The organism is Clostridium sp. TF11-13AC, from assembly GCF_003481065.1.
In the GTDB taxonomy this organism is placed as follows: domain Bacteria; phylum Bacillota; class Clostridia; order Lachnospirales; family Lachnospiraceae; genus Otoolea; species Otoolea fessa.
The window spans coordinates 1-115,343 of sequence record NZ_QUKJ01000001.1 but is presented as its reverse complement, the minus strand read 5'-3'; the positions used below and the strand labels follow the sequence as shown (position 1 = coordinate 115,343).

The window sequence follows — 115,343 nt, the reverse complement described above, 5'->3', positions numbered from 1 at the left end:
GCGGCGATGAGCCAGTCGGACCATATTACACACCGCTCGGCACCGACGGAAAACCGGCTGTCTTCCTGAAAGCCAAACCAGTCACCGATCCGGAAAAATGTACTGGCTGCGGCATCTGTGCAACGGTCTGTCCGATGGGCTCTATCCCGGCAAATGCACCAGACACCTGTACCGGTATCTGCATTAAATGTCAGGCGTGCATCAAGATCTGCCCGGCTGGCGCCAAATACTTCGACAACGAGGCTTTTCTGTCCCACGTTGCGATGCTGGAGCAGAACTATACACGCAGAAGTGAGGCGGAGTATTTTATCTAAGGATAGCCACATTCCAGCATAGTTTTAGGGCGGCGCCATTTTACTGGTGCCGCCCTATCAACCTGCTTTTATGACCGTGCAGTCTTTATTTTTCTATGTCCCGTTCTATTCCTCTGTCTTTTTTCTACCTGTCATTAATACATAGGCTGCTGCCATCATTCCAACTGTAAGTGCAGTCATCGGCACATTCATCTGATCCTCTCCAGTCTTCGGAAGTCCCTCTTCCGGTACGACCGGCTGAGGTTCTGGTTCAACCGGTGTAACCGGTTCGGTCGGTTCTGCTGCCGGACCAGACGCGGTTGTGGTCGAAGACTTTTTACTGCCAGAACCACTTCCACCGCCGTGACCACCATGACCTCCACCGCCATTATGATCCGGGGTCGGATCTGGTGTTGGAGTTGGATTATCGCCTCCGCTCATGGCATTGACAAATTTTACAACTGCTGTTTCTCCACCAGCGATTGTTCCTACATCTCCTGTTTTCGTCACGGTATAGCCTTCATTTCCGCTCTCTTCCACCGTGTAAGCAGTTCCCTCCGGAAGACCGGCTGCTGACTTGCTCTCGCCGTGCTTTAATGTAAATGTTGCTACATTATCGACAAATTCCATATCGCCATAATTTCCGTTCAATGCAGTGCCGCCCTGCAAGGTTACTTTAAACGTGAACGCTTTTTCCTTGTCTCCGCTTCCGGTGACCTCTTTGGAAACCGTCAGGCTGCCGTACCGGATTGGTGCATTGGTCAGTGTAATGTGATAGGTTTTGTTTTCCTTGTCATATTCTGTACTGGAACTTCCCTTCCATCCTTCCAGCGTTTCTTCTTCCACAATATAGTGACAATCTTCCACCTCTCCATTCGAAACGCATTTTGACGGAAGATCCTCAAACGACGCCGACCAGTTATTCTCCGCATTTAGTTCTGCGTGACTGTCGAGCTTCACTTTTTCACCGCTCGTATCGCCTACGCGGTAGAGATCCACGTACACGTGGTCTGGATGAGTTTCTTCGGTCCATTTTTTGGTTACTTCTACCGCCACATCTGCATATTCCATACCAATCACGACTGGACTGTTCGTTGCAATACCGCCGCCACGCTTGGAAACATTGTCACTGATAACAAGCTGCGCCTCCGAAGACGCCAATTTCTGGTGCTCCTCACTCAACTCTCCATGTAAACCAAATGACTTATTTGTATTGGTATAAATAGCCGGATCCGCTTCTGGATTTCCAGCCTGATAGCGATTTTCCGCCTCATCAGAATACCATCTGATCACACCGCCGCCCAGAGAACGACCGGAAACAGAAATGTGGGTAGTTGCGCTCGGCGGGTTGCTCTGAATCGAGAACTTATCCGGTGTATCGGTTCCTTCATAGCGGATCTCATCTCCTGATGCTTCATAAGAATAGGAAATGCCGCCTGTCTTCCCAGTTGCCTTATTTCCATAAAAAGCGCCGCCCAAAGTTGAATAAACCTCTGTCTCAGAGGTCGGGCACGCCCAGATTCCTGCACCACGCGATGCCCGATTTCCTGTTATCAGAACATTCGTAAGATGAAGCGTTGGATTCTCGTGATTCGTGTAATCAATTCCGCCGCCAAAGCCAGACGATCTATTTTCACTGATCAAACCACTGATTAAATTCACCTGGCTGTTCTTATCCATATTCAGCTTCATACCGCCGCCACGCTGACCCGCTTCATTCTTAGCAATGGTATTTCCTTCCAATGTCAGAACACAATCAGCCGCTCCAAGTACCCACAGCCCGGCGCCATTTCCCATGCTGCTATTTTCTGTAATGACATTGTTCTTCAATGTAACTGTTTTCGATATACGGCTGTAAATCGCACCGCCATCGCCGCCTCTGGCTGCCATCTCTGTAATCCGATGGTTATAAGCATGTGAATTTCGAATCCGGTTGCCTGTCAATTCTGCCGTCTGCACCGCATCCAGATGGATTGCTCCACCATAATCCTTAGATGTATTAGAGAAGAAATAATTTTCATTCAGTGTCACCGTTCCGCGATCTGCAAAAAGCGCACCGCCGCCAAACCAATACTGTCCAGTCGTTCCTGTCATATCAATCGCGCTGTTATAAAACAAATTACACTTCTCCATTTTAACCGCTGCCTGAGAAGTATAGACAGCACCTCCGCTCTGGGCGAAATTTCCCTGTCCACTATATTCTTTGTAATTATTATCTTCTCTTGTAAAATAACCGAAATTACATTTCTCTGCTTCCAGCGTACCTCCATTCATCAAAACAGCGCCGCCGTTTCCAGATAACGCCTGAAAACCTGCCAGAATCGTATTCCTCAGAATGACTGTTCCGCCGTTTGCCTCGATCGCACGGTTATCTGCACCCTTGCCGCTTCCGCCAAGCAGACCATTCAAAACCGTAAAGGTTGCCGATTCCGCAACCGCAAATGCACTGATTGTCTGTTTTGCTTTTGCTTCCGGAACTATTTTTACTTTTACTACTTTTCCATTCAAATCAAGTGTAAGAGCTTTATCAACTGAAACAGCTTTTGACAGTCCACAATTTTTCAGCACCTTCACCGTATCCCCATCGTCTGCTGCCGCGAATGCAGCTTCCAGCGTATCATACGCTGTCCCATTTACCTCTGCCACACCGGCAGCTGCCTCGTTTAAAGCCAGCAGAATAGAAAATTCGTTGACGCCAAAGGTCAGTTTTGCTGTTTTTTCACTGTCCTCTGTGCTATCCTGGATTTCAACCTCAGAAAGTTCTGTGATGACATCCTCATGGATATGCAGGATTTTTGTCTCTTCCAGATTTTCTCCTGTCTCACTTTCAACTGCATTCTTTTTAAACTGAATGCTGACCTTGACTTCTTCGGATGGCTCGACTTCCTCTCCTGCCTCGTTTACAAATTTCACATCAAAGGCTGTAAAGGAATCCGCGCGGTATCCTTCTTCATGGATCTGATCGCTCAATGTCTGATGTTCTTCGCTTCCGTCCTTGATCTCTTCTGCTTTCAGCTTTACTTTTTCTTCAAACGTACCCGCCGGTACCGTCAGGGTAAGTACAGCGGAATCTGTATTGACCGTGTAGACCGCATCATCCACACTGCCGGAAAGTCCCAGCTCTGCAGCGGTCGTCACGAATGCAGTAGCTGCCGTATTTTTAAGAAGAACGCTCTCATATGTCTCGCCCTCTAGCCGCTCTGCTCCGTCTTCTATCTCGACTTCCGTCTCCGCATCCGGCTGGTCGGCTGTATTCGTTTCTTTCTCCGATGTCTCATCTTCCGTCTGTATCTCGCTCGCCGTCGCCGGTGCCGCTGTCAGAAACATCTTAAAATGATCCGATCGCGATACCTGCGCCACGTCCCCTGCTTCGCTGCCTGCAGAATCATTCTTTTCCTTTTCTGAGCCCGAATCTGCATCCGGCTGACTGTCCTTTTCTTCTGGGATACCTGTTTTTCCCGCATCACCCGCACCCAAGCCTGCTTCCTGGCTCTTTTCCGGCTCGTTTGCCGGGTTCTCTGCTTCTGCCCCGTTTTCTGCTTTATTCGCCGGATTTTCCGCCTCTGAACCTTTTTCCGGTTCACTTGCCGGGTTCTCTGACTTGTCCACCTTTTCCGGAGTTTCCACCGGATTCTCTTTTTCTGGTTCCTGCGAATCTGTCTCTTTTACATTTTCTTTCTTCTCAGACTCTCCAGCCGTTTTATTTGATTTTTCTTCCGCACCATTCGAAATGGAAACTCCCGTTTCTTCGCTTGCTTCCATTTCTTCATCCTGGATCTGCTTCTTTAACTCTTTAGATGAGAGAATCGAAACTTTTCCGCTTCGTTTTCCATCTACCTCTATCTGCCCATATTCTTTCTCAGAAGAACGATTTAACAGCAGAAATAAAATTTCTTCCTCGCCCGTGATCGTATAATGATCCAGATCCTCTTTTTCATCCAGTCTCGCATAGACCTTTAAATTTACCTTTCCGTCCGGTGCTTTCACATCCGGATGCAATTCAAAGAGGGAACCATCTTCCTGAAACAGTGTCTCATACGCTTCTGATTCTTCTCCCTCAAAGGTTAGGGCATCTTCCTTGACCGGTTTTCCTTTCACCGCTTTTAATAGTGCCTCACTCAGCTCTTCCCGATCCAGGACAAAATTCTGATTTTCTTCTTCCGCCTCATTCTTTTCCAACAGCGGAGCCGTTGCTGCCAGCGCCGTCGTACTTCCAATACTGGTACTGATCATACTGGTGCACAAACAGACAGACAAAAGACGCTTCATCTGCTTCATTTCTTTATGAAACAAATGATGCCTCTGTTTCCGGCTCCTCCCCTTTGTCTCTAACTTCTTCATATTCTTACCTCCTGTTATAGATCTATTTCCCATTCTATTCTGCCGCCTCATACGCATATAGAATTGTCCGGGCATTGTTAAATTCATAGCTGCATGTCACAAATGAATACAAACGCACGATCGTCCCCTCGATCGGCGCGGACGCGCTCGCGCCCGCTGTCATCTGCTGAATATATGACGCAAATTCTTCTCCCGATGCAAACTCCGTTTTCCGGCGGATCGCATCCGGCGATGTGCAGACAGCCGCCAGGGCTTTTAAATGAATCTCCCGCTCCGGCGTATAAAGAATGATTTCTGAATGCTGATCGAAATAGCCCTGATCCTTGTATCTGGAAATGTCCTTAAACATACTTCCATTCTTCATGTGATGGCCGTACAGCACGTTATGCAGGGACGAAAAATCTGCCTGATCGGCATAGTCCAGAAAAATCGTGCCCGCCGTGCTCTTCTGTCCGTTCAGGTCACGGTGCAGGTAATAATCATTGTCCTTCCCCTGAACCACCGGATAATTGATCTGAGTTCCCGGAATCTGAATCCAGGCAACGACGTCCGGATTCTGGAAATCCAGCGCTGAAAAATCAATTGCTGACACATATTCTGTCTCCTTTATTGCATTCGTCTCACCTATCTCATTTTCCACTTCTGGCACTTTTTTCTCCGGCATTGTTTCTCCCGTCGTCCCTGCTTCTGACATTCCCACAACCTGGGCAGTCAACTCTTCCTGCGCCTTCTCCTGACGCATTTCATCCCATTTATGCATTACCACCCCTGCTGTACCGAACGCCAGACAGATGACAGCTATCACAGCCGCTGCTTTCCGTGTCCACTTTTGCATCGATCCCTCCATCTTTGCCCGTGAAACGTTCTGCGCCTTTATTTATTAAGCAAATTATATATTTTTATAAATGATGTATTAATTTGCATACAAAACGAAACAGATAACAGCATAGTTTTAGGACAGCGCCATTTTTTCTGGCGCCGCCCTAAAAACCTGCTCTTATAACCGGGCAATTTTTATTTTTCTATATCTTGTCTTACTCTTCCGTCTTTTTTCTGCCCGTCATTAATACATAAGCTGCTGCCATCATTCCAATTGCCAGCAGAGCCATCGGCACATCCATCCGATCCGTATCCCCGGTCTTCGGAAGTCCTTCTGCCGGTACAACCGGCTGAGGTTCTGGTACAACCGGCGTAACCGGTTCCGTCGGCTGGGCTGCCGGTCCCGACGCGGTTGTAGTCGAAGACTTTTTACTGCCAGAACTACTTCCGCCTCCGTGACCGCCGTGGCTTCCGCCTCCGTTATTGCCTGGATTCGGGGTCGGGGTAGGATCAGATCCCGGTTCCTGGCTTCCATGTTCTACCACATATGATACGGTCGGCTTCGGGAATTCTTCTGGCCGATACTCATTTCCACGGCTGTCTACCGGATACAGGACCGCCTCCTGATTGGTATAGAGCCCTTCATAGTGCTGGCTGCCGTCCCGGTCATATTTTCCATAGGTTCCATCCGCCGTCTTTGGGTTTATCAGTTTTACGGTATAGGTCAGCTGCACCGGTGCAAAGTTTGAAACTGGTTCATTTATATACCAGGTAAACATCTCTGTCTCTGCCTTATTTCCCGCGTCATATACCACTTTAAAACGATAATTCTGCGGTCCCGGTTCTCCGTCTCCAAAATACCAGGTGTTGCCCTCCTGATACATAGAAAGCGCTTTTCCCCCTACTGTCAGCTGGTCTAAGTGATCGAAATCAAAGTTATAATCCTCTTTCACATAGCCCATATAATCTTTCACAACAGAACCTTTATCAACGGCATACAAAATATCATTTTCTATACTTTCAAATGAAACCTGCTTTCCATTCGCGAGGTACCGCATGAAACTCATTCCCCACTCATAGTTACTTGCCGTTCCGGGCGGCGTAATCGGCATCGCATAGCAGTGATATCCTTCCGAAGCTGCCTGTGCGTACGCCTCGTACGAAAGATATAATGCCTTATCGATCGAATTCACATAATTTCCTGCTTCCTCCACCGGTGTAATAAGCGATGCATCCGGTTCCGTTCCATATGGATAGTCGTGTGTATCCTTCTGCTCTGAAAGTCTGGCTCCTATGCCGGTCAGCCATGCATTCCAGTCCGTCGGTGCCTGATTATTTCCATACTTGGATTTCCAGTTATCCGGTCCTGCAAAATGTTTCGGAGAATCTGCCATAAATCCCCAGGCAACCGCCGTCGGATTCTCATTAAACATATAGGTAATACCATCACTGACAACTACCAGTGTCTTGCGTTCATCTGCCACTCCTGTATCCTGGTCTAACATTGATTTACCCGCTAAAATACCTGCGTGAAGATTGGTTCCACTCTTAATTTCCTGACAAATGGCTGCTTCAATCGCCTCATATTGGGTCTCCAAATCCATAAATCCATCCGTATGGGCTTCCTTGTTAAAGAGCACTACTCCCACTTTGACCTTTGCTCCCTTTTCCTGCACTTCTTTCTTGAGGTTCTGAAGCATTTCCAATGCCTGCTCTTTCAGTCCCATGCTGGTTGATTTATCTAAGACAAGCACCACATCACTTACCAGCTGCTCCTCCGCTGACGGCAAGGACAAAGCCACTTGAGACTTAAAATTTTCATCCAGCTGTTCCGCTGTCTTCGATTTAGAAGTTCCTCCCTCTGGAATCGTCGGAAGTTCTCCTCCCGGAATCGTATATGATACAGTCGGTTTCGAAAATACTTCCGTTTTTCCTTTTTCCTGATCGCTTCCAACCGGATGCAGCACTGCTTTCTGGTTCGTATAAAGTCCATCATACTCTTCGCTTCCGTCTTCATCGTACCGTCCATACGATTCTCCTGGATTGTTCTTCGGATTTACCAGTTTTACCGTATAGGTCAGCTGCACCGGTTCATTATTTTTTACCGCCTCATTCATCGTCCAGATGAAATGTTCTCCGCCTTCCTTATCCGACGGATCGTATTCCACCTTAAAACGATACTGAGCTGCATTCACGTCTTCATTTCCAAAATAAACGGTATTTCCATCTTTCCATTTGGAAAGCTCCCTGCCGCCAACAGTCAGACGGTCGATGCTCTTTAAGTCAAAATTGTAGTCATCCTTGACCCAACCCATATAATCTTCCACCATCGAGCCCCGATCGACGGCATAAAGGATGTCATTTTTGATATCTTCAAAACTTACCGTTTTTCCGTCTGCCAGATATTTCACAAAGCTCGGTCCCCATGGATAGCTTTCACCAGCAGATGAACCAATCGGCATCGCATAGCAGTGATACTGTTCCTTCGCCGCTTCCAGATATGCCTCATAGGAAAGATAGAGTGCTTTATCAACGCTATTGGCACGTTCTTTTCCTTCACCAGGTGGGGTACATGGCGTTAAATCTCCTTGCTCATATGGATGGTCAAATTCATCGCCCTGTGCATCCATCTGCGCTTTGATTGTACCCAGGCGCTCGTTCCACTCATCCTCCGATAATGCTTTATTATTCCCATATTTAAGAATCCAGTTATCCGGTCCCGCCCAGGAATGTTCTGAACCATCATTCTCAAATCCCCAGGCAACCGCCGTCGGTTTTTCCCCAAAAATATAGGTAATGCCATCGCTTAAAAGCACCAGGCTCTTTCTTCCTGCTGCCACCTGCGTATCCTCATCCAGCATTTTCTTACCTGCAAGGATTCCAGCCGAAAGATTCGTTCCGCTGCTAATATTCTCACGGATCGCTGCCGCAATCGCATCATACTGGGTTTCCAAATCCATAAAGTCAGACTTATGCGCTTCTTTATTAAAAATAACGACTCCAACCTTTACTTTTGCGCCATTTTTCTTTGCCTGCGCCTGCAGCTCCTTAAGCATCTCTAACGCCTCATTTTCCAGCTGCACGCTGGTAGATTTATCCAGCACAAACACAATGTCATTTTCCAGTTTTTCCTCCGCTGACGGAAGGGAAAGTGTTACCTGGGATTCAAAGTTTTCGTCCAGATTGGTAGCTTTTTTAGACTTCGAAATCTGCCAGTCTGGAATTTCTTCCACTTCCACTGCCGACAAAACAGCTACGTCTGTCAGACCAAGCTCCATCGCGGAAGTTACAAATGCGGCTGCGGATGCATTCTTAATGCCTACCGTTTCATATGAATCCCCCAGAATGCGTTCGAAATTGTCTTCTTCTGCTTCGTCGCCTACAATCGCCTTATTTTTTTCATTTTCATCGTTCTCGTCCTCTTCTTCTTCTGCATCAGGCGGAGATGCCATTGCAGCTGAAGTCAAAAACATCGAAAAATGAGCCGAACGTGATACCTGAACTGAATCTTCGTCCTGGGCGCTGTCATTTTCTGAATCCGATGTATCTGCATCGGACGCATCCATGTCTGCTTTTTCATTCTCGTTCTCAGAATCCAGCTCCGATAAATCTTTCTTGTCATCCGCTGCTTCCGGTTCTTCTTTTATATCCGAGGTATCTTCTGAATCTCCTGTATTCGGTTCCTGAGCTTTCTGCTCTGCTTTGTCCTGTTTTTCTGGATCCGAGGTTTCTTCTTTTATTTGATTGTTACCTGTATCTGAAGCATTTTCCTGCTCCTTTACATCGTCCTCCAGAGCCGTATCCTCTTCTGTGATATCTTCACTTCCTGCCGGAACTGCACTTTCCGGTTCTTTTACCTCATTTTCTATCTCGGTCGGAACCGCTTCCTCTGTCTCCAGCTCAACCTGCTTTTTTACTTCACCAAATGGCGCAACCGTCATCCATGCGCTGGCTCTTCCATCCACCAGAATCCGTCCGGTGCGCTCTTTTGAAGAAGAGTTGGTCATCAGGAAAATAATTTCTTCATTTCCGCTGATCGTATACTGATCCATGTCCTCTTCATCCTCTAAGCGGGCATACATTTTCAAAGTAAGCCGGTCGTTTTTCTTCTCGAAATCTGGATGCAGTTCATATAGATTTCCTTCTTCAAACAGTCCCTCGTAGGTTTCTGCCTCATCGCCGGAAAACGTAAATGCATCCTCTTTTACTGTCTTCCCTTTTTTAGCAGCATCCCGGATTGCCTGCCTGAGAACTTCTTTTTCCAATGAAAATTCCTGTCTTTCATCCCCTCCTTCGGATGTGGCAGCTGCAAATGCGGCTGTATTTGCCACGCTTGTGCTCAACATACTGCTGCACAAAAGCACTGACATGAAACGCCTTGACTGACGTTCAAACCAGCCTTGACTGTAACTTTTCCCCTTTTTCTTCGCTTTTTTCATTCTTTTTGCCTCCTGTCTTATCTATCATCAACGCAGGTCCCCTTATGCAGATTTAAATACCTCCCTTCTGCACCGCTTTCACGCCATGTTCCCGCAAAAATGGCTCGTACAATTCCTCTTCTGCTTTTTTCCGCGCTGCCACCGCATCCTCAAGGTTTACGAAGGTTCCAAGGTTGTACACTTTTCCCTGAAAGCCGATCGCTGCCCGCCACCGGGAATTTTCCCGCTGGTAGACGCCTCGGTAGCCGCTTGTATTGTTTGCCGTATTTTTCTGGTTGGCGATTCGTTCCAGGCAGGTTCCGCCTACAAAATGAATCGCTTTTTTCATGTTTTTCTTTCGTGTCTCCGCCTGCAGGCACCCACAGCTCTTGGTTTTTCCCGCGCACAGGCTTTCTTTGGATGCCTCAATCAGGCGTCCGCAGCTACAGACACATTTCCAATATTCACCTGTCCGGTTGGAATTATCCGCCTCTTCAAGCACTTTCAAACGTCCGAACTGACGACCTGTCAGATCGATCCGCCGACTGGACGGAAGTTCCTTCCGATAGCACCCGCAGCTTTTCGTATGCCCTGTTTTCAGATGGGACTCCTCCACGGTTTTTTCTTTCCCGCAGTCACACCGGCACAGCCAGTAATGGCGGCGGCTTTTTTCTGCCTGTTTTATCTCCCGGCAGACGGTCAGGCGTCCATACCGGCGCCCCGTCAGATCTTCTCTCACATACTCCACCTCCCCGGCTGACATAATGGGGATTATGTCATATCCACCTGTTTTGTTTTTTCTTTAATTTGCAAGGTTTTTGTCGGATTTTGGATAAAATATCTGTACTTTCAAGTACTGTTTTTTAACGTCTTTGTAGGTTGAAATTTTTTCTCAGAAGTGATAAACTTGATAATAAAATCATATATTTAGATATGTATGCAGATTTTTTTCATTTCATGACATAATCCCCATTATGTTTTTCGTCAATTTTCCCTATCAATCAACAAACCTAATTCCAGCTGTCTGCGGCACGCTTCACGGCTGCTGATGATCGTATAACGTCTTGTCGTTTCCACGCTGCTGTGACCCAGATAGTCTGCCAGACGGACCAGATCGTGATCGCGCTCGTAAAATATCTTGGCAAACAGATGGCGCAGATTGTGCGGATATACCTTGCTCGGAAGAACACCCGCTTCGGCGCAGACGGATTTCATGTCCGCCCACACATTCTGTCTGCGGACTGCCTGCCCGTTTTTTGTGACAAAGATGCTGCCTCTCACAATCCGCTGCTTCCGGCAGTACTGCGTCAAATACAGCATCAGCGACTGCGGCAGCAGGATCACCCGCTGTTTTCCCTTACAGTCGATCACTACTTCCCCCTGTGCCAGCGATTCCGCTGTAATATATGAAAGCTCGCTGATTCGTATGCCCGTGCTCGCGATTGTCTGCAAAATCGCACAGAGACGTTCATCGCCGCGTCCCCGTGCCGCCTTAACTAACTTCTGGTAATCGCTGCGCGTCATTTCCCGTCTCTCATCGCAGAAAATCCGCTTCTGCACCCGGAACGTGCGGACACAGTATTCCTGTCTTCCGATAAAATGAAAGTAGCTGTTCAGAGATGCCAGCATCGAATTGGCGCTGGATGTTTTATAATGGGCTTGCAGATATTCCTTAAACGATATAATTGTGTTTTTATCCCATTCTTCACCCACAAACATCAAAAACTTTCTCACATCCCGGCAGTATTTTTCGATCGTATGGCTGCTTTTTTCCTGTTCTCTCAAATAATCCCTAAATCGTTCCAATTCATTTTGTGTTTCCTGTTTCAATGCGTTTCCTCTCTTTCTCACGAAACTTTCTCGCGGATTTGTTTTTTTCGCAGCTGTTTCTTCTTTCACAACTGTGACCACTTTTCTATTTTCTGAAAAGTAATCTTATAGTATACGCACCGGAAACAGAAATCTCGCTAAAAAAACATTTTTGCTCTTTTAATCGGATTTTTGCAGAACCAGACATCACTGCGCCCGAAATTTTTTCACATGGACTCTCTTTGATCTTCACAATAAAAACAGGACAGCCGCTCCCATATTGCTCGGAACAGCTGCCCTGTTTTTTCATATATTTTCTTTTATATTCATTTTACTCTTCCGCCCGGATCGCCCAGCGCATCTTCGTCGAGCGGGCACGCGGGTTCTGTACGCACTCCTGCGCGGACGGGCGCACCACATCTTTGGAATATTCTTTATAGATACCGACGCGATATCCCTCTTTGAGCGCCGCTTTCACCAGTTTATCCTCTCCGGAATGGAAGGTCAGGATCGCTGCCCGTCCGCCCGGTCGAAGCGCATTTGGAAGCTTCTCCATAAACTCATAGAGTACTTCAAATTCCTGGTTTACATCGATCCGGAGCGCCTGGAAAACACGCTGACAGGTCTTCTTGATTGTCTCCTTTTTCTCCTTTTCCGGAAGGAAATCCAATGTTTTTTCAATGATTTCACGGAGTTTCGTGGTCGTATCGATCCGGTTTCCACGGCGGATCTCATCCGTGATCGCTTTTGCCAGCTCCTCGCAATACGGTTCGTCTGAATTTTCGTACAGCATGCCCGCCAGCTCCTCACGCTCGATCGTGTCAAGGCGCTCGGCGGCGCTGATGCCTTTTTCCTGATTCAGGCGCAGATCCAGCGGCCCATCTACCTTGAACGAAAAGCCTCGCTTCGGATTGTCAATCTGCATCGAAGACACGCCCAGATCGGCTAAAATAAAATCAAAACCACCCGCTTCTTTGGCAATCTCATCGATTGTACAGAAGTTCTGGAGACGGATTGAAAGCATGTCCTCGCCATAGCCCGCTTCTTCCAGGCGTTTCCGCGTCTTGGCGGATTCCTCCGGATCAACATCGGTCGCATACATATGTCCCTGCCCTTTCAGGCAGGCCAGCATTGCCTTCGTATGTCCGCCGTATCCTAGCGTCGCATCAAATCCGACCTGCCCCGGCTGGATCTGCAAAAAGTCCAGAATCTCCTGCACCATAATGGAAATATGCATGCCCGCTGGTGTATTTCCCTTCTGAATCACATGCTGGATCGTGTCCTGATACTTCTCCGGCTGCAGCTCTTTATATTTTTCTTCAAATTTTTTTGGATATTTTCCTTTATATCTGACACGCCGTTTGTGTGGTGTCTGATTTTCCTGATCCATAAAAGCCTCCCATATCTGCTTAGATTTTCCATTGATTTTCCCATCTGTCAAATCGAAAATCATATTGGTTCAAGCATATATGGAAGGCGTTCAAATGTCAATTCTTTCTTGATTTTTCCAGATAAAACGCAGCATCATAGGTATACAATAAAGGCGTTTTGGTTGAAATGTTTCTCCGGGCAGATGTTTGCAGATGAGCCATCAAATCTTTCTGTATATAAAATACTCATTCTCCCCAATTTCTGACGCTCCTGCCTGCCCGGATACTCCTTTTCAACGTGCATAGTATGACAAATTGTGTGGCGTTTTGCATCGGCGGGATACTTGACACAGCATCCCGCTTTCAATAAAATGATTATACATCGTACATTGATGTGCGATACAATCCCTTTTTAGCTAATTTATATAATTTTTACTTATTTTTCATGTAATTATAAAAAACTATGAGTGTAAAAAATTGCACCAGAACCCTACATAACAAATATACATGATTGCACATCTTATGGATATCTAACAGGAGGTTTTATGACGCACGATAAAAAACGGCTGCTCTCGATCGGCGAGGCAGCCAAAGCGTTGGAAGTGACCCGGCGCATGATTTTAAATTATGAAGACAAGGGTCTTATTCTGCCGGATCAGAGAGACGGTATCAATGGAAACCGTTGCTATACAGCAGACACCGTCTCGCGCATCCGGAGCATCCGCATTCTGCAGAATCTCGGTCTGTCGCTGGATGATATCTATGCCTATTATCACGGCACGACGGATCTGGAGCCGCTGATCACTCGTCTGGAAGATCTGCGTGACGAGATCAGCCGGAATATTGAGAAATTAAAAGAACATTCAAAAGGGCACAATGACTTTGAAATCCGACAGATAGAACTTCCCGCCCAGACCGTTTACTGCCAGGATCTGCATTCGACAGAACTTGAAGACAAGAAAGAGCAATTACGTAGCGTCTTCATCAAGGCGATCCGCCAATATGGTTCTGACACCACCCAGCATATGTTTTTCACCGAATACAACCTTTCGAATCCGGGCGATTTTACCTGCTGCATCGCCGTCCCGCCGGAAAGCCTGGGTGAACATCTCGTCACCCTGCCCTGCCAGAAAGCGCTCTGTATCTTTTATCACGGTGCCTATGAAGGTCTTCCGGTAATTGTGAAGCATCTTTGTGCGTATGCTAACAAATATCAGATTCCATTAAAGGGCACCGCCCGCCACCTCTATCTGGAGGGACCGCCCCAGCACAAAAATCCTGAGAATTTTCTGACGCAGGTAGCGGTTCTGATGGCGGATGATACCCTTTAACCAAAACTTATTTCTCTAATTTTATTATTTTAATTCCTCTGGGCGCAGCACGCATTGACCCACTCTATAAAGTTATCGGCCGCGGCAGCCCGCATGGACATAAACAAAGCCCTGATCCGTATAATCCGTAAAACTCCGGTACTCCGTCAGATCCTCCTGAGCCGCATATCCCGGCGTATTGACTGGAAATACGATCGGCTCCGAACGTGCCTATCTGTATCCAGAATCACTGCCTTACACTTCAATCGCCCCAAACCGGAATGAATACAGGTAGCGCTCCGCCACCCTTTTTCCTGTCATCTGTTCTAGTGCGCGGGTATAGTAGCGCACCTGTGCCTCATAGCGGCGGATCAGAATGTCTGAATTTTCCACATAATCTGTCTTATAATCCACCAGAACCAGCTTGCCGTCCTCCTCAAAAAAGGCGTCGATGATACCCTGTATCAGAATCCGCTCATCCGAATCCCACTCGCCCATCTCGCGCGCCGGAATACCGATGACGAACTGTTTTTCCCGGTACAGTTTCCCGGCTGCTGCCGCTCTCTGCATGCGTTTTCCCAATGAACTGGCTGTCAGTTTTGCCAGATCTGAGCCGCGCACCAACGCCGCCGCCTCGGCATCCATCCGCCCCTCAGCCGCCAGCTTCGCCGGAAATGCATTTAACTCCTGTCTCGACATTGCCCGCTCAAACGGCAACAACTGCAACACACGGTGGTACGCTGTACCGCGCGTCGCGCCGCCTTTTTCTTCCTGCTCCTTCTCCATAAACACTGGCAGCGTCGGCAGAAATACCATCTCCTCCTCCTCTTCCTCCATGCCCTTTTTCTTGAGTTCAGAAACGGACATCTTGGTGTTGAGACTCAGATCGTCCAGGTATGGGTACTGGAAATGGTAGTTGTTGCTGATGATCGATTCTATTTGCCTGATATTTTCGAGCCGATTTTGCGTGTTTGGATGATTCTCGTCATTCGACAAATGGCTGTCCTCCCCCGCCAGCCACCGCAGCCACTCTCTCGATAACGTCTGGCGTATCTGCGTGCCAATCTCACGGTCGATCTGGTCGGAAAGCGTTTCCATCTGATATGAAATCCACGGATTTTTTTCCGGAATACTCATCAAAATCCAATCCAGATACGAGGAGGCCAGCGTCAGAATCGTATACGGAATCGCCCCGTGTTCGGCTGCCACTGCGCTCCACTTCGCAATCCGATCCTCCAATTTCCGGGAGGACGCCGTCAGAATCAATTTTTCCTTCGCACGCGTCAGCGCCACGTAAAGAACGCGCAGTTCCTCGCCCAGCGCCTCCAGTTCCATCCGGCGTTTCATCACATTTTTCTTGAGCGTCAGTCCCTTGATGCGCTTCTCACTGTCCAGATAGTCGGTTCCGATTCCCAGATCCGCGTCAATCAGAAGTTTCCCCCGCGTATCCTGCTTGTTAAAATTTTTTCCCATTCCAGCCACAAACACGATCGGAAATTCCAGTCCCTTGCTCTTATGGATACTCATGATCCGCACCACCGTTCCCTCGGAATCTGCCACCGGCGCTTCACCAAAATCTGTATTGTATTTTTTCAGCTTCTCAATATACCGGATGAAATGGAACACACCCCGGTAGCTCGTCGCCTCATAGGCTGCCGCTTTCTCCACCAGCATATCCAGATTGCCGCGCCGTCCCGCCCCGCCCGGAAGCGCCGACACATAGCGGTAATAGCCCGTTTTGTCGTAAATCCGGTAGAGGAGTTCGTGCATCGGCAGGTAAACAGATTCCTGGCGGAATGTATCCAGGAGAGTAAAGAGTTTTTGGAGTTTTCGGCGCAGGTTATTCTTTTGAATTAATTTATTTTTTTGAAAACGAAACGCATCCGCGATCGACGAATCGTCACTTTCGTCATTCGACTTCACCGGTCCATCCTCGTTCATATACTCCACAACCGCCCGGTAAAGCCCTGCATCCCGCGACCGGTCAACGCCCGCCTTATGTTCCGCCACAATCCACGCCATCTCCTCATCAGAAACGCCGCCAAACGGCGATTTGAGCACCGACGCCAGGGGAATGTCCTGCATCGGATTGTCAATGACTGCCAAAAGATTCAGCACCGTCTCGACTTCCAGCGTATTAAAATATCCCGTCCGAGACTCTGCGACCGCCGGAATCCCCTGCGTCGCCAGCACCTCGATAAATTCTTCCGCCCATCCGCTAACGCTTCGAAGCAGAATCACAATATCCCCGTACTGCGCCCGACGGTAAGCGCCAAGCTCCTTATCCCAGATCGTGATCCCCCGTTCTTTATCCGTCATCTCACGGATCTTTCCGGCGATCATGCGCGCTTCCAGCTCTCTGGCGGTGTAATCGGCTGCCTCATCATCTAACTCGGGGGATTCCGTCTCTTTCTGCGGCTGCACCGACAAATCCACCAGCAAAAGCTCCGTCTTTAACTCATCCAGGCCATCCCGCTCTTCAAAGGCTGCGCCCGGATGCAGTGCCGCATCTTCCGTATAGGATATATTTCCCAGCTTTTCCGTCATGATACGGTAAAAAATCGCATTGATCGATTCCAGTATGTGATCCCGGCTTCGAAAGTTCTGGTGAAGCTCGATCTTCTGGTGCGCGCTCTCCTCCGACGTGTATGTGCTGTATTTTTCCAGAAATAATTCCGGTCTCGCCAGGCGGAATTTATAGATACTCTGCTTGACATCGCCCACCATAAACACATTCGGGCGGTCAAAACGTTCACCGCTGATGCACTGGATCAGCGTCTCCTGAACCAGGTTGCTGTCCTGGTACTCGTCCACCAGAATTTCGTCGTACTGCACGGCGAGCTCATCCGCGACTGTGCCTGGTACGCGCACTGTCCAGACATTTTTCCCTTGCATCTGATCGTTTTCTTCTGCACTTGAAGTTTCCTCCGCCTCGGAACATTCTGATTCCGGTTCTGTCAGAATCTCCAGCGCAAAATGTTCCAGATCATGAAAATCCACCACATTTTTCTCTTTCTTCTTCGCCCTAAACCGCCGTCCAAATTCCTGCGCCAGCTCCAAAAGTTCCAAAATCCGCTCTTTTCCAGCTTCCATATCCGTAAGCATCTGCTCCGGGGAGGCAAACAGGTACTCTCCTTTCAACTTTTCAACTGCTTTTTTGACCCGACTGCGGCAGTCGGAAACAAGCGCCTTTTTCTCCGGATCGACCTCCCCGTTTTTGCCACGGATCGCCGCCAGACGCGAAAATGTAAATTGTTCCAATGCCTCCGAGATCGTTTCAAACGAACCGGCTGCCCCGCAAACTGCCTCCGCATGGCGCAGATCTTCCTCGATCATCGGCAGGTACGGCATCGGTCCCCCCGTCTCCTGGCAGATCTCCCACGCCTCCCGAAGCTGTATTTTCCACTCCTGCGCCTGCAATGCAATATCTCGCAAAAGGAACTGCATCCACTCCGTCTGCTCCAGCTCTCCCTGTTCGGTCAAGAGCAGCTCCTCACGGCATTTTTCATACCACGCATCCGGCCACGGGTTACTCTGGGCGAAATTGTAGACCTGCATCACATACTCGGCAATTCCACCGTCCGCCTTGCCCGTCGCATACGCGTCCACAAACTCCTCATACCGTTTCCCGCCGTCGCGGTAATAATCTTCCAGCAGCCCATCCATCACATCAGCGCGCATCAGAAGCATTTCGCCCTCATCGCCAACCCGGAATGCCGGATCGATGTCCAGCCGGTCAAAATGTTCCCGCATGATATGCAGGCAGAAGCTGTCGATCGTCGTGATCTGGGCAAACTGAACCAGAACTGCCTGCTGCTGGAGATGTTCATTTTCCGGCTCCGATTCCAGTTTTTTCTCAATCGCCGCCTGGATCCGCTCCCGCATCTCCGCCGCTGCCGCCCGGGTAAAAGTCATGACAAGCAGGCGGTCTATGTCCTTCGGGTTCTCCCCCTCCGTAATCATCTGGATGATACGCTCAACCAGCACCGCGGTCTTGCCGCTTCCGGCCGCTGCCGACACCAGGAGGCTTTTCTCCCGCCCCTCAATTACCTGCTTCTGTTCCCTGGTCCAATTTACTGCCATTTCTCGCCCTTTCCTTTTTCATGACTGGTTCTTCTTTCATTCCCACAGTCACAGCCAAACACAAACTTACCGTTCCGTTTCCTTATCCTTTTCTTCCATCTTCCCCCAGATCTCCTCCGGGCTCAGCTTATCAAAACGCCGGAACTGGTAGCCGTCCGTTTTCAAATCAAATCCGCACACACTGTGGTACGGGCAATAATCGCACGCCGTTTTCTGGCCGTTTTTGTACGGCGACGCCGCAATGTTTCCATCCAGAATCTCCCGCCCCATATGCTTCATTTTCCGGTTCACATACGCGCCCAGCACACGGAATTTTTCTTCCCCTGCCGCCTGCGAACGCCGCTCAACGATCGCCTCATTTTTAATCGAAACCGGCACAACATCCGAATCCGCCGTCGCCTCCTCGCCCAGCCGGTTATCCAGATGTGCCAGTGCCTCCCGATCGCCGTTTACCAGCCCGTTCATCCGCAGTGCCTTCAAAATATCGGCATTCGTCTCCTCCTCCGACTCCACCGGCTTGCGCTCCACCATCGGATCCTCGATATGATAATAGAAAAGCCCCGCTGGAACCACCGTTTTATCCGGGTATTCCCGCCCGATCTTCTCCATCGCCGCATCCATGTAGACAACCAGCTGCAGCTGCAATCCATAATAAATATCCGTCAGGTCAAATTTCGTTTTTCCCGTCTTGTAATCAATGATCTTAAGGTACAGCCGGTCTCCATCCTCGCAGAGATCGATTCGGTCAATCCGCCCGCGCAGATGGATCGCCTCCTCGCTTGAAAGCGGAATCCGCATCGCTCTCAGGTGATCCATCGGTGAAAAACTGACCTCAAACCCGGCTGGCTCAAAATCACCTTTTTTTAGCTGTTCCGTCAGTGCCCAGATCGTCCGATCCGTGATCCGGTATACCTTCCGTTCCAGATACTGGTTCCGGTACGAGCTTCCCAGAATCGCATTGCCGTATTCCTCCGTGACCGACGCCACACACTCCGCCACCATTTTCTGGCGGTCTTCCTCCGAAATGCCGGAAAACCGGCGATTTTCCTCTTTCATCCGCGTGAAATACATGTCGATCGCCGCATGGAACAGATTTCCGATATCCGACGGGGCAATCTCGTACATCTGCCGTTCCGACAATTCCAGCCCATACGAAAGAAAATGTGCATACGCACACGACGCATACAGCTCCATACGCGTCACACTGCCCCGCAGAATCGGGCTATAGAGCGCCCGCGCCGCCGCCTTCCCGATGCCCGTATCCTGATAGGTATAAAATGCAGCATCCGAGAGCGCCTGCATTTCATCCCGGTACGATTCTGCCTGAATAAAGTATCGGTACAGCGATATAAACTGGTCATTTTCCCCGCTTTTTTCATCCTGCAGTCCCCGAAGCACCCAGCTCATGCCAAGCTCCGGCGACCAGAGCGCTTCCTTCTCTTCCTCCGGCTGTTCCAGACGTTTCTCCGGAAATAATTTAAGCAGCTGCAGCATCAGACTCGAAGGACGCATCGCTTTTCCCTCGGCAGAGGACGCCGCACACGACAGATAGAGATAGTCCGACGGCTTTGTCAGCGCCAGATAGAGATAAAATCGCTGCAAAAAGCTTTCCTCCCGCGCGGTCGGCGCCAATTCTACCTGCATTTCCCGCAGCGCCCGGCGATCCGCCTCCGAAAGGAGCCCGCCGCGTCCCGAAACAGACGGCACTATCCCGTCATTGACTCCGGCAAAAAACAACACTTTTATATTGGAAAGACGGGTTCGCGTGATATCGCCGACCACGATCCGGTCCACGACCGCGGGGATCAGTCCTACCTTGATCTCCGCAAAACCGGCGTCCAGAATCTCTGCATACTCCCGCTGTCCCATGACCTCCTCGCCGAGAAGCGCCACAATCCGGTCAAACAGGTCCATCACCAGCCCATACACCTGCCCGTACTCCTTGGCAAGACTCATATCGCCCATTTCTTCAAACTGCTGCGCCATCGCCGCCAGCTTCTGCTCCATCTCAAGTGCCTCGAGAAAATGGACCAGCGCCTCCGTCCGCTCGCGCACCGTTGCTTTGCAGTTGGAAAACACCTCCCGAAGCGGCAGAAATGGTGTGACAACCGCCTCACGGAACTGATTTAACTCATCCAGATTGATAAGCTCTGCCCCCCGGTACACGCGCTCCCATGTACTGTTCCACCGCTTAAACCCGCGGATTCCAAGCGCAATCACATAATTTTCCGCCTGATAGATCACTTCCGGTGAAAGCCCCGCAAGCGGCATCACCAGCCCTGTTTTCAGGAATCGAAACACCGATTCATAGGAAAAGCCCGATTGCAGCACCTCCAGCGCCGCCCGGATTAGTTCCACCATCGGGTTACTTAAAATATTTTTCTTATAATCAATAAAACACGGGATCTGATTCTTCTCAAACTGCCTCAGAATCTCCCGCGAATATGTCTCCAAGTCGCCGGTAATCACCGCGATCTCCCGGTAACGGATGCCCTCCGATGCCACCAGACGCCGGATTTCTCCGCATAAGAAAGAGATTTCCGCCTGCGGGGTTGCTGCTTCAATTAGACGCAGGCTTTCCCGGCCGTGTTCAGCCGCAGCCCCGCTTTCGTTCCCGCTCCCAGAATGATACACCTTTCCCCTATATCGGAACAATTCATTTTCAATAAATCCCAGTTCCGGGCTGTCCTTAAATCTCCACATTGGTTTTTCTTTCAACAAAATATCCTCATCCCGGCTGCATCCGGCAGCTGCAGCACGATCAATCAGACGGCAGACGGTATGACGGCTCATGTAAAAGAGCTTCTGCTGCACGCTCTCGCGGTACGGGTTGTCCTCCGGATCCATCGTGACCGTCACGATCACCTTCCGGCAGCACCGGAATAAGAGTTCCAGAAGCTCATACTGGATCGGCGTAAAGCCCGTATAGCCATCCAGCGTCACAACGCTATCGCGGATGAGCTGTGACTGCGGCAGCACCCGGCAGAGAAGGCTTAAAATTTCTTCTTTTACGATCACTTTTTCCTCGGTATACGCCTGGAATGCCCGGTATAAAACCTGCATATCCAGAAGCTTCTGGCGCAGCAGCGGGCTTTTCGTCTCCCCGATCAGCGTCTCCAGCTTTTCCTCCGTGATGCCGTACTGGAAAAACTCAGACAGCATCGATTTGATCTCGCTGATAAAGCCCGCCTTGTCCAGATGCCCTCCAAACAGGTGCAGATTTCCCCGGACGCCCGATGAGACGCGCCGCAGAACCATCGATTTTCCCATATCATCCAGCACCGCCAGATTTTCAATCGCCAGTTCCTCAAACACCCGGTATGCCAGACGCTCAAAACTGACAATATCGATATTCATCACGCCATGGTTCGGATGCAGCATCACGATCTCTTTCTGCGTCTGCATCGTAAACTGTTCCGGCACCAGAGCAAAAAAACGTTCGTCCGGCTCTTCCATCGACTGACGGATCAGATTTTCATACAATGTCCGTGTCTTTCCCGAACCGGAACCACCGATTATAAATTGCAATGACATAGTTTTCCCTCTGTCTTTCTGTCTATGTTTTCTGTCAGATACCAAAGCACTTCCGCCCGGATGCATCCCGGATTCCCATTTCTTCCCGGTATTTCGCCACAGTCCGCCGCGACAGCGTGATCCCCGCTTCCGCCAGTTTTTCTGACAGCACGCGGTCGCTGAACGGCTTTCTCGGATTTTCCGTTTTGATCAGATGGCGGATTGCCTCCCGCGGATCTTTGCCTGTTTCCATCCGATTCACCACTTCTGCCTGAACCGCCGTTTCTTCCTGATTCGCCGCCTCTTCCCGATCTGCCAGTCTTCCCTTATCCGTCATCCCGAATCCCCCCGCAGCCATGTGTCTTGAAAAGAAATATGACAGCGGAAAGATCCCCCAGCGGCATTGCAGATATTTTTCACGCACTGTCCGGCTCAGCGTCGGCTCGCTGACCCCCAGCGATTTAGCCGCCTGTTTCTGCGTCCACGGAGCCAGTTTTCCACTTCCTTTTGCAAAAAACTCCCCCTGTACGCACAAAATCTCTTCTGCCAGCCGCGCCAATGTCTGGTTGCGCTTCCCAATGCACTGGCAGACCCATTCAGCCTGTCGGATTTTCCCCTCGATGTATTCCTTCGCCTCCGTCTCGGTATCTTTCTGCTTCATCAATGACAAATAATACGGATTGATGGCAATCTGCGGCAGTGTCTCATCGGAAAGCTGCATTTCAAATCCGTGTTCCGTCTGTGAGATAATTATATCTGGTACGATATATTTATCATAGCTCTCATCCCCATATCCGCTTCCTGGTTTGGGATTCAGCTCCCGGATCCGCGCTGCTGCCAGAAGCACTTCCTCCAGCTTGCAGGAGCATGCACGGGCAAGCTGCTTCATCTGGTTTTTTCCCAGCAGATCCAGATGGTTGGAAATGATGCGTGCCGCCAGAATTTCGGTTCGCATCGTTCCATTCTGAACAATATCAATCACCGCGCCGCCGTCCTCTGCCAGATAAGACAGCTGCATCAACAGACACTCCTTCAGCGACCGTGCCCCGATCCCACACGGTTCCAGCCTGCCAAAATTTTTCCAGATCCGTTCTCCTTCTGTCTCCTCAATTCCCAGCCCAGCGCAGAGTTCTCCAAAATTCACGCTGAGATATCCGCTTGCATCCAGATTTTTGATCATATAGCGGAATATTTTTTCTTCTCTTTTCGTCAGATGCAGCATACACGCCTGTTCCAGAAGTGATTCCAAAAGCCCCTCCTGGCTTCGTCCCGGCTCTAATCGCCCCGCCTCTTCTTCCTCATCCTGATAATAGGTCTGGTTCTGGCGGTCAAGGCTGGCAAGTTCTTCAAGTCTGCGGATTTTCTCGTTCAGCTCTCCATTTTCTTCCAGCCGTCCGTTCTCCGGCTCCCGCTCTTCCAGATCCACCACCGGATTTTCCAGCGCCATCTCTTCTATGTACTCTTTCAGTTCTATCTGCCCCATCTGAAGAATATTTGCGGATTGTATCATTTTCTGGGACAAGGTCTGTTTGAGCTTTAACTCCTGTTTCAGTTCCATCGTACCACCCCTGAAAATATGTAAAACGCCCAGATGCCTCGCCGTTTCTGCCTGCGAAGTACCTGGGCGTCCTGTCTTTTGCCTGCCTAATTACTGATCCAGCTCGTCCTCGCCGACCAGCTCATCATATTCCTGCTCGTCCAGAAGCTCGTCAAACGCATCTGCCACGATCTCATACTCATCGTCGTCCTCGATGTTTTCCAGGTTCGGCTGTCCGTTCTCATCCTCGCTGTAACGGTACAGATATACCTCTCCGTCCTCTGCCTCGATGTCATCCATCGGAAGAAGGGCAATATAATCCTTGCCGCCTGCCGGGAAAATCGTCAGAACAACACACTCAATCTCTCTGCCGTCATCCAATGTCAGAGTCACGGTCATCTCCTCGCCGTTGTCGATCTCTTCCTGCGTCATATTCTTATTATCTGCCATATTTTACCTCTTTCTTTTCTATGCCTTTTCTACGTCCCACAAGATCCGTTGGCGGAATCCTGTCTTGACTCCACTGTATCAGAGTATTCTGTAAAAATCAAGACTTGACTTCCTCATTGTCCTCTTCATCTGCCGCCTCGTTACTGTTCACGCATACGTGCCCAGTAACGGAATTTGCCGTGGCTTCGCATTTAAATACGGCAAATTCCTGCTGCCGCCACGTTTTCTTACGGCACTTTCGGTTCCAAAAGTGCCTACCCGTGTACAGTATCGCCGCTTCATTCCGATACGCCGCCATCTATTCCAGCCCCTCATCCGGCACCTGTACGCGCATTCCACGTGCAAATGCCCGGTTTAAGCGGATTGTGTGCCGTGCCAGCGGGTTAAACAGCATATAGATGCAGAATACCGCCTCTATAAATTCGATTGCCGCCGCCGTCACCAGCATGAAAACCAGCGGAAATGGCAGCCACCAGCTCATCTGAAGCAGCGATACGCCGCCCCACACGATACTCGCCCCACGCCCGATCAGCATCAACACCGTAAGCACCGGGCTCTCCCGCAGCATAAGCATATACCAGCCATAAAAAATAAACGGTCCCAAAAGCGTCATGACCGCATTTGTTTTCTCCATTCCATAGACAAATGTCATAATCAGATAAAACAGGCAGTACAGAACCCGCACCCCCGTCAGAATCCGTACCATCCAGTGCAATGCCTCATTCTGCTCCCCGTAACCCGGAAGTGTTTTTTCCATCTGTTTTCCCCACATTGCCCATTCCCGCTGCACTGCAGCATACTCCGGACGATGCTTTCTCTTTATAAATCCCATTCAGAGTCCCCTCTCTAATATTCAATTCCCCGCCGCGCCAGGATTTTCCGGTCAAACGGATGCTTGATTTTTTCCATCTCTGTCACGTAATCAGCCCGCAAAAGCAGCTCCTCCGGCGGTTTCCGCCCCGTCATCACAACTTCCAGATCCGCTGGTCTGTGATCCAGAAAATCCACTATATCCGCCAGCTCCAAAAGTCCCGAAGAAAGAGAAGCGCAGACCTCGTCCAACACCAGCAGAACATCGCAGGTTTCATTATTCTGTATTTTCCTGCTTCTTGAATCTTCCGTTTTCCCACACCGTTTCACTGCCTCACAGCACGCTGTCTCAAACATACTTTTATAATAATCCGCCGCCTCCCGCTTCACCTCATCGGTCATTTTCCACGTGAATCCAAATGTTTTTTCACAGGGAATCAACGTCACCTCCGGGAGCCGCTTTAAAATCTCCACCTCCCCAGACTGGTCCGTTTTTAAAAAGCGGGCAGCAACTACCTGTTTTCCCGCTCCTGCTGCCCGGACCGCCAGACCGATCGCCGCCGTCGTCTTTCCTTTTCCGTCGCCGCAGTACAGATGTACACACCCCATATATTTTTCCTTTTCTTTCTTTTTATCTCGCTTTTCAGCGCACCGATACCAACTATCTTATCATATCAAACTGCCAACCACAATATTTGCCCGATTGAAAATTTACATTGAAATATTTCCCCATATACGCAATCTGGCGGTCTGATCCCAAGGACCAGAACCGCCAGAAAACCAAACTCAATGATTCAATTTTACCAAACTTCTAACTTCAAACTTCTAATTTTCCTATTTGAATGCAGCAACCAGCTCTTCCGCATCCTTATAACCCTGTTTTTTCAGTTCCCCGATATACCACTCGGTTACTGGTTCTACAACCGCCTTGAAGGAATCGATATCCAGATCCTCATACGGGATGACCTCGACGCCATTCTTGGACTGCCATCTGGAAAGGATCTCGTCGTCGCCTGCACGGTTGATCTCGCGCTCGTACTGAACAGCAAGTTTACCGCACTCATCGACTACTTCCTGCTGCTCCGGTGTCAGGCTGTCGTAAATATCCTGGTTGATGCAGAAGAACAGGCAGTCATAGTTTGCATTCCACATGGAAACGTATTTCTGTACTTCCTGTACGCTTGCCGCATCAATCGCCGGAAGCGGGTTCTCCTGACCGTCTACCGTACCCTGCTGCAATGCCGTGTAAGTCTCGGACCAGTTCATGTTGGTCGCATCTGCGCCCCACAGCTCGTAGCACTTCATCAGAAGGTTTGAACCAGCCACACGCACTTTCAGGTTCTTCATATCTTCCACGGAATGAACCGGGCGCACGCCGTTCGTGAGCTGACGGAAACCATTTTCCGCCATACCCATACAATGCAGGTCATAGGAAGAAAGAATCTCATCCATCTTCTGGCCAGCCTCGCCGTCCAGCTTCGCGTCGGCGTCCTCCACTGAATCAAACAGATACGGCAGCGATACCACGTTGAAACGCGGGTCAAATGCCGAATAAATCAGGTTGCTGTGCATCGAAATCTGCACCGGATCTCCGTTCATCAGCGCCTGGATGCCCTCGGACTGGTTTCCACCGGTCAGCTGATCCGCTGCGTAAACATCTACTTTTATCTTGCCGCCCGTTGCCTGATCCATGAGCTCGCCAAACTTGCGTCCTGCCTGTGCCCAGGTACTGGTTTCTGTCGTGGAACACGTAAAGTTCCAGGTCATTTCCGGCCAGTTCAGGTCACTGTGATCTTCCACCTGATAGGTCGAAGAATTTTCAATGCCCGCCGTCTTAACTGCACTAGCCGCATTTTCAGTAAAGGTGTTTACCAGATCCTCTGCATCATCAAAGCCCTGGTTTTTCAGTTCTCCGATAAACCATTCCGTTACCGGCTCAGCTGCTTTCTTAAAGGATTCGATGTCGAGGTCCTCATATTTCAGCACCTCCACACCGTTCTTAGTCTGCCAGCGATCCAGAATCTCCTCATCGCCTGCACGGTTGATCTCACGCTCGTAAGCAACTGCCTTACGGCCTGCCTCATCAACAACCGCCTGCTGCTCCGGTGTCAGGCTGTCATACAGCTTCTGATTGATGCAGAAGAACAGGCAGTCATAGTTTGCGTTCCACAGTGAAACCTATTTCTGTACTTCCTGTACACTCGCCGCATCAATCGCCGGAAGCGGGTTCTCCTGCCCGTCTACCGTGCCCTGCTGCAGCGCCGTATACGTCTCGGACCAGTTCATATTGGTCGCATCTGCGCCCCACAGCTCATAGCACTTCATCAGAAGGTTCGAACCAGCCACACGCAGCTTCAGGTTCTTCATATCTTCCACGGAACGAACCGGATGTTCGCTGTTGGTCAGCTGACGGAAACCATTCTCCGCCATACCCATACAATGCAGGCCATAGCTTTCCAGGATCTCAACCAGCTTGTCGCCCGCCGGACCATCTAAGACTGCATCCGCTGTCTCAACAGAATCAAACAGATACGGCAGTGATACAACATTGAACCGCGGGTCAAATGCCGAATAAATCAGGTTGCTGTGCATCGAAATCTGCACCGGATCGCCGTTCATCAGTGCCTGGATGCCCTCAGATTGGTTTCCACCGGTCAGCTGATCGGCTGCGTAAACATCTACTTTGACCTTGCCGCCGGTCGCCTGCTCCATGAGCTCGCCAAACTTGCGTCCCGCCTGTGCCCAGGTGCTTGTCTCGGTTGTGGAACACGTAAAGTTCCAGGTCATATCCGCCCAATCCAGATCGCTGTAATCGCCGATCGTGTTGAAATCGTCATTGTCTGTCTGGGTGGTTCCGCTGTCGCCTCCGGCTGTCTCGCCATTTTCAATGGCTGCCGCACTTCCCAGTGCCGCCGGCAGACAGGTCGAAATCTGCGGAATATAAGTAATTATCAGTAAAACAACAATGGAAGCGGCTACCATCGGAACGACTGCCCTGGAAATCTCCTGCAGCGTTACGCGGATACCGTCTCTTAATTTGATGCCGATCGCGACAAACAGGTTGACACCGACCGGAGGTGTTACCTGACCAATTGCCAGGTTGACCGTTGCCATGATACCAAATGCGATCACGTTGTAGCCCAGTGCCTTGCAGACCGGCAGCATGATCGGGATGAAAATGTACATTGCAGAATTTGCATCAATAAAGCAGCCCGCGATCAGGAAAATAATGTTACAAATCAGCAAGAAAGTAAACTGGTTGCCTGCCACTCTTGCTAACAGTTCGGAAGCAGCCGTCGAAATACCGAAACGGGTGCAGACAAAGGAGAACAACGACGCACACGCTACGATCAGCATGATGCCGCCGGTGGTCTTTGCCGAATCAATCAGAATTTCCCACAGGTCTTTAAATTTTACTTCCTTATAAATAACCATGCCGACAAACAGACCGTACACAACGGATACGGCTGCCGCCTCGGTCGGTGTAAAGATGCCTCCGTAGATACCGCCCAGAATGATGACCGGCATCAAAAATCCCCAGAAAGCATCCTTAAATGCGTTCCAGCGCTCTTTTGCGGATGCTTTCTCTACGTTGGACGGCACGACATGATCGCGGCGTACCTCCAGCATAACGACAACTACCAGAGCCAGACCCATCAGGATACCCGGAATGATGCCTGCCATAAACATATCTCCGATGGAAACACCTGTGATCGACGCGTATACGACAAACGCGATACTCGGCGGGATGACGATCGCGATGGAACTGGAAGTTGCCATCAATGCCGTCGAGAAGGCTGCGGAGAAACCTCCCCGCTCTATCATCGCCGGAATCAGGACCGCACCCAGGGCCGCTACCGTCGCCGGACCGGAACCGGAGATCGCGCCGAAGAAGCAGGCTACGATGATACACACATTCGCAATGCCGCCTTTTCTGTGACCGACACAGGTGTCAACGAAACGGATCAGGCGCGTGGAAATCCCCGCCTTCGCCATGATATTTCCGGATAATACGAAAAACGGAATCGCCAGCAGCAGGAATTTACTGATGCCGGAGTAAATATTCGTCGCTACAATCGTTAAAGAAGTACCGGAATACAGGATCGCCGCTGCGGAAGAAAGTCCCAGACAGACGGAGATCGGCACATTCAGCACCAATAATACGAAAAAGGTAATAAAAAGAACTGCGCTAACCATTTATTTGTCCTCCTTTTTCGTACACTCATCGAGACAGAACTCGATAAAATGAAGAATCATGCACGCCGAACCGATCGGTACAAAGGACCAGAAGATCCACTCCGGCCAGTTCAGCACAAAGGTACGTTTCTGGTTCGCAAGCTGCGCCAGTACCTTGTCCATGCCATAGTAAAATAAGATTCCCATAAAGAGAACCGAAAAGATCGTAATCAGAATCACAACCGGCTTCTTTGCTGATTTCGGCAGACGCTCTGTTACCAGATTTAAGCCTACCAATCCGCCCTCACGCGCAGACAGCGCCGCGCCAAGCAGTGTAATTAATACGAAAATGGCAACAACCAGCTCCTCTGTAAAGGACCAGGACTGGTGAATCACCTTACGGGAAAATACATTTCCCACCGTCAGTACAAGGATCAGGAGCATCGTGACTACCAGCACGGTTTTCTCAACCATCGCCACAATATCCATCAGCTTTTTATATCCTTTCATACTGCGCTCTCCTCCTAAAATAAGTATCTCATTTTTCCACATTTCTGTCGGCTGTACGCATTCATCTGAACGTTTTTGTGTCATAGGACGCAATTTCCTAAGGCATAAAAAAACGCCCCCAGATAATAGGGACGAATGAAGTGCCAGATTTCTGCTAAATGTTCTGTTTTTCTCGGAAAACACGCAAACATATGCAGCACCAAACAAACAAACGCTACTCCCGCTTGTGCGGGATTCGTACAAAAACAGTGACCGCCGCGCCCTTGCTCTCAGTCAATCGAGGCATGAACGGTTCCGTTTTCATATGGAACAATATCAAACTAAAATTAAATATTGCTGATATGGAATATATTCTACACTTTTTTAATAAATACGTCAACCATTTTTATAGACTACGGTCTATTTAATAAAAGCTGCGTAAAAATAGCATAAAAGAAATAAAATTCTTTTCCCTCAACCTATTGATGATTTGATTTTTCTATACTATAATAAACATCATACGCTTTAAAGTGCGAAAATCTTTTAGACAATACAGGAGGATAAAACTCATGGGATTTGAATATGTCAGCAAGCTGCCGACCCCGGACGAGATTCGTGCACAGTTTCCACTGGCACCGGAGCTGGCCGCAGAAAAAGCTCGAAAGGACGCTGCTATCCGTGACGTCTTTACAGGCGACAGCGACAAGTTTCTTGTCATCATTGGTCCGTGCTCTGCTGACCGGGAAGATGCGGTTATTGATTATGTAAACCGTCTTGCCAAGGTACAGGAGAAAGTGAAGGACAAACTGATTCTGGTTCCTAGAATCTACACCAACAAACCTAGAACAACCGGTGACGGCTATAAGGGACTTTTACACCAGCCAAATCCGGAAGGTAAGCCAAACTTATACCAGGGTCTGATCGCGATTCGCAAACTTCACATGCGTGTGATCGAAGAAACCGGCTTCTCGACCGCAGACGAGATGCTATACCCGGAGAACCTGACCTACCTTTCCGACGTTATGTCCTATGTTGCAGTCGGCGCACGTTCCGTTGAGAACCAGCAGCACCGCCTCGTTGCCAGCGGCATCGACGTACCGGTCGGCATGAAGAATCCGACCAGCGGCGCACTCTCCGTCATGCTGAACGCCGTACACGCAGCACAGCACGGTCATGAGTTCATCTACCGCAGCTGGGAAGTAAAGACACAGGGCAACCCGCTGACCCACACCATCCTGCGTGGTGCTGTCAACAAGCATGACCAGTGCCTGCCGAACTACCACTACGAAGACCTGAAGCTGCTCTTAGACCTCTACAACGAGCGTGATCTGAAGAATCCGGCCTGCATCATCGATGCAAACCACTCCAACTCCAACAAAAAATACATGGAGCAGATCCGTATCGTCAAGGAAGTACTCCACAGCCGTCGTCACTCCGACGATATCCGTAATTTCGTCAAAGGCGTCATGATCGAAAGCTACATCGAACCAGGCAACCAGAAAGTTGGCGAACACATCTACGGAAAATCCATCACCGACCCGTGTCTGGGATGGGATGATTCCGAGCGTCTGCTGTATGAAATGGCTGAAGGATTGTAAAATATAGAAATATGCAGAAAAAAAGTCCGGTGGAAAAGCTCCGCCGGACTTTTTTCGTTAGGAATTCGGATTTCAAAAAGGTTAAAGGATTAAATCTTTTGTATCATGCATTTATTATGGTTATAGTATATCATGCCTATCTCCAAAATGTTTGTATTCTCTTTAAATAAATTATGAAGAAATTCTTAAGATTCACCATTTCGATGCAATAAAAATCGTCTTTCCTGCATTATATTAATTTAACGTTCTTTTTTACTGCACATCCTTAAACAGATCACAAAAATCAAAGGTCGCAAAATAATCCTTCGGTGTCTCTGCCCGGCGGATCATCTCCACGGAACCATCCTCTTTCAGGAGCAGTTCAGCCGAACGCAGCTTTCCGTTGTAGTTGTAGCCCATCGAAAAACCATGTGCGCCGGTATCATGGATGACAAGGATATCGCCCATATCAATCTTCGGAAGCATCCGGTCAATCGCAAATTTATCATTGTTCTCGCACAGGGAACCGGTTACATCGTATTTGTGGTCGCACGGCTCGTTCTCTTTTCCCATGACCGTGATGTGATGGTATGCGCCGTACATCGCCGGGCGCATCAGGTTGACTGCACACGCGTCCACACCGATATACTCTTTGTAGGTGTGTTTCTCATGGATTGCCGTTGTCACAAGGCAGCCATACGGCGCCAGCATGAAACGTCCCATCTCTGTATAAAGCGCTACATCGCCCATGCCAGCCGGAACCAGAACTTCCTCATAAACCTTGCGGACGCCCTCGCCGATTGCAAAGATATCGTTCGGCTCCTGATCCGGGCGGTAAGGAATGCCAACGCCACCAGACAGGTTGATAAATTTAATATCTGCGCCGGTCTCTTCTTTCAGCTTGACCGCCACCTCAAATAATACCTTCGCAAGCATCGGATAATACTCATTTGTAACCGTATTGCTTGCAAGGAAGGCATGGATACCGAAATGTTTCGCACCTTTTGCTTTCAACACCTTGAATGCCTCAAATAGCTGCTCGGTTGTCATACCGTATTTCGCATCGCCTGGGTTGTCCATGATATCATTGCTGATCTTGAACAGTCCGCCCGGATTGTAACGGCAGCTGATCGTCTCCGGAATATAACCGATCGTCTTCTCCAGGAAATCAATGTGCGTAAAATCATCAAGGTTGATGATCGCGCCCAGCTCGGCAGCCATCTTGAATTCCTCCGGCGGTGTATCGTTGGAGGAGAACATGATCTTCTCGCCATCGTACTTCATCGCCTTTGCCATCATAAGCTCTGTCAGCGAAGAGCAGTCCACGCCGCATCCAAGTTTCTTTAAAATATCAATTACAAATGGGTTCGGTGTTGCCTTTACAGCAAAATACTCTCTGAATCCCTTGTTCCAGGAAAATGCACGCATCAGGCGCTCGCCATTCTCGCGGATTCCCTTTTCATCATACAGGTGGAACGGTGTCGGGTATGTTTTCTTGATCTCCTCCAGCTGCTCCCGTGTTACAAATGGTTTCTTCTCCACTTTTACATCCTCCGAACTAAAATCTACATATAAAACTTAAAAGTCTGGACTACCGGGAACATACACTACTCCCGGCACGCCCAGACTCCTTTGTCCTGCTACTATTTATACACCAAAAACCGTGTTTTATCAACTGATTTCCAAAAAAACGTCCACAATTGGACGGTATTTTGTTACTGTTCACGGGTAGGCACTTTTGGAACCGAAAGTGCCGTAAGAAAACGTGGTGGCAGCAGGAATTTGCCGTATTTAAATGCGAAGCCACGGCAAATTCCGTTACTGGACACGTATGCGTGAACAGTAACGGTATTTTTTCTCGTTTTCTCCGCCAGGACACAAACTCCGGACAAATTGAATCATTTTCCAGATACATCTATGAACCGGGCACAGATTCAGGCGCAGAATCCAGTTTCTACTCTACCACAATTACACGCATGATATTCGTATCGGCTACCGGTTCATGGCGGTTGGCACGTGTCACCACACCCGCGGTTGCAACCACAATCTCACCCTCTTTGACGATACCTTTCTCTTTCAGCAGTTCCACCGATGCAAATAAGAGCGCATCCGTCGATTCGGCGCGTTTTGCATGGAACGGCTTAACACCCCAGTAGAGCTGCATCTGGCGGACAGCCGTCATGCTCGGGGAAAGTCCTGCGATCAATGCTTTCGGACGCCATTTCGAAAGCATTCTCGTCGTAAATCCGCTGACACTCGGCGCCACAATGACCGGCGCTTCCAGATCGGAGGCGGTCGCTACAGACGAATAACATACCGTATTAGATATATTTCGAAGGTTTTCCGCCGATACCTTTCTTCTCTGGTAGAACATATAATCCAGATATTTCTCCGACTCCTCGGCGATCTGGCTCATCATGCGGACTGCCTCGATCGGATAACTTCCCATCGCAGTCTCGCCGGACAGCATAACCGCATCGGTTCCCTCGTACACTGCATTCGCCACATCCGATACCTCGGCACGCGTCGGACGCGGGTTGCGGATCATTGAATCGAGCATCTGGGTCGCCGTGATAACGACCTTGCACGCTAAGTTACACTTGCGGATGATCATCTTCTGAATGTGCGGAACCTTCTCTGCCGGTATCTCCACGCCCATATCGCCCCGGGCTACCATGATGCCGTCGCTCGCCTCAATGATGGAATCAATATTTTCAATTCCTTCTTCATTCTCGATTTTCGCGATAATCTGCATGGCAGAACCTTTTTCATTCAGAATCTCCCGGATCTCGCGGATCGCATCGGCATTGCGGACGAACGAAGCCGCCACAAAATCAAAGCCTGCATCCACGCCGAAACGAATGTCTTCCTTATCTTTATCGGTCAGCGCCGGAAGCTTGACCCGTACTCCCGGTACATTGACGCCCTTCTTCTCGCCCAGCTCGCCGCCATTTTCAATCCGGCAGACGATGTCTGTTCCATTGACCTCCCGCACGTGCAGCTCAATCAGGCCATCATCGATCAAAATGCGGTCGCCCGGCTTTACATCCTCCGCCAGCCCCGCATAGTTGATGTAGCCGCGTGTCTCATCCCCCACAATCTCCTCGGTCGTCAGCGTATACAGATCGCCCTCTTTCAGCGTCACTTTCTTTCCATCTTTTAATTTGCCGGTACGGATTTCCGGTCCCTTGGTATCCAGAAGCGATGCGATCGGAATCCCCAGCTCCTCGCGCACACTTTCCAGAATCTCCAAACGATGTTTATGCTCCGCATGATCGCCATGCGAAAAGTTAAAACGTGCGACATCCATGCCATTTAACGCCAACTCCTTCATAATCTCCCGGTTATCGGTGTTTGGTCCCATTGTGCAGACAATCTTTGTCTTTTTCATGCCGTTATTCCTCCTCATATTCTGTCCTTTTTTTAAGAATTTTCCCATCAGCGAATCATTTATAGGCTCTTTTGTATGCTTTATCCAGCCTATTTAAATCCCCTGCGTAACTGTTCAGTAAATGCGCAAACCTGCTGAACAGTTACTCCCCTGCTAAAAAACAATCCACCGCCTGATTCTATTTAGAATCTTTCAATTCTTCTTCCGTCACATGTTTATGCGTATACAGGTGATCCATGCAATATTCCATATTTCCCGCACATTTCGAACAATAGCGGAACTCCAGGTTCGGATCGTCCTTCTCGGTACGTCCGCAGACCGCGCATTTGTGGCGGGTCAGGGAAATTTTCTGGATCTGCGCCTTCTGCATCTCGTTTTTGAACTTCTGCTTGCGGACCGCCTCTTTCGGGCTGATCTTCCGGTAGTTACGCGTCATCAGGAAGAAAATGATAAAATTGAGCATCGAAACAACAATCTCAATTTTCGCGATAATGCCACCCGTTAAGAAACTGTAGACCAGAAGCGCTCCGTACATCATTCCGAGGTATTTCGCCCGGATCGGAATGAAAATCAGAAGGAACTGCATCTCCGGAAAGGTGCAGGCAAACGCCAGAAACAGCGATTCATTTAAGTAATACGGGGACATCGGCACCGAAAAGCCGGTCACACCGTACACCAGGAATGCCGCGATGATGTGTCCCAGCACGCCCATAAAGAAAAACATATTAAATCGGAAGGTTCCCCACACGCGCTCCAGCGTCGATCCAATCGAATAATAGAGATACATCGCGAGCAGCGCAAAGAGGACGCCCGACTGAGGCGGGCATACGAGAAAGGTCACGATTCTCCACACCTGCCCCCGCAGGATCGCCGCCGCATCAAGTGCCAGATACTGCACGTAAAAATATGGATTAAACAGGCTCATCACAAATCCAGCCGCATACATCATGATGATGTAGTACATCAGATTCGGGATCGCAAACCGACCGAATTTGCGCTCTAATTTTCTAAAAAAATTCATAATTCACATCCTTTTCCGTTTTCCTTCCATTATAGAGAGCGGCGGATTCTTTGTCAAATTATATTGTCGCTTCCACCACGTTATCTTACGGCACATTCGGTTCCAAAAGTGCACGCCTGCGCTCTGTAATGGCTGCATTCCAACTCAGAAAAAGCGGTATTTTCCACGCAGAAAATGCCTTTCCTTGTACAGGAACGCCCTTCTCCCATTATGCGCGATATTAACAAATTTTGCACATTTTTAGCATCTTTTTAACGCACCCTACCGATTGTTTTCTTCCTTATTCTATGTTAAAGTATAGCCGAATACATGTGTAATACAAAGGAGGGAAGGGGCACTGCCCCGATTGTACATGAATTCCTGTAAAAAATTAGGAATCGACATCGGTTCCACAACGGTTAAAGTATCTATTATTGAAGACGGCGGTAAGCTTCTTTTCGCCGATTATAAACGTCATTTTGCAAACATACAGGAGACGCTCGCGGACCTGCTCCGTGAGGGTGAAGAGAAACTTGGCGCACTGACCGTCGAGCCGGTCATCACTGGTTCCGGCGGTTTAACACTTTCTAAGCATCTGGGCATTCCATTTGTCCAGGAGGTTGTAGCGGTTGCCACATCCCTGAAGGATTATGCCCCGCAGACCGACGTTGCCATCGAGCTTGGCGGCGAGGATGCGAAAATTATTTATTTTACCGGCGGCATTGACCAGCGTATGAACGGAATCTGCGCCGGAGGTACCGGCTCTTTTATTGACCAGATGGCTTCGCTGCTTCAGACGGACGCATCCGGTCTTAATGAGTATGCGAAAAATTACAAGGCAATCTATCCGATCGCGGCGCGTTGCGGCGTTTTCGCCAAGACGGATATCCAGCCCCTCATCAATGAGGGCGCAACCAAAGAGGATCTGTCCGCCTCCATTTTCCAGGCGGTTGTCAATCAGACCATCAGCGGTCTGGCATGCGGCAAGCCGATCCGCGGCAATGTTGCGTTTCTCGGTGGACCGCTTCATTTCCTCTCGGAGCTGCGCGCGGCATTTATCCGCACCCTGAATCTGGGGACGGACCAGATCATTGCCCCGGATCACTCGCATCTGTTTGCGGCGATCGGCGCGGCGATGAACTCTGATCCGAAGACGACTGCCAGCCTGCACGATCTGATCGAACGGCTTTCCCACGGCATCAAGATGGATTTCGAGGTAAAGCGGATGGAACCCCTCTTTACTGATGAAGCTGACTATGAAAAATTCAGAACCCGCCATGCAAGTCATGACGTCAAAAAAGGTGATTTAGCGACCTACGAAGGCAACTGCTACCTCGGCATTGACGCCGGTTCCACCACAACCAAGGTGGCGCTTGTCGGCGAGGACGGCTCTCTTCTATACCGCTTCTACAGCAACAACAACGGCAGCCCGCTGGCGACGGCGATCCGCGCGATGCAGGAGATCCACGACCAGCTTCCTGAGAAAGCACAGATCGCTTATTCCTGCTCCACCGGTTACGGTGAAGCGCTCTTAAAATCTGCCCTGATGCTGGATGAGGGCGAGGTCGAGACGATCTCCCACTACTACGCAGCGGCGGCATTTGAGCCGGATGTAGACTGCATCCTTGATATCGGCGGTCAGGATATGAAATGCATCAAGATCAAGGACGGCACCGTAGACAGCGTACAGCTCAACGAAGCTTGTTCGTCCGGCTGCGGCTCCTTTATCGAGACATTTGCTAAATCCTTAAATTACAGCGTACAGGATTTTGCCAAGGAGGCACTCTTTGCCAAAAATCCGACCGACCTCGGTACCCGCTGTACTGTTTTCATGAACTCTAACGTCAAACAGGCGCAGAAAGAGGGCGCTTCCGTCGCAGATATTTCTGCCGGACTGGCTTACTCCGTCATCAAAAACGCCCTGTTTAAGGTTATCAAGATTACCAACGCCTCCGATCTCGGAAAACACGTGGTCGTACAGGGCGGTACCTTCTACAACGATGCGGTTCTCCGCAGTTTTGAGAAGATCTCCGGCTGTGAGGCAGTCCGCCCGGACATTGCCGGTATCATGGGTGCCTACGGCGCGGCTCTGATTGCCCGTGAGCGCTACGATGCTTCCAAGACGACCACGATGCTGCCGATCGACAAGATCTTAAGCCTGACCTACAAGACGACGATGGCGCGCTGCCAGGGTTGTACAAACCACTGCGTCCTGACGATCAACCGTTTCGATGGCGGACGTCAGTTCGTGACCGGAAACCGCTGTGAGCGCGGACTGGGCGGCAACAAACAGAAAAAAGACATTCCGAACTTATTCGACTATAAATACCACCGTATGTTCGATTATGAACCGCTGACCGCCGATCTGGCGCCGCGCGGTACCGTCGGCATCCCACGTGTCCTGAATATGTATGAAAACTACCCGTTCTGGGCAGTCTTCTTCAGGGAACTGGGGTACCGCACCGTTCTGTCCCCGAAATCGACAAGACAGATCTACGAACTTGGTATTGAATCAATCCCGAGCGAATCCGAGTGCTACCCGGCAAAACTCGCGCACGGTCATATCGAATGGCTGATCCGCCAGGGACTGACCTACATTTTCTATCCGTGCGTTCCTTACGAGCGCAACGAAACCCCGGAAGCGGGAAATCACTACAACTGCCCGATGGTCACATCCTACGCGGAAAACATCAAAAACAACGTAGAATCCCTGACGGATCACAAGGTACATTTCCGGAATCCGTTTATGGCATTTACAAATGAGGAAATCCTGACAAAACGTCTGGTCGAAGAATTTACCAGGGATCAGTCGATCCCGGAGAAAGAGATCCGCGCCGCCGCTCACAAGGCATGGCAGGAACTCATCGCCTCCCGTCAGGATATGGAAAAGAAGGGCGAGGAGGTCATCACCTGGTTAAAAGAAACCGGACACCACGGCATCGTGCTGGCAGGCCGACCGTACCATGTAGATCCGGAGATCAACCATGGTATTCCGGAACTCATCACTTCCTACGGTTTTGCCGTGCTGACCGAGGACTCCGTCTCCCATTTAGGACGCGTTGACCGTCCGCTGATCGTCACCGACCAGTGGATGTACCACTCCCGCCTCTACGAGGCAGCTTCCTATGTGAAGACACAGCCAAACCTGGATCTGATCCAGCTCAACTCCTTCGGATGCGGTCTGGATGCAGTTACTACTGATCAGGTCAATGATATTCTGACCCGCTCTGGCAAAATTTATACGCTGCTCAAGATCGACGAGGTCAACAACCTCGGCGCCGCACGTATCCGTGTGCGCTCCCTGATCGCCGCAATTCGTGTGCGCGAGATGCGCCACTACCATAAACCGATCGTTTCCAGCGCATACAGCCGTGTTTATTTCACGAAGGAAATGAAGAAAAACTACACAATCCTCTGCCCGCAGATGTCGCCGATCCATTTCGACCTCATCGAACCGGCAGTTCGAAGCTGTGGTTACAACCTGGAGGTGCTGCAGAACTCCGACCGTACCGCTATCGACACAGGACTTAAGTACGTCAACAACGACGCCTGCTACCCGTCCCTGATCGTGGTTGGTCAGATCATGGATGCGCTGCTCTCCGGCAAATACGACTTAGAGCATACAGCTGTTATCATGAGCCAGACCGGCGGCGGCTGCCGTGCTTCCAACTATATCGGCTTTATCCGCCGTGCCTTAGAGCGCGCCGGTATGCCGCAGATTCCGGTTATCTCGTTAAATGCCAACGGCATGGAGACGAATCCGGGCTTCAAGATTACCCTGCCGCTTCTCACCAAGGCAATGCAGGCGGTTGTCTACGGTGACCTCTTCATGCGGGTTCTCTATGCGACCCGCCCATACGAGGCAAAAGCCGGTTCCGCCAATGCCCTGCATGAGAAATGGAAAGCAATCTGCATCAAATCGCTGCAGAAACACTCTTTATCCATGGCAGAGTTTAACCGCAACATCCGCGGTATTATCCATGACTTCGACGAACTTCCGAGACGCGATGTCCAGAAACCGAGGGTTGGCATTGTCGGCGAGATCCTGGTAAAATTCTCCCCGTTAGCAAACAACCACGTGGTAGAGCTTCTGGAAGCCGAGGGTGCCGAGGCTGTAATGCCGGATCTGCTTGATTTCCTGCTTTACTGCTTCTACAACAGCAACTTCAAAGCCGACAATCTGGGCGGCAAACGTTCCACCGCACACCTGTGCAACATGGGAATCTCCCTGCTGGAGTATTTCCGCCGCACCTGCCGCCGCGAACTGGAACGCAGCACACATTTCCTTCCGCCTGCACGGATTCAGGATCTGGCGTCGATGGCGAAGCATTACGTTTCCCTCGGCAATCAGACCGGCGAGGGATGGTTCCTGACTGGTGAGATGCTGGAATTGATTCACAGCGGCACGACGAACATCATCTGCACCCAGCCGTTCGGCTGCCTGCCGAACCACATCGTCGGAAAAGGCGTCATCAAAGGACTGCGCGCCAGCCATCCGGAGGCGAATATCATCGCCGTAGACTACGATCCGGGGGCCAGCGAAGTCAATCAGCTGAACCGTATCAAACTGATGCTTTCCACCGCACAGAAGAACCTGCCAGAAAGAAAAAAGGAGTCAAGAATTGGATGATTTTGGATTGATTTTGGATAAAATTTCCAGCTGACTTTTAAAGACGTCTGTGCTATAATAAATTTATATGGAGTTTAAGATAGGCTGTGGATTCCATAGCCTATCTTCTATATAGGGGAACAAAAAGACAGACTAAAAGGAGATCTCAGGATGAAATCAAAATTATTCCTCTGCGCGGCTCTGGCTGCAGCTCTCTACGTGACGCCGTCTTATGCAGCTGATTATTCCGCACAGGTTGTGAGTTTTTCTCAGGAGGACCCGGACAACCTCTCCATCGAGCTGACCGGCTCCAAAGTAATTACCGACGATTTTTCATTCAAACTTCCATCCCAGTCATTTTCGAGACTCATCATGGTTCCGAACGGGGATTCCTACGAGGTATATGAAAAAACAGCCTATGAAGCCAACGGAGGCGGACTTCTCTTCCGCATTCTCGCATTTGAGGACACACATTACCGCGATTTAAACGGCTGCACCATCTTAGGCTTCTGCGGCAACAAGATCTTCATTCTGGATCCGCACTACGACGAGCAGTATGCCAGCGACAGCGAAGAATATGCAAAATGCAAAGAAATCGTGACCTCGATCAAGAAGAGTTTCATTTCCTATATCAAAGACGCCGGGACGGTTGAGTAGCATCGAATCGAATATAAATATGCAAAAAGGACGTCAAATTCTAAGTTTTTCGCTTGGATTTGACGTTCTTTTTTACTTTAAACTCTTCTATTTTGGGCTCTTCTATTTTCGTCTTTGTGCCATAGAGGTCCCTTACAAGACCGCTGATGGTCGTGTACTGGCTTCTACGCGGGTAACGGACTGCCAGCATAGAAGAAACAACCGCGCCGATCGCCCATGCTGTATCATACCAGCCTGCCGACAGCCCCACGGTAAAGGCGTTCTCCGCGATACCGATCGTCGAAGCGCCGCCGATCGCCAGACCCGCGATACTAGCTGCCACGACAAACGCATTATTTTTTCCTTTATATAAAAGAAAGTTCTCTGAATCCTTTTTCTGGCTGTAAGACACATAGATACTGATGCCAAACAGCAGAAGCACATATAAAATAACAATTAGCAGCGGAATATTCATTACTTCGCGCCTCCATTTTCCTCTGCCTCGCGGCAAATACGCTCGTAGGCTTCCTTTGTCTGCGGGAGCACGCTTCCGCCGTACGGAATTACATATACATCTTTTCCGTTAAAGTCTACCTCTGCCAGCAGATCCTTCATATCTTTAAACGATCTTACGCCCATATCCCGAACCAGCTCCGGCTCCATGGAAGACAGAAGCAGCGTCTTCGAACGACGGATGGACTCGCAGGCTGCGTAGAAAATATAGCCGCCGATGGTGAAAGACGCACGCAGTGCCTCATCCAGGCATCCCTTAGAGAGAGGCTTAATCCAATCGAAGAAATCCCTGGAACCGCTTCCCTCCGGGCATTCCGCCAGCATAATGAGTGTACCGCCCTCTTTGACCGCTCTCGATGCGTTAAACAGCGTCTTGGTGGACTGATAAAAATTCAGATCCTTCGGGAAACCGCCGCAGCTTGCAATTACGACATCTGCCTGATAGTCGATCGGCAGTCCGTATCCCTTCTGTACATAACTGCAGCTTGCCTGCCATGCCTTGTCAAACTCACCACAGAATAAACCGCTGTGGCGGGAAGACGTATCTACCACGATATTGATACCGAACGTAACATGTACCATGGCACCTGCCTCTCGCATATCCAGGTTGATCGGGTTGTTCTCCACCAGACCGCTACCGACACGCACATCCGTCATCGGTTTCTCCGGATCCAGCGCACGCTCATGGTTCATGCGGATCGTCTCACGGGAAGCAATACCTGGAACGATGCTCTTTCTTCCGCCGCCGTAGCCTGCCATCAGATGGTGCACCGTACCGCCGATGCAGATGACCTTTCTGCCGACTGCCAGCGGATTGACCGATACACGCGTTCCAAAGGACGTCGTACCGATGTATACCAGATCCGGCGCATCGCAGTCATGGTCAGTCACGCTCGCTACATGGTCGTAGACAAACTCGCTTGCAAGTTTTCTGCGATCCTCCGCCGTATTCTTGCGGTGTGTTCCCAGTGCAACCACAACCGCAATCTGGTCATATCCCACGCCCATCTCATCGTGCAGATATTTTACCAGAAGCTCGCAAATCACGTCCTGACGCATCCAGAAACGCGTCATATCACTGATCACGATCGTAACCGGATCGGTCGGTGCAATCAACTCCTTTAACGGCTTCGTGCCAATCACACCATCCGTCACACAATGCAAAAATTCTGCTTTTATATCTTCAATGACCCGCATCTTATTTTCATACAGGTATTTTACACTCTTCGCACCGTCAATCTCAAAATCGACCGCCGACGTTCCGTACTTTAAATGTACTTGCTCCATTGTCTTTCTCCTTCACATTTCCTCATCTGCGTTAAACGTTTGCGCTTTAAACCACTAAAGTATATAATAAAGCATCTGTTTTGTCAAGTCTTTCACAAAACAGGTGCTTTATTTTTATAGTTTATATGATATTTTTCAATCTTCCCGGTACGCCGCATACATCTGCGTCGTCGCCATATCCGAATGTCCAAGAATCGTCTGAACTGCCCGCATGTCTGCACCTCTCGCAATCAGGTGCGCCGCAAAGGAATGGCGCAGCGTGTGCGGCGTGATATCTTCCTCAATCCCGGCTTTCTCGCCGTAATATTTGATAATCTTCCAGAATCCCTGCCGGCTCATCGCGCCGCCCGTACAGTTGACAAAGAAATAGTCCGATCCCTTTCCACGCAGCAGCTCGTTTCTCGCATGTTCCAAATACTCCTCCAGCGCTGCTTTCGCCGAACGTCCAAATGGGATCGTCCGCTCCCTCTCCCCGTCGCGACAGACCAGAAATCCAATGTTCATATTGATATCTTCCATCTGGATCCCTATAAGCTCTGACACCCGGATTCCGGTCGCATATAAAAGAGCCAGCATCGCCTTGTCCCGAATCTCCTTCGGTGTCTGCCCGGATGGCTGTGCCAGAAGCGCTGATACCTGATCGACACTCAGGACCACCGGCGCCTTTTTCTCCACTTTCGGCGCATGCAGACTTTCCGCCGGGTTCCGCCGGATGCATGCCTGCATACATTCATAATTAAAAAACGCTTTCATCGCCGCCATCATCCGTGAAATGGTGGTAGCCGCCTTTCCCTGCTCTTCCATATGAAGAATATATCCATGCAGGCTGGTCTTTGTCACCTTCGCCGCCTCCCGGATCTCTTTCTCCTCCAGATAAGTAATCATCTGCATCAGATCTCTCCGATATGACTGTACGGTATTTTCCGATGCCTGTTTTACCTCCCGCAGGTACTGTTCAAATCTGTCTACTTCCCCTCTCATACTTCCCCAATCTATTCTCGTAACCATTTCCGCCATTCTTTTATTCACGGCATTTTCTGCCAACCCCCCAGCCTGCAGGACAAATATCGTTCCGCGGTAATCCTATCGATTTCTCCATCCGAACCATCCATTCTCCTGAGGTTTTCTCACCCTATCTGCAACTTACCTTCTTCTCCACAAACAGGGCTTTTATCGTCCGCAGGTATCATTATATCTACATTTTCCCATAAAATCAAACATAATTTTCCCCACTTTTCCTACATTTTTCGACTGATTTACATAAAAATACAACATATGGTGCGTCCACTTTTTCCACCCCCATATGTTGTAAATTTTGAATTATATTTTTATTCGGACAGCCCCATTAAAATGGGCAGTGTGAGACCAGTAATGATACAAAACCAGGATTCAGCCACACTTCCAGCGCTGTTCCCATCCCCAGCACCAATAAAAGGATTAAAAATCCAGCCGTCCGTATCCGCCTCTCCTTTGCAAGCGCCCAGGAAAGAAGCAGCCAGAACACAGGAATATAAAACACCACCTGTGGAAATAACGTTGCCACAAATACAGGCAGTCCCCAAAAACCGCCCCAGCCAGTAAATCCTGCCAGCAGCCATGCCTGCTCCAGACCTAAGACGAGACAAGCCCCCCACGCAGCCAGGCATGCGACCGGCGTCATACCTGCCAGCCACAGCATCAGCGCCATCCCTGACCGCTGCAGCCAGACCTGAAAAAACAAAGTTCCCCGGCTGGCTGCCTTCATTCCGGCGTTTAGATGCCACCCGGCACCCGATGGATCTCCAATTTCTTGTCCAAGCCTCGCTGCCAGCACACTTTCCAGCCCGGCATGTCCGCTCCCGGACGAAATTTGAAAACAAACGGCTGCTATCGTCCCCAATACAATCCCAAGGATCCAAAAAAACACTGATACATCCCAGGTACTTAAAGCCGGAAGCCGGAATCTCCTTTTCACATGCAATCCCTGCCTATTCCTTTGTTACCTTATCTGTATTCAGTGTTTTTTATAATATGCCTTTATATCTGCCTCTATATGCTGTTAGCTTCATGCGTCTTTCAGCGTTTAATCCATATATTTATTTCATCACAGATGCTTACAGTGCTTCGCTGATCCTTATTTTTACTTCTGTCCTGCTTTGCAGGCATACGCCAGAATCGCGGACACAGTCTTTCCATCCGTCAGTTCTCCTGCGTAGATCCGTTTCAAAAGGTCGGAAAGTTCCCACGCCTCTATCTCAATCTCCTCGTCCGGGTCAAGATGCTGATGGGTTTTCTTGAGATCGCGTGCCAGAAAAATATCCAGCGCCTCATCACAGAACGCGATCGTTGTGTTGACGCTCATCAGATATTCCAGATGGTCACAACGGTAGCCCGTCTCCTCCTCCAGCTCGCGGTACGCGCAGTCAATCTTCGCCTCATCCGGCGAATCCAGCTTACCAGCCGGAATCTCCAGTGTATAGCGGTCCAGCGCATTGCGGTACTGACGCACCATGAGAATCTTTCCATCCTCCGTAACCGGAAGCACCGCTGCCGCGCCGTCATGATGGATAAAATCCCATTTTGCCTGATGTCCGTTTACCTCGACGGTATCTTCGTACATTTTCAAGATGGTTCCCTGATATTTTAACTCTCGTTTCAGGCGTTTGACCGGCACGGACTCCAGCGATGCCTGCTTTTCTACTTTCTGTTCCATATTTTCTCACCCTTATATCCAGGTTCCTTCTGGGTTCTTTTTCAACATTTTTTCACTATTTCAGGTCGATGCACTTCTCATAGCATGCGTCACATGCCTTGATAACCGCATTCCGCAAACCATACTCCTCCAGGACGCTGACCGCATAGATCGTCGTGCCGCCCGGCGAGCAGACATCATCTTTGAGCGCGCCCGGATGCTTGCCGGTCTCGAGTACCATCTTCGCACTGCCGACAACGCCCTGCGCCGCCATCCGGTAAGCCACATCTCGCGGCATGCCGTACTTAACGCCCGCATCTGCCAGCGCCTCGATGAACATATAGATGTATGCCGGTGCACTGGAACTGATACATACAACCGCATTCATCATATATTCCGGAACGATCTCCATCATACCAAAAGATTCAAAGAAATTGCTGATCATCTGCTTTTCTGTCTCTTCAAACAGCTTCTTGTCGTAGCAGACACCTGTCATACCCTCGCCGATCAGCGCCGGCGTGTTCGGCATCGCACGCACGATACGGCGGTCACCGCCCAGCTTCTCGTTGACACTGTCAATCGTGATACCCGGTGCAATCGAAATAATAATATTTTCTTTCGTTACATGGTCCTTGATATCTGCCAGTACATTGTCATAAAACTGCGGTTTTATAGCTAATACGATATATTTTGCATTTTCCGCACAATCCTGGTTTGTGTCAACCGCCTTGACACCTGTCTCTTTCTCTATCTGTGCCACTCTCCGGCGGTTCAGATCCGTAAAAGTGATATCTTCCGTTTTATATTTGTTCAGCAGGCTTCGCATGATCGCATAGCCGATATTTCCCATTCCGATAAAACCAATTTTCGCCATAATCTTTGTCTCCCTCCATCTGCCATCCGGCACTTCCCTGCCGGATGATCCTCCATTTGTTGTCTGACTGCAGCTGCTCTTTCCAACAGCCACATCTGGCTTTCTATTCAGCATCTTGGTAACGGTTCAATCTTCTTACCATTACGCCACAATAAATGCATGAAACTGCTAAATAATCACTATTTTTCAACTCTATCATGCTATAATACTCGTCTTTTGGACAGTTTGCAAGCAAAATTTCTCCGCCTGCCTTCACGCTCACGACCCTTTATTTTACCCTGCTCATGCAAATTTTCAGTCTGTCCGAAAAACAGAGTTTCCGTTTTCCGCTTCATGAAAAAAACCTGTATTTTTCTGTTTTTCTTTCTCTCTCAAAAAAGATGTAAAGAATGTGCCTTGGCACATTCGGGCGTCTCGCGCGGTCGCTTGCGACATGTTTCTTCTTCGCGCGAGTGCGCATCCTCGCGGAGCGTTTTTTTGTTTCATAGGACGCAATTCCCCATGAAACAAAAAAGTCTTATGAATGTAATGTATCTTCATCCATAAGACTTTTATTTTCATGCTCAAGTTTACTCCATGCAGCCCTGCTGCCGGGTTTTATTTGGCGTACTCGGTAACTCTCGATTCACGGATTACATTGACCTTGATCTGTCCCGGATACTGTAACTCTTCCTGAATCCGCTTTGAAATCTCTCTCGCCATCAGAACCATATCATCGTCGCTGACCTGTTCCGGTACAACCATGATACGCACCTCACGACCTGCCTGAATTGCGTAGGATTTATCAACACCCTTATAGGAGTTCGTGATATCCTCCAGCTGTTTCAGACGGTTGGTATATGTTTCCAGAGTCTCTCGTCTCGCACCTGGACGTGCCGCTGAAATCGTATCAGCTGCCTGTACCAGACATGCAATCAAGCTCTGTGGCTCTACATCGCCGTGATGGGCTTCCACTGCATTGATAACGGTTGCGGACTCTTTGTACTTCTTACAGAGCGCCACACCCAGTTCTACGTGGGTTCCCTCCTGCTCGTGATCGACTGCCTTTCCAATATCATGTAATAAACCTGCACGTTTGGCGGTCCGTACATCGACGCCCACCTCAGCCGCCAGAAGTCCGGCTAACTGTGCAACCTCAATCGAATGCTTCAATGCATTCTGACCGTAACTTGTCCGGAATTTCATCTTACCAAGTAGTTTGACAAGTTCCGGATGGATACCATGAATGCCAACTTCCAGAAGAGCCGCTTCGCCCTCCTCGCGCATCATGTTTTCCACTTCTTTCTGTGCCTTCTCTACCATCTCTTCGATTCTGGCTGGATGAATCCGTCCATCCACAATCAGACGTTCCAGTGCAATACGCGCTACCTCTCTCCGGATTGGATCGAAGCCAGACAGGACAACTGCCTCCGGCGTATCGTCGATGATCAGTTCCACGCCCGTCAGAGTCTCCAGTGTACGAATATTTCTTCCCTCACGTCCGATAATTCGTCCCTTCATCTCATCATTCGGAAGCTGTACGACTGATACGGTTGTCTCAGCCACATGATCCGCAGCACAGCGCTGAATCGCTGTCACCACATAATCCTTGGCTTTCTTCTCTGCTTCCTCTTTCGCTTTCGCCTCGAGATCTTTGATCAGCTTCGCCGTATCATGCTTTACATCTTCTTCCACGGAACGCAGCAGATATTCCTTTGCCTGTTCAGAGGTTAAACCGGAGATCTTCTCCAGTTCCAGCATACCTTTCTCATAGAGAGCCTCTGCCTCCGCAGTCTTTCTCTTGAGTGCCTCCTCCTTGACATTCATACCCGCTTCACGCTTTTCCATCGCTTCTGCTTTTTTGTCCAGGTTTTCTTCTTTGCTCAGTACACGTCTTTCATAGCGCTGAAGCTCAGCTCTTCTTTCCTTTGTTTCTTTCTCAAGCTCATTCTTTGTCTTTAACGACTCTTCCTTCGCTTCAAGGAGAGCTTCTCGCTTCTTTGTCTCAGCAATTTTCAATGCTTCATCTATTATTTCCCTGGATCGTTCTTCTGCGCTTCCAATCTTCGCCTCATATGTCTTCTGGCGATGCTGGTTCGCAACGACCCAAGTAATAGCTGCTACAATAACACCTGTAACGATAACCGCAATTATTACTTGTGACACAGGAGCACCTCCTTATTTAGTTTTCATTGTACGAAAATACAATACTATAATTTTAAACGGTTTTATACAGTATGTCAAGCAGAATAAGCGCTTCCTAACCAGCTTCCTGGGACACCTTCAGACAGCGTTCTGTTCTGTTTCATAATACATTTGCACGTTCACAGTCATGAAACAAAATCCATTCAAAATCATCTTTGGTAAATGACTCTGCGCCTGAAAGTCAACTAAATGCATCCTCCCGCTCCTTCATCTCTCTCCGGATATCTTCCCATGAAAATCCCCGCCTCATCAGATAGGCAATGATCTTTTTTTCCTCCTCCGGCGCTGTCTCTCCCGCCTTGTAATGCTTCTTCTCAAGCAAAACGCGGATTGCCTCGCCCGAATCATGTTCTGTCTCTTCCAGCTGCTCCCGGATGATCTCGCGCGATATGCCTTTTCGCTGCAGGTAAAGCTTCAATTCCGCCTGGCTTTTCCGCGTTCCATGAACCTGCAGGTAATTCGCCGCATATCTGGCATCGTCCACAAAATGATATTCCTGCAAAAATCCAATCGTCTCCTGCACGATCGAATCCGGATACCCGTCCTGGAAAAGGCGGCGGCACATTTCTCCTTCCGTCCGGTCCTGCACCTTCAAAAGATTCAGCGCCCGCTCATGTGCCCGGCGGCTTAAAAGATCCAAAAGCTCCCTCTCCGTTCTTTCTTCCAAAACCGCGCCCTCACAGACACCGTATTTTTCTAATTCCCCATTATATAAAAGAAAGGCAAAGTCCTCATCCGTGAAAACTTTGCACTTTCTCTTATCCAGGGATTCTACGCGTTCAATCCGCATATACAGCCCCTTTTCATAGCTACAGTTCACACGTTGCCAGCTGTAACTTTTCCTGTTACTGTTCACACATATGTGCCCTGTAACAGGATTTTACTCTATTTTTCGTCCTCTGCGTCCACTCCTACCGGCGGAAGCTCCGTCGGTGCTTCCTTGGACGCCTCCGGCATCATCGTGTCTTCGGAAAGTCCGTATTTGACACGTACCTTGTTCTCAATCTCAAGGCAGATTTCCGGATTTGCTGCCAGGAAATTCTTCGCGTTCTCGCGTCCCTGACCGATCTTGCTGCCCTCATAAGCATACCAGGCGCCGCTCTTCTCCACGATGTTCTCCTTCGCCGCCAGATCCAGGATATCGCCCTCACGGGAAATACCTTTTCCGAACATGATATCAAACTCTGCCTCACGGAATGGCGGAGCAATCTTGTTCTTCACAACCTTGATGCGGACACGGTTTCCAATCACTTCGCCGCCCTGCTTCAGAGACTCAATCCGGCGGACATCCATGCGGACAGAAGAATAGAACTTGAGTGCCCGTCCACCGGTCGTAACCTCCGGGTTTCCGAACATGATACCAACCTTCTCACGCAGCTGGTTGATAAAGATAACGATACAATTTGAACGGCTGATTGCTGCGGTCAGCTTTCTGAGTGCCTGCGACATCAGACGTGCCTGCAGACCTACGTGGGAATCACCCATCTCACCGTCAATCTCTGCCTTCGGAACCAGTGCGGCAACCGAGTCCACAATCACGATATCGATCGCACCGGAGCGCACCATCGTCTCGGTAATCTCAAGCGCCTGCTCGCCGTTGTCCGGCTGGGAGATATACAGATTATCGATATCAACACCGATCTTCTTCGCATATGCCGGATCGAGTGCATGCTCTGCATCGATAAATCCAGCGATACCGCCTCTCTTCTGTACTTCTGCCACCATATGCAGGGCAACCGTCGTCTTACCACTGGACTCCGGTCCGTATACCTCGATGATTCGTCCCTTCGGAACACCGCCCAGTCCCAGTGCAATATCCAGGCTCAGGGAGCCGGTCGGAATCGTCTCTATATTCATATTCGCACCAGAATCACCCAGCTTCATCACCGAGCCTTTTCCGTATGCTTTCTCAATCTGTGTCAACGCAGCATCCAATGCTTTCAGCTTGTCTTCTTTATTCATCTTTCCCTCCAAAGCGCCGCTCCGCGGCCAATCACGAACAAACGTTCTAAACTTAGCTCTATCATAGCGGATCCGGCTGTAAATGTCAACTGTTTTCTTTTGGTTTTCCCCCGGACGCACTGCAGGATGCTGCCGGATCTATAACCTGATTCTGCGATTCAAAGTATCTACAATTATATCATTTTCCGGCTGGTTCTGTCTATTATTTTGCCGAGAAAAGCTGCTACCCGAACTGTGTCGTACGGAATTTTCAGTTCAGGAAATTCCTACCTGTGAACAGTTACGCTGCCACCATTACTGTTCACACAAAACCTTCCGTTGCAAAAATGCCTGCCTGTACACGTCATCTGGCACCGCCCCGCTTCTACTCTAACAGACGCCCGATATCCAGCGCCCCCCAGCCCTGCTGGTTGCGCGGCAGCCCCAGATCCACTGCCCGCTCTTTAAAGCGAAGCTTCACATCCCGGTTCGTCATGTCCGGGTTCTGCTCCAGCAGAAGCGCCGCCGCCCCCGCGACAAGCGGCGTAGACATGGACGTCCCGCTTTTAAAACGGTACCCGTTCCGCCGCAGGTTACAGCTCACAATCCGTGATCCAGGCGCCACAATGTCCGGCTTGCAGATGCAGGCGTCCGTCGGCCCCCGCCCCGAATAGTCCACCATCCGGCTGCCTGCCACCTCTACCTCCCGGTCATCATCCGCACATCCCACCGTGATGACCTTCCGGCTGATCCCCGGCGTTGTGATCGTGTGCGCGGCTGGACCATTATTTCCCGCTGCCACCACGACCACATACCCGGCATCCCACGCCGCATCGACACCGCGCACCAGCGCCGAATCCTCGCTCATTCCCTTCGGTGTAAAGGAGCCAACCGATATATTGATAATCCGGATCCCGTACTGGCTGCCATTCTGGCGCACCCAGCGAAGCCCTGCCAGCACATCCGATACATACCCATTTCCCCTCTGATCCAGCACTTTCAGGCAGACCAGCTGCGCCCCCGGCGCCACACCCTGATAGCGTCCCGCCGACGCCGTGCCGCTGCCGGCAATCATCCCTGCCACATGCGTTCCATGCCCATTGTCATCATACGGCTGCTGCTTTTTCTTAAGGAAATCCCGAAATCCGTAAACGCAATTTTCCAAATCCGGATGCAGAAATACCCCTGTGTCCAGGATCGCCACCCCGACGCCTTTTCCTGTCAGTCCTCGTCTGTACGCCTCATTGCAATGAATCCATTCTCTCGCCCGGTTCACAGGAAAAAGCCCCCATATTCTTCCCTTACTGTTAGAATATGGGGGCTTTCGCCGTATGTGAATGCAGCCTCTTATTTGTGGAAGCTGTAATAGACGGTTCCGCCTGCCAGTCCACCGCGGAACTGCGCCAGCTCACTGACCGTCACCAGCTGATAGCCACGCTCCACAAGCGCCGGAATGATCGTGACTGCCGCATCACCGGAAGCATTGTAAAGCTCATGCATCAGAACCACCGAGCCATCTTTTACCTGGTTTAACACGGTCTGCACCGATGAAGCCGCATTGCGCGTCTTCCAGTCCAGCGTATCCACATCCCAGAGTACGATCGGCTGGCTGATATTGGCAAGCACAGTGCTGTTTTTTCCACCGCCCGGAAGACGGACTGTTTTCGGTGCCTCGCCTGTGATCGCGGCAACCGCCTGATTGCAGGCCTCCACCTGCTGACGAATCTCCTGTGCGCCTAACTTCTGGAGATACTTGTGATCCTGCGTGTGATTTCCAATCTCATGCCCATTGGCATACATCCGCTGAATCTCACTCTTATAGGAATTCACACGGTTTCCGACCACATAAAAGGTCACACGGCCGCCGTACTGTTCCGCGCAATCCATGATGCGGTTTCCAACCGGGGCATACGGACCATCATCAAAGGTCAGTGCCACCATCGGTGCATTCGGATCGATATAACGACCGCCGCTGGCTACCATTCCATCCGGAACCTGGCTGTCCCCCTGCTCCGTTCCCTGTGTCTCAGAAGCAGTCTGTCCGTTATTTCCTGTCTCCTGGTTCTCTGTTGTCTGCTGTCCTTCCGCTGCGCCAGCATGATTCTCGCTGCCAGCAGCCGTCTGTGCATCCCCCGCCTCATTCTGGGAACCGGACGCCTGCTCCCGCCTCTGAATCAGCTCCATATCCGATGCCGGTCCGGACGGCACATCATCCGCATACGCCGCAAACGACGCCCCTACCGTACAGACCGCCGTAAGTAACAGTGCTGCTGCTCTCATTTTCCATGTTTTTCTCATACCGCTCCAAACCCTCCAAATTGTTTTCTTTTTCTTCTGCCATTCCGATGCAATCCGGAACAGCCGACCATGTGACATACTCACGTACAATGGTTTTATTATATCACACTCTTCCTTTATTAAGAACACTTCGTCCCATTTTACTTCTTACATTTTTCTGACAAGGTTAGTGTTCACGCATACGTGCCCGGTAACGGAATTTGACGTGGTTTCGCATTTAAATACGGCAAATTCCTGCTACCTCCACGTTCTCTTATGACGCTTTCGATCCCAAATGTGCCTGCCTGTAAACAGCTCCAAAGAATATTCATAAGTATTTTTAATAAATATTTCATATTGTGTAATACACCTAATATATGCTATGATAAAAATGATGTCGTTACGCATCACAACGCGTGCAACGTAACACATGGAGTTTATTGACAAAAGAGTTGAAAGGAAGTAACAAATGGGCGGATTTTTTGGTGTCACATCAAAAACAAACTGTACACTGGATCTTTTTTTTGGTACGGACTATCATTCCCATCTGGGAACACGACGCGGTGGTATGGCGGTTTATGGAGAAAACGGTTTCAGCCGTTCTATCCACAATATCGAGAATTCCCCGTTCCGTACAAAATTTGAGCACGATGTCGATGAAATGCAGGGTAACATGGGCATCGGCTGTATCTCAGATATGGAACCGCAGCCTCTGTTAATTCAGTCGCACTTAGGAAGCTATGCCATTACCACAGTCGGCAAGATCAATAATGAAAAAGAGCTGATTCAGGAAGCATTTAAGAACGGGCATATTCATTTCATGGAAATGAGCGGCGGCAAGATCAATGCAACCGAGCTGGTCGGCGCCATCATCAGTCAGGCAGATTCCCTTGTTGAAGGTCTGAAACTGGCACAGGAAAAAATCAAGGGTTCCATGACCATTCTCCTGCTGACCCCGGAGGGCATCTATATCTCCCGTGACCGCCTCGGACGTACCCCGGCGATCATCGGACGCAAAGATGGTGCGTTCTGTGTTTCCTTTGAAAGCTTTGCATACATCAACCTTGGATACACGGACTACAAAGAACTGGGACCGGGCGAGATCGTCCGCATGAACGCCGACGGCGTAGAGGTACTCAGCCCGGCTCGCAAGGAAATGAAAATCTGTTCTTTCTTGTGGGTTTACTACGGTTATCCGACCTCCTGCTACGAAGGAATCAACGTCGAGGAAATGCGGTACCACTGCGGTCGTATGCTTGCCAAACGCGATCAGTCCGACGCCGATCTGGTAGCCGGAATCCCCGATTCCGGTATCGCGCATGCAGTCGGCTACGCCAATGAATCCGGCATTCCATTTGCCCGTCCATTCATTAAATATACCCCAACCTGGCCGCGTTCCTTCATGCCGACCACCCAGAGCCAGAGAAACCTGATCGCACGTATGAAGCTGATCCCGGTAGACGCCCTGATCCGCGACAAGAGTCTGCTCTTAATCGACGATTCCATCGTCCGCGGCACCCAGCTCGGCGAAACAACCGAATTTCTGTATCAGAGCGGTGCCAAAGCAGTACATATCCGTCCGGCTTGTCCGCCGCTGCTGTTTGGATGTAAATATCTGAACTTCTCCCGCTCCAATTCCGAGCTGGACCTCATCACACGCCGCATCATCCGCGACCGTGAGGGCGACAATGTTTCCCCGGAGCTTCTGGATGATTATGCAAACCCAGACAGCCAGAATTATAAGGAAATGGTCGAAGAAATCCGTAAACGCTTAAACTTTACCTCCCTGCAGTTCCACCGCCTCGACGATTTAATCGAGTCGATTGGTCTGGAACCGTGCAAGCTGTGTACGTATTGCTGGAACGGAAAAGAATAATGTTGTAGAATACGTTTCTATGATAACCAAAATGGCAGCCCATCAATTTCTGCTGATGAGCTGCCATCTTTATTCTGTTAATTCTCTGCCAATCGTTTTATCAGCACCGTGCCTTTATAGTTTATACAAGCACACCGCCAATACCCACATCACTTCTGCCCTGTCACCATCATATAACGGTTATGTGCGTCCTTCAGACAGGCAATGAGCGGCTTCTGAGTCAGTGCAAAATACCTTTCCCGGATACTCTGCTGCATCTCGTCCAAATCCGTTTTCAAACTCTTTCCAAGCAGCATCGACACAACAAAATTGCGCGTCACCGACAAAATCGTATTGCACTCCAGATCAAGAATCTTTCCCGTCGCCCGTTCTACTACAAAACTCACATAAAACTCGCCGTGCAGGCTGTAAATCGCGTCCTCCTTGCTCGGTTTCGCCTGACCTACAACCAGAATCGTATCATCCTTATACATTATATCGTTTCCCCTTTTCTTCGAAACTGCCCTGATAAAAGCAGTTTCATCCATATACTGGTTTTATGATACCATGTTCTTAGGAAAGGTACAAGCTACGCTTCCTCGGAACCATATAAAATATGTAGGATTAGTTACTGTTCACGCATACGTGCCCAGTAACGGAATTTGCCGTGGCTTCGCATTTAAATACGGCAAATTCCTGCTGCCACCACGTTTTCTTACGGCACTTTCGGTTCCAAAAGTGCCTACCCGTGAACAGTAACTAGGATTACAATACATCATAAAAGGAACCAAACGCTCTCACGAGAAAAGGGATCGAAATCGACCCCTTTTCCCACTCTTCTTAGGTTAACAAGTATGGTTAACAAATAGTTAACAAGTAATTAACAAATGATGTACTTTTTACTGCTTTTTACCACATCTAACCACCCTTAAAACCCTTGAAAAATCAATATTTTTTAGAATTTTCCAGCTGTAGCTGCTTCCTCAATCGAAACTGCAACCGCCACAGTAGCGCCAACCATCGGGTTATTACCCATACCGATCAGACCCATCATCTCTACGTGAGCCGGTACGGAGGAAGATCCTGCGAACTGTGCATCGGAGTGCATACGTCCCATGGTATCAGTCATACCGTAAGAAGCCGGACCTGCTGCCATGTTATCCGGGTGAAGGGTACGTCCCGTACCGCCGCCGGATGCTACGGAGAAGTATTTCTTGCCTTTCTCTACGCATTCCTTCTTATATGTACCTGCTACCGGATGCTGGAAACGGGTCGGGTTGGTGGAGTTACCGGTGATGGAAACGTCTACGCCCTCTTTCCACATGATCGCTACACCCTCGGTAACGTCATTTGCACCATAACAGTTTACTTTCGCACGAAGTCCCTTGGAGTAAGATTTTCTCCACAGTTCTTTCACTTCGCCTGTGTAATAATCCATCTCTGTCTCTACATATGTAAAGCCGTTGATACGGGAAATGATCTGAGCCGCATCTTTGCCAAGACCGTTTAAGATAACGCGAAGCGGTTTTTTACGGACTTTGTTTGCTTTCTCTGCGATACCGATCGCACCCTCTGCGGCTGCAAAGGACTCATGACCTGCCAGGAAGCAGAAGCAGTCGGTCTCTTCTTCCAGAAGCATCTTACCTAAGTTTCCATGTCCCAGACCTACTTTACGCTGATCTGCTACGGAACCCGGAATACAGAATGCCTGCAGTCCCTCGCCGATCGCTGCCGCCGCATCGGCAGCTCTGCGGCAGCCTTTCTTGATTGCGATTGCCGCGCCTACCGTGTAAGCCCAGCACGCATTTTCAAAACAGATTGGCTGGATCTTCTTTACCTGATCGTATACATCCAGTCCGGCATCCTTCGTGATCTTCTCAGCTTCTTCGATCGAAGCAATGCCATAGCTATTTAATACGGAATTGATCTTGTCAATTCGTCTCTCGTATGATTCAAATAATGCCATTGTGATGTTCCTCCTTAACTATGTACCCTGTGATTATTTGTTACTGTTCACGCATACGTGCCCAGCAACGCAATTTTGCCGATGCTTCGCATTCCAAATCGGCAAACTCCGATGTCAGAAATGTATCGTACGGAATTTTCAGTTCAGAAAATTCCTATCTATGTACAATAACAATTATTCCTGTCTCGGATCGATAATCTTAACTGCATCGTCTACACGGCCGTACTGACCTTTTGCCTTCTCATATGCAGTGGTCGGATCGTCGCCCTTCTTGATGAAGTCGGTCATCTTACCTAAGTTTACAAACTGGTAACCAATGATCTGATCTTCTTCATCCAGTGCAATTCCTGTTACATAGCCTTCTGCCATCTCAAGGTAACGCGGACCTTTTTTCAGAGTTCCGTACATCGTACCTACCTGAGAGCGGAGTCCTTTTCCAAGGTCTTCAAGGCCGGCACCAATCGGAAGCCCCTCTTCAGAAAACGCACTCTGCGTTCTGCCATATGCGATCTGGAGGAACAGCTCACGCATGGCGGTGTTGATTGCATCACAGACAAGGTCTGTATTTAATGCTTCCAGTACGGTTCTTCCCGGAAGAATCTCTGCTGCCATCGCTGCAGAATGTGTCATACCAGAACATCCGATCGTCTCTACCAGAGCCTCCTGAATGATACCTTCCTTAACATTCAGGGTCAGCTTACAAGCACCCTGCTGCGGCGCACACCAGCCAACACCGTGTGTTAAACCGGAAATATCCTTTACTTCTTTGGACTTAACCCACTTTGCTTCCTCCGGGATCGGAGCAGCGCCGTGATTTACGCCCTGGGCTACTGGACACATATTTTCTACTTCTTGTGAATAAATCATTGTAAGACTCCTTTCGAAATGATTGGATTTTGTACTTTGTTAATTTTATCACATCAATCCTGTCCCTATTATCTCACGAAATTCTCAATTCGTCCATAGGTTTTTTGTAACTTTTCAGACGGTTTTCTCAATCTTCTTTCTCTCCAAAAAAACATACAAAAACACGACAAAACTAACGAACAGAATACATCCCTTTACCATGCTGGAAATACTTAACGCCCACCAGATACCGCTAAGTCCCATCACAGAGGACAACAACACCGCCACTGGGATGCGCGCGGAGGTAAAGGTCACGCTGACGATCGACGGATACAGCGTCCGCCCCAGACCGGAAAACGCACCGATCGAGGTCTGTTCCACCATCATAAACATCTGGCTCAGTCCCACGATCCGCAGGTAATTGACGCCGAGCGCCATGACCTCTTCTTCCTGCAAAAAGATCGAGAACAGCGGACGCGCCATTCCGATCAGCAAAAATGTCGTGCAGAGTCCCCACGCCGCCGTCATCGCGATCGCACAGAAATAGCCGCGGCGCACACGGTCATACCGCTTCGCCCCATAATTCTGTCCGAGGAATGCATTGACTGCCGCCGAAAAGCCATCTCCGACCATCCAGGAAACGGATTCAATCTGACTGCCAACACGCTGTGCCGCCACTGCCAGATCACCCCATCCGGTGATAAGGCGGGTCAGAATCATCGAAATTCCTGCGTAAATCAGGTTCTGCACCGCCGACGGCACACCGATCCGCACGATCTCCCTCCAAACCTTCACTGGAACCAGCACCCAGAGACGCAGATGCGGAAACAGCACCTTTTCCCGCAGGACTGCCTTGAAAAACAGGAGGCTTACGAGCGCCTGTGCCGTGACCGTCGCAGCCGCTGCTCCGCTGACTCCCAGTTCCGGAAATGGTCCGATTCCAAAGATCAGCACTGGATCCAGTACAACATTGAATACAAGCCCCGCCACGTTGACGATAAACGGAGTCCGGCTGTTTCCCGCCGCCGTCAAAAGTCCGGTCAAGATCGCATTTAGATAAGAAAAGATCACAAGCCCACAGGCGATCCGCACATACCATTCTGCCTGTGCAATCACCTCCGGGCTGTTTAATTTAAAAAATCCAATTAACCGACTGGCTCCAAAGAGCGAAACCAGCCCATACAGCACGGCAAACAAAATTCCCAACTGCAGCGCACCTCTCGCATACTGCGCCGCACTGTCATTTTCTCCCGCACCAAGACAATGGGCGGTCTTTACCTGACCGCCCGTCCTCGCCAAAATCGCAAATCCCTGTGAAAACCAGGTATACATACCTGCCGATCCCACCGCCGTGACGGCGCCTGCCCCGAGGCGTCCGATCCACGCCATATCAGTCAGATTGTAAAGCATCTGAACCAGAGAGGTCGCCATGATCGGAAGCGCCAGCCGGGTCAGTGCCGGAGCGATTGCTTCATTCAGCAAATCTACATGATGAGATTTCATTATTTTGCAGAAAGATACTCGTCGATGCCTCTTGCACCTGCTCGTCCGGCTTCCATCGCGAGAATAACCGTAGCCGCGCCAGTCACTGCGTCGCCTCCGGCGTAAACGCCCTCTTTCGTTGTCTTTCCATTGCTCTCATCCGCCACGATACATCTCCAGCGGTTAATCTCCAGACCTTTGGTCGTATTGGAAATCAGCGGGTTCGGGGAAGTACCCAGCGCCATGATAACAGTATCTGCATCGATCGTGAAATCAGAACCGACCACCTCAACCGGACGTCTTCTTCCAGATTCATCCGGCTCGCCAAGCTCCATACGGCGGCATACGATGCCTTTGACCCATCCGTTCTCATCTTCGAGAATCTCAACCGGGTTGGTCAGAAGGTCAAAATGGATGCCCTCCTCTTTTGCGTGATGTACTTCCTCCACACGTGCCGGAAGCTCTTTCTCACTTCTTCTATATACAATATGAACTTCTGCACCGAGACGCAGAGCCGTTCTTGCCGCATCCATCGCTACGTTTCCGCCGCCGACTACAACTACCTTCTTCGATTCCATGATCGGTGTGTCATAATCATCGCGGAATGCCTTCATCAGGTTATTTCTGGTCAGGTACTCATTTGCGGAAAATACGCCGTTGGCATTTTCACCCGGAATACCCATGAACTTCGGAAGTCCGGCACCAGAACCGATGAAGACTGCCTGGAAACCTTCTTCATCCATCAGCTCGTCGATTGTGATAGATTTTCCGATAACTACGTTTGTCTCAATCTTAACGCCCAGCTTGCGGACATTCTCGATCTCCGGCTGTACAACGCCGCTCTTCGGAAGACGGAACTCCGGAATGCCGTAGGTCAATACTCCGCCCGGCTCATGAAGTGCCTCGAAAATGGTTACTTCATAGCCCAGTTTTGCCAGATCGCCTGCACAGGTCAGACCTGCAGGACCGGAACCGATGACTGCTACTTTCTTTCCGTTTGTCTTCTCCGGCGCTGCCGGTACAAAACCATGCTCACGGGACCAGTCTGCCACGAAGCGCTCAAGTTTACCAATGGAAACCGCCTCGCCCTTGATACCGCGCACACACTGTCCCTCACACTGGGATTCCTGTGGGCAGACACGTCCACAGACTGCCGGAAGTGCCGAAGAAAGTGCGATGACTTTCGCTGCCTCCTCAATATTTCCCGCTTTTACTTCCTGGATAAACGCCGGAATATTGATGGAAACCGGGCATCCAGCGATACATTTTGCATTTTTACAGTTCAGACATCTCTCAGACTCCGCAACTGCTTCTTCCATATTATAGCCGAGACATACCTCTTTAAAATTAGTCGCACGTACCTTCGGATCCTGCTCTCTGACCGGCACCTTTTTCATCATATCTCTCTTTGCTTCCATTATTTGTCACCTCCGCACTGTCCGCATCCGCCGTGATGAGTATCGCCCTCTTTCAAGCGCAGCATCGCTCTGCCTTCCTGAGTCTTATAAATTCTCTGACGTTCCATCGCCTCGTCAAAATTAACAAGATGTCCATCAAACTCCGGTCCGTCTACGCAGGCAAATTTGACCTGGTCGCCTACGGTGACACGACAGGCACCACACATACCGGTTCCATCTACCATGATCGGGTTCAGACTGACAATCGTCGGAATCTCCAGTTTTTTCGTCAGCAGGCAGACAAATTTCATCATGATCATCGGTCCGATTGCAACACAGACATCGTACTTGCGTCCCTGTTTTTCAACTAAATCCTCGATGACACCTGTAACCATACCTTTAATGCCAAAGCTGCCATCGTCGGTTGTGATGTAAAGGTTTCCGGCTGCCTTCTCCATCTCCTCGGTCAGAATCAGCAGATCTTTGGTCTTAGAACCTACGATAACATCTACATCAATGCCGTGCTCATGCATCCATTTTACCTGCGGATAAACCGGAGCCGCACCGACGCCGCCGGCTACGAAGAGGTATTTCTTCTTTTTCAGCTCTTCTATATTCTCATGGATAAACTCGGACGGATTTCCAAGCGGTCCTACGAAATCATGGAATGCATCCCCAGCCTTGAGGGTGCTCATCTTCTCGGTAGAAGCTCCCACGGTCTGGAATACGATCGTGATCGTTCCTGCCTGACGGTCAAAATCACAGATGGTCAGCGGGATTCTCTCGCCCTCTTCGCCCATCTTGACGATGACAAATTCGCCCGGCTCACATGCACGCGCTACACGCGGTGCTTCTACAACCATCAGATAAATCTTATCTGCCAGTTTTTCAGCTTTTAAAATCGGGTACATTCTATTCCTCCTTACAGTTATATGAACATTTTATTGTTTGACTTTTCAGAATTCTCAATTATTTTACCACTTTGTCCTATTTTTGACAACCTTAGAGCGATTCCTTTTCCAGCTTCCGATATTCCCTGAATTCATAGCACAAATTGAAAAATGTCTGCTCGCCGCTTCGTCTTACCAGTTCCCAGCCTTCTTTCTCCAGATCAACCATATGTGTGTCTGCCACATAGGAAAAATCAATCCAGGTGATCTGCGCTGTGTCGCAGAACGGAAGGAACTGCCGGTAAACCGACTCGCCGCCGATGATGACGACATCTACATCTGTCAGATGTTTTTCCTGTTTCAGCTCGTCAATCCGCACCAGCGCCTCCTCGACACTGTGGCAGATCTCTGCCCCCTTTACGCTCAGAGCCTTCTTTTTTGTCAAAATCAGGTTGATTCTGCCATCCAGCGGTCGCTGAGCCGGGAAAGTCAGAAACGTTTTATAGCCCATCACGATGATTTTTCCCATCGTTTCCTGCCGGAATAATTTCTGATCCGCCGGGATCACCGTCAGCATCTGCCCTTTATTGCCGATACCCCAGTTCCGATCCACTGCCGCAATCAGCTGAAAATGTCTCGGAAACCGTTCCGGAAACTGTCTTTTGAGTGTCTTCATCATGCTCGCCGCATTGATATAGAATGCCTCGTCTGGCTGTTCTTTCTTATCTACATGAGAATGGAACACGCGCTCCATCTCCCGAAGCGCCGTCTCTTCTTCCGGGAACCGGTTCATAATATCAATCATTGCATCACGGCTGTCACGAAGCTTCTGCATCAGGACATCCCAGATCGTCGCCTTATCCGCTTCACTGACAAAGCCATAGTGGTTTAAAATAATCTCTTTTGCATCCAATTCCGATGAATACTCGATCGATTCTTCTGCCGCCTTATAGTCTACCAGAAACGACGGCATATAACTCCCATCATGCCCCATGACGCCTACCGTCTCACTGCACAGCATCAACTCATCGTCAATCAGGTAAGACATGGAACATTTCGTGTGGCCGATCGTCGCAAACGCGTAGATCGTATGGTCGCCCAGTTCGATCGTCTCACCGTCCTCCAGCGATACATCAATCTGTAAATCTGCATCGTCATATTCCGAATCCCATGGAAGCCCCGCCGCTTCTGCCGCCTCGCCGCTTAGACGCCGGATCGTCTTCAAAGCGCCCGGTTTCACTAAAATTTCTTTTGCGCGCTCGGAAGCATATGTTTTCACCCCCGGCCATGCTTTCCGCACCGCCGGAAGCCCCGCTACATGATCATAATGGGAATGGGATAAAAGAACCGCGTCTAACTCTGCATCGCCCAGTTCTCTTTTTATATTTTCCACCATCTGATCGGCAGCATACGCCATCCCCGCCTCGAACAGGAGATTGGCTTTTCCCTTTATCAAAAACACTGCACCGCTTCCGCAGCCAGATACATCAATCACCGTCATTGCTTTCTCATCCTTTTTGTTTGAATTTAAAATCGAACTGAGAAAATTTGAACAAAAACAAATCCTCAAATCCATATTTCGTATTTGATTTTATTTTACTGGATCTTTATGAGAAATACAAGGACTGCTTCAAATCAGATGAATGTAAGGAATAATAGGGTAACTGTTCACAAATAGGAATTTTCTGAACTGAAAATTCCGTACGATACAGTTCTCGCAGCAGATTTTGCCGATTTGGAATGCGTAGCATCGGCAAAATCCCGTTGCTGGGCACACATGTGTGAGCAGTAACATAATGGGATTTTTAATAACAGAATGCCGCAATTTCATTCCAAACAAACGGAACAATATCTGAGCGGGTGTAGCTGGGATACTCGGACAGAGTTTCTAAATTATAAAAAAGATCGGCACCGATATGAAATCGTGTGTTTCGTTACACAGATTCCGGATCAGCGCCGATCCTCTGGGTGGTTGGTTTTAATTTAGTAAATTATGGGGAAGAGCTGCGCCCCAGCATGCTCAGTGGCTTCAGCGTGCTCAGTGCCCCAGCTCAAAAAAGCTGCGCTTTTCCTATGCCTCAACCATGTATGGATAAGTTACATCCAGGCACGGTACTCTAAGTTCTTTGATGGTTCTCGGGCTTAACCAGCGATACATGTTGATCTCGCTTCCGGCTTTATCGTTGGTTCCTGATGCTCTTGCACCACCGAACGGCTGCTGACCGATAACTGCACCAGTTGGCTTGTCGTTGATATAGAAGTTTCCGGCTGTTCCTTTGAGTGCATCTTCCATCTTAACGATAGCTTCGCGGTCATCTGCAAAGATTGCTCCGGACAGGCCATAGGACGTTGCGGTATCGCAGCTTGCCAGAGTCTCATCCAGTTTGTCATCCGGATATACATATACGGTCATAACTGGTCCAAAAATTTCCTCTACCATAGTCTTGAAATCTGGCTTCTTAGCCTCAATCAGGGTCGGATATATGAAATATCCCTTGGAATCATCGTATCCGCCGCAGATAACGTCTGCATCCTCGGATGCTTTTGCATAGTCGATGTACTCTTTGTTGGTCTTGAATGCGGATGCATCGATAACAGCGCCCATCAGGTTTGTAAAATCGGTTATATCGCCAATTTTAATCTTCTCAATCTCTGCCAGCATACCCTCTTTAACCTGCGGCCAGATGCTTGCCGGAACAAATGCACGGGAAGCTGCGGAGCACTTCTGTCCCTGATACTCGTAGGATGCTCTTGTCAGAGCTGCTACCAGACCCGGTACATCTGCGGAATTGTGAGCAAAGATGAAGTCCTTTCCACCAGTCTCGCCAACCAGACGCGGATATGTTTTGTATTTCTTGATGTTCTCGCCTACTAAGGAGTAAACACCACTGAATACTTCGGTAGAACCTGTGAAATGGAATCCTGCCAGATTCGGATCGCTTAATACGTACTTGCTCATGTCAGAACCACGGCTCGGTACGAAGTTGATAACACCTGCCGGAAGCCCTGCAGCCATCAGGGCCTGCATTACATAGTAGTTGGAAAGAACTGCTGTGGTAGCCGGTTTCCAGAGAACTACGTTACCTGCGATCGCCGGAGCGGTCGGAAGGTTAGCACCGATGGATGTGAAGTTGAATGGGGAAATCGCGGTTACGAAACCTTCCAGTGGACGGTACTCGATGCGGTTCCAAACATTCGGTGTGTTGTTCGGCTGTCTGTCATAAATCTGCTGTAAGTAGTATACGTTGAAACGAAGGAAATCAATCAGCTCGCAGGTATCAATCTCAGCCTGATATGCGGTCTTGCTCTGTCCTAACATGGTAGCTGCATTTACTTTATCTCTCATCGGACCAGCGATTAAATCAGCTGCTTTTAAAAAGATAGATACGCGGTGTTCCATCGGCATCTCGGTCCATGCTTTTCTAGCTGCCAGAGCCGCTGCGATTGCATCCTTTAACTCTTTCTCACCGCCGGAAGCTGCTTCTGCGATTACATGAGCATGGTCATGCGGCATAACTGCTTTGGTTTTTCTCTCTGTCCAAACTTCCTTACCACCGATGATCATCGGAACCTGAACAACCTGTGCGGACTGGCGCTCCAGTTCTTTCTTTAAGCTGGCTCTCTCCGGGCTTCCTGAAAGATATGCTTTTACCGGCTCATTTTTCGGCATCTCTACTTTGAAATATCCATTGCTCATTGTTCATCTCTCCTTTTTGACATTTTGTCTCATTCGTGATTATGATATGAATTTTTTTCTCACTTCATTTTCGTAAAATCTAATTTTTTCTTTTCAATTTTCATATTAGTGAATTTCTATGGCTAAATATTAGCATGTTTTTCATTTTGTGTCAATACTATTTCATATTTAAAAATACATATTTTCATTATGTTTTTCTGTGCATATCGCATAATATCTTTGCTTTTTCCTGTATTCTGTTTTGGATTGTAATTTTTATCGATCTTACTGTTCACGCATACGTGCCCAGTAACAGAATTTGCCGTGGCTTCGCATTTAAATACGGTAAATTCCTGCTGCCACCACGTTTTCTTACGGCACTTTTGCTTCCAAAAGTGTCCACCCGGGAACAGTAACTATCGATTCTTGTAATTCTGTATGTTTTTTTATGCTTTGTTTACGGGACATGGTTTTTGTGGTATACTGATCCCGCCTGAAACAACTCACAAAAGTGAGTTTATCCTGAAAATAATTCACTTATATGAAAAAAGGAGTTTGATTATGCTTAAATTAGAACGTACCAGCGTCATGAATCTGGAAAATGCCATGCGCGGTGCCCGCAATCCGATGAACAGCTGGGGACGGATGGACAGCTTTTATGATGAGAATGGCGAATATAAACTGGGACCGAACGATCTCGACCTTGCGAAACGTCTCCGCAAAGCAGGCAGCGACCACCGCAAGTTTCTGCGCCAGGTATTTGTCTCAGTCGATGTGACCGCACCTCTCTACTGGTGGAAAGAATATGATACTTATAAAGTAGCGACCGTCGCCAATTCAACCAGCACGATGCACAAAATCGCCAGCAAACCGTTTTCGATGGACGATTTCAGCTGCGACCACATGACAGCCGGAACACGCGCATTTATGGAAACAGTTGTCGCCAAGCTGGAGGAAATCCGCCTGCGTTATCTGGAGACAAAGAATAAGGATGACTGGTATGATATGATCCAGCTGCTGCCGAGCAGTTATAATCAGATGCGGACTTGTTCGTTTAATTATGAGACACTGATTAATATTTATTATGCCAGAAAGGATCATAAGCTGGCGGAGTGGCATACATTCTGTGACTGGATCAAGACTTTGCCGTATGGGGAAGAATTGATTATTGGGGAAGGAAAATAGATAATTAGTTTGATTTTCGTGAGAGGGACGGAGAAAAAGCCGCCCGGGCAAAAATGATCAGGTTTCGAGGACTGGGATTTTCTAGGCATTTTCGGTTTGATTAAAAACAGAAAGAAATCCTCACAAAGCAAGTTTGTTGCGGTTTCTTTCAACATCAAATCCGAATCTGCCAAGTAAATCCACAGTCTCGAAAATTCCATTTTTGCCCGGGCGGCTTTTTCTCCTGTTTATTGGATGATAACTTGGTAAAATTTAAGATCCTGGTGTCATCCAGCGCATGAATGCGGCTGGATGACGACGTAGGATCTTTTTTTATGACAGTATTGTGTTTATGATTTTAGCTGACATCTACTGTCTTATCTTATTATCTAATAAAGTAATGCCGTCACTGCTAGTCCTTCTTCTAATTGCTGAATGAGCAATTAGAATAGACGTTTAGTTATGGCAGAGAACTGGCATTCCCTTGTATACTTTCTCGTAGAGAAGTTTTGCTTTATCAACCGGCAGATTGATGCAGCCGTGGCTGCCGGAATACTGGTAGATGGTTCCGCCGAATTTACTTCTCCAGCTTGCGTCATGGAAACCGATGCCGCCGTTGAATGGCATCCAATAGTCTACGTGACTTTCATATTCATATGTGCCATCTGCCTGTTTGGCGCCGCGCAGAACGCGGTCGGCCTGCTTGTAGGTCAGGCTGTAAATACCTTCCGGGGTTGTGTAGTTTTTGGACACGTTTCCGGTTACGCACGGAGCATCCCAAGTCAGGGCGCCGTTTTCATACATATATACATGCTGGGCGCCGAAATCAACTTCTGCGTAGGTATTGCCCCAGTCTGCGTCTGAATGGCTGGCTGCCTGCTGGGAGAACTGGACTTCACGTTCCTGATTGATACCTGTCTGCGCCATCAGAACCAGGTTGTCTGTCTCCGCAGTCTGGTCAATCTTCCATCCATAAGGGCCTGTCAAGGCTACCTCTTTTCCGGAAGTGGTATGGAAAGTACGGGTAGTTCCAGCTGTGTCGTATTTCGCTGCCAGCGCCTTGATGTAAGCAGCTGCCTTATCGCGGTCTACAGTAATGACACCATTCTCGCCGCCTGTATACCAGCTGACATATTCAGTACCGGACAGTGTCTCGGTCGCATCACCGATATGGAAGGTGATGGTCGCATTTTTAGCCTGGTTCATCTGGGCGCAGAGTGCTTTTAAGGATGCATCGCCGGAAGTCACCTGGATCGGTGTGTAACATCCCAATGCTTCCAGATCGATCTCTGTCATGCCGGAGGCGATCGCCGCATTGATCGCCGTCTGTACCTTTGCCTTATCCACAGATTCTCCCTTTACTTCCGGAACAATCGTGAAATCTTTTCCTTCTTCCCAGGCGGATATATGGGCATCTACCGTCGGTGCTACACTATCTGACATACAATTTAAGGAAGCAATGCGGTTTGCAAGCATCGTCTGATCGCAGGAAAGCGGCATCGCGATCGTCAGCGCTCCTGCTCCAGCTACCCCTGCTGCCTGCTGGTCAATCGCTGCCTGCAGCTCATTTGTAATCACTACTTTATAGCCGATCTCCGCTGCGGTGATCTCTTCTGTCTTGCCTCCGCGTTCTTTGATCGTTAATTTATAAGAACCGTAATTCTGCTCCAGCTTTGCCTTCGCTTCCTCATTGCTCATTCCGCCGACTGCGACGCCATTTACACTTGTTCCATTTGCAAAACTGCCATCTGCCAGTACTGGCTGTGCAAACATCAGCACCAGTGCAGCTGCTGCACCAGTCATTTTAAGTATACTCATACTTTTATTTTTCATTTTTTCACAAACCTCTCTGCCGCGCCATATGGCTGCGGCCTGTATATATGGATTCTGAATCCTTATTATAGCAGAGTCGGAAAAAAAGTCCAGACCGATTCTAAAAAAGATCGTCAAAAGATCCGATTCGTAAGAATTTCTTAACGGTTCCTTTTTTCTTTCCTTTTTCTTTCATTTTTTCCATATTCATGATTGCAGTTTTTCCATTTTGCAGTATGATGGTATTCATTGCAAATGGGAAGTATAACTTTCAGAACGTCCTTAAAAATGTTTAAAATTTTCATGTTCCCAAAAGCGCCAAAAGGACCGCCGCATCTGGCATGCCCTCTTCTAAGTAAACAAGATTTTTATTGTTATCTTGGTCTGCTTAAAAGGAAATATGCCAGTCTGCGGCAGTCCTTCTTTCTATTTCCGGTCAATTTCCGGATTGACATGCACCATAATGTGTTTTACCTTCGGAAATGTCTTTTCAATGCTGTTATGCACCACCTCGGCAATCTTGTGCGCCTCCCGCAGCGGCATGGAACCATCTACCTCAATCTCAATGTCCGCATAAATTTTATTGCCAAAGATCCGCGTCTGAAGCAGGTCAATCCGCGCCACATCTGGATTCTGAAGAACGCAGGCGCGCAGCTGTTCTTCGGTCTTCTCATCACAGGAATGATCGACCATTTTATCCATCGCATCTTTAAAAATCTCATACGCCGCTTTCACGATAAAGACGAAAATAACCAGGCTCGCGATCGGATCCATGACCGGAAATCCCATTCTCGCGCCCACGATTCCGACCAGCGCACCGATCGAGGAAAACGCATCCGAACGGTGATGCCATGCATCTGCCATCAGTGCGCTGGAATCAATCTTTTTCGCATAATATCGGGTGTACCAGTACATCGCTTCTTTACTGACAATAGATATAACAGCCGCTGCCAGCGCCAGCATTCCCGGAACCTGCAGGTGACTGTATTCTCCCTTGAGCACGTCCGTAAGCGCCTCCACGCCAATCCCCAGACCTGTCATAAAAAGAACCATCGAGAGGACAATCGCAGCCACACACTCCATCCGCTCATGTCCATACGGGTGCTCCTTGTCCGGCTGTTTGGACGACAGCTTAATTCCAATCACCACGATCATCGTGCTGAACACATCGGACGCCGAATGGATACTGTCACTGATCATCGCATTCGAATGTGCGAACACGCCGGCTAACAGCTTCATAAACGCCAAAAGGATGTTCACTACTATCGTTACAAAAGACACTTGATTTGCCACCTTCTGAAAATCATTCTGTTTCATATTCGTTACCTCCAAAAAATATCTCATGGCACTAACGATAGGTGGGTGCTGCAAATCCATAAAAAAGTATAAAAAAACACCCACGAACCAGTATGAGTAACTACTGTCCCGTGGATGAAACTAACTTCCACTGTCGCTTCTGCGACCCGACCCCATGATATTCACGGTCTGCTCAGTTTGTACTGTAGTTTGATATGCAGTGCAAAGAGTTTATGATGAATAATAGCACAAATTTACTTTATTGTCAATATCGGGAACCGCCCCTTTTTCCATATTTATTTTTTCAATTCCTTAATTCCAGCCTCAAGTCCTGCCGCCGTCAGCGGAAACATCGGAATCTCCTCGCGGATCAGACTGATCGTGTACGCACCGTAGGCATATGCCCAGTTATTTTCCCGCATCGGGTTCAGCCAGATCGCTGACGGAAAACGCCGGTGCATCTCCTGCAGCCAGTAAATGCCCGTCCGCTCGTTGCTGTGAAAATAGTCGAGACTGCCGCCGCGGTACAGAAGTTCCGACGGCGCCATCGACGCATCCCCAACCAGAATTACCTTGTATTCCGGTTTCAGGTTGTGAAAGACCCACTCGGTCGAGATCTTATCCCTCCAGGAGCAGGACGGCGTCGTAAACAGCTGATCGTAGAAACAGTTGTGGAAATAATAAATCTTCAAATCCTTAAAATGGGACGATTGATTGACCGCCTGGAACAGCCGGTTGCACAGATCCGCATATGCCCACATCGACCCGCCGCTATCCATCAGAAGCAGGAGCTTCGTCTGGTTCTTTCTCGGGCGCTCCATGACGAGCTCCAGACGTCCGCCTTCGTCACAGGTCTTCTCGATCGTTTTCTCCACATTGAGTTCCGTTTTCGGTCCATCCTCACGGCAGGATAAAAGACGCAGCTTTTTGAGCGCCACCTGGAACTGCCGGATCTGGATAACCGCATCGTCGCGGAAATCTCGGTAATTCCGCTGTTCCGCCACCTGCAGCGCGCTCCGGTTTTTGCCCGGTCCGCCCACGCGGATGCCCTTCGGGCTGTAACCGGAATGTCCAAATGCCGACGTACCGCCGGTTCCAATCCACTTATTGCCGCCGTGGTGCTGCTCATGCTGCTCTTTCAGTCGTTCCGCCATCATTTTACGGATATCGTCCAGATCAAGTCCCGCAAACCGCGCATCGACCTCATCCTTATCATACGGCGTCTGCGCGTGCGCCTTGGCAAGCCAGTCTAAGACCTCCTTCGGAAGTTCCTCAAACGTCTGCACATTTTTAAAATATGCCAGAAATGCCTGGTCAAATTTGTCATATTCGGACTCTTTTTTGACCAGAACCGCCCTCGCCATATAGTAAAACTCCGTCAGGCTCGCGTCGTTCAGGTTCATTTCCAGCGCATCCATCAGGCTGTTCCACTCATTGAGGCTCGTCTTCATCCCGTAAGAACGGAGTAGATACAGAAAATCAGTAAACATATCGGTTATTCTCCACCAGCTTTAAATCCTCTGTCTTTTTTAAGAGTACCCCCGCAAACGGGATCTCCTTTTCCAGCTTCTCCACCGGCACGCCGCCGATCACAAGCGCCTGAATCCAGTCCAACACCTCGGAGGTACTCGGCTTCTTCTGCAGGCCGCGCAGATCGCGCACCCGGTAGAAGGCGTCCAGCACGCCGTCGATCAGCTTCTGGTCGAGATCCGGGTAATGTGCCTTGATGATCTTCTCCATCATCGGCTGCTCCGGGAATGCAATATAATGGAAGATACAGCGGCGCAGGAACGCATCCGGCAGCTCCTTCTCCGCATTGGAGGTAATAATCACAATCGGACGGTGCTTCGCTTTGACAGTCTTTCCCGTCTCCGGAATGTAAAATTCCATCTTGTCAAGTTCCCAGAGCAGGTCGTTCGGGAATTCCAAATCCGCTTTATCGATCTCATCGATCAAAAGAACCGTCTGCTTTTCCTTCTCAAATGCCTCTCCCATCTTTCCGAGGCGGATATATCTGGCAATATCATCAACGCCATCCGCACCAAACTGGCTGTCGTAAAGACGCTGTACCGTATCGTACACGTAAAGACCGTCTTGTGCGCGGGTCGTCGATTTAATATTCCAGATCAAAAGTTCCATATCGAGGGATCTGGCAATCGCCTCCGCGAGCATCGTCTTTCCAGTGCCCGGTTCTCCCTTGATTAAGAGCGGCTTTTTGAGCGCCGCCGCAATGTTAACGCTGCGGATCAGTTCATCCGAAGCGATGTATTCGTCACTGCCGTGAAATTGCTGCATGGTAAATTCTCCTTTTAGAAAGTTCTCCTTTTACATAACTGTAAACACTAACAAGGGCAGCATAACGATTCAGGATCCATGCTGACTGCGATCGGTTCGGATCCATCGTTCCTCCCGATCGTCATACATAATCCTGCCCGTTTGCCACCCTATTGATTTTCTATAAATATAGCAATATTCTAATAGTTTGTCAAATCGTATATATGTTAGGATTTCATTAGAAAAACTCGATTGTTACTGCTCACTATTCTACTTTGCCACCCGGATATTCTTGCTGCCGCTAAATCCTTCCGGCGGCTCTGTCTCCGTGAGGATCGTCGCTTCTTCAACCCCCCCGAACGTCACCGAACTTACCATGCCGAATTTCTGGCTGTCCGCCAGCACATAGCAGCGCTCTGTCTGGCGCATCGCCTCTTGCTTGACTAATGCCTCATTCGGATCCGGCGTCGTGAAACCGTGGCGCTTGCTGACGCCGTTGGTTCCAAAAAATCCCTTTGTAAAATGATAGCTCTGGATCGTCAGGATCGCCTGACTTCCGATGACCGCCTCCGTCGTGCCCTTTAACTCACCGCCAATCAGAATTACGCGGTTTCCGGCGGCTGCCAGCCGTTTGGCATGTGATACCGCATTCGTCACAAACGTGGCGCTGCGCGCCGGAAGATAGTCTAAGATATAACCGGTCGTCGTGCCCGCGTCCAGATAGACAAAATCATCCGGCTGGATAAGTCCCGCCGCAAACTGGGCGATTCTCCTTTTCTCCTCCTGCTGCAATTCCATCTTCTGTGCCACTGACGGCTCAGTTCCCGTAAATGTCCCGTCCGAGGACACCGCGCCGCCAAACACCTTGGTCAGGCGCCCCGCCTTGTCAAGCGCATTCAGATCCCGCCGGATCGTCGATTCCGAAACTCCCAGCACCTCTTTAATCTCAGGAACTGTCACACTCCTCTTTTTATCCAGAAGTTCCAAAATCAGTTCGTATCTTTTTTCTGTCAGCATGACTCTTTTCCTTTCATCTTCTGCTGTGGTTGAACTTTTTTTAGCTCAATTTTTCACTTCTCTCTGTCTTAATATTCTTATCAACTGCAGCTGCTTTCGACAATGACCTTCCGAATCGGCAGCACACGCCCCGGCGATACGGAAAGCTCATCCACACCCATTTTCAGGAATTCTTTTGTCAAACTCAGATCCGCGCCCAATTCGCCGCAGATACCTGCCCAGATGCCCTCAGCGTGCGCATTTTCGACAACCATGCGGATCATCGCCAGTACCGCCGGATGGTGCGGATCGTAAAATGCATCCAGCTCCGGGTTCTGACGGTCAACTGCCAGCGTATACTGGGTCAGGTCGTTCGTTCCGATGCTGAAAAAGTCCACTTTTTTCGCCAGATCCCGGCTTACCATGACTGCCGCCGGGGTTTCAATCATAATGCCCTGCTTCGGATCGCCAAACTGGAGATTCTGTGCGGTCAGCTCCGTCTTGACCTCCTCGACAATCTTCGCAATCGCCTCGACCTCCCAGACACTTGTGATCATCGGATACATGATCTGGAGATTGCCATAGGCACTTGCCCGAAACAGCGCGCGAATCTGTGTCTTGAAAATCTCCGGTCTTGTCAGGCAGATACGGATCGCCCGGCAGCCCATCGCCGGATTTTCCTCTTTTTTCAGTTCAAAATAATCGCACTGCTTGTCCGCGCCGATGTCCAGCGTGCGGATAATGACCGGTTTGCCCGCCATCGTTTCCGCTACCTGTTTATATACCTGGAACTGCTCCTCCTCCGTCGGAAATGTTTCTTTTTCCAGATACAAAAATTCGCTGCGGAACAATCCGATGCCCGCCGCATCGTTCTGAATGACCGACGCCAGATCCTTGCTGTTGCCAATGTTCGCATACAGGCGGATCTTCTTGCCATCCAGAGTGACTGTTTCGCGCCCTTTCAGTGTTTGCAGCAGTTCTTTCTTCTCCTGTTCCTCCCGCTGCCGGCGGCGCATTGTTTCCAATGTCTCCTCATCCGGTTCCACATACAGGACTCCGTTCGTACCATCCACAATCGCAAATTTCCCATCTACCGTCTCATCGAGCGCCACGTCCGTTCCGATCAGAGCCGGAATGCTCATCGTACGCGCCAGGATCGCCGTGTGGGAATTGACGGAACCGTGTACCGTCACAAAGGATAGCACCTTGTCCTTTTCAAGCTGTACCGTCTCTGACGGTGCTAAATCATCTGCCAGAATAATCACCGGCTCGTCCGTATGGATGCCCTGACCTGCGCCTCCGGACAGAACGCGCACAATCCGCTCCGAAATATCTTTGACATCCGCCGCGCGCCCGCGCATATATTCGTCCTCCATCGCCGCAAACATCTGGGCGAAATTGTCACCGGTCACCGCAACCGCATACTCGGCATTGACCTCCTGCGTATCGATGATATTCTGAACCGCGTCCAGATAGTCCTCGTCCTCCAGCATGATCTGGTGAATCTCAAAAATCGCCGCATTCGCCTCGCCAACTTCTTTTACCGCCTTTTCATACAACTCGCCGAGCTGGCGGATGGACTCCTGAACTGCCGCATTAAACCGCGCTTTTTCCTGCTCTGTATTCTCTATTTTCGTCCGCTTTACGGTCTGCTCGCCTTTCTGATACACACATATTTTTCCAACTGCAACACCGCCAAATACACTTTTTCCACGATACGTCTGCATGACCATTCCCCTTTCCATTGATCCATTGTCGAAAAATGCCGCCATGTAATAATCCCTTACATCGCGGCATCTTTGTTAAACTACATATTTTCCTTCATAAACTGGCTGACTGCCTCATAAGCTGCTTCTTCATCCTCACCCTCAAAGGTCAGGGTTACTTCCTGCCCGTTCTTTACTGCCAGTCCCATGATACCGAAAATCTTTTTGCAGTCGCCGCTCTTTCCGTCTTTCGTCAGTTTGATCGTACTCGTAAACTGTTTTGCCGCCTTTACCAGTTCACCTGCCGGGCGTGCGTGGATTCCTTCCGGGTCTGTAATGGTATATTTAAACTCTTTCATGATGATGTTCTCCTTCTCATTATAACCTATTTTGATTGATTTGACCAAAAAATTTCTAATAAAGATTCACATTCCGTCAAAAAAATTATTTATCTATTCTTCTACATTCTTCTTGAGAACTCCTAAGAGTACCGTCGAGATCGCCATGCCAACCACCAGTGCCAGCAGATAGAACAGCGGATTTCCCATGACTGGGAATACGAAGATTCCGCCATGCGGCGCCATCAGTGTGCAGTTAAATAACATGCTCATCGCTCCCGCAACACCCGAACCGACGATGCAGGCTGGAAGCACGTGTACCGGATCGGACGCTGCAAATGGAATCGCGCCCTCCGTGATAAATGCCAGACCCATGATGAAGTTGGTCGGTCCTGCCTCGCGCTCTTCCTTTGTAAATTTCTTCTTAAACAGCATTGTTGCCAGCGCAATCGCACACGGCGGTGTCATACCGCCAATCATAACAGCTGCCATCACATCGTAGTTGCCGGAGGCGATTGCCGCCGTACCAAATACATATGCCGCCTTGTTGAATGGACCGCCCATGTCGATCGCCATCATCGCCGCCAGCACAAAACCAAGAATCAGCTTACTCGAACCACCCATGCTGCTCAGACCATTGTTTAACGCCATATTGATCGCGCCCATGACCGGCTCTACGACGAAGCTCATAACCAGTCCGATGAGCAGGACGCCCACAACCGGGTAAATCAGGACCGGAGCAATCTTTTCCAGTGCCTCTGGAAGATTCTCGCACGCTTTCCGAAGCGCCAGAATCAGATATCCGGCAATAAAACCTGCCGCCAGGGCGCCAAGGAAACCTGATTTTCCCTGAGAAGCAATCATGCCGCCGACAAAACCGACTGCCAGCGCCGGGCGGTCTCCGATCGCCATCGCGATGAAACCAGCCAGAATCGGGAGCATAAAGCCAAATGCCACACCGCCGACATTTTTAAACCATGCCGCCAGCGGGGTAATCGTACCAAAGTTTACACGCTGGTCGAGCGGAAGTGCATTCATATCCACACTAAAACCATCAATCAGAAACGCAATCGCAATCAGGATGCCGCCGCCGACTACAAATGGGAGCATGTGGGAGACACCATTCATCAGCTGCGTGTAAATCTGGTGTCCGACACTGCCCGATTTGCCGCCAGAGGCTGCCTTTGCCGGGCTGCTGTTTCCAGATGATGCTGCGTGGTAAACCGGTACCTCCCCGGACGCCGCGCGCTCCAAAAGCTCCGGTGCCTTGCTGATACCGTCCGAAACCTGACATTCGATCACTCGTTTTCCGTCAAACCGATCCATCGGCACCTGTGCGTCCGCTGCCACGATGATGCAGTCCGCCGCCTCGATCTCCTGTGCCGTCAGCACATTTTTTGCTCCGGCTGAACCGCGCGTCTCAACTTTGATCTTCCAGCCCTTCGCGCGTGCCGCTTTTTCCAGGCCTTCGGCTGCCATGTAGGTGTGCGCGATACCGGTCGGACAGGAAGTAACCGCTAAGATCTTCGGTCCGGCTGTCTTTTCCGTCTCTGCACCCGCTTTTTTCGCCTGAATCTCCTGACCACCTGCTTGTGCGGCATTCTCTCCATTTGTATCTGCCGCTTCTTCGACGGAATCAGCCGCCAGTCTCTCATCGATGCCTGCCTGTTCTGCATCTGCCTTATCAATAATGGAAAGAAAGTCTTCCACCGAAGAAGCATTTCGCAGGGAATCTGAGAAATTCTCGTCCATCATGAGAACGGAAAGCTTGCTCAACACATCCAGATGTACGTTATCTTTTGTATTTGGCGCTGCAATCAGAAACAGCAGAGTGACCGGTTCGCCGTCCAGGGAGTCGAAATCCACGCCATTTTTGATGACCATCGCCGCCAGCCCCGGCTTTTTGACCGCATCACATTTTCCATGAGGAATTGCAATCCCCTCGCCGATACCGGTCGTGCTCTCTTCTTCTCTCGCATAAACCTGCTTGCGGAATGCCTCGACATCCGACAGCTTTCCGCTCGCCGCCATCAGCTCTACCGCCTTGTCCAGTGTCTCCGATTTGCTGGTGGGTGCCGCATCCAGCGATATACTTCTCGGATCCAGTAAATCAGTAATCTTCATATCTGTTGCCTCCCTATTTATGCCCGAATGTCAGGTATGCATTGCATATCCGGCAGTACATTCTGCCAGCTTCAAAAATGTCTGCATACAACCTCATCCGATTTTTGTGATTTTACAGGTCTCATACACTTTCTTTATCTCATCCTTCGTCGCCAGCTGCTCCGAAAAGGCGCTCGCGCTTCCAGCTGCCAGTCCCATGCGGAAGGCGTGTTCATAATCTCCGCTCTCCCCGTATCCGGCCAGGAAACCGGCTACCATCGAATCTCCGGCTCCGACACCATTTTTCAAGGTTCCCTTCGGTGCTTCCGCCGCATAGACGCTTCCATCCTCCGCCAGAAGAACCGCGCCCTTGCCTGCCATCGAAACCAGCACGTTGACCGCACCTTTTTCCTGCAGCTTCTTCGCATACGGAACAACTTCCTCCCGCTCCGAGAGCTTCACGCCGAAAATGTCTCCCAGTTCATGATTGTTCGGTTTGATTAAAAATGGATGGTGTCCCAGCACATTGAGCAGCAGATCCTTGGTCGCGTCCACAACAATCCGGACGTCCCTGCCATCCAGGCGCTCCATAATCTTCTGATAAATATCATCCGGCATCGACGCTGGAATACTTCCAGCCAGCACCAACGTATCATCCGCCCCCAGCCGGTCAAGCTGGGTCATCAGCGCATCCACCGCTTCCCGCGGAATCCTCGGTCCCCGACCGTTGATCTCAGTCCCGTCGATGGATTTCAGCTTCAGGTTGATGCGGGAGACTCCCTCATCCAGGGAAATAAACTCGGCTTTCACGCCCAGCTGCTCCACTTCCTTCCGAACCTCCTCGCCGACAAACCCGGCAGTAAAGCCAAACGCCGTATTGGCAATTCCAAGGTTTTGAAGGACCGTCGAAACATTGATTCCCTTTCCGCCCGGAAGCAAAAGCTCCGAATCTGTCCGGTTGGTCAGTCCGAGCTTAAAATCGCTCACTGACACAATATAATCTAACGATGGATTAAAGGTTACCGTATAAATCATAAGCCTTCATTCCTTTCTTATCTTGATTGATTCTGACTGTATTATAAAATCATTTTCATTCAAAATCAATCAAACTTATTCACAAACATGCTGCCTCTTTTTGGGTTATATTGCACAATTTTGATTTTTTATGATTGTTTTTGATTGATTGTTTCGTGTGAATTCCGGCGAAACGATTGCTGTCACTGATGGAATAGTGTTTCCAAAAACATCATTTTTACTCAGCTTCATCTCCTCTTCTAATCGTAAAATCCGCCTTTGTTGACAAGGATTTCCCCATTTGCTATAGTAAATGAAGAATTTTGTAATATCTTTGTAATATTTCCAAGATGTTTTTATATCAGAAAGGATATACGATATGAACGATTCCCCTTTGAAACCGGCTTCTTCCAGGCGCAAAAAAATGGATAAAACAATGATGGCGATCTATTTCCTGATCCTTTTTATTGTGGCCGGGGCGGCTCTGCTGGTATTTCTATGCCTCTCTAAACCTTCTGATAAGAAGAACAAAGCAGGCTCTGATCCTTCCATCGCTTCTTCCAGCACCTTAAAAAACAGTCATCAGATCGGCACCGATGCTAAAAGTACGGCGAAAGCCAAAATCAAAGAAGAAAAGCCGGTCGATCCGTATGAAAATCTCGCGGTCGCCAATGTGGATGATGCGCTGAACCTGAGAGAAAAACCAGATACAGATGCCAAGGTACTCGGCACCTGCTTCCGCGGAGGCGGCGGTACCATTTTAAAACGCAAAAATGGCTGGACAAAAATCCGCTCCGGTGGGCTGGAGGGATGGCTCAAGGACGATTATCTTGTATTTGGCGATGATATCAAGCCGCTCGCCAAAGAGCTCGGTCTCTATATCGCTACCGTCAGCACACAGACACTCCATGTACGTGAGGAAGCCAGCACGGATTCTGCCATCGTCGGTCTGGCTGCCGCGGAAGACTACTATCCTGTACTGAGTCAGGAAACTGGATGGGTCAAAATCCAGCTTTCCGTTGACACCTCCGGTTACGTTTCTTCTGATTATGTCACAATCAGCGTTAAGCCAGGACGCGCAATCAGCATTGAGGCTGAGATGGCAGCGCTGGAGGCGGCACGGCAGGCTGCTGAAGAAGCTGAGCAGGCATCCAGAGCCGCCGAGGAGGCCCAGATTGCAGCCGCAAAATCGCAGGCAGAAGCAAACGCGGCTAAAGGTTCCTCCCAGACTTCGGGAAAATCTGGAAATTCTGGAAGCTCTTCGAAAAAGAGCACGGCTGCACCAGCCGCTAAATCATCCTACGTGATCTCCGCCTCCGAGAGCGACGTTTATCTGCTCTCCGCCTGCCTCACGATGGAAGCCAACGGCGGATCCTATGAAAGCTATCTGGCAGTCGGAAGTCTGATCGTCAACCGCGTCAAATCTGGCAAATGGGGCAAATCCATCTCCAGCGTCATCTACGCGGACGGACAGTTCCCAGGCGCGACCTCCGGCCTGCTTGACAAATATCTCGATAGAGGACCGTCCTCTACTGCCACCAAGGCGGCAAAGGCAGCGCTCGCCGGGGAAAATCAGATAGGCGACTACCTTTATTTTACCTCGACCAAATCAGCAAACTACGACAGCTACTCCAGCTATCAGGTGGTTGGTGGGAATTGTTTCTATAAAAAATAAAAGGCTAAAAAAGGCGGATTTAAACGCATTACATTAAACCTCATATACATTCCCATCGCCTTATGATATGATAATCATATCAGCCAAACATACAGACAGAGGACACCTACTGTCCATACCTTATTGATAGGTACTCTCGGAGTCTTTCCTGCAAATCATCTCACAACATTAAGCACAGAAAGCTTCCGGGAGTCCATTGATTGCAAATGGAGGAAATTATGAGAAAATCAATTTATACCTTGATGGTTTCCACTCTCATCGCAGCCGCCAGCATGACCGCCTGCTCCAGCCAGCCGTCTGAAACAACCACGGCTGAAACAACTGCCGCTGAATCCACACAGGAAAACGATACATCAGCAGAAAGCAGCGATGCCAGCGAAACAACTACTGCCGGAGAAAAAGAAACCGCCCAGACAACGGATGCAGATTATGCAGAAGACGAGACTCTGAGCGAAAAAGAAATCACAGAACTTTACCGTGGTTTTGCCAGATCCCTTCAAAGCATCATCGCCAATAAAAATATGAACGATTTAGCCGAGCTGCTTGTCTATCCGTCCTACATCGGCATCGATGACGGGATTGTCGTAAATAACAGAACTGAATTTATGGCTCTCGACGCAGACAAGGTATTTACCGACGCGCTGATTGAGGCAGTCAAGACAGCCGATGTTTCTTCCACCGAACTGACCAAGGCAGGTTTCATCGTAGGCGATCCATCCGGTAAACCGGCAGTTACCTTTGGTCTGGACAAAGAGGGATCTATCGGTATCACAGGTATTAACTACTAATCAGATATAAAATAGTGAAAAAGAGCGCCGCAACACTCACAAACCGGCTTTCCATTTCTGGTAAAACCGCTCCATGAGTGCCGCAGCGCTCTTTTCTACGTTACAGCCAGACAACTGCATCCATCAATCCGGCTGACTGCTTCTTCTACATTATCCTTCAATCGCAATATATTTTTTCTGCTCGACTTCCGGTTTTGCTTCTTTCTTCGGAACAAAAATCTTCAAAATACCATGCTTAAATTCCGCCTTGATATCTTCCTCTGTTATATCATCACCGACATAGAAGCTTCTCGCACTGGAACCTGCGTAACGCTCTCTGCGGATGTAACGACCGGACTTTTTCTCCTTCTCGTCCTCATCCAGTCCCTTCGCAGCCTGAATCGTCAGATTACCATCTTCCAGGGAAATCGAAATCTCTTCTTTCTTAAATCCCGGCAGATCCATCTCCAGCTCATAGCCATCTTCCATTTCCTTGATATCGGTCTTCATCAGGTTCTGTCCATGGCGTCCATACAGCTTTTTCTCTATCTTCTGTCCGGCGTTATCATCATAAAACGGAAAATCATTAAAGAAATCATCAAACAAATTTTCTCCAAAAATACTCGGCATTAACATAAGTCATCTCTCCTTTTCTAACTTCATTTCATTATGTTTATTTACCAACATTTTCGGAACCGGGACGGTCTGGGAACTTTTCTTTTCTTCCTCTTCCTTCGTTCTGGCTATGTTATAGCACTTCTTATTAGCACTGTCAAGAGGCGAGTGCTAATTTTTTTGTGAAGAATTTGTGAACGCTACGAGCCATGCACATTTACGTGAAAGAGCCATCTTTCAAGCTTGCTTGATAAAGATGGCTCTTTCATGGAAATGTATAGGGCGACAGCCCTACAGCGAGGGAAGTCTTTCCCGAGCTGTGCATGGCGTATGCCACTACTTCACAGGGATTTTTCACTTACTTTCGCACTCGATTTTCTTGATTTGACCACATTTTTACCACAAATTCTTGGAAAAATATATTCGTCTGATTTTCTTACCACATTTTACGACAACAACTTATGGTTTATACCACAGCAGGTACGGTTTCTGGCAGGTTCATTTTAGACATCTCATTCTCCACATGAGACTTATCTGAAATATGATTATAGACATTCATTGTGATCTGTGCATCTGAATGGCCCATCACATACTGCATAACTTTGGGATTGACATTGTTCTCACCCAATCTGGTACATCCCGTATGACGAAGGGTATGCGATGAAATAGGAGGCATCAACTCCGGCTCTCGCTTCTCTTCTTCTGCCAATTTGCTTTCTTTTTTATTATAGGCATTAACAATATTTTTCAGAAAGCTGTTCACTCCCGCTGGCATAATCGGACGTCCATGCTTTATATTAAAGATGAATCCACTGCGTCCACCTATCTCAACATTACTCTGTAAACCAAACATTAGGTTCAGTTCTCTCTGCTTACGGAACGCATCATATACCATCTGTGTCATAGGAATATTTCTGATTCCTGCATCCGTTTTGGTTTCTGAATCATGGAAACAATATCCGTCATCACCTTCATAATACACAAGCTGTCCACCTACATGGATCTCCCTGTTCTTCATATCCACATCTGACCAGGTTAAGCCGATGGTTTCACTCACTCTCAGGCAAGCCCCAAACATAACCTGCATCATTGGAAGATGAGGCTTATACACATTACTCTGTTCAACAAACTTCAAAAGTTTTTCCTGCTGTTCCAGTGTCAATGCTTCTTTCTCCTTTGCCGGAGCCCCATAATCTCCAAGTGTTCCTGTTACTGGATTCTTGCGGATAATCCCATCTTCCACTGTCAGTTCAAAACTGGGATTCAATAAGCCATAAAGACCTTTGATCGTACTGTGTGCCAGTCCTTCATCTGACAATGCAGAAAAGAACGTCCTTACGTGAGATGTCTTAAAATCCACAACACGTAGCAAAACTTAAATTCACTGCATTTTTCCTCTTTGGCAAAAGGAAAAGCACTGTAAAACCCATAATCCAACGGTTTTCAGTGCTTTTTTCATATTACATTATTGAATATCCCTCATTCTGCCTATATAAGTGAAACTTAGCGAAACTTAAATTAAATCTCTTTCAGACAATTCAATTTGGATATTCACCGACTGTAGATTATTTCTCAGTGCACCAGTTTCCAACTTACCGCCTGCTGCCTTGCATCCACAAATCTCTTATAAATACCTTCCTGTTTCATTAATTGCTCATGTGTTCCCTGCTGTGCAATTCTTCCTTTTTCAACAACCACAATCTGGTCTGCATGTCTGACTGTTTTTAATCTGTGGGCAATCATAATAATCGTTTTTTCCTTTGTAAGTGCATCTACTGCATCCATCAGCTCCTTTTCATTCTCCGGATCAACATTTGCCGTTGCTTCATCCAATATGACGATTGGCGCATCCTTCATAATCGCTCTGGCTATCGAAATACGCTGCTTCTCACCACCGGAAAGTGTGGCTCCTCCTTCTCCGATCACTGTGTCATATCCATTCGGAAGTTTGCTGATGAAATCATGACAACATGCTTTCTTCGCCGCTTCCACCACTTCCTCATGACTTGCATCCTGGCGTCCGAATTTAATATTATTCTCAATGGTGTCTGCAAACAAATACACCGACTGAAACACAAATGAGAAATTACTCATCAGACTGTTCATGCTGTAGTCTTTTACATTCACACCTCCAAGTGTCACTTCCCCGGAATCCACATCCCAGAACCTGGCAATCAGATTGCAAAGTGTTGATTTTCCTCCACCAGATGGTCCAACGATTGCTGTCGTCGTTTTCTGCGGAATAGAGAGCGATATATCATCAATGATCTTCCGTTTGTCATAAGAAAACGAAACATTAGAAAGTCTGATATCGTAATTTTCCGGCTGTATTTCTTTACCGTCGATATCCATGGTATCCAGCTCCAATATTGCATTTGCTTTATCTACACATACGCTTACCACATGTAAAAGAGATGAATAATTTCCTGCACATTCCAGACTGGCATAAAGCATAAATGCTGAAATTGTCATACCGATCGCATAAACCGCACTCATAGTTCCATTAATATAAAAATATGCACTGCAAGCCACGATCACAGCACCTGTAATTTTGGTTATCACACTTTGCAGAAAATGATAGGGCACAAACAGCATTTCCATCTTTGTATTGATCTTTTCACATGCTTCATTTGCATCATTTAATCTTTTCGCCTGTTTCCCAAGCAAGTTATATGATTTAACTTCTGATATTCCCTGCAGATACTCCATGATCTGGTTTACAAGCTCCATATCGCATACCACTTTTTGCTCTGAATCTTTTTTACCCGCATTCTGCATCACAGAATTGACCCCAAAGAAAATAAGTACTCCTGCTGCAGCTATCAGTCCAATTCTCCAGTCAAAAATAAACAGCATAAGAATGATCATTGATGTTTCCAGAATTCCCTGCATTGTCAGCATAACCACTCTCGCAGCCACATCGCCAAGTATTTCCATTGTATTGGTTGTAATGGAAGAAATTTCCCCGATACTATTGGAATTGAAATACCCCATCGGCAGATATCGCAGATGTTCTGCAATCTTGATTCTCATAAAAGCACTTGCATTATATCCTCCCTCTGTCTGAAGCACTGTAGAGTATCTCTTGCAGATTACGTCGACTACAATTGCAAGAACCATAATCGCAACGGAGCCTCCAATATATTTTCCTGTCGGTTTCCCACTCAGCAGACCAATCAGTATGTACATAATAGCCGGAATCTTCATTGCTGAGGCAAGAGCCTCTATGAGTCCGATCACTATCGACAGTTTAAATTTATTGCCATTTTCCCTGCCTGAAAAACGAAAGAATTTTGCCAGAATCCCAAACATATCATTCTCCCTCCTTCACCGTATCTTTTACAGAAATATGGGCATTCCACATTTCCTTATAAAGCGGGCATGACACCAGAAGTTCCTCATGTGTGCCATGTGCTGTTACATTTCCATCATTTACAACAAAGATCTGGTCACTGTCCTTAACAGTAGAAAGTCTGTGTGCTATTACGATCAGGGTCTTCCCTGCTACCAGTTTTGCGATAGAATTCTGCAGAATTGCCTCATTTTCCGGATCTGTGTAGGCAGTTGCCTCATCAAGGATCACGATCGGAGCATCCTTTAACATTGCTCTTGCAATGGAGATACGCTGCCTCTCACCACCTGACAGATGTCCTCCTGCACCTCCTACAACCGTATCAAATCCATTCTCCAACTGCATGATAAATTCATAGCATCCACTTTTCTTTGTCACCTCGATGATCTGTTCATCTGTAGCATCTGGATTTCCCTGTCTGATATTTTCACGGACTGTTTCATTAAACAGATAATTGTCCTGTGCAACATATGCAATTTTCCGATTAAAATCTGCAAATGCCAGTTCTTTGACATCAACTCCACCGATTTTGATGCTTCCGGAATCCACATCCCACAGGGACGCAATCAGCTTTGCGATGGTCGACTTGCCGCTTCCGGAAGGTCCTACGATTGCATTTACCGTTCCTGCTTTCAGCTCCATAGTTACTCCGTGCAGGATTTCTTTGTCGTGATAACCAAATCTGACATCTTCAAGAGTAACGGAGTTATCTTTTGGAACACTTTTACTTTTCTCTGGACGTTCAAGCTCCGGCTGTTCCAGAATTCCTGCCACTTCACCAACAATCACTCCGATCTTGCCAAGATCATCTGTATAGGAACCCACTGTGATCAACGGTCCAACGATTCCAAGTGATAAAATAATGCAGATGACAAAATCTGAAATCGCAAGTGTTCCATTGGCTACATAATGTGCCCCAAACGGCAATACCGTAAGAAGCGTATAAGGTGTGACCACCATCATCAGTCCATGAAAGATCGAGCACCGTTTCATCCAGGAAATAAAGGAATCTGCATAAGCCATAGCCGCCTTTGTAAATTTTGCATAAGAACTTTCTGTCTTTCCAAATGCCTTGATCACTTCGATTCCGTCAATATATTCCACTGCCGCATCATTCAGATCTTTTGTTGTCTGAACCGTTCTCTCGAAGCTTGGTTTATAATCCAGCATCATTCCAAAATAGGAAAGAAATCCCACTATAACCGGCACCAATGACCAGAGTGCCAGTCTCCAGTCTGTCAGGAAGAAATAAATCAAAATCACAATCGGTGCCAGCAGATTGGACGTGAATTCCGGGACAATATGCGCCAGTGTTGTCTCGATACTGTCGATTCTTTCCACCATAATATTTTTAAATGTACCGGAAGGTGTGTCTTTCACATAGCCAAGAGGTACCCGCGCCAGCTTGTCACAGCAGGATTTTCTTATATTTGCAAGTACTGCAAACGTTGCTTTATGTGACAATGCTGTCGAAAGTGAATGAAGCAGTTCTGCAATGATAAACGATAATGCAATCAGAACCGCTTTTGCAAGATATATTTCAAACTCCTTTTCACCATTTAAAAACAGCTTTACTACATCTGCAATAATAAAATACGGCAAAATCTTAAAAATCACATTTCCTATTGCAAGTAACACACTCCACACATAGGCAATTCTTTTTTGTCCGGCCCACGTCAGGATCCAGCTGACTGCCGACTTCTTTTTTTCTTTCACATCTTTTCACTCCTTACGTTCGTTTTATTGTTTCGTTTTATTATTTTACCTTCTGTTAGTTCTTGCTAACCAACATATAATAAAATAGGTGGTCTACTGGCATCAACCACCTGATATTATTATCCTGTCTGAACTTTATTCAGAAATCCAGAACCTGCAACACACATAACCTATTCAGAATTCCTGCATCAGTTATACTGGAAATTCAATATTCCACAATCGTTCCCAGCCACCTGTATTAAATTCTTTCAGTTGATGTACATTTTTCTTTGCAGTCTCCCTGTCTATATCATGCTCAATGATCTGAAATACTGATGAAAAAAATCCCGTATAGATCATATGCATAAGGCTTTCCTCTACAATCGGTATTTTTACACCGTTCTCTTTCATCTTTTCCATATAATTCAGGCTGGACTTCATTTCCCGCTCTACCATATTGTGTATGAATAATTCAAATTTTCCACTGTCTCCGCATTTCAACAATAATCTGAAATTATCATAATGATCATAGATATAATCAACCATCTGCTCCATCCCATCACTGGATGTATCCGACATATTCCTTGTCTGATCACTGGCAGAAAGCTTTTCAAACTCCTCAACGATCTGGTCATAAATCTGATAAATATGTTCCATATAAGGATCCGTCAGTGCATCAAAAAGTGCCTCTTTCGTCGGATAATATTTGTAAAATGCGCCAGTAGTAAGTCCTGCATCTTTTACAATATTTCTTAAAGATGCTCCTGTCAAACCATCTTTCAGAAAATGTTTTCTGGCTGTATCTAATATGTTTTTCTGTGTATCTTCTGCTTTCGTCGACATTCTTTTCGTATCCTCTAAACTTCTTTTCAAAATATAACAGTGCTATATAACACTGTTATATTTTAACTCATTACAGGAATTTGTCAAGTCTTGGTGTTTCAATTTTTTATTTTCCTCGTGTATTCAGTTTCCACTCCGCAGATGCTTTCTGCAGTTTTACAAGTCTGTTCTATTCAGACAGATTTTCTGTTCCTCAGATCGTCGTTGCTCTGCTGAAGCGATTGATTCAGCTTCTGCGTTTCGGACAATTCGGTTGTCAGACACTGAATTCCTACGGTTGATTTCCGAACTTCTTCTCGCAATCTCTGCCTGTCGGACAAGATCGTCTGTTTCTCTTCTTCCAGCATCTGTATCTGCTTTTTCTGTGTCCGCATGAACTCTTTCGCTCTCTCGAAACTCTGCATTAGAAGATCTTTTTCTACTTTGAGCTTGATCGGTGATTCCTCCGGCAGCTGCGATGGCTGTGTCAAGTTCTCTGTAATAATTTCTAAGTTCTTCGGCTGCTCTGCTTTCTCTGATTTCAATATCTCTGGATTTTTTCCTATTTCTATCAAATTCATTCTCTAGTCCCTCCTTGCTGATATCCAGATGAAATGTTTTTGACAGATTGCTGTCTCTCACCTTCTTCCCATCCTGGTTCTGAAAAATAATGTGCTTCCGTTTCTCTGTCCAATTTACATTCCATCCAAACTGTTTTATTTTTTCCTTAAACTTTTCTTTGCTGATACAATTTTCCAGTGCTTTTAACACTGCCATTGCACAATCCGCTACTAAGCTGTCTTTCACCTGCTGATGGAACAGGTTATATTTATCTTTGCTCCATGCAATGACTTCCCCTTTTTCAATCTGGCTTCTTATTCTTGAAATGGTGATTACTCATTACCGTAAAATTCTTAGTTCTCTCTACACGAAAAATCTGTGCCATTCTATCCCACTTCCTTTCCAGACAGAAAAAGACGCAAGCCACATTTCTATGACTCACGCCTTTCTCTGCACTTCATTATTAAATTGAAAATTTCTATTCTTCTTTCCTTTCTTCTGGTTTCTTCGATATTGCAGTTCGTTCATAAAGCATGGATTTTTTTCTTTCACGCAGTGTTCGCACTGACCAGTTTTCCTGCATACACATTGCAGCATAAAAATCTCTTTTTAACTCATCTTGTATTGGCAGAATCTCTACAAAATGCGACCAGGTCAATTGTTGCGACAATGTCGCAACTTTTTCGAAGTCAGGAAATTCCTGATAAAACTTAATCATTCTTGAAATTGATGTTTTATCAAATCCCGAACCATACTCCTGTTCCAGCCGTTTACTGACTTCTGCAACAACCTTTTTTCCATACTCAGGCTTATTATTTCCAGTTAACTCCACACTAAGTCTTTTTCCAATTCCCCAATTAAGAGAAATAATGGCATCATTCACAACTTTTTTTACATTAGTTTTCTTTTCCCTGATTAACGCATTTATTTCATCATAAATATTATCAATATTATCTGCTATTAATATCTCTTTTTTCATTATCGATCCCCTTCTATAACTTGAAATGCCAAATTGGCATTTCAAAACTGTCCCAACTGCTTACTGTTATATTACCCTATTTTTCTCATTCTGCCTACTGCTTTTTCATGGTCACATATAATAATGAGGTCGCATTCCACGACCTCATCACCTTCATTTAAACATAAATCAATTCCTTGAGAATAATTTCTTCCGCAATCGCTCTGTGCTGATTAACAGCTCTTACCCAGGTCATCTGATCTGCTTCTTTATCCGGCAGTGGTTCTTTTTCTTCTAACTGCTTCAGAATTACCTTTTCCCATTCTCTGGCTGCCTTGTCCACTTCCAGAAGATGCTCTCCAATGGTGTCCTGCAGAAGCATCACCTGATAAGTTGAATTTCGATGGTTTTTCAGATAATCTCTGCGAAGAAAACCATACTTGCCAAGTTGCTCCATCTGTTCACCGGATTTATAGGTGAGATTCGGGATTAGATATCCATTTACATTTGTATACGTTAATTTCATTTTATTAGCACTCTCCATTTCTCATCTTTTTTTGACCACAAATTTACGACATTTACGACAAATCTGACACTGCTTTACAATACCAGACAAAATGGCTGATGCCCCGGAAAGCCTGTAAAACAGGCACTTCTAGGATACACAAGACAGAACAAAAATCGACTTCCATTATCAATAGGTGAGTGCTAATTATTTGTGAATATTTTGTGAAATTATCAATCCTTTTTCTCTCTATTGATACTGCCACACTAAAGAGGATAGGAGAATTCTTGCAAAGTGTTGTTAAAAAAGTAAATCTCTAATATTATTCTTATACTATTTCATAATCAAAACCGTCGCCAGAATACAGACGAATCCAATCAACTCTGCCGGTGTAAAAACGGAATTCAGCCAGACCGCTGACAGGCACGCCGCCGTCAGCGGTTCCAGGCAGGCAAGCACCGAAGCGCGCACCGGTCCCGTCAAAGAAACTCCCTTTAAAAAAAGAGTATACGCAACCGCACTTCCCAGTATCACAAGCACACCCAGATAAAATGCGGCATGACCGTCCAGCTCCGCCGGAACTTTCCAGATGCGGACGGCTCCCGATATAAACACGCCGCCGATAAACATTCCCATCCCGGTTGCAGGAATACTTCCCCACTGATTCACCGGATTTTTTGAAAGCAGGAAATACGCAGCTGCGCCGACACCTCCCATGATTCCCCAGAAAAGTCCCTTCGCCGTCAGTTCCATGCCGTCCAGTCTTCCTCCCGTCGCGATCAGCCAGACTCCAAAGAATGCCAGACAGATACAGAAAAACGTCCGTTTCGTGGGCAATGTACGTTCTGCCGCGCATACAAAGACCGCCACGAAGATAATCGATAAATTCTGCAGCACCGTCGCCGTTCCCGAATTGGTCCATTTGATTGCATTTAAGTACGCATACTGGGACAGCACCAATCCCAGAAACGAAAACAGCACCATCTGAGCCATCTCTTTCTTATCCTGAACCAGTGCCCGCACCGTCAATTTTCCCTTCGCAGCGGCAGCAAGCAGAAGAATCGTCCCCGCCCCCAGCATTCTAAGCGCCGTCACCCACGCCGCATCGATCGGGTAGGATGAAAACAGTGCCTCCCCGCATGTTCCCGAAAATCCCCAGCTAGTCGCGCCGATCATGCAGCAGAGAGCGCCGAGGCGGGCAGACGAAGAAGGAACTTCTGTGGAATTTGATGCCTGTTTTTCTGTGGCATGATTCGACTCCTTGATGTTCATTTGATTCTTTCCATCTCTATTCCTTTTTAACATCTTTCATTTCTCCACTATTCTTTTATGAGTTTCGTTCTTTTTCATTGACTTTATCATTATATCGGTATTATCTTTATTTATATATAAAAATATCGGCTTGTTTTTTCATTATATTGAGGTTATTATGATTACAAACTATCTTTCCATAAATTCTGACCGGGAGGAAAACCTGATTCGTATTTTCCCGGATTTTCCGGTTTCGGTGTACCGAACCGACTTTTCCGATCCGTCTTATCAGCTTGTGAGCTGGCACTGGCATGAAGATTTCCAGTTCTGCCTGGTCGAGCGCGGCGAGGTCTGTTTTCAGACGCCTGGTTCCAGATTCCCGATTTCGTCCGGCTGCGGTATTTTTTTAAACCGACGGCTCGTCCACAGCGCTTTGCCATTGACTCCGGATTCCTCCTACTACTGCATCAATTTTTCCCCGGCGCTTCTGACTGCTGCCAGCGGGGCTGCTTTGTCGGATGCGATGGTTCTGCCCCTTTTGAATGAGGAAACCTTGTCTTTTTTCCAGTTTGACGCCCTCACACCCGACGGTTCTCTGCTGACGGACTCCATCTGCCGTATTTTACAGCTTTCAGAGAATCACACACCTGAAAGCTCGTTTCAGGTATATGGTATCCTGTTTTCCCTCTGGATCATCGCCTGGCGCTTTCTCCGTCAAGACGAATCCACGTTCAATAAACGCGGCGATACTTCTGCCGCCAACAGCCGCCTGAAAGAGATTTTCCACTACTTGCAGGCGCATTACTCGCAGAAAACCACCCTGCGCGAGATCTCTGACGCAGTCTGCCTCTGTCCGGAAGAATGTGAACGTTTTTTCAAACGGATGACTGGCATCACGATTTTCCAGTATCTCCTTGAATACCGGATCAAAAAAAGCCAGGAGCTTTTGAACAACTCCCGCCTATCTATCGCGGAAATTGCCCAAAGCTCCGGCTTTACAACACAAAGCTACTATTCTTCCTGTTTCAAACGCCTGACCGGATGTACACCGGGGGCGTATCGTAAGCGGAAAATTTCTCTTATAACTTTTCTTTAAGGAATTGCTTCTTCTTGAAACTTCCTTAACCGTGTTCTCATCCGATTCTTTCCATACACAGCACAAACGAGACACTTTGCATCCCTGTTTTATCAGGGATTGCAGTTCTTACATGGTTCATATCCCTCTGCAATCACTTCATCGCGCGTACCGGTAAATTCCTGCCGGTTTGCCGCCTTCATCTGGGTGACAGATGTGCAGCTTGGAAGATGAAATTTTTTCGAGTTGGTATTGAGAATGTAGGTCTGAACCGTCGCACTGCTTCCAGAGGATCCAGCGCCGCCTCCCGACGAACCAGCTGCTCCCGATCCAGCCGATTGATTCTGGCTGCTGCCATTTCCAGCCGTTCCCTGTCCGGCTGTGCTTCCCGCACTTCCAGAACCGTCCGCCCAGCTTTCTCCTGTCGCATAATCGATCGCAATACCAGGCTGGACATTATAGACGTATACGCAGAACAGCACTCCCTCGCCCTGATCCTCGACGGATTCCGCCTCCATCAGGACGCCGGAGGAAACCAGATTATTGCCCTCAAAAACCGGCGTTACGCGGTACATGACATGGTTTCCGGTTTCTTTCACATAATCGGCTGTCAGATTTTCAAATGGCAGCATTCCCTGTACGTTCAGATAGCGGGTTCCGGTAATCAGGTTTTTGACATTAGCATTCTCCGCCGTGAGCTGGTAGCCGATCAGATGACAACGGTTATAGAGATACTTTCCATCCACATTGTCATACTTCGCCGTATGCCAGCCCGTCGGCTTGACTTCCCCGATCGAGCCGCGCTTCTCCGTCGGCATCGTGTCCTGCGAAACCGAAGCATATGCCACGCCGCAGCGCCCCAGGCTGTCCAAATCACTGTAACTCTCAAATGATACATCCGTCAGGTCCGCATCGGTAAAATACGGCACATTTCCATTGACCGCCACATACGGCTGACCGGAATATGCCGGTACATCCGCCAGATTAAATGACGTTCCCGAAGCAGAAGATACACGGTTTCCACCATTTTCTGACGATGACACCGCCTGTGAATCTCCGTCCGCACTTTCCGCCTGATTTTCCTCCGCGCTGACACTTCCGTTTCCATTCAGACTTCCCTCTGGAATCTCCTGCGCGCACGCTGAAACAGACAGCATCGCCGCTGCAGCCAGCCCCAGAAGCCACATTTTCAATTTTCTCATATGAATTTCTGCCTTTCCGTTTAAGCCTATCCCTTTCAGAGCCATGTAGATTTGTGCGTTCTGGCGCCTGATTTTCAGGTGCAGAACCGGCTCTTTTTTATATTTGACTTGTTTTTTATGTTTTTCTTACTCTTTTATATTGTACTTACTTTTTATGTATATTTTTTACCTGCGCACATACCGCTCTTCTGTGATTTTCTCATGCGAGGAACCCGCATATTCCTGCGTTTCTGCCAGCTTCCAGCTGCCCAGATCCATCTTAAAATACATATCTGCCGGATAATCCAGGTTCCAATGACAGAGAATCACTTCTTCGATCCGGCTCTCATACGGAACAACATCCTTGTCCTCGACAAAACAGTACTCTCCCGGCCCCGCCTTTTCCAAAAACGCTTCATCTGCCTGAATCTGCCCAGATTGCCCCAGTTGCCCGGATTGTTCCTGTTCTTTCGGCATATTTCCATTCACCTGTAAAAACTGTTTCTGGCTGTATGCATTCATCCACAGTTTTTTCCCACCTGTCAGCTCCATAATACGCTTTCTAAGCACGCGGTCCTGGCTCTGCCGTCTGTGATTGAACATCATGCCGTTCTGATTATCCACACATACAATTATCTTCATCTCTCTTTTTCTCCCTTTTTCTATCTGCTGTACGTTTCATGTTTCCCAAGGAATCAAAGCAAGCGTCAGCTCCTCCATCCAAGTCCGCAGATTGGGACGCCTGACTGCCAGCGTGTTGACAATCACCGATCGTACACGCACCGGCATCGTTTCTCCTTCTTTCACCAGCCTGCTCACATCGTTTATGACATAAAAATTGCCATTCTCATATCCCAGATACATCATCACATGTCCCGGAAAATATAGAAGTGTGCCCGGTTCTAATACTTTTAAAATCTGCTTTTTTTCTGAGCAGCGCCGCCCCGCCAGCTCTATTTTTCGAACTGGCATCTGCAACTGCCCGGTCGTATTGCGAGGCAGGATCCATCCAAAACAGCGGTACACTTCCCGGATATAGGAAGAACAATCCCGGCTCTCCAGCATTCCGCCCCAGCCGTAGCGGTCTCCCAGACACTTGAACGCCTGTTTAATAATCTCCTCATTTGTCAAGCTCAAATATCCCACCGATACGTCCCGGCTCATTGGAATCAATCCTTTTTGCCGGAAGAAACTGCCATCCGGAGCGCGGCATGGAAGCCAGACGATGTAATTATTCCAAGACAGTCTGTTCTGTACCCTCTGTTCTGCCTGTGCTTCTGTTGTCTCTATTAGCGCTCCTGTCCCTTTTATTCTGTTTGTTTCTATTGTTTCTTTTATCTCTGGGATTCCTTCTTCCACGCACAATTCCAACACCGTACCCATCCGAAGCCGGTATGCACTGGTTCCCGGATAGACCGCACTTGCTTCCAGCCAGACCATGTCCCCTGTCACTACTAACGGATGGATCGGAAATGCCGCCATCAGCCATTCCGCCCGGTTCCGACAGACTGCCACCGACTCTGCCGATATCCAGCCCTCGCTGCATTCATTCCGGACATACAGATAACTCTCCTCCTGCACCGAACCCAAAATCAAAAGCGGTTCCCCGACCATACAGAGACAAAGTGCTGCCTCATCCCACTCCGGATCGGATGGATCCTCCTCATCGGCTAAAAAAGTCTCCATCGGAAACTGTTTGATCAACCCCTGTGAAGTCGCGATTCCATATTTGATATGAACATTTTTATCCACGGAATTTTGAGCATCACGCACAGTCCAATTTATCCCCTGTATCCCAAATGATAAGAAATTTCCACACCATTTATCATAAACAACTCTCTCTTCTTTGGCAAAGGCTTCATTTTTCAAATCATGCATTTCCGTTCCATATGTCCGTAAAATCCGTGCATTCAAATTTTCAATTTCTTCCGGCGTCATTTTTACTGATTCTGACACATTTTCTATATCGATCCAATGCTCTGCCTGGCATTGTTCCTTCGAAACATCTGGTGCGAATGATAAAAAAGACGATCTCATACGAATCGATCCAAAACAGCCTGCTTATTTTTCGTATCTTTTATATGATGCATCTTCCTTTTTTATACACAATAAGGAATCGGCAGCACCCTCAGCTGGCGTCTCGTCGTTTTCGAAAGTGCCCCAGCTGACTGACCAGCAAATCCATCAGATCCTCGCCGTCCATGGCATATCCACTCTAACTCACATTACTTATACTCAATCACATACCAAATCCAGAACTACCTCTTGCGTCTCACATTCCCACAAAAGGCATCTGCTTCCACGATTGAGTCCCCAGATTTAGTAATTCTCCGCATGAACCTCGAAATAAGCCTGCGGATGCGCGCATACCGGACAAACTTCCGGTGCTTTCTCGCCTACTACGATATGACCGCAGTTGCGGCATTCCCATACCTTCACTTCGCTCTTCTTAAATACTTCCTGCGCTTCCACATTGTGAAGCAGGGCACGGTAGCGCTCTTCATGATGTTTTTCGATCTCCGCTACCATACGGAATTTCGCTGCCAGCTCCGGAAAGCCCTCTTCCTCAGCCGTCTTGGCAAATCCATCATACATATCTGTCCACTCATAATTCTCGCCGTCTGCAGCAGATGCCAGATTCTCTGCGGTATTTCCCAGGCCGTCTAATTCCTTAAACCACATCTTTGCGTGTTCTTTCTCATTATCTGCGGTCTTTAAAAAAAGGGCGGAAATCTGCTCAAATCCCTCTTTTTTTGCCTTGGATGCAAAATAGGTATATTTATTTCTCGCCTGTGATTCGCCGGAAAAAGCCTCCCTCAGGTTCTTTTCCGTCTGGGTTCCTGCATATTTATTAGCCATTGCGTTGTCCTCCTTTTAATTGCATGAAAACAGATCATCTTTTCTTTCTATTATATCACGATTGAATGTTTTTAATATGTTTTTCAAAAGCATTTTTTTCCAACATCCAGACAAAAACAGGGATATCAGACGTTCAAATCTGATATCCCCGTTTCTTTTCTAAATAGGAATCTACTACCTTCCGCTTCCCTTACGCCTCATCAATCGCATGCCCGATATCATGGCGCATATATTTGTTAGCGAAATTGATCCACTCGGTCGCCTTGTATGCGTTGGCGCGCGCCTCTTTCAGGTCTTTGCCCTTTGCAGTAACGCCCAGCACTCGACCGCCGTTTGTCACGATGTCGCCGTCCTCATCGAACTTCGTGCCCGCGTGGAATACATAGTAACCGTCCGTGTCTTTGAATTTCTCCAGACCGTGAATCTTGAAACCTTTTTCATATTTCACCGGATAACCATCCGACGCCAGAACAACACAAACTGCCGCATTGTCCTCAAATTCAAGCTCAATCTGATCCAGGGTTCCGTCGATACATGCCTCAAAGACTTCCACGATATCGTTCTTCATGCGCGGCAGGACAACCTGTGTCTCCGGATCGCCGAAACGCGCATTGTATTCCAGCACCTTCGGACCATCTTCGGTCAGCATCAAACCAAAGAAAATGATGCCCTTGAAGGTACGTCCTTCCTTCTTCATCGCGTCAACCGACGGCTGATAGATGTACTTTTTGCAGAATTCGTCTACTTCTTTTGTGTAGAACGGGCTTGGCGAGAAGGTTCCCATACCGCCTGTATTTAAGCCCTGATCGCCGTCCAGCGCCCGCTTGTGGTCCTGGGAGGAGGTCATAATGCGGATCGTATCGCCATCGACGAAGGAAAGGACAGAAACCTCGCGTCCTGTCATGAACTCCTCGATGACCATCTGATTGCCGGCAGAACCAAACTTCTTGTCCTCCATGATCTCCTTGACGCCTGCCTCTGCTTCCTCTAAAGTATTGCAGATCAGAACACCTTTTCCAAGTGCCAGACCATCTGCTTTCAAAACGATCGGCATCTTAGCGGTCTGTAAGTATTCCAGCGCCTTGTGCGGATCGGTAAAAGTCTCATAGGCTGCGGTCGGAATGTTGTATTTCTTCATCAGATCCTTGGAAAATGCCTTCGATCCTTCCAGAATCGCCGCATTTTTTCTCGGTCCAAATACACGCAGTCCCTGTGCCTCGAACACATCCACGATACCGCCGACCAGCGGATCGTCCATGCCAATCACGGTCAGATCAACCTCATGCTCTTTCGCAAATGCCGCCAGCTTATCAAATTCCATTGCACTGATCGGCACACACTCTGCATACTCTGAGATTCCTGCATTGCCCGGTGCACAATAAATTTTATCTACCTTCGGACTCTGAGCCACTTTCCATGCGATCGCATGCTCACGTCCGCCGCTGCCAACGATTAAAACTTTCATGTTCTTCTCCTTATATTCTTCCGTTTGCAATCGCATCGATCGCCTGCGGAAGCAGTACCCACTCTGCCTGTTCCATCACGCGCTGCTGCAGCGTCTTCGGCGTATCATCCGGCTGCACCTCTACGGCTTTCTGGAAGAGGATCGGACCAGTATCGGTTCCCTCATCCACATAGTGAACCGTCGCGCCCGTCACCTTGACGCCGCGCGCCAGTGCCGCCTCATGCACCTTCAGTCCATAATAGCCGACGCCACAGAAGGACGGAATCAGGGACGGGTGGATATTGATAATTTTATTTCTGTATGCCTCGATCATCGCCGCCGGAATCTTCACAAGAAATCCAGCCAGAACGATGAGATCCGGCTTACACGCCTTGACGGTCTCTAAAAGCGCCTCATCGAATGCATCTCGCGTCTCATACGCCTTCGGAGTCACAACAAATGCCGGGACACCGTGTTTTTTCGCACGCTCAATCGCATAAACGCCCTCATTGTTGCTGATAACCGCTGCAACCTCTGCGTTCGTGATCTTGCCGTTATCAACCGCATCCAGGATTGCCTGCAGATTTGTACCGCCGCCAGACACCATTACAACGACTCTTAGCATAATGTTACTCCCTTTTCTCCTGCCTCAATAGAACCGATGATGTACGGTGTATCGCCAGCGGACTTCATCGCCTCCATCGCACGCTCTGCATCAGCCGCATCGACTGCTACAACCATGCCGATACCCATGTTGTAGGTATTGTACATCATGTGTTCCTCGATATCGCCTTTCTTCGCCAGCATACCAAAGATCGGCGGAATCTGATAGCTGTCTTTCTTGATGACTGCGCGGACACCGTCTTTCAGCATACGCGGAACATTCTCATAGAAGCCGCCGCCTGTGATATGGCTGCACGCTTTCACAGTCACGCCTGCATTCTTCACTGCTTTCAGCGCCTTTACATAGATACGGGTCGGTGCCAGAAGTGCCTCGCCAAGCGTGGTTCCCAACTCCTCATAGTAGGTCTCCAGTCCCTCTTTGTTGAGTTCCTTCTCAAATACCTTGCGGACCAGGGAGAAACCATTGCTGTGAACGCCGGCGGATGCCATACCGATCAGTACATCACCCGGTTTCAGGTTTTCGCCGGTAATCATGTCTTTTTTATCAACCACGCCGACAGCAAAACCAGCCAGATCATAATCTTCCTCCGGCATCAGCCCCGGATGCTCAGCTGTCTCGCCGCCGATCAGAGCTGCCTCCGACTGTAAGCAGCCTTCTGCAACGCCTTTTACGATATCCGCGATCTTTTCCGGATAGTTCTTGCCGCAGGCAATATAGTCCAGGAAAAACAGCGGCTCGCCGCCTGCACATGCAATGTCGTTGACACACATCGCAACCGCGTCGATACCGATCGTGTCATGCTTGTCCATGATGATCGCCAGTTTTACCTTGGTACCACAGCCGTCCGTACCAGATAAGAGAACCGGATCTTCCATCTCTTTAATCTTTGCCAGGGAGAATGCACCGGCAAAGCCGCCCAGACCTCCCAGCACTTCCTCACGCATCGTTTTCTTTACATGCTCTTTCATCAGTTCTACCGACTTATAACCAGCCTCAATATCTACTCCGGAATTCTTGTAATCCATGGTTTTCCTCCGTATGTCCTTGTTTATATTTTTAATATTTATTTCTGTGCCAGATACTCTTTATGTCCCAGTTTCTGTAATTCCTCATCCTTACCGACCACTTCGTTCTTCATCTCCTCAGAGTATGCTTTTAATTTTGCTAAAAGCTCCGGATCGGAAGTTGCCAGAATCTTGGCTGCCAGAATACCCGCATTCTTGCCGCCGTTGATCGCTACCGTCGCAACCGGAATACCGGACGGCATCTGTACGATCGAATACAGAGAATCAACTCCGCCTAAATCCGAGGTTTTCATCGGAATACCGATCACCGGCATCGGAAACAGTGCCGCGCACATACCCGGCAGATGCGCTGCCTTACCAGCACCTGCAATGATAACCTTAAAGCCTTTCTCCTCAGCGGATTTTGCATAGTTAAAAAAGATGTCTGGCTCACGGTGTGCAGAAATGATTGTCATTTCATAATCAATCCCCATCTTGTCCAGAAAATCTGCTGCCTGTGCCATGATCGGCATGTCCGAATCGCTTCCCATTACAATTCCTACTTTTGCCATCGTTCATTCTCCTTTTCTCTGCATTGTATTTATTAGTTCTACCTATAAGTAATTTGAATAAAAACAGCCTTACTTATTAGTAATGATACTAGGTTTTTGATCGCAAGTCAATAGGGTTTCGAGAATCCTTCAAAAAATACTATGAGATTGCAGCCTCCTTGCTTTTATGTTATCCTTATTGGCATCACAATGATTACAAAGAGGTTCCCTAAATGAAACGGACATTATCATACACTATTACAAATAAAAACAAAGCTGACACCATCGGCGCCTTCCTCCGCGATGCCGGATATTCCCGCCGCATCCTCATCGAGCTCAAACAGAACCCTGAGCAGATCTGCCTGAACGGAACACCGTCCTGGCTGAATACACCGCTTCAGATCGGAGACACCCTGACGCTCTTTCTCCCGGACGAACCCGTTTCTTCAGATATTCTTCCGGTCAATCTTCCGATCGATATAGTATATGAAGACGAAGATCTCATAATACTCAACAAAGCCACCGGAATGCCTGTCCACCCGTCCCAGGGACACCATGAAAATACGCTGGCAAACGCCCTCGCGTACCGGTTTGCCTCGCGCGGCGAACATTTCGTGTTCCGTGCCGTGAACCGCTTAGACCGCGACACCACCGGTCTTCTGCTGATCGCCAAACATAAAATAAGCGGCGCATTTCTCTCCGCCATGACTGCAAAAAAAGAGATACGCCGTGAATATCTCGCGATTGTTGCCGGTAAACCAGAAGAATCCGGCACCATCGATCTGCCGATCGCCCGAAAAGATGGTTCCACCATCGAACGCTGCATCGATATGGATCATGGGGAACACGCCGTCACCCATTACCGGTGTCTCGATTACCGGGACGATCTCGGCTGCTCCCTCGTCCGGCTTCGCCTGGAAACGGGGCGCACCCACCAGATCCGGGTCCACATGAAAGCCATCGGGCACCCACTTTTAGGGGATTTTCTATACAACCCGGATTACCGCTTCATCGGACGGCAGGCGCTTCACTCCTATACGGTGGCATTCCGGCATCCGATCACAGGGGAAGCAATGGAGTTTACGGCTCCGATGCCGGAGGATTTTTCCTTCTTCTATTAATACTGCTTCCGCAGTCCCTTCGGATAATGGTTTTTCAGCGTCCCGCCGCTCTTCTTGCCCCATCCGAGCGAATACCCGTCCACACTCACAAGGCACCAGCCTTTTCCGGCGTCTTCCTCAGAAAGCTGGATCGTCTCGCCGCGCAGGTATGCCGCCGTCTCCGGCGCGTCGGCAGACAGGTTCACGTTCTGTTTTACCTCCGATGGATGCAGGGCAAGTGCCAGCGCGTGGGACGGCTCAAAACGGTTTTTCTTAAATTCTCCCATCTGAAGCCCCGGGCGAAGCACCCGCAGCCCCTTAAAATCGACCATCTCCTCCGGCGTCCGGTAAAGCTGATCGCCAAACATCGTCATCGTACTGTCCGCTGTCCATTTCTTCGGCTCAATAAATATCTCTTTGCAGAAATCCTCATAGATTGCCAGAAGCTTCTTGTCCTTCATCGAAGCCGGATATTTACGCTTCACACTCTCCGGCTCGCCCGTTTTTCGAAGAAGTGCCGCATAATGGCCTTCTCCCTCGGTCCGGTGCGGCCAGATACGGACCGTTTTCTCGATTCCATCCGTCACGCCCGCCCCCCAGGCTGGAACGCCGTGCGAAAGTCCCGGATAGTCCGGCGTTTCCTCTAGCGCAAACTCTGGATGTGCCTCTAAGAAACGTCCGATCGCCTGCTCGTCCTCCTCCGGCGCAAAAGTACAGGTGGAGTACACCAGCCGTCCGCCCGGTTTCAGCATCATCGCCGCATTTTCAAGAATCTCCTGCTGCCGCCCAGCACAGAGACGCACATTCTCCGGGCTCCATTCCGTGACCGCCGTCTCATCCTTGCGGAACATTCCCTCGCCGGAACACGGTGCATCCACGATGATCCCATCAAAAAATGCCGGAAAATACTTCGTCAGCCGCCCGGAATCTTCATTTGTCACAACCGCATTCCGGATTCCCATGCGCTCGATATTCTGCGAGAGAATCTTTGCACGCGCCGGATGGATCTCATTGCTCACCAGAAGTCCTTCTCCGCCCAGTCTCGCCGCCGCCTGCGTCGATTTTCCGCCCGGTGCCGCACAGAGATCCAGAATCATTTCCCCCGGCTGCGGGTTTAAAAGCGAAGCCGCAATCATCGCGCTCGGCTCCTGAATATAGTAAACGCCCGCATCGTGGTACGGATGACGCCCCGGACGATCCTCCGCCCCATAAGCGAATCCCTCCGCCGCCCACGCAACCGGATTCAGAGAAAATGGAGCCGTCTTAGCAAATTCAGCCGGATCCGCTTTCAGTCCGTTCACGCGCAGCCCCTGTGAGCGCTCCTTATCATAACTGGCGATAAACGCATCGTACTCCCTGCCAAGCATCTGTTTCATTCGTTCAGTAAATGCTGCTGGTAAATTTATCATAGTTTTGTATTATCCTTCTTAATCAAACATATAATTCATCTTTCCTAAATAATAATACTATTACATAAACAGCAATTCCGTCAACTATTTCTGTCTCTTCTTTCCAGTATCTTTTCCGCCCCATTTTCCCACACTATCCTCATGATTCGATGGATATTTACGTTCGTTCTCCTCCCTTTTTTTAGTTTCTCACTCACACGCGGAAGCAATCTGTTTTCCTCCAATTTTTCCAGCATCAGCATTGCACTGCACCGGCGCGGGGAATTTTTTCTCTGGTGCCTGCTCTGCGGCGGCTTTTTCTACTCCCAACTCTCCCTGTACCGCCCCCGCCAGGCAAAATGCTGCCTGCTTCTCCTCACTGCCGCTGCCCTGCTGCCCTATACTCCGGAGCACCTCCCAGTCTGTGCTATCCTTCACACGCTTCTGGCGCTGGCGGCTGCACTGTTATTTCTTTATAATCTGTTTTATTTAAGCTTGCAGTTCTATCTTTCGTCCCCAGCTCCTGCCCGTTATTCCCAAACAAACTCCCATACTGCCTTTTTCAGCAAATTGACTCACTCTTTGGATTCTCCTGCTGCCCGTGGGCGCCTCTGCCTCCTGCTTCTCTGGATTTCTTGTGTTTTCTGTCTGGACAGCTGGATTTTATCGGGAATCATCAACAGTGCCATGGAAATTTGCCTGACCTTAACCGCTGGCGTACTGTTCTGGCTGTTTTTTCCTTCATTCCGCCCTGCACCGAATCATCCGCATTCCCTTTTATGATTTTAAAACATCCCCATATCAAAATATCCACAGACCAGTGAACCGTCCGTGAGACCTGGCGCGTGATTCTGGTCAGCGAAGCTGACATATTCCATACAAAATCACTGTGCATCCTCGCGGAGCGTATTTTGTTTCATAGGACACATTTTTCTATGAAATAAAAAGCCAGTTCTATATCTCTCTTAATACACCAAAGATATAAAAACTGGCTTTTTACCATTCTTAGATTTTTATACCTGCTCCCTCATTTTAAGCAGATATGGTATGTAAACTTCCCGTCATACAGAGCCGGAAACTTCACCGAACGCCCACCTTAGTACACAATCTTGTACTCGCTGGAACCTTCTCCATTTACCACATAGTAAACGGCACGCTCTTCCGGTTTAACATACAGGGTCAGAGTCTCAATCTCGTCCTCTTTATGTCCCAGAGCTGCATATGCTTTCTTTGCTTCTGCCTCCAGCTTCTCGATAGAAATCTCAGCACCTGCGTACTGTACGTATGCAACTGTCTTTACTTCCTTTTTCTCAGCTGTCTTCTTTGCTGCAGTGGTTGTCTTTGTGGTTGTCTTTGTGGTTCTCTTTGCAGTTGTTTTCTTTACGGTCACGTCTGTCTCCTTTTTCTCTGCGGCTGCTGCCATCTCTTTCTTCTCTGCGAGGGCGGTCTCCTTCTTCTGTACCGGCGCTACGGCTGTTTCTTTCTTCTCTACATGTGCCAGTGCAGTTTCCTTTTTCGGAACGGATGCTACTGCCGTCTCTTTTTTCTCCACCGCTGCAACAGCTGTTTCCTTCTTTGCCACTTCCGCTACCGCTGTCTCTTTCTTTGCGACTGCTGCCACTGCCGTTTCTTTCTTCGCCACTTCAGCTACGGCTGTCTCTTTTTTCTCCACAACAGACGGAACCTTTTTCTCTTCCGTTGAAACAGATTTCTTTGCCGCTGTCTTGGCTAATGTTTTCTTTCTCTGAACCATATATCTCATCCTCCTTCTCTGCTTTCTCCGCAACGTCTTCCGGCTTGTGATTCTGTGCTCACTCACACGGCGCAGCTTTTCTGCCTGCGGCAATGCCTCATATCCGATTCATTCCCGACAGTCGAAGTAGGGACACCGCCTAATCACATCCTTGTCATTCTGCGGTATCCCCATAATTTAATTGTCTTATATTCAAGTTTCCCCAAGTTGTCTGTCCATTCAGATTATCACACAAATGGTCTTTTTCCGCCCTTGATCCACCGTCAAGCACATCCTATCCCTATTTCCATGACCTTGTCTGAACTTTAACAAATTATACGGCAATTTCCTGTTTTTGTCAACAAAACCGCTCTTCCTACCGAATCGCCAAGTACAAATTATAAAATCCAGTTACACTGACGATTCCCACCATAATCGGCGTCAGGAATCGGATGCAGAACACCCAGAGTTTTCCCAGACGGAATTTCGTACCGTCCGCCTCGATCTCCGCAAGCAGATACTCCGGTTTCCATTTCCAGCCTACATAGTAGCACATCGTGAGTCCACCGAGCGGCATCAGAATATTATCCGTTACCAGTCCGGCGAAATCAAAGACCGACTGATTCAGGATTGTGACATCACTCAGGACGCCGAAGGACAGCGCACTCGGAATGCCAAGCAGCGTGATCGCCGTACCAATCACAAGCGCCGCATGCTTGCGTTCCCAGCCCAGCGAATCAATCGCAAAAGAGGCACAGACTTCCAGAAGTGCGATCGCACTCGTAACGGCTGCGAAAAAAACCAGCGCAAAAAACAGGATTGCAAAGAAAGTTCCCCCCGCAATATTCGCAAATACCATCGGCAGTGTGCCGAAAATCAGTCCCGGTCCCTGTCCCGGCTCCAGACCGAAGGCAAATACTGCCGGAAAGATCGCGATACCCGCGAGAACCGCAATCACGGTGTCCAGACCACCGACGATCATACAGCTTTTTGGAATATTTTCCTTTCCACTCAGATAGCTTCCGTAGGTGATCGTGATACCCATACAGAGACTCAGGGAATAAAACACCTGTCCCAGTGCCGCGCTGACAGAAGAAAGCGTGAACGCCGAAAAATCCGGCTGGAAGATAAATAACAGTCCTTTCGAAGCTCCCGGAAGCGTCACGCTTCTGAAAATGATGACAAATAACAGAACCAGAAGCATCGGCATCATCAATTTGCTCGCTTTCTCAATGCCATTGATGCCAAAATAGCAGACAGCTATAGTCGCTGCCATAAATACAATATGCCAGATCACCGGCTCGCTGCTGCCGATAAAGGCGTTAAAATCCGGCGCTGCCGCCGTCGTCACATAGCTGGCAATATACTTTAAAATCCAGCCGCCGATGACGCTGTAATAACTCAAAATAATAAACGCCGCCAGTACGCCGAATATACCGACAATCCGTGCGTGCGGATGAATGTCCGCATATGCCTGCACCGGATCATGCCGCGTCTTCCGTCCCAGGGACATTTCCGTGATCATAACCGGAAGTCCGAGAACGACGATAAAAAACAGATACGCAACCAGAAATGGAAATCCACCGTTCTTTCCCATCAGATATGGAAATTTCCACAGATTTCCCAATCCAATCGCCGCCCCAGCCGTCGCCATAATAAAGCCCAGCTTACTCGCCCATTGTTTGTTTTTACTCATGTGTAGCCCTCTTAGTATTCTTTCATTTCATATTTGATATAGCCTTGCGTTATAACGCAATACAGATTATTATATCGAATTTTAGGGACTATGTAAACCGTTTTTAAGTGGGAATCACGCAAAAAAGTCTGTCCCCCGACACCTTTCCCATGCCAAAAGACAGACTTTTCTCTATTTCTTAATTCAATTCATTTCCGGCAGCACACTCCCGGCATTTCAGAAAGCCGCGCCGAATTTCCACTTTTTATCTTAGTCCTCGATCGTATCAATCAGGCTGTCATCATCAAAGTAATTGATCCGCATCGAAGCCTTCACATCGCGAAGTGTCTCAGCAGCCTTCGCCTCTGCTGCCTTGCTTCCCTCTTTCAGAATGTCAAATACATCCGGGATTCTCTTCTCCCATTCCTGGCGTCTCGCGCGGATCGGAGCCAGTTCAGCCTGCATGACGTTGTTTAAGAATTTCTTCACCTTCACATCGCCCAGACCACCTCTCTGGTAATGCGCTTTCAGCTCGTCCAGGTTCTGGTAATCCGGCAGGAACTCTGCAAAATACTCCGGACGGCAGAATGCATCCAGATAGATGAAGACCGGATTGCCCTCGACTTTACCCGGATCCTCGACACGCAGGTGATTTGGATCTGTAAACATGGACATGATCTTCTTCTTCACATCTGCTTCCGAATCAGAAAGGTAGATGCAGTTTCCAAGCGATTTGCTCATCTTTGCCTTTCCATCGATACCCGGCAGACGCAGACACGCCTTGTTGGACGGAAGCAGGATCTCCGGTTCCGTCAGGGTCTCGCCGTACACGCTGTTGAATTTATGGACGATCTCCTTGCACTGCTCTAACATCGGCATCTGATCCTCTCCAACCGGAACGGTCGTCGCGCGGAATGCAGTGATATCCGCCGCCTGGCTAATCGGATAAGTAAAGAATCCAACCGGGATGCTTGCCTCAAAATTACGCATCTGAATCTCCGCTTTTACGGTAGGATTTCGCTGTACACGGGATACCGTAACCAGGTTCATATAGTAGAAAGTAAGCTCTGTCAGCTCCGGCACCATCGACTGAATAAAGATGGTGGATTTCTCCGGGTCAATTCCACAAGCCAGATAGTCCAGGGCAACCTGCAGAATATTTTTACGCACCTTTTCCGGGTGATCGGCATTGTCCGTCAGTGCCTGCGCATCGGCAATCATAATATAGATCTCGTCGAATTTGCCGGAATTCTGAAGTCTCACTCTCTCGCTCAGAGAGCCAACATAATGTCCGACATGTAAGCGTCCTGTAGGACGATCGCCGGTTAAAATAATTTTCTTCATCTATTTGTTTCCCCTTCCATTCTGGTGTTTTTTCTTTAATGGATTTTTGCGCGTGACTGTTAAGGTACTGAACAGTTACGAAAATATTATATATCCTGGCTGGCAGACTGTCAACATTCTGAGACTCCATCTTCCCCAGTAACGGAATTTGCCGTGGCTTCGCATTTAAATACGGCAAATTCCTGCTGCCACCACGTTTTCTCACGGCACTTTCGGTTCCAAAAGTGCCTACCCGTGAACAGTAACTCTGTTACCATTCTTGTCTTGCATATATATGTTAAACACCAGAATTTCCAGTTCCGGAAATTTACTTGCTCTGCGCAAACAGCCAGTCTCTGACTACTTCTGGCTCTTACTCCTGCAGGTTTACCATCACATCCGAAACATCCACTTTCTTATCGATCAGCCCGCTCTCGCTCATCCAGTCGATGTTTTCCTGCCAGCACTCTTCGGTCTGGGTCAAAAACGGAACCTCATCGCTCTCCATGAGCGGCAGAAGTGTCTCACAGGACTTCTCCTCCACGCTCTGGGTCAGAGGGAAGTTTTCCTCATTCTGATTATTCATCAGGATTGCCAGGCAGCCATTCGGATCGTTCTTAAAGTCTTCAAAGCCCTTCTTCGATGCGCGTAAGAATCCTTCCAGAACTTCCGGCTCCTGCTGGATCATTTCGTTGTTGGCAAGGAATACTTCCTCATAATAATTCGGGATTCCATATCCAGCTGCCATGAAGTAGTTGACATCAAAGCCCTCTTCCTCCATCTGCGGAACCTCATGGTTAACAAGGCATCCGATCGTCGCATCCACATTGCCGGTCGTCATAGAACTCATCAATTCAAATCCGACATCGATCAGGTTTACATCCGATGCATCCGCTCCCACATATTCCATCATGCTCTTGACAACCGCCTCGCTGAGTGCTGTTCCGCCGTAACCAACGGTTTTTCCAACCAGATTTTCCGGTCCTGTGATATTCTTATCCTTTAAAGAAAGAACGACACTTAACGGGGACTGCACGATCGCACCGATGGATTTGATCTTCGTTCCCTGATTGGCAACCGCCTGGATCACATCCTGCTGATAGTACATGCCGATCTCCGCCTTTCCAGCCGCTACCAGTGATAACGCATCGTTCGCATTGGCCGGAAAACGCACATTCACATCCAGTCCTTCTTCCGCATAATAACCGCGCTCGATCGCCGTATAAATAAAAGTATGGATCGCATTCGGATACCAGTCAAGAACCACATTGATCTCTTTAAGATCCTGACTTTTTCCATCTTCCGAGGCCTGTTTCGCATCCGTGCCCTCTGCCTGAGCAGCTGTCTCACTCTTTTCGCTGGCCGTTCCACATCCGCCAAGTGTCATCATTCCCATCACTGCTGCCATCACTGCGGCAGCCATTCTCATTCGTTTTTTCATCTCATATCCTTTCAGTTTTACAAATTTCCGTCTATATTTCCCTATCACTTATCTATTTTCCAGTTTTTTTTGCATATGACTTGCTGGATTCACATACCAATCTCAACGATCTGGACTTCTTCACGAGTAGCTCTTTTTGTGAATACACTTTTTTCGGCCTGCAGCACACATTTCAAAAATACAGACTTTTCAATATCCGCACACATACTTCAAAATTTCATCCTATACCACAATTCCCTACTCATTCCTCCAGAAAATCATCCGCTTTTCAAGCAGCGAGACAACCCACGTTGCCGCCATCGCCACTACCGATAAGAGCAGAATCGGTGCAAATACACCGGCTCCATCTAACTGGGTCATCATTCTCCGGCTGAAATATCCGAGTCCGCTCTGGGCGCCCAGCCATTCTCCAATCGCCGCTCCGATGATCGACAGCGGTACCGCCATCTTGATCGCTGAAAAAAAGTACGGAAGCGTCGCCGGAATCTTTAATTTCAAAAAAATCTGACGCTTATCCGCGCCAAATGTAAACAAAAGTTCTTCCATTTCCGTCTTCACCGACCGGAACCCGTCAAATACCGTGATCGTGATCGGGAAAAACGTAATCAGCACCGTTACCAGCACCTTGCTCCAGATCGTGTAGCCAAACCAGAGGACAAACAGCGGTGCCAGCGCCGTCGTCGGAATCGTCTGCGAGGCGATGATCAGCGGATACAGCGCCTTTCTTGCCGTCTCACTGGCATCCATCAGCACAGCCAGTCCCACGCCCAGCACGATCGAGATCAAAAGTCCAATCACGACTACCGACATCGTCGCCGGCAGATGTGCCGTAAATAATGGACCCCGAAGTTCCCACAGCCGTACAACCACCTGAACCGGAGACGGGAGAATATAGGCCGCATCAATCCCCATAGCCGCCGCCTGCCATGCAAACAGAAGCACCGCCACCAGAATCAGAGCTGGAAGATTCGCATTCATCCGGCTTTCCATTTTATTTGTTTCTTTCTGTTCCATCACACCTTCTCCTTCTTAAGCATTCCGATGAGTTCTTCCTTTAAGGACAGAATTTCCGGTCTGCGAAGCTCTTCCCGGGATCGCGGATATCCCGCCGGAACCTCGATGGAGCGCAGATGTGTGATCGGTGACTGTTCCACCACGAGAATCCGGCTGGACAGAAACACCGCTTCTTCCACATCATGCGTGATGAAAAGAACCGTCTTTTTCTCCTTCTCCCACTGTTCCAGAAGCCACTCCCGCATAGACAGTCTTGTCAGATAATCCAGGGCAGAAAACGGCTCATCCAAAAGCAGAAGGTCTGAACCCGTCAGAACCGTTCTCGCAAAGGCGGCTCTCTGGCGCATACCGCCGGAAAGCTCTTTCGGCGTCTTATCTCCCCAGTCTGCAAGTCCAACCGATTGAAGCGCATCATCCGCTTTTTTCTGCATCTGTTCCTTCGAATATCCGCCCTGAATCTCCATCGGAAGCATCAGATTCTCCCGCACGGTACGCCATGGAAACAGCAGATCCTGCTGCGGCATATATCCACAGTAATTTTTCTTCGTTTCGATCGATTCCCCATCCACCCGGATCACACCGGAAGCCGGGGTAAGAAGTTTATTTACCAGCCGGAAGATCGTACTTTTTCCACAGCCGGAAGCGCCGATGATGGACACAAACTCCCCATCCTGGACTTCAAACGACAGATGGTCAATGATCGAAAAATCCTCTACCGCATATTGGAAACGCACGTTGTCAAATGTAAGCATATTTACCGCCTCATTTCCCACGCCATATCCCAGAATGCCGCTTCATAGCGGGAGCAGGCCACAAAAATATCCACCAGATGTTTCTTTTGTTTCTCAGACAGATCCTCTGCCAGACGGTTCATCCACTCTACAAGGACTTCATTTTCCTTGTGGTAAGACTCGGAAGCGTATCCCCGGATCCACTCCCCATAAAATGGATGTTTGTCGGCATCCGGTCTGTCTGCTGCGATTTTCTTCGCAATCCATTCATAGCTGAGGGCGCAGGACAATATCGCTGCTGCCGCCTCCGGCGCGCCCCCCTCATAAGCGATGCGAAGCATATAAGAAGTATAAGAAAGGTTATCCAGAGCGACCGGCGTCTGTTCCGCCTCTTCTCTGGTTATCCCCAAACGTTCCATGTAAGCACGGTGAATATCCATCTCCCCATCCAGAATCGAGTGGGTATATCCGGCAAACAGGCGCATAAATGCGAGATCCGTTGATTTTGCCGCCCCGATGGAAAACACCTTTGTGTAATCAATCAGATACAGATAATCCTGTATCATATAATATTTGAATTTATCATGATCCAGACTGCCGTCCGCAATGCCTTTTACGAACGGTTTTTCATTGTAACCAGCCCAGATCTCCTTTGTGGCTTCCAAAAGCCTCTCTGTCATTGTCATACGCGTTCCTCCGCAAATCCTTTTCCCCGGAAATCAAATCCGTGATCCATCGGACCGGATCCTTTGCCGAGATCCAGCATCGCTCCCAGTGCGCCGGAAATATATGCCTTGGCACGTTCCACCGCGGTGTCGAGATCATAGCCCTTCGCCAGATTGGATGCAATCGCGCTGGACAGGGTGCAGCCCGTCCCATGGGTATTGGAATTGTGGATGCGTTTTCCGTTAAACCAACGGTATCCGCCGTCCCGGTATAAAAGATCGTTGGCATCATTTAACTGATGTCCGCCCTTGCAGAGAACCTCACAATGGTACGTTTCACTGATCCATTTTGCTGCCGCAATCATATCGTCGGCAGACTTAATTTTCATTCCCGATAAGACCTCCGCCTCCGGAATGTTCGGTGTCAGAACCGCCGCTAATGGAAAAAGCGATTCTTTCAAGGTGTCGATAGCGTCGTCGCCGATTAACTTTGCTCCGCTCGTCGCCACCATAACCGGGTCCACAACAATGTTTTCTGCCTGGTACTCACAAAGCTTCTTCGCAATCGACTTGATCAGTCCGGTTGATGAAACCATGCCGATCTTTACCGCATCCGGACGAATATCCGTAAATACGCTGTCAATCTGCTGTTCCAGAAATTCCGGGGTTACCTCAAAAATCCCCTGGACGCCGGTTGTGTTCTGGGCCGTCAGCGCCGTGATCGCACTCATTCCATATACTCCATTGGCGATCATCGTCTTTAAATCGGCCTGGATACCGGCGCCTCCGCTGCAATCACTTCCAGCGATTGTTAATGCTGTCTTCATAATTAACTCCTTTCAGGCATCAATAACTTTTATAAGGCGACACAAGGTGGTGCCCCCAATGTGCCGCCATAAAAAACCTTTTGCAAAGTTTCTTACCATTTTTTAATGAAGCTTTTTTCACAAGCTTTTTCTTATAAACTTTTTCATGCCATTTTTTTGACAAAATGACAACGTTTTCATCTTTACAGAACCTTTTTTACAGCTTCCTTCAGTTCTTCTGCTGCCTTTTCAATATCATCGGCCGCAAACAGGGCGCTGACCACTGCAATGCCGTCCACACCTGTTCCTTTTAACAGCTCCAGATGTTCTTTATTCAGTCCGCCGATCGCAACAACCGGAATATCGACTGCCTGACAGATCTTGGCAAGCATCCCCGGCGTCACGGCATCGGCGTCCTTTTTGGTTCCCGTCGGATAGATGGCTCCGACTCCCAGATAATCCGCCCCATGCTTTTTCGCAAGAAGCGCCTGTTCTACATTTTTGCAGGAAACGCCGATGATCTTATCTGGTCCCAGCTTTTCCCGGACCTTTCCCGCTTCCATATCGCTCTGTCCCACATGGACGCCGTCCGCATCCACCGCCAGGGCAATCTCCACGTTGTCATTGATCACAAACGGAACCTGATACTTTCTGCAAAGCATTTTAAGCTTCTTTGCCTCCTCCAGAAACTCCGCCTCGTCAAGCTCCTTTTCTCTCAGCTGGACAAACGTCGCCCCGCCCTTCAAAGCTTTCTCAACCTGACTCTCCAGAGTTTCCCCCTTCAACCATGCGCGGTCTGTCACCGCGTAAAGCAGCATATCTTCCGGTCTGCAGTTCATCTGCATTTCCTCCTTCTCTCGGCTGTTCTTATAAAAACAGACACTAAAGTTCTATTATCTTACTTCAAATTTTGCTCCGGCCTCCAGCGCTTCTCCGTTCATGCGATAAATAGCATCAATGATATAATTCCGGTAGGTTGCATTGCCGTCCAGTTCACTTAAACGGGCGTATGCCGTCTCCCCGGCCAGTCCCATCGCGCAGACTGCCGCAGCAGCTGCCTCAAGCGGCTGTTCCTGGTTGGCTGTCACAAAGGCCGCCGTCAGAGCCGAGAGCTGACAGCCGGTTCCCGTGATGGAAGACATCTCTGGACGACCGTTGTAAATGCAGTATGCCTTCTCCGCATCCGCCACAATGTCGATCGCACCGGTGATCGCAACGACCGCATTCATCTTTCCGGCAAATGCCTTCGCAAAAGCTGCCGCCTCGTCCAGGTTTTCCTTCGTCACCCGGTCTGCCAGATCGGCATCCACGCCCTTCGTCGTTCCATTTCCAAGTGCCAGTGTCTTGATCTCCGAAATATTCCCGCGGATCACGGTAAACCTGACTTCCTTTAAAAGCTGATTGGCGGTCTCTGTTCTGAGTTTCGACGCACCGGCGCCTACCGGGTCTAAAACTACCGGATGACCCAGCTCATTTGCCCGCTTTCCCGCAAGCAGCATGGATTCGATGGTCCGGCTGTTTAATGTGCCGATATTGATATTCAGTCCGCCGCAGATGGTCTGGATATCCGAAACTTCGTCCTTATCATCCGCCATGATCGGGGACGCGCCGCATGCGAGTACCACGTTGGCACAGTCATTGACAGTCACGTAGTTCGTGATGTTGTGGATTAACGGGCATTTTTCTCTTACATTATCAAATATTTCTTTAAACATGTGCTGGCTTCTCCTCTCTCAGTGCTTCCTGCATTCCTGCTAAAATATTGGCTTTCTTTAAACTTAAAATCAGAACCGCGCTTATGATCGCGCCTCCCGCGGTCGAGATCAAAAACGGAACCACATAGGCATAGACAGCCAGTCCCGCCGCGCTCTTTCCCATCAGGAAAACCGCCACCGGATATGCCGCAAATCCGCCCAGAATGGACGTTCCAAGCACCTCACCGATCAAAGTTGCGAACACACTCTGCGTTTTCTTGTAAACCAGTCCGCAGATCAGGGCGCCAAACATACTGCCCGGAAATGCCATCAGGCTTCCAAGTCCTAACAGATTTCGGATCAGCGCTGCTGCAAAGGCCGCTCCCAGTCCATAGCCCGGTCCCAGAAGAACGGCACACAGGATATTTACCATATGCTGTACCGGGGAACACTTGCTTCCGAACACCGGAACGGAAAATAAACTTCCTACGACGGCAACGGCACAGAATACAGCCGCAATCGCCAGTTTTTTCGTGTTTGTCTTATTCATTTTTCTTCTCCTTCTTTGAAAATTTGCAACTGTTCTGTTTCTTTGATATTCTTGAACAGTTACGAACAATTTACGTTTTCTGCATGAAATTCGGTCGATACTCTCTGGTATCCTCTCACGCCGGAACACGGCTTCCCATCGCTGCCTACAAAGCCCAGGGCGCTCCCCCTCAGCTCGCCGCACACATGCGGAATACGTTCCCCCTTTCAAAGAATTTAATTTTAAAAGAATGTGCCCTGGCACATTCCCGCGCCGAGCGCGGTTGCTTGCGACATGATTCCCTTCCGCCGCAGTGCGATCCCGCCCGATAGGACTTTTTATATAACAGGAAATTTCAACGGATTTTCCTGTTATATGAAAAAACAGGAGATACCCCTGCGGATATCTCCTGTAAAAATTCATCTCATGACTTCCTACGACGGCATTATCCGCATCAGGTTAAAGGGTCGAAGTTCGATTACTTCCTCTCAGCCCGCCAACGAGCTCCCCTGTTTTTATCAAATTTGCAATGTTTCCCTGCTGAACCATCGCCAGACTTATTATAGCGCATCTGGCGAAATTTTCAAGTGCGACTTTCTGGTGCACTTTTATCCCCTATCCTTTCACGATCAAGGTCAGCGTAAGCGCCCGCCAGATTCCGGTGAGTCCCATAATGCCACCCAAAAGAATCGCTAATGGGATCCTGAGACCGGTAAATGTAATGCTGAGCAGACTGCAAAGGTGCGTCTGCAATCAGCTGAGGCGTTCCATTCGTGTTATTACACAAATCCCCCAAAACCTATACACAATTCACTACACACTTTTTTACACAATTCGCATAAGAAGATATAATAAATTGCAACAAGTTATATAAAAAAGTATCAAAAAACAGTACACAAAAAAGTGCTGAAACCCTACATAAATACTGGGGTTCAGCACTTTCTAATAAGTTATATGAAGTTACAACAAGTAGTTCGCTTACTGTCCCATCTGCTTTGCAACTTCCTCTGCAAAGTTCTCTTCCTTCTTTTCGATACCTTCGCCAGTCTCGAAACGAACGAACTTCTTAACAGTGATCTTCGCGCCATTCTCTTTAGCAACCTGAGCTACATACTGAGCTACGCTCTGCTTGCCATCCTCAGCCTTAACATATACCTGATCCAGAAGGCAGATCTCTTTGAGCTCTTTCTTAATACGCCCCATAACCATACCGTTGATGATCTTGTCGTTTGCATCCGGCTTCTCGTTCTTAGCCGCTACAGTCAGGATCTCTTTCTCTTTTGCGATGTAATCTGCATCTACTTCGCTGTCGTTGGTGTACAGCGGTTTCAGAGCTGCAGCCTGCATAGCTACGTTCTTAGCCATCTCTTTGATTGCATCGTTTACAACGTCAGTCTCAACGTCTACCAGAACGCCGATCTTGCCGCCTGCATGGATGTAGGAAGCAACGAAACCATTCTCCTCAGCTAACTGAGCAAAACGACGGATCTTCATGTTCTCGCCGATGATGGAGATCTGGGAAGACAGAGCCTCTGCAACTGTCAGGGACGGATCCTTTGCCCATTTTTCAGCCAGGAATGCGTCAATATCTGCTGCGCTTGTGTTCAGCGCCTGCTCAGCAACATCAGATACATAGTTCTGGAACTTCTCGTTCTTAGCTACGAAGTCTGTCTCTGCGTTTACTTCTACTACAACTGCCTTCTTTTCATCAGCGGTAACCTTAGTCATAACGATACCCTCTGCTGCAATACGGCCAGCTTTCTTGGTAGCGCCTGCAAGTCCTTTTTCTCTCAGGAACTCAACAGCTTTGTCCATGTCGCCATCTGTAGCTGCAAGAGCTTTCTTACAGTCCATCATACCAGCGCCTGTCATTTCACGTAACTCTTTTACCATTGCGGCTGTAACTGCCATCTTAAATCCCTCCGTGTATATAAATTCAGGTACACGTTCGTATACCCGCGCGGAGCACGCTTTTATGCGGAAAACCGCGGCGTGCTCCTGGTCTTTTGGTTTCAGTTTTTAATTTTGGGGTTAATTAAGCCTCTGTAGCCTCTGCTTCGCCCTCTGCTGCAGCTGCCTCAGCCTCGCCCTGCTTAGCTTCGATAACAGCGTCTGCCATTCTGGAAACGATCAGTTTTACGGCACGGATAGCATCATCGTTACCCGGGATTACATAATCCAGCTCTTCCGGATCACAGTTGGTATCGATGATACCGATCAGCGGAATACCCAGAGTATGAGCCTCCTGTACGCAGATTCTTTCCTTCTTCGGATCTACTACGAAGATAGCATCCGGGATCTTCTTCATATCTTTGATACCGCCCAGGTTCTTCTCCAGCTTCTCCCACTCTTTTTTCAGCTCGATAACTTCTTTCTTCGGCAGAACGTCGAAAGTTCCGTCCTCAGACATAGCCTCGATCTGTTTTAATCTAGCGATACGGCTCTGGATGGTCTTGAAGTTTGTCAGCATACCGCCTAACCATCTCTCGTTTACATAGAACATACCACATCTCTCAGCCTCGGTCTTGATAGCGTCCTGAGCCTGCTTCTTTGTACCAACGAACAGGATTGTGCCGCCGTCTGCTGCGATATCGGATACTGCCTTGTAAGCCTCATCTACTTTACCTACAGATTTCTGAAGGTCGATGATGTGGATACCATTTCTCTCGGTGTAGATGTACGGAGCCATTTTCGGGTTCCATCTTCTGGTCTGGTGTCCAAAATGTACACCTGCTTCGAGTAACTGCTTCATTGAAATAACGCTCATGTTTCTTTCCTCCAATTTTGGTTTTTCTTCCGCCGTCTTCTCATGCTTTCCGCGGGGACTCATAATGAGCACCGTCCTGCGCAAATCCGACCGGCGTGAATTTTCAGCCTTTATACTATATCACAGGCAAAGTATACATGCAAGTGGAAATTAAAAAAATCACGCATTTTCCTTCATTTTTCTTCGTTTCTTGAATTTCTTCCAGCAAGCATATACGGAATGATAATACAAAGCCTTCAGTAAAAACTTTTAGCAATTCTATGTAAATTAAAAGCGGGCTCCGAAAACCTCGGAACCCGCATAAATCCTAGAAATAAAAAAGAGCGCGAGACGGGACTCGAACCC

General features: G+C 48.6%; 88 protein-coding genes, 1 pseudogene and 2 riboswitches (1 of these 91 running past the window's edge). Of the genes and pseudogenes, 11 read left to right on the top strand and 78 right to left on the bottom strand.

Annotated elements, in window-relative coordinates:
• On the top strand, nt 1-314 hold the end of the coding sequence (locus DXD12_RS00460; RefSeq protein ID WP_118293933.1) for an EFR1 family ferrodoxin. Its footprint begins 511 nt before the window's first position; 314 of the gene's 825 nt are visible here — the last part of the coding sequence; its start codon lies beyond the left edge, outside the window; the stop codon is at nt 312-314.
• Between the two features lie 105 nt (nt 315-419).
• Here the strand turns inward: DXD12_RS00460 and DXD12_RS00455 are convergent, their stop codons facing one another.
• The 6 genes from DXD12_RS00455 to rsmH all read right to left on the bottom strand — a co-directional run bounded on the left by DXD12_RS00455 (nt 420) and on the right by rsmH (nt 13,070).
• Entirely contained in the window at nt 420-4,634 is a 4,215-nt protein-coding gene (locus tag DXD12_RS00455; protein WP_182426229.1) for a Cna B-type domain-containing protein, read from the bottom strand.
• A 34-nt stretch (nt 4,635-4,668) separates the two neighbouring features.
• The gene (srtB, locus tag DXD12_RS00450) at nt 4,669-5,469 is read right to left on the bottom strand and encodes a class B sortase (protein WP_182426230.1); all 801 of its coding nucleotides are present in this window, start codon (nt 5,467-5,469) and stop codon (nt 4,669-4,671) included.
• Nucleotides 5,470-5,668: 199 nt separating this feature from the next.
• Complete coding sequence (locus DXD12_RS00445) at nt 5,669-9,892, bottom strand: VWA domain-containing protein (protein ID WP_118636963.1); 4,224 nt, start codon at nt 9,890-9,892, stop codon at nt 5,669-5,671.
• 52 nt (nt 9,893-9,944) lie between these two features.
• The gene (locus DXD12_RS00440; protein WP_118293936.1) at nt 9,945-10,610 is read right to left on the bottom strand and encodes a hypothetical protein; all 666 of its coding nucleotides are present in this window, start codon (nt 10,608-10,610) and stop codon (nt 9,945-9,947) included.
• 245 nt (nt 10,611-10,855) lie between these two features.
• Nucleotides 10,856-11,701, bottom strand: a complete 846-nt coding sequence (locus tag DXD12_RS00435) for a tyrosine-type recombinase/integrase (RefSeq protein ID WP_118637487.1) — start codon at nt 11,699-11,701, stop codon at nt 10,856-10,858.
• A gap of 310 nt (nt 11,702-12,011) precedes the next feature.
• The gene (gene rsmH / locus DXD12_RS00425) at nt 12,012-13,070 is read right to left on the bottom strand and encodes a 16S rRNA (cytosine(1402)-N(4))-methyltransferase RsmH (RefSeq protein WP_118636959.1); all 1,059 of its coding nucleotides are present in this window, start codon (nt 13,068-13,070) and stop codon (nt 12,012-12,014) included.
• Nucleotides 13,071-13,595: 525 nt separating this feature from the next.
• Here rsmH and DXD12_RS00420 point away from each other — a divergent pair.
• Nucleotides 13,596-14,381 (top strand): MerR family transcriptional regulator, encoded by a 786-nt coding sequence (locus tag DXD12_RS00420; RefSeq protein WP_118293938.1) that lies wholly within the window; start codon nt 13,596-13,598, stop codon nt 14,379-14,381.
• A gap of 234 nt (nt 14,382-14,615) precedes the next feature.
• Here DXD12_RS00420 and addA read toward each other — a convergent pair whose 3' ends face one another.
• The 9 genes and pseudogenes from addA to DXD12_RS00375 form a co-directional block, all read right to left on the bottom strand.
• A complete protein-coding gene (addA, locus tag DXD12_RS00415; RefSeq protein ID WP_118636957.1) occupies nt 14,616-18,443 on the bottom strand; it encodes a helicase-exonuclease AddAB subunit AddA in 3,828 nt (1,275 codons plus the stop codon).
• Nucleotides 18,444-18,509: 66 nt separating this feature from the next.
• On the bottom strand, nt 18,510-21,977 hold the full coding sequence (addB, locus tag DXD12_RS00410) for a helicase-exonuclease AddAB subunit AddB (RefSeq protein ID WP_118636955.1): 3,468 nt from the start codon (nt 21,975-21,977) through the stop codon (nt 18,510-18,512).
• 34 nt (nt 21,978-22,011) lie between these two features.
• On the bottom strand, nt 22,012-23,514 hold the full coding sequence (gene rpoN, locus DXD12_RS00405) for an RNA polymerase factor sigma-54 (protein WP_118636953.1): 1,503 nt from the start codon (nt 23,512-23,514) through the stop codon (nt 22,012-22,014).
• A gap of 90 nt (nt 23,515-23,604) precedes the next feature.
• A complete protein-coding gene (locus DXD12_RS00400) occupies nt 23,605-23,943 on the bottom strand; it encodes a DUF1292 domain-containing protein (RefSeq protein WP_022358993.1) in 339 nt (112 codons plus the stop codon).
• Nucleotides 23,944-24,241: 298 nt separating this feature from the next.
• On the bottom strand, nt 24,242-24,775 hold the full coding sequence (locus DXD12_RS00390; RefSeq protein WP_118636951.1) for a hypothetical protein: 534 nt from the start codon (nt 24,773-24,775) through the stop codon (nt 24,242-24,244).
• A gap of 14 nt (nt 24,776-24,789) precedes the next feature.
• Nucleotides 24,790-25,362, bottom strand: coding sequence for a cob(I)yrinic acid a,c-diamide adenosyltransferase (locus DXD12_RS00385; protein WP_107000327.1), 573 nt, complete (start codon nt 25,360-25,362; stop codon nt 24,790-24,792).
• A 225-nt stretch (nt 25,363-25,587) separates the two neighbouring features.
• Nucleotides 25,588-26,520: a DctP family TRAP transporter solute-binding subunit gene (locus DXD12_RS15490; RefSeq protein WP_279221037.1), complete on the bottom strand. Its 933-nt coding sequence runs from the start codon at nt 26,518-26,520 to the stop codon at nt 25,588-25,590.
• A 168-nt stretch (nt 26,521-26,688) separates the two neighbouring features.
• Nucleotides 26,689-28,950, bottom strand: a pseudogene (locus tag DXD12_RS15820) (TRAP transporter large permease subunit); the annotation flags it as partial.
• Nucleotides 28,951-29,439 carry a TRAP transporter small permease gene (locus DXD12_RS00375; protein WP_118468093.1) on the bottom strand — a complete coding sequence of 163 codons (489 nt, stop codon included), beginning with the start codon at nt 29,437-29,439 and terminating at the stop codon, nt 28,951-28,953.
• Between the two features lie 548 nt (nt 29,440-29,987).
• Between DXD12_RS00375 and DXD12_RS00370 the strand changes: the two genes are divergently transcribed.
• Nucleotides 29,988-31,016: a 3-deoxy-7-phosphoheptulonate synthase gene (locus tag DXD12_RS00370; RefSeq protein WP_118472094.1), complete on the top strand. Its 1,029-nt coding sequence runs from the start codon at nt 29,988-29,990 to the stop codon at nt 31,014-31,016.
• A gap of 252 nt (nt 31,017-31,268) precedes the next feature.
• Here the strand turns inward: DXD12_RS00370 and DXD12_RS00365 are convergent, their stop codons facing one another.
• The 3 genes from DXD12_RS00365 to DXD12_RS00355 form a co-directional block, all read right to left on the bottom strand.
• Nucleotides 31,269-32,537: a diaminopimelate decarboxylase gene (locus DXD12_RS00365; RefSeq protein WP_022359661.1), complete on the bottom strand. Its 1,269-nt coding sequence runs from the start codon at nt 32,535-32,537 to the stop codon at nt 31,269-31,271.
• 412 nt (nt 32,538-32,949) lie between these two features.
• Nucleotides 32,950-34,404 (bottom strand): pyruvate kinase, encoded by a 1,455-nt coding sequence (gene pyk, locus DXD12_RS00360; RefSeq protein WP_279221029.1) that lies wholly within the window; start codon nt 34,402-34,404, stop codon nt 32,950-32,952.
• 160 nt (nt 34,405-34,564) lie between these two features.
• Complete coding sequence (locus tag DXD12_RS00355; RefSeq protein WP_022359663.1) at nt 34,565-35,407, bottom strand: hypothetical protein; 843 nt, start codon at nt 35,405-35,407, stop codon at nt 34,565-34,567.
• Between the two features lie 352 nt (nt 35,408-35,759).
• Between DXD12_RS00355 and DXD12_RS00350 the strand changes: the two genes are divergently transcribed.
• Both DXD12_RS00350 and DXD12_RS00345 read left to right on the top strand, forming a co-directional pair.
• Complete coding sequence (locus DXD12_RS00350; RefSeq protein WP_118636947.1) at nt 35,760-40,016, top strand: 2-hydroxyacyl-CoA dehydratase; 4,257 nt, start codon at nt 35,760-35,762, stop codon at nt 40,014-40,016.
• A gap of 150 nt (nt 40,017-40,166) precedes the next feature.
• Nucleotides 40,167-40,652, top strand: a complete 486-nt coding sequence (locus tag DXD12_RS00345) for a hypothetical protein (protein ID WP_118636945.1) — start codon at nt 40,167-40,169, stop codon at nt 40,650-40,652.
• A 40-nt stretch (nt 40,653-40,692) separates the two neighbouring features.
• On the opposite strand, the gene DXD12_RS00340 is transcribed toward DXD12_RS00345, so the two are convergent.
• The 11 genes from DXD12_RS00340 to DXD12_RS00285 all read right to left on the bottom strand — a co-directional run bounded on the left by DXD12_RS00340 (nt 40,693) and on the right by DXD12_RS00285 (nt 52,399).
• Entirely contained in the window at nt 40,693-41,106 is a 414-nt protein-coding gene (locus DXD12_RS00340) for a hypothetical protein (RefSeq protein ID WP_243105318.1), read from the bottom strand.
• Nucleotides 41,106-42,431, bottom strand: a complete 1,326-nt coding sequence (gene larA / locus DXD12_RS00335) for a nickel-dependent lactate racemase (RefSeq protein WP_118491860.1) — start codon at nt 42,429-42,431, stop codon at nt 41,106-41,108. Before larA ends, DXD12_RS00340 begins: the two co-directional genes overlap by 1 nt.
• A 135-nt stretch (nt 42,432-42,566) precedes the next feature.
• On the bottom strand, nt 42,567-43,412 hold the full coding sequence (gene xerA / locus DXD12_RS00330) for a site-specific tyrosine recombinase/integron integrase (protein WP_118468091.1): 846 nt from the start codon (nt 43,410-43,412) through the stop codon (nt 42,567-42,569).
• 364 nt (nt 43,413-43,776) lie between these two features.
• Nucleotides 43,777-44,337: a hypothetical protein gene (locus DXD12_RS00325; protein ID WP_147352797.1), complete on the bottom strand. Its 561-nt coding sequence runs from the start codon at nt 44,335-44,337 to the stop codon at nt 43,777-43,779.
• Between the two features lie 213 nt (nt 44,338-44,550).
• Nucleotides 44,551-45,123, bottom strand: a complete 573-nt coding sequence (locus DXD12_RS00320; RefSeq protein WP_118293596.1) for an NUDIX hydrolase — start codon at nt 45,121-45,123, stop codon at nt 44,551-44,553.
• A 55-nt stretch (nt 45,124-45,178) separates the two neighbouring features.
• Nucleotides 45,179-45,976, bottom strand: coding sequence for a pyrroline-5-carboxylate reductase (gene proC, locus DXD12_RS00315; protein ID WP_022359673.1), 798 nt, complete (start codon nt 45,974-45,976; stop codon nt 45,179-45,181).
• A 597-nt stretch (nt 45,977-46,573) separates the two neighbouring features.
• Nucleotides 46,574-48,121, bottom strand: a complete 1,548-nt coding sequence (rny, locus tag DXD12_RS00305; RefSeq protein ID WP_107000340.1) for a ribonuclease Y — start codon at nt 48,119-48,121, stop codon at nt 46,574-46,576.
• Nucleotides 48,122-48,341: 220 nt separating this feature from the next.
• Complete coding sequence (locus DXD12_RS00300; protein ID WP_118482367.1) at nt 48,342-48,950, bottom strand: regulatory protein RecX; 609 nt, start codon at nt 48,948-48,950, stop codon at nt 48,342-48,344.
• Between the two features lie 95 nt (nt 48,951-49,045).
• A complete protein-coding gene (recA, locus tag DXD12_RS00295) occupies nt 49,046-50,122 on the bottom strand; it encodes a recombinase RecA (protein WP_022359677.1) in 1,077 nt (358 codons plus the stop codon).
• A 364-nt stretch (nt 50,123-50,486) separates the two neighbouring features.
• Entirely contained in the window at nt 50,487-51,377 is an 891-nt protein-coding gene (locus DXD12_RS00290; protein WP_022359678.1) for a S8 family peptidase, read from the bottom strand.
• 71 nt (nt 51,378-51,448) lie between these two features.
• Nucleotides 51,449-52,399 carry a polysaccharide deacetylase family protein gene (locus DXD12_RS00285; protein WP_117796355.1) on the bottom strand — a complete coding sequence of 317 codons (951 nt, stop codon included), beginning with the start codon at nt 52,397-52,399 and terminating at the stop codon, nt 51,449-51,451.
• Between the two features lie 448 nt (nt 52,400-52,847).
• Between DXD12_RS00285 and DXD12_RS00280 the strand changes: the two genes are divergently transcribed.
• Complete coding sequence (locus DXD12_RS00280) at nt 52,848-54,254, top strand: amidophosphoribosyltransferase (RefSeq protein ID WP_117796354.1); 1,407 nt, start codon at nt 52,848-52,850, stop codon at nt 54,252-54,254.
• A 149-nt stretch (nt 54,255-54,403) separates the two neighbouring features.
• On the opposite strand, the gene DXD12_RS00275 is transcribed toward DXD12_RS00280, so the two are convergent.
• The 8 genes from DXD12_RS00275 to pruA form a co-directional block, all read right to left on the bottom strand.
• A complete protein-coding gene (locus tag DXD12_RS00275) occupies nt 54,404-54,727 on the bottom strand; it encodes a DUF3870 domain-containing protein (RefSeq protein WP_022359681.1) in 324 nt (107 codons plus the stop codon).
• 461 nt (nt 54,728-55,188) lie between these two features.
• Nucleotides 55,189-56,199 (bottom strand): GGGtGRT protein, encoded by a 1,011-nt coding sequence (locus DXD12_RS00270; protein ID WP_107000346.1) that lies wholly within the window; start codon nt 56,197-56,199, stop codon nt 55,189-55,191.
• A gap of 174 nt (nt 56,200-56,373) precedes the next feature.
• Nucleotides 56,374-57,066 (bottom strand): hypothetical protein, encoded by a 693-nt coding sequence (locus DXD12_RS00265; RefSeq protein WP_022359683.1) that lies wholly within the window; start codon nt 57,064-57,066, stop codon nt 56,374-56,376.
• A 114-nt stretch (nt 57,067-57,180) separates the two neighbouring features.
• Nucleotides 57,181-58,527, bottom strand: a complete 1,347-nt coding sequence (locus tag DXD12_RS00260; protein ID WP_333493370.1) for an MATE family efflux transporter — start codon at nt 58,525-58,527, stop codon at nt 57,181-57,183.
• Between the two features lie 20 nt (nt 58,528-58,547).
• Complete coding sequence (gene gltA, locus DXD12_RS00255; RefSeq protein ID WP_118636943.1) at nt 58,548-59,945, bottom strand: NADPH-dependent glutamate synthase; 1,398 nt, start codon at nt 59,943-59,945, stop codon at nt 58,548-58,550.
• Complete coding sequence (locus DXD12_RS00250) at nt 59,945-60,835, bottom strand: sulfide/dihydroorotate dehydrogenase-like FAD/NAD-binding protein (protein ID WP_118491812.1); 891 nt, start codon at nt 60,833-60,835, stop codon at nt 59,945-59,947. Before DXD12_RS00250 ends, gltA begins: the two co-directional genes overlap by 1 nt.
• 91 nt (nt 60,836-60,926) lie before the next feature.
• Nucleotides 60,927-62,315 carry a dihydrofolate reductase gene (locus DXD12_RS15815; RefSeq protein ID WP_329997078.1) on the bottom strand — a complete coding sequence of 463 codons (1,389 nt, stop codon included), beginning with the start codon at nt 62,313-62,315 and terminating at the stop codon, nt 60,927-60,929.
• A 570-nt stretch (nt 62,316-62,885) separates the two neighbouring features.
• Nucleotides 62,886-64,511 (bottom strand): L-glutamate gamma-semialdehyde dehydrogenase, encoded by a 1,626-nt coding sequence (gene pruA, locus DXD12_RS00240; RefSeq protein ID WP_118636941.1) that lies wholly within the window; start codon nt 64,509-64,511, stop codon nt 62,886-62,888.
• Nucleotides 64,512-65,051: 540 nt separating this feature from the next.
• Here pruA and DXD12_RS00235 point away from each other — a divergent pair.
• Nucleotides 65,052-65,675: a hypothetical protein gene (locus DXD12_RS00235; RefSeq protein WP_117796349.1), complete on the top strand. Its 624-nt coding sequence runs from the start codon at nt 65,052-65,054 to the stop codon at nt 65,673-65,675.
• A gap of 435 nt (nt 65,676-66,110) precedes the next feature.
• Here the strand turns inward: DXD12_RS00235 and DXD12_RS00230 are convergent, their stop codons facing one another.
• The 9 genes from DXD12_RS00230 to pfkB all read right to left on the bottom strand — a co-directional run bounded on the left by DXD12_RS00230 (nt 66,111) and on the right by pfkB (nt 77,214).
• Nucleotides 66,111-67,472, bottom strand: coding sequence for a L,D-transpeptidase family protein (locus DXD12_RS00230; protein WP_243017780.1), 1,362 nt, complete (start codon nt 67,470-67,472; stop codon nt 66,111-66,113).
• Nucleotides 67,473-67,892: 420 nt separating this feature from the next.
• Nucleotides 67,893-68,783, bottom strand: coding sequence for a cation diffusion facilitator family transporter (locus DXD12_RS00225; RefSeq protein ID WP_022359193.1), 891 nt, complete (start codon nt 68,781-68,783; stop codon nt 67,893-67,895).
• 101 nt (nt 68,784-68,884) lie between these two features.
• Nucleotides 68,885-68,969: riboswitch (NiCo riboswitch) on the bottom strand.
• A gap of 89 nt (nt 68,970-69,058) precedes the next feature.
• A complete protein-coding gene (locus DXD12_RS00220; protein ID WP_107000351.1) occupies nt 69,059-70,252 on the bottom strand; it encodes a VWA domain-containing protein in 1,194 nt (397 codons plus the stop codon).
• The gene (locus tag DXD12_RS00215) at nt 70,242-71,057 is read right to left on the bottom strand and encodes a MoxR family ATPase (RefSeq protein ID WP_022359195.1); all 816 of its coding nucleotides are present in this window, start codon (nt 71,055-71,057) and stop codon (nt 70,242-70,244) included. The genes DXD12_RS00220 and DXD12_RS00215 overlap by 11 nt, the downstream gene beginning before the upstream one ends.
• 249 nt (nt 71,058-71,306) lie before the next feature.
• On the bottom strand, nt 71,307-72,053 hold the full coding sequence (locus tag DXD12_RS00210; protein ID WP_118636939.1) for a DeoR/GlpR family DNA-binding transcription regulator: 747 nt from the start codon (nt 72,051-72,053) through the stop codon (nt 71,307-71,309).
• Nucleotides 72,054-72,133: 80 nt separating this feature from the next.
• The gene (ptsP, locus tag DXD12_RS00205; RefSeq protein WP_118492003.1) at nt 72,134-73,759 is read right to left on the bottom strand and encodes a phosphoenolpyruvate--protein phosphotransferase; all 1,626 of its coding nucleotides are present in this window, start codon (nt 73,757-73,759) and stop codon (nt 72,134-72,136) included.
• A gap of 80 nt (nt 73,760-73,839) precedes the next feature.
• A complete protein-coding gene (locus DXD12_RS00200) occupies nt 73,840-74,097 on the bottom strand; it encodes an HPr family phosphocarrier protein (protein ID WP_118467833.1) in 258 nt (85 codons plus the stop codon).
• 93 nt (nt 74,098-74,190) lie between these two features.
• A complete protein-coding gene (locus DXD12_RS00195; protein WP_118293598.1) occupies nt 74,191-76,200 on the bottom strand; it encodes a PTS fructose transporter subunit IIABC in 2,010 nt (669 codons plus the stop codon).
• A gap of 93 nt (nt 76,201-76,293) precedes the next feature.
• Nucleotides 76,294-77,214: a 1-phosphofructokinase gene (gene pfkB, locus DXD12_RS00190; RefSeq protein WP_107000354.1), complete on the bottom strand. Its 921-nt coding sequence runs from the start codon at nt 77,212-77,214 to the stop codon at nt 76,294-76,296.
• 403 nt (nt 77,215-77,617) lie between these two features.
• Here pfkB and DXD12_RS00185 point away from each other — a divergent pair, with 403 nt between their 5' ends.
• Together DXD12_RS00185 and DXD12_RS00180 are read left to right on the top strand one after the other, a co-directional pair.
• Entirely contained in the window at nt 77,618-78,868 is a 1,251-nt protein-coding gene (locus DXD12_RS00185) for a cell wall hydrolase (RefSeq protein ID WP_243105317.1), read from the top strand.
• Between the two features lie 218 nt (nt 78,869-79,086).
• Nucleotides 79,087-79,656: a hypothetical protein gene (locus DXD12_RS00180; RefSeq protein ID WP_118293599.1), complete on the top strand. Its 570-nt coding sequence runs from the start codon at nt 79,087-79,089 to the stop codon at nt 79,654-79,656.
• 150 nt (nt 79,657-79,806) lie between these two features.
• Here DXD12_RS00180 and DXD12_RS00175 read toward each other — a convergent pair whose 3' ends face one another.
• The 9 genes from DXD12_RS00175 to DXD12_RS00130 form a co-directional block, all read right to left on the bottom strand.
• The gene (locus DXD12_RS00175; RefSeq protein WP_118293600.1) at nt 79,807-80,271 is read right to left on the bottom strand and encodes an Hsp20/alpha crystallin family protein; all 465 of its coding nucleotides are present in this window, start codon (nt 80,269-80,271) and stop codon (nt 79,807-79,809) included.
• 445 nt (nt 80,272-80,716) lie between these two features.
• The gene (locus DXD12_RS00170) at nt 80,717-81,568 is read right to left on the bottom strand and encodes a site-specific integrase (RefSeq protein WP_243021872.1); all 852 of its coding nucleotides are present in this window, start codon (nt 81,566-81,568) and stop codon (nt 80,717-80,719) included.
• A gap of 254 nt (nt 81,569-81,822) precedes the next feature.
• Nucleotides 81,823-83,562, bottom strand: a complete 1,740-nt coding sequence (locus tag DXD12_RS00165) for an ABC transporter ATP-binding protein (RefSeq protein ID WP_118467829.1) — start codon at nt 83,560-83,562, stop codon at nt 81,823-81,825.
• Between the two features lies 1 nt (nt 83,563).
• Entirely contained in the window at nt 83,564-85,318 is a 1,755-nt protein-coding gene (locus DXD12_RS00160) for an ABC transporter ATP-binding protein (RefSeq protein WP_107000357.1), read from the bottom strand.
• 192 nt (nt 85,319-85,510) lie between these two features.
• A complete protein-coding gene (locus tag DXD12_RS00155) occupies nt 85,511-86,170 on the bottom strand; it encodes a TetR/AcrR family transcriptional regulator (RefSeq protein WP_233430187.1) in 660 nt (219 codons plus the stop codon).
• Between the two features lie 126 nt (nt 86,171-86,296).
• Nucleotides 86,297-86,896: a hypothetical protein gene (locus DXD12_RS00150; RefSeq protein ID WP_182426199.1), complete on the bottom strand. Its 600-nt coding sequence runs from the start codon at nt 86,894-86,896 to the stop codon at nt 86,297-86,299.
• A 262-nt stretch (nt 86,897-87,158) separates the two neighbouring features.
• Nucleotides 87,159-87,659, bottom strand: coding sequence for a DUF1016 N-terminal domain-containing protein (locus tag DXD12_RS00140; protein WP_107000358.1), 501 nt, complete (start codon nt 87,657-87,659; stop codon nt 87,159-87,161).
• Between the two features lie 157 nt (nt 87,660-87,816).
• On the bottom strand, nt 87,817-88,164 hold the full coding sequence (locus DXD12_RS00135) for a TnpV protein (RefSeq protein WP_117796340.1): 348 nt from the start codon (nt 88,162-88,164) through the stop codon (nt 87,817-87,819).
• A gap of 312 nt (nt 88,165-88,476) precedes the next feature.
• Complete coding sequence (locus DXD12_RS00130) at nt 88,477-89,448, bottom strand: EamA family transporter (protein WP_118636937.1); 972 nt, start codon at nt 89,446-89,448, stop codon at nt 88,477-88,479.
• Nucleotides 89,449-89,572: 124 nt separating this feature from the next.
• Here DXD12_RS00130 and DXD12_RS00125 point away from each other — a divergent pair, with 124 nt between their 5' ends.
• On the top strand, nt 89,573-90,490 hold the full coding sequence (locus DXD12_RS00125; RefSeq protein ID WP_118570059.1) for an AraC family transcriptional regulator: 918 nt from the start codon (nt 89,573-89,575) through the stop codon (nt 90,488-90,490).
• 92 nt (nt 90,491-90,582) lie between these two features.
• Here DXD12_RS00125 and DXD12_RS00120 read toward each other — a convergent pair whose 3' ends face one another.
• The 8 genes from DXD12_RS00120 to purE form a co-directional block, all read right to left on the bottom strand.
• Complete coding sequence (locus DXD12_RS00120; protein WP_118637485.1) at nt 90,583-91,671, bottom strand: DNA/RNA non-specific endonuclease; 1,089 nt, start codon at nt 91,669-91,671, stop codon at nt 90,583-90,585.
• A 165-nt stretch (nt 91,672-91,836) separates the two neighbouring features.
• The gene (locus DXD12_RS00115) at nt 91,837-92,292 is read right to left on the bottom strand and encodes a ribonuclease Z (protein WP_118636935.1); all 456 of its coding nucleotides are present in this window, start codon (nt 92,290-92,292) and stop codon (nt 91,837-91,839) included.
• A 36-nt stretch (nt 92,293-92,328) separates the two neighbouring features.
• The gene (locus tag DXD12_RS00110; RefSeq protein ID WP_181986231.1) at nt 92,329-93,423 is read right to left on the bottom strand and encodes an NlpC/P60 family protein; all 1,095 of its coding nucleotides are present in this window, start codon (nt 93,421-93,423) and stop codon (nt 92,329-92,331) included.
• A gap of 546 nt (nt 93,424-93,969) precedes the next feature.
• Entirely contained in the window at nt 93,970-94,509 is a 540-nt protein-coding gene (gene rbr, locus DXD12_RS00105) for a rubrerythrin (RefSeq protein WP_107000364.1), read from the bottom strand.
• Between the two features lie 190 nt (nt 94,510-94,699).
• Nucleotides 94,700-95,974: a phosphoribosylamine--glycine ligase gene (purD, locus tag DXD12_RS00100; RefSeq protein WP_118636931.1), complete on the bottom strand. Its 1,275-nt coding sequence runs from the start codon at nt 95,972-95,974 to the stop codon at nt 94,700-94,702.
• Nucleotides 95,975-95,984: 10 nt separating this feature from the next.
• Entirely contained in the window at nt 95,985-96,578 is a 594-nt protein-coding gene (gene purN, locus DXD12_RS00095) for a phosphoribosylglycinamide formyltransferase (RefSeq protein WP_107000366.1), read from the bottom strand.
• Nucleotides 96,572-97,603 carry a phosphoribosylformylglycinamidine cyclo-ligase gene (gene purM, locus DXD12_RS00090; RefSeq protein ID WP_118636929.1) on the bottom strand — a complete coding sequence of 344 codons (1,032 nt, stop codon included), beginning with the start codon at nt 97,601-97,603 and terminating at the stop codon, nt 96,572-96,574. The genes purN and purM overlap by 7 nt, the downstream gene beginning before the upstream one ends.
• A gap of 38 nt (nt 97,604-97,641) precedes the next feature.
• Complete coding sequence (gene purE / locus DXD12_RS00085; RefSeq protein ID WP_118636927.1) at nt 97,642-98,154, bottom strand: 5-(carboxyamino)imidazole ribonucleotide mutase; 513 nt, start codon at nt 98,152-98,154, stop codon at nt 97,642-97,644.
• Between the two features lie 212 nt (nt 98,155-98,366).
• Here purE and DXD12_RS00080 point away from each other — a divergent pair, with 212 nt between their 5' ends.
• Nucleotides 98,367-99,254, top strand: coding sequence for an RluA family pseudouridine synthase (locus DXD12_RS00080; protein ID WP_118293609.1), 888 nt, complete (start codon nt 98,367-98,369; stop codon nt 99,252-99,254).
• On the opposite strand, the gene DXD12_RS00075 is transcribed toward DXD12_RS00080, so the two are convergent.
• From DXD12_RS00075 to rpsB, 15 genes are all read right to left on the bottom strand, one after another.
• Nucleotides 99,251-100,642, bottom strand: a complete 1,392-nt coding sequence (locus DXD12_RS00075) for an RsmF rRNA methyltransferase first C-terminal domain-containing protein (protein ID WP_182456997.1) — start codon at nt 100,640-100,642, stop codon at nt 99,251-99,253. The genes DXD12_RS00080 and DXD12_RS00075 overlap by 4 nt on opposite strands.
• Before the next feature lie 189 nt (nt 100,643-100,831).
• Nucleotides 100,832-101,059, bottom strand: a complete 228-nt coding sequence (locus DXD12_RS00070; protein WP_118636925.1) for a hypothetical protein — start codon at nt 101,057-101,059, stop codon at nt 100,832-100,834.
• A 658-nt stretch (nt 101,060-101,717) separates the two neighbouring features.
• The gene (locus DXD12_RS00065) at nt 101,718-102,374 is read right to left on the bottom strand and encodes a DUF6465 family protein (protein WP_117796331.1); all 657 of its coding nucleotides are present in this window, start codon (nt 102,372-102,374) and stop codon (nt 101,718-101,720) included.
• A 355-nt stretch (nt 102,375-102,729) separates the two neighbouring features.
• Nucleotides 102,730-104,049 (bottom strand): sodium-dependent transporter, encoded by a 1,320-nt coding sequence (locus DXD12_RS00060; RefSeq protein WP_117796330.1) that lies wholly within the window; start codon nt 104,047-104,049, stop codon nt 102,730-102,732.
• Nucleotides 104,050-104,298: 249 nt separating this feature from the next.
• Nucleotides 104,299-105,372 carry a tryptophan--tRNA ligase gene (trpS, locus tag DXD12_RS00055; protein ID WP_117796329.1) on the bottom strand — a complete coding sequence of 358 codons (1,074 nt, stop codon included), beginning with the start codon at nt 105,370-105,372 and terminating at the stop codon, nt 104,299-104,301.
• A 352-nt stretch (nt 105,373-105,724) separates the two neighbouring features.
• On the bottom strand, nt 105,725-106,792 hold the full coding sequence (locus DXD12_RS00050; RefSeq protein WP_207665256.1) for an ABC transporter substrate-binding protein: 1,068 nt from the start codon (nt 106,790-106,792) through the stop codon (nt 105,725-105,727).
• A 237-nt stretch (nt 106,793-107,029) separates the two neighbouring features.
• Nucleotides 107,030-107,770, bottom strand: coding sequence for an ABC transporter permease (locus tag DXD12_RS00045; RefSeq protein ID WP_118637482.1), 741 nt, complete (start codon nt 107,768-107,770; stop codon nt 107,030-107,032).
• A 35-nt stretch (nt 107,771-107,805) separates the two neighbouring features.
• Entirely contained in the window at nt 107,806-108,558 is a 753-nt protein-coding gene (locus DXD12_RS00040) for an ABC transporter ATP-binding protein (RefSeq protein WP_118636923.1), read from the bottom strand.
• Between the two features lie 2 nt (nt 108,559-108,560).
• Entirely contained in the window at nt 108,561-109,223 is a 663-nt protein-coding gene (gene tenA / locus DXD12_RS00035; protein ID WP_107000374.1) for a thiaminase II, read from the bottom strand.
• Nucleotides 109,220-110,029: a bifunctional hydroxymethylpyrimidine kinase/phosphomethylpyrimidine kinase gene (gene thiD, locus DXD12_RS00030; RefSeq protein ID WP_118472126.1), complete on the bottom strand. Its 810-nt coding sequence runs from the start codon at nt 110,027-110,029 to the stop codon at nt 109,220-109,222. Before thiD ends, tenA begins: the two co-directional genes overlap by 4 nt.
• A 182-nt stretch (nt 110,030-110,211) precedes the next feature.
• A complete protein-coding gene (gene thiE / locus DXD12_RS00025) occupies nt 110,212-110,847 on the bottom strand; it encodes a thiamine phosphate synthase (RefSeq protein ID WP_118472127.1) in 636 nt (211 codons plus the stop codon).
• Between the two features lie 54 nt (nt 110,848-110,901).
• On the bottom strand, nt 110,902-111,723 hold the full coding sequence (gene thiM / locus DXD12_RS00020) for a hydroxyethylthiazole kinase (protein WP_117796325.1): 822 nt from the start codon (nt 111,721-111,723) through the stop codon (nt 110,902-110,904).
• Nucleotides 111,716-112,252, bottom strand: a complete 537-nt coding sequence (thiW, locus tag DXD12_RS00015) for an energy coupling factor transporter S component ThiW (protein ID WP_117796324.1) — start codon at nt 112,250-112,252, stop codon at nt 111,716-111,718. Before thiW ends, thiM begins: the two co-directional genes overlap by 8 nt.
• Before the next feature lie 393 nt (nt 112,253-112,645).
• Nucleotides 112,646-112,752: riboswitch (TPP riboswitch) on the bottom strand.
• Between the two features lie 457 nt (nt 112,753-113,209).
• Nucleotides 113,210-114,142: a translation elongation factor Ts gene (gene tsf, locus DXD12_RS00010; protein ID WP_022359216.1), complete on the bottom strand. Its 933-nt coding sequence runs from the start codon at nt 114,140-114,142 to the stop codon at nt 113,210-113,212.
• 124 nt (nt 114,143-114,266) lie between these two features.
• The gene (gene rpsB, locus DXD12_RS00005) at nt 114,267-114,998 is read right to left on the bottom strand and encodes a 30S ribosomal protein S2 (RefSeq protein ID WP_022359217.1); all 732 of its coding nucleotides are present in this window, start codon (nt 114,996-114,998) and stop codon (nt 114,267-114,269) included.
• Nucleotides 114,999-115,343 lie beyond the last annotated feature (345 nt).

What these genes read in the sequence shown, in the direction of transcription:
- DXD12_RS00455 (WP_182426229.1), bottom strand. Translation starts at nt 4,634, where the DNA reads ATGAAGAAGTTAGAGACAAAGGGGAGGAGCCGGAAACAGAGGCATCAT.
- srtB (WP_182426230.1), bottom strand. Translation starts at nt 5,469, where the DNA reads ATGCAAAAGTGGACACGGAAAGCAGCGGCTGTGATAGCTGTCATCTGT.
- DXD12_RS00445 (WP_118636963.1), bottom strand. Translation starts at nt 9,892, where the DNA reads ATGAAAAAAGCGAAGAAAAAGGGGAAAAGTTACAGTCAAGGCTGGTTT.
- rsmH (WP_118636959.1), bottom strand. Translation starts at nt 13,070, where the DNA reads ATGGATCAGGAAAATCAGACACCACACAAACGGCGTGTCAGATATAAA.
- DXD12_RS00420 (WP_118293938.1), top strand. Translation starts at nt 13,596, where the DNA reads ATGACGCACGATAAAAAACGGCTGCTCTCGATCGGCGAGGCAGCCAAA.
- addA (WP_118636957.1), bottom strand. Translation starts at nt 18,443, where the DNA reads ATGGCAGTAAATTGGACCAGGGAACAGAAGCAGGTAATTGAGGGGCGG.
- addB (WP_118636955.1), bottom strand. Translation starts at nt 21,977, where the DNA reads ATGTCATTGCAATTTATAATCGGTGGTTCCGGTTCGGGAAAGACACGG.
- rpoN (WP_118636953.1), bottom strand. Translation starts at nt 23,514, where the DNA reads ATGGAACTGAAACAGGAGTTAAAGCTCAAACAGACCTTGTCCCAGAAA.
- DXD12_RS00400 (WP_022358993.1), bottom strand. Translation starts at nt 23,943, where the DNA reads ATGGCAGATAATAAGAATATGACGCAGGAAGAGATCGACAACGGCGAG.
- DXD12_RS00390 (WP_118636951.1), bottom strand. Translation starts at nt 24,775, where the DNA reads ATGGGATTTATAAAGAGAAAGCATCGTCCGGAGTATGCTGCAGTGCAG.
- DXD12_RS00385 (WP_107000327.1), bottom strand. Translation starts at nt 25,362, where the DNA reads ATGGGGTGTGTACATCTGTACTGCGGCGACGGAAAAGGAAAGACGACG.
- DXD12_RS15490 (WP_279221037.1), bottom strand. Translation starts at nt 26,520, where the DNA reads ATGACCTGGAACTTTACGTGTTCCACGACAGAAACCAGTACCTGGGCA.
- DXD12_RS00375 (WP_118468093.1), bottom strand. Translation starts at nt 29,439, where the DNA reads ATGAAAGGATATAAAAAGCTGATGGATATTGTGGCGATGGTTGAGAAA.
- DXD12_RS00370 (WP_118472094.1), top strand. Translation starts at nt 29,988, where the DNA reads ATGGGATTTGAATATGTCAGCAAGCTGCCGACCCCGGACGAGATTCGT.
- pyk (WP_279221029.1), bottom strand. Translation starts at nt 34,404, where the DNA reads ATGAGGAGGAATAACGGCATGAAAAAGACAAAGATTGTCTGCACAATG.
- DXD12_RS00355 (WP_022359663.1), bottom strand. Translation starts at nt 35,407, where the DNA reads ATGAATTTTTTTAGAAAATTAGAGCGCAAATTCGGTCGGTTTGCGATC.
- DXD12_RS00350 (WP_118636947.1), top strand. Translation starts at nt 35,760, where the DNA reads ATGAATTCCTGTAAAAAATTAGGAATCGACATCGGTTCCACAACGGTT.
- DXD12_RS00345 (WP_118636945.1), top strand. Translation starts at nt 40,167, where the DNA reads ATGAAATCAAAATTATTCCTCTGCGCGGCTCTGGCTGCAGCTCTCTAC.
- DXD12_RS00340 (WP_243105318.1), bottom strand. Translation starts at nt 41,106, where the DNA reads ATGAATATTCCGCTGCTAATTGTTATTTTATATGTGCTTCTGCTGTTT.
- larA (WP_118491860.1), bottom strand. Translation starts at nt 42,431, where the DNA reads ATGGAGCAAGTACATTTAAAGTACGGAACGTCGGCGGTCGATTTTGAG.
- xerA (WP_118468091.1), bottom strand. Translation starts at nt 43,412, where the DNA reads ATGAGAGGGGAAGTAGACAGATTTGAACAGTACCTGCGGGAGGTAAAA.
- DXD12_RS00320 (WP_118293596.1), bottom strand. Translation starts at nt 45,123, where the DNA reads ATGGAACAGAAAGTAGAAAAGCAGGCATCGCTGGAGTCCGTGCCGGTC.
- proC (WP_022359673.1), bottom strand. Translation starts at nt 45,976, where the DNA reads ATGGCGAAAATTGGTTTTATCGGAATGGGAAATATCGGCTATGCGATC.
- DXD12_RS00300 (WP_118482367.1), bottom strand. Translation starts at nt 48,950, where the DNA reads ATGCGGATTGAACGCGTAGAATCCCTGGATAAGAGAAAGTGCAAAGTT.
- recA (WP_022359677.1), bottom strand. Translation starts at nt 50,122, where the DNA reads ATGAATAAAGAAGACAAGCTGAAAGCATTGGATGCTGCGTTGACACAG.
- DXD12_RS00285 (WP_117796355.1), bottom strand. Translation starts at nt 52,399, where the DNA reads ATGAGAAAAACATGGAAAATGAGAGCAGCAGCACTGTTACTTACGGCG.
- DXD12_RS00280 (WP_117796354.1), top strand. Translation starts at nt 52,848, where the DNA reads ATGGGCGGATTTTTTGGTGTCACATCAAAAACAAACTGTACACTGGAT.
- DXD12_RS00275 (WP_022359681.1), bottom strand. Translation starts at nt 54,727, where the DNA reads ATGTATAAGGATGATACGATTCTGGTTGTAGGTCAGGCGAAACCGAGC.
- DXD12_RS00270 (WP_107000346.1), bottom strand. Translation starts at nt 56,199, where the DNA reads ATGGCATTATTTGAATCATACGAGAGACGAATTGACAAGATCAATTCC.
- DXD12_RS00265 (WP_022359683.1), bottom strand. Translation starts at nt 57,066, where the DNA reads ATGATTTATTCACAAGAAGTAGAAAATATGTGTCCAGTAGCCCAGGGC.
- gltA (WP_118636943.1), bottom strand. Translation starts at nt 59,945, where the DNA reads ATGGAAGCAAAGAGAGATATGATGAAAAAGGTGCCGGTCAGAGAGCAG.
- DXD12_RS00250 (WP_118491812.1), bottom strand. Translation starts at nt 60,835, where the DNA reads ATGTACCCGATTTTAAAAGCTGAAAAACTGGCAGATAAGATTTATCTG.
- DXD12_RS15815 (WP_329997078.1), bottom strand. Translation starts at nt 62,315, where the DNA reads ATGACGGTGATTGATGTATCTGGCTGCGGAAGCGGTGCAGTGTTTTTG.
- pruA (WP_118636941.1), bottom strand. Translation starts at nt 64,511, where the DNA reads ATGAGCAATGGATATTTCAAAGTAGAGATGCCGAAAAATGAGCCGGTA.
- DXD12_RS00235 (WP_117796349.1), top strand. Translation starts at nt 65,052, where the DNA reads ATGCTTAAATTAGAACGTACCAGCGTCATGAATCTGGAAAATGCCATG.
- DXD12_RS00230 (WP_243017780.1), bottom strand. Translation starts at nt 67,472, where the DNA reads ATGAGTATACTTAAAATGACTGGTGCAGCAGCTGCACTGGTGCTGATG.
- DXD12_RS00225 (WP_022359193.1), bottom strand. Translation starts at nt 68,783, where the DNA reads ATGAAACAGAATGATTTTCAGAAGGTGGCAAATCAAGTGTCTTTTGTA.
- DXD12_RS00220 (WP_107000351.1), bottom strand. Translation starts at nt 70,252, where the DNA reads ATGTTTACTGATTTTCTGTATCTACTCCGTTCTTACGGGATGAAGACG.
- DXD12_RS00215 (WP_022359195.1), bottom strand. Translation starts at nt 71,057, where the DNA reads ATGCAGCAATTTCACGGCAGTGACGAATACATCGCTTCGGATGAACTG.
- DXD12_RS00210 (WP_118636939.1), bottom strand. Translation starts at nt 72,053, where the DNA reads ATGCTGACAGAAAAAAGATACGAACTGATTTTGGAACTTCTGGATAAA.
- ptsP (WP_118492003.1), bottom strand. Translation starts at nt 73,759, where the DNA reads ATGCAGACGTATCGTGGAAAAAGTGTATTTGGCGGTGTTGCAGTTGGA.
- DXD12_RS00200 (WP_118467833.1), bottom strand. Translation starts at nt 74,097, where the DNA reads ATGAAAGAGTTTAAATATACCATTACAGACCCGGAAGGAATCCACGCA.
- DXD12_RS00195 (WP_118293598.1), bottom strand. Translation starts at nt 76,200, where the DNA reads ATGAAGATTACTGATTTACTGGATCCGAGAAGTATATCGCTGGATGCG.
- pfkB (WP_107000354.1), bottom strand. Translation starts at nt 77,214, where the DNA reads ATGATTTATACGGTAACCTTTAATCCATCGTTAGATTATATTGTGTCA.
- DXD12_RS00185 (WP_243105317.1), top strand. Translation starts at nt 77,618, where the DNA reads ATGGATAAAACAATGATGGCGATCTATTTCCTGATCCTTTTTATTGTG.
- DXD12_RS00180 (WP_118293599.1), top strand. Translation starts at nt 79,087, where the DNA reads ATGAGAAAATCAATTTATACCTTGATGGTTTCCACTCTCATCGCAGCC.
- DXD12_RS00175 (WP_118293600.1), bottom strand. Translation starts at nt 80,271, where the DNA reads ATGTTAATGCCGAGTATTTTTGGAGAAAATTTGTTTGATGATTTCTTT.
- DXD12_RS00165 (WP_118467829.1), bottom strand. Translation starts at nt 83,562, where the DNA reads ATGTTTGGGATTCTGGCAAAATTCTTTCGTTTTTCAGGCAGGGAAAAT.
- DXD12_RS00150 (WP_182426199.1), bottom strand. Translation starts at nt 86,896, where the DNA reads ATGGCAGTGTTAAAAGCACTGGAAAATTGTATCAGCAAAGAAAAGTTT.
- DXD12_RS00140 (WP_107000358.1), bottom strand. Translation starts at nt 87,659, where the DNA reads ATGAAAAAAGAGATATTAATAGCAGATAATATTGATAATATTTATGAT.
- DXD12_RS00135 (WP_117796340.1), bottom strand. Translation starts at nt 88,164, where the DNA reads ATGAAATTAACGTATACAAATGTAAATGGATATCTAATCCCGAATCTC.
- DXD12_RS00130 (WP_118636937.1), bottom strand. Translation starts at nt 89,448, where the DNA reads ATGTTAAAAAGGAATAGAGATGGAAAGAATCAAATGAACATCAAGGAG.
- DXD12_RS00125 (WP_118570059.1), top strand. Translation starts at nt 89,573, where the DNA reads ATGATTACAAACTATCTTTCCATAAATTCTGACCGGGAGGAAAACCTG.
- DXD12_RS00120 (WP_118637485.1), bottom strand. Translation starts at nt 91,671, where the DNA reads ATGAGAAAATTGAAAATGTGGCTTCTGGGGCTGGCTGCAGCGGCGATG.
- DXD12_RS00115 (WP_118636935.1), bottom strand. Translation starts at nt 92,292, where the DNA reads ATGAAGATAATTGTATGTGTGGATAATCAGAACGGCATGATGTTCAAT.
- rbr (WP_107000364.1), bottom strand. Translation starts at nt 94,509, where the DNA reads ATGGCTAATAAATATGCAGGAACCCAGACGGAAAAGAACCTGAGGGAG.
- purD (WP_118636931.1), bottom strand. Translation starts at nt 95,974, where the DNA reads ATGAAAGTTTTAATCGTTGGCAGCGGCGGACGTGAGCATGCGATCGCA.
- purN (WP_107000366.1), bottom strand. Translation starts at nt 96,578, where the DNA reads ATGCTAAGAGTCGTTGTAATGGTGTCTGGCGGCGGTACAAATCTGCAG.
- purM (WP_118636929.1), bottom strand. Translation starts at nt 97,603, where the DNA reads ATGGATTACAAGAATTCCGGAGTAGATATTGAGGCTGGTTATAAGTCG.
- purE (WP_118636927.1), bottom strand. Translation starts at nt 98,154, where the DNA reads ATGGCAAAAGTAGGAATTGTAATGGGAAGCGATTCGGACATGCCGATC.
- DXD12_RS00080 (WP_118293609.1), top strand. Translation starts at nt 98,367, where the DNA reads ATGAAACGGACATTATCATACACTATTACAAATAAAAACAAAGCTGAC.
- DXD12_RS00075 (WP_182456997.1), bottom strand. Translation starts at nt 100,642, where the DNA reads ATGATAAATTTACCAGCAGCATTTACTGAACGAATGAAACAGATGCTT.
- DXD12_RS00065 (WP_117796331.1), bottom strand. Translation starts at nt 102,374, where the DNA reads ATGGTTCAGAGAAAGAAAACATTAGCCAAGACAGCGGCAAAGAAATCT.
- DXD12_RS00060 (WP_117796330.1), bottom strand. Translation starts at nt 104,049, where the DNA reads ATGAGTAAAAACAAACAATGGGCGAGTAAGCTGGGCTTTATTATGGCG.
- trpS (WP_117796329.1), bottom strand. Translation starts at nt 105,372, where the DNA reads ATGAAGAAAATTATTTTAACCGGCGATCGTCCTACAGGACGCTTACAT.
- DXD12_RS00050 (WP_207665256.1), bottom strand. Translation starts at nt 106,792, where the DNA reads ATGAAAAAACGAATGAGAATGGCTGCCGCAGTGATGGCAGCAGTGATG.
- DXD12_RS00045 (WP_118637482.1), bottom strand. Translation starts at nt 107,770, where the DNA reads ATGAATGCGAATCTTCCAGCTCTGATTCTGGTGGCGGTGCTTCTGTTT.
- DXD12_RS00040 (WP_118636923.1), bottom strand. Translation starts at nt 108,558, where the DNA reads ATGCTTACATTTGACAACGTGCGTTTCCAATATGCGGTAGAGGATTTT.
- tenA (WP_107000374.1), bottom strand. Translation starts at nt 109,223, where the DNA reads ATGACAATGACAGAGAGGCTTTTGGAAGCCACAAAGGAGATCTGGGCT.
- thiD (WP_118472126.1), bottom strand. Translation starts at nt 110,029, where the DNA reads ATGAAGACAGCATTAACAATCGCTGGAAGTGATTGCAGCGGAGGCGCC.
- thiE (WP_118472127.1), bottom strand. Translation starts at nt 110,847, where the DNA reads ATGAACTGCAGACCGGAAGATATGCTGCTTTACGCGGTGACAGACCGC.
- thiM (WP_117796325.1), bottom strand. Translation starts at nt 111,723, where the DNA reads ATGTTTAAAGAAATATTTGATAATGTAAGAGAAAAATGCCCGTTAATC.
- thiW (WP_117796324.1), bottom strand. Translation starts at nt 112,252, where the DNA reads ATGAATAAGACAAACACGAAAAAACTGGCGATTGCGGCTGTATTCTGT.
- tsf (WP_022359216.1), bottom strand. Translation starts at nt 114,142, where the DNA reads ATGGCAGTTACAGCCGCAATGGTAAAAGAGTTACGTGAAATGACAGGC.
- rpsB (WP_022359217.1), bottom strand. Translation starts at nt 114,998, where the DNA reads ATGAGCGTTATTTCAATGAAGCAGTTACTCGAAGCAGGTGTACATTTT.